Annotated in this window: 101 protein-coding genes and 4 pseudogenes (2 of these 105 running past the window's edge); 53 read left to right on the top strand and 52 right to left on the bottom strand. The window is 66.2% G+C overall.

Annotated features, from left to right (window positions below):
* The 3 genes and pseudogenes from trbF to BMY25_RS21470 all read right to left on the bottom strand — a co-directional run.
* Positions 1-280, bottom strand: partial view of a conjugal transfer protein TrbF gene (trbF, locus tag BMY25_RS13225; protein WP_092497259.1) — the 5' portion only. 410 nt of this gene lie to the left of the window's left edge; only the first 280 of its 690 coding nucleotides appear in the window; the start codon lies at positions 278-280; the stop codon falls past the left edge of the window.
* On the bottom strand, positions 277-1,638 hold the full coding sequence (trbL, locus tag BMY25_RS13220) for a P-type conjugative transfer protein TrbL (protein ID WP_092497257.1): 1,362 nt from the start codon (positions 1,636-1,638) through the stop codon (positions 277-279). The genes trbF and trbL overlap by 4 nt, the downstream gene beginning before the upstream one ends.
* 2 nt (positions 1,639-1,640) lie before the next feature.
* Positions 1,641-1,727, bottom strand: a pseudogene (locus BMY25_RS21470) (putative entry exclusion protein TrbK-alt); the annotation flags it as partial.
* Between the two features lie 207 nt (positions 1,728-1,934).
* Here BMY25_RS21470 and BMY25_RS13210 point away from each other — a divergent pair.
* Both BMY25_RS13210 and BMY25_RS13205 read left to right on the top strand, forming a co-directional pair.
* Positions 1,935-2,231 (top strand): helix-turn-helix domain-containing protein, encoded by a 297-nt coding sequence (locus tag BMY25_RS13210; protein ID WP_092497255.1) that lies wholly within the window; start codon positions 1,935-1,937, stop codon positions 2,229-2,231.
* The gene (locus tag BMY25_RS13205) at positions 2,231-4,075 is read left to right on the top strand and encodes a prohead protease/major capsid protein fusion protein (protein WP_092497253.1); all 1,845 of its coding nucleotides are present in this window, start codon (positions 2,231-2,233) and stop codon (positions 4,073-4,075) included. Before BMY25_RS13210 ends, BMY25_RS13205 begins: the two co-directional genes overlap by 1 nt.
* A gap of 176 nt (positions 4,076-4,251) precedes the next feature.
* Here the strand turns inward: BMY25_RS13205 and BMY25_RS13200 are convergent.
* The 6 genes and pseudogenes from BMY25_RS13200 to BMY25_RS13175 form a co-directional block, all read right to left on the bottom strand.
* A protein-coding gene (locus tag BMY25_RS13200; RefSeq protein ID WP_092497017.1) for an IS3 family transposase occupies positions 4,252-5,420 on the bottom strand; the annotation gives its coding sequence in 2 pieces (ribosomal slippage) (positions 4,252-5,156 and positions 5,156-5,420; 1,170 coding nt in all).
* Positions 5,421-5,869: 449 nt separating this feature from the next.
* Positions 5,870-6,565: a class I SAM-dependent methyltransferase gene (locus BMY25_RS13195; protein ID WP_092497251.1), complete on the bottom strand. Its 696-nt coding sequence runs from the start codon at positions 6,563-6,565 to the stop codon at positions 5,870-5,872.
* Positions 6,562-7,170 (bottom strand): YbhB/YbcL family Raf kinase inhibitor-like protein, encoded by a 609-nt coding sequence (locus BMY25_RS13190; protein WP_238858330.1) that lies wholly within the window; start codon positions 7,168-7,170, stop codon positions 6,562-6,564. Before BMY25_RS13190 ends, BMY25_RS13195 begins: the two co-directional genes overlap by 4 nt.
* A gap of 190 nt (positions 7,171-7,360) precedes the next feature.
* The gene (locus tag BMY25_RS13185) at positions 7,361-8,221 is read right to left on the bottom strand and encodes a helix-turn-helix transcriptional regulator (RefSeq protein ID WP_092497249.1); all 861 of its coding nucleotides are present in this window, start codon (positions 8,219-8,221) and stop codon (positions 7,361-7,363) included.
* A gap of 252 nt (positions 8,222-8,473) precedes the next feature.
* Positions 8,474-8,656 (bottom strand): annotated as a pseudogene (locus BMY25_RS21465) (integrase core domain-containing protein); the annotation flags it as partial.
* A 33-nt stretch (positions 8,657-8,689) separates the two neighbouring features.
* Positions 8,690-9,187, bottom strand: coding sequence for a DoxX family membrane protein (locus BMY25_RS13175; RefSeq protein WP_092497247.1), 498 nt, complete (start codon positions 9,185-9,187; stop codon positions 8,690-8,692).
* 341 nt (positions 9,188-9,528) lie between these two features.
* Between BMY25_RS13175 and rquA the strand changes: the two genes are divergently transcribed.
* From rquA to BMY25_RS13130, 9 genes are all read left to right on the top strand, one after another.
* The gene (gene rquA, locus BMY25_RS13170; protein WP_092497245.1) at positions 9,529-10,242 is read left to right on the top strand and encodes a rhodoquinone biosynthesis methyltransferase RquA; all 714 of its coding nucleotides are present in this window, start codon (positions 9,529-9,531) and stop codon (positions 10,240-10,242) included.
* 167 nt (positions 10,243-10,409) lie between these two features.
* Positions 10,410-10,859 carry a type II toxin-antitoxin system RatA family toxin gene (locus BMY25_RS13165; RefSeq protein WP_092497243.1) on the top strand — a complete coding sequence of 150 codons (450 nt, stop codon included), beginning with the start codon at positions 10,410-10,412 and terminating at the stop codon, positions 10,857-10,859.
* Between the two features lie 390 nt (positions 10,860-11,249).
* On the top strand, positions 11,250-11,450 hold the full coding sequence (locus tag BMY25_RS21170; protein ID WP_238858325.1) for a GNAT family N-acetyltransferase: 201 nt from the start codon (positions 11,250-11,252) through the stop codon (positions 11,448-11,450).
* Between the two features lie 215 nt (positions 11,451-11,665).
* Entirely contained in the window at positions 11,666-12,622 is a 957-nt protein-coding gene (locus tag BMY25_RS13155) for a LysR family transcriptional regulator (protein ID WP_238858324.1), read from the top strand.
* Between the two features lie 141 nt (positions 12,623-12,763).
* A complete protein-coding gene (locus tag BMY25_RS13150; protein ID WP_092497241.1) occupies positions 12,764-14,188 on the top strand; it encodes a gamma-aminobutyraldehyde dehydrogenase in 1,425 nt (474 codons plus the stop codon).
* A 17-nt stretch (positions 14,189-14,205) separates the two neighbouring features.
* Positions 14,206-15,246: an ABC transporter ATP-binding protein gene (locus BMY25_RS13145; RefSeq protein WP_092497326.1), complete on the top strand. Its 1,041-nt coding sequence runs from the start codon at positions 14,206-14,208 to the stop codon at positions 15,244-15,246.
* 40 nt (positions 15,247-15,286) lie between these two features.
* The gene (locus BMY25_RS13140) at positions 15,287-16,453 is read left to right on the top strand and encodes an ABC transporter substrate-binding protein (RefSeq protein ID WP_092497239.1); all 1,167 of its coding nucleotides are present in this window, start codon (positions 15,287-15,289) and stop codon (positions 16,451-16,453) included.
* A 40-nt stretch (positions 16,454-16,493) separates the two neighbouring features.
* Positions 16,494-17,402: an ABC transporter permease gene (locus tag BMY25_RS13135; protein WP_092497237.1), complete on the top strand. Its 909-nt coding sequence runs from the start codon at positions 16,494-16,496 to the stop codon at positions 17,400-17,402.
* Between the two features lie 6 nt (positions 17,403-17,408).
* Positions 17,409-18,203: an ABC transporter permease gene (locus BMY25_RS13130; protein WP_092497235.1), complete on the top strand. Its 795-nt coding sequence runs from the start codon at positions 17,409-17,411 to the stop codon at positions 18,201-18,203.
* 250 nt (positions 18,204-18,453) lie between these two features.
* Here the strand turns inward: BMY25_RS13130 and BMY25_RS13125 are convergent, their stop codons facing one another.
* Entirely contained in the window at positions 18,454-19,209 is a 756-nt protein-coding gene (locus BMY25_RS13125) for an SDR family NAD(P)-dependent oxidoreductase (protein ID WP_092497233.1), read from the bottom strand.
* 77 nt (positions 19,210-19,286) lie between these two features.
* Here BMY25_RS13125 and BMY25_RS13120 point away from each other — a divergent pair, with 77 nt between their 5' ends.
* From BMY25_RS13120 to BMY25_RS13110, 3 genes are read left to right on the top strand one after another with little or no spacing between them, the layout of a single operon-like run.
* Entirely contained in the window at positions 19,287-20,063 is a 777-nt protein-coding gene (locus BMY25_RS13120) for an IclR family transcriptional regulator (protein WP_092497324.1), read from the top strand.
* A 12-nt stretch (positions 20,064-20,075) separates the two neighbouring features.
* On the top strand, positions 20,076-20,843 hold the full coding sequence (locus BMY25_RS13115; protein ID WP_092497231.1) for an SDR family NAD(P)-dependent oxidoreductase: 768 nt from the start codon (positions 20,076-20,078) through the stop codon (positions 20,841-20,843).
* 14 nt (positions 20,844-20,857) lie between these two features.
* Positions 20,858-21,751 (top strand): polysaccharide deacetylase family protein, encoded by an 894-nt coding sequence (locus BMY25_RS13110; RefSeq protein WP_238858322.1) that lies wholly within the window; start codon positions 20,858-20,860, stop codon positions 21,749-21,751.
* 45 nt (positions 21,752-21,796) lie between these two features.
* Here BMY25_RS13110 and BMY25_RS13105 read toward each other — a convergent pair whose 3' ends face one another.
* Entirely contained in the window at positions 21,797-22,639 is an 843-nt protein-coding gene (locus BMY25_RS13105) for a transporter substrate-binding domain-containing protein (RefSeq protein WP_238858321.1), read from the bottom strand.
* A gap of 507 nt (positions 22,640-23,146) precedes the next feature.
* On the opposite strand from BMY25_RS13105, the gene BMY25_RS13100 reads away from it, so the two are divergent.
* The 4 genes and pseudogenes from BMY25_RS13100 (at position 23,147) to BMY25_RS13085 (ending at position 26,364) form a co-directional block, all read left to right on the top strand.
* Entirely contained in the window at positions 23,147-23,866 is a 720-nt protein-coding gene (locus BMY25_RS13100) for an ABC transporter permease (protein ID WP_092497320.1), read from the top strand.
* A pseudogene (locus BMY25_RS13095) lies at positions 23,866-24,584 on the top strand (ABC transporter permease). The gene BMY25_RS13100 and the pseudogene BMY25_RS13095 overlap by 1 nt, the downstream one beginning before the upstream one ends.
* A gap of 98 nt (positions 24,585-24,682) precedes the next feature.
* Positions 24,683-25,156 carry a MarR family winged helix-turn-helix transcriptional regulator gene (locus BMY25_RS13090; protein WP_092497227.1) on the top strand — a complete coding sequence of 158 codons (474 nt, stop codon included), beginning with the start codon at positions 24,683-24,685 and terminating at the stop codon, positions 25,154-25,156.
* A complete protein-coding gene (locus BMY25_RS13085) occupies positions 25,153-26,364 on the top strand; it encodes a multidrug effflux MFS transporter (protein WP_092497225.1) in 1,212 nt (403 codons plus the stop codon). The genes BMY25_RS13090 and BMY25_RS13085 overlap by 4 nt, the downstream gene beginning before the upstream one ends.
* 48 nt (positions 26,365-26,412) lie before the next feature.
* Here BMY25_RS13085 and BMY25_RS13080 read toward each other — a convergent pair whose 3' ends face one another.
* Complete coding sequence (locus tag BMY25_RS13080; protein ID WP_238858320.1) at positions 26,413-27,477, bottom strand: NAD(P)-dependent alcohol dehydrogenase; 1,065 nt, start codon at positions 27,475-27,477, stop codon at positions 26,413-26,415.
* Between the two features lie 42 nt (positions 27,478-27,519).
* Positions 27,520-27,993, bottom strand: coding sequence for a MarR family winged helix-turn-helix transcriptional regulator (locus BMY25_RS13075; protein ID WP_092497223.1), 474 nt, complete (start codon positions 27,991-27,993; stop codon positions 27,520-27,522).
* A 166-nt stretch (positions 27,994-28,159) separates the two neighbouring features.
* On the opposite strand from BMY25_RS13075, the gene BMY25_RS13070 reads away from it, so the two are divergent.
* Both BMY25_RS13070 and BMY25_RS13065 read left to right on the top strand, forming a co-directional pair.
* Positions 28,160-29,164, top strand: a complete 1,005-nt coding sequence (locus tag BMY25_RS13070; RefSeq protein ID WP_092497221.1) for an LLM class flavin-dependent oxidoreductase — start codon at positions 28,160-28,162, stop codon at positions 29,162-29,164.
* A gap of 42 nt (positions 29,165-29,206) precedes the next feature.
* Positions 29,207-30,007, top strand: a complete 801-nt coding sequence (locus BMY25_RS13065; protein WP_092497219.1) for an SDR family NAD(P)-dependent oxidoreductase — start codon at positions 29,207-29,209, stop codon at positions 30,005-30,007.
* A 126-nt stretch (positions 30,008-30,133) separates the two neighbouring features.
* Here the strand turns inward: BMY25_RS13065 and BMY25_RS13060 are convergent, their stop codons facing one another.
* The 11 genes from BMY25_RS13060 to BMY25_RS13010 all read right to left on the bottom strand — a co-directional run bounded on the left by BMY25_RS13060 (position 30,134) and on the right by BMY25_RS13010 (position 44,457).
* Positions 30,134-31,234 carry an NAD(P)-dependent alcohol dehydrogenase gene (locus tag BMY25_RS13060; RefSeq protein ID WP_092497217.1) on the bottom strand — a complete coding sequence of 367 codons (1,101 nt, stop codon included), beginning with the start codon at positions 31,232-31,234 and terminating at the stop codon, positions 30,134-30,136.
* Complete coding sequence (locus tag BMY25_RS13055; protein ID WP_092497215.1) at positions 31,231-32,679, bottom strand: aldehyde dehydrogenase family protein; 1,449 nt, start codon at positions 32,677-32,679, stop codon at positions 31,231-31,233. Before BMY25_RS13055 ends, BMY25_RS13060 begins: the two co-directional genes overlap by 4 nt.
* Before the next feature lie 77 nt (positions 32,680-32,756).
* Entirely contained in the window at positions 32,757-33,695 is a 939-nt protein-coding gene (locus tag BMY25_RS13050) for an AraC family transcriptional regulator (RefSeq protein WP_177176855.1), read from the bottom strand.
* A 65-nt stretch (positions 33,696-33,760) separates the two neighbouring features.
* Positions 33,761-35,842 carry an FUSC family protein gene (locus BMY25_RS13045; protein ID WP_092497211.1) on the bottom strand — a complete coding sequence of 694 codons (2,082 nt, stop codon included), beginning with the start codon at positions 35,840-35,842 and terminating at the stop codon, positions 33,761-33,763.
* A gap of 301 nt (positions 35,843-36,143) precedes the next feature.
* Positions 36,144-37,706 (bottom strand): efflux transporter outer membrane subunit, encoded by a 1,563-nt coding sequence (locus BMY25_RS13040; RefSeq protein WP_092497209.1) that lies wholly within the window; start codon positions 37,704-37,706, stop codon positions 36,144-36,146.
* 9 nt (positions 37,707-37,715) lie between these two features.
* Positions 37,716-39,260, bottom strand: coding sequence for an MDR family MFS transporter (locus BMY25_RS13035; RefSeq protein WP_238858319.1), 1,545 nt, complete (start codon positions 39,258-39,260; stop codon positions 37,716-37,718).
* Positions 39,257-40,543: an HlyD family secretion protein gene (locus BMY25_RS13030; RefSeq protein ID WP_092497207.1), complete on the bottom strand. Its 1,287-nt coding sequence runs from the start codon at positions 40,541-40,543 to the stop codon at positions 39,257-39,259. Before BMY25_RS13030 ends, BMY25_RS13035 begins: the two co-directional genes overlap by 4 nt.
* A 160-nt stretch (positions 40,544-40,703) precedes the next feature.
* Entirely contained in the window at positions 40,704-41,366 is a 663-nt protein-coding gene (locus BMY25_RS13025) for a TetR/AcrR family transcriptional regulator (RefSeq protein WP_092497205.1), read from the bottom strand.
* Positions 41,367-41,509: 143 nt separating this feature from the next.
* Positions 41,510-42,511 carry an Lnb N-terminal periplasmic domain-containing protein gene (locus tag BMY25_RS13020; protein ID WP_092497204.1) on the bottom strand — a complete coding sequence of 334 codons (1,002 nt, stop codon included), beginning with the start codon at positions 42,509-42,511 and terminating at the stop codon, positions 41,510-41,512.
* A complete protein-coding gene (locus BMY25_RS13015; RefSeq protein WP_238858318.1) occupies positions 42,511-43,761 on the bottom strand; it encodes an alpha/beta hydrolase in 1,251 nt (416 codons plus the stop codon). Before BMY25_RS13015 ends, BMY25_RS13020 begins: the two co-directional genes overlap by 1 nt.
* A 189-nt stretch (positions 43,762-43,950) precedes the next feature.
* Entirely contained in the window at positions 43,951-44,457 is a 507-nt protein-coding gene (locus tag BMY25_RS13010) for a MarR family winged helix-turn-helix transcriptional regulator (RefSeq protein ID WP_092497202.1), read from the bottom strand.
* 348 nt (positions 44,458-44,805) lie between these two features.
* Here BMY25_RS13010 and BMY25_RS13005 point away from each other — a divergent pair, with 348 nt between their 5' ends.
* The 3 genes from BMY25_RS13005 (at position 44,806) to BMY25_RS12995 (ending at position 49,664) form a co-directional block, all read left to right on the top strand.
* Positions 44,806-46,551: a thiamine pyrophosphate-requiring protein gene (locus BMY25_RS13005; RefSeq protein ID WP_092497312.1), complete on the top strand. Its 1,746-nt coding sequence runs from the start codon at positions 44,806-44,808 to the stop codon at positions 46,549-46,551.
* Between the two features lie 58 nt (positions 46,552-46,609).
* Complete coding sequence (locus tag BMY25_RS13000; protein ID WP_092497200.1) at positions 46,610-47,998, top strand: MFS transporter; 1,389 nt, start codon at positions 46,610-46,612, stop codon at positions 47,996-47,998.
* 64 nt (positions 47,999-48,062) lie between these two features.
* Positions 48,063-49,664: a phosphoenolpyruvate carboxykinase gene (locus tag BMY25_RS12995; RefSeq protein WP_092497198.1), complete on the top strand. Its 1,602-nt coding sequence runs from the start codon at positions 48,063-48,065 to the stop codon at positions 49,662-49,664.
* Positions 49,665-49,674: 10 nt separating this feature from the next.
* Here the strand turns inward: BMY25_RS12995 and pobA are convergent, their stop codons facing one another.
* Positions 49,675-50,850 (bottom strand): 4-hydroxybenzoate 3-monooxygenase, encoded by a 1,176-nt coding sequence (pobA, locus tag BMY25_RS12990; protein WP_092497196.1) that lies wholly within the window; start codon positions 50,848-50,850, stop codon positions 49,675-49,677.
* A gap of 180 nt (positions 50,851-51,030) precedes the next feature.
* Here pobA and BMY25_RS12985 point away from each other — a divergent pair, with 180 nt between their 5' ends.
* Genes BMY25_RS12985 through pcaDC form a run of 3 tightly spaced genes read left to right on the top strand, consistent with a single transcriptional unit; the run spans position 51,031 to position 54,526 of the window.
* The gene (locus BMY25_RS12985) at positions 51,031-51,957 is read left to right on the top strand and encodes a helix-turn-helix domain-containing protein (protein WP_092497194.1); all 927 of its coding nucleotides are present in this window, start codon (positions 51,031-51,033) and stop codon (positions 51,955-51,957) included.
* Complete coding sequence (locus BMY25_RS12980) at positions 51,954-53,339, top strand: class-II fumarase/aspartase family protein (RefSeq protein WP_092497192.1); 1,386 nt, start codon at positions 51,954-51,956, stop codon at positions 53,337-53,339. The genes BMY25_RS12985 and BMY25_RS12980 overlap by 4 nt, the downstream gene beginning before the upstream one ends.
* 5 nt (positions 53,340-53,344) lie before the next feature.
* Complete coding sequence (gene pcaDC, locus BMY25_RS12975) at positions 53,345-54,526, top strand: bifunctional 3-oxoadipate enol-lactonase/4-carboxymuconolactone decarboxylase PcaDC (protein WP_092497190.1); 1,182 nt, start codon at positions 53,345-53,347, stop codon at positions 54,524-54,526.
* Here the strand turns inward: pcaDC and BMY25_RS12970 are convergent, their stop codons facing one another.
* Positions 54,527-55,312, bottom strand: a complete 786-nt coding sequence (locus BMY25_RS12970) for an IclR family transcriptional regulator domain-containing protein (RefSeq protein WP_092497310.1) — start codon at positions 55,310-55,312, stop codon at positions 54,527-54,529.
* 140 nt (positions 55,313-55,452) lie between these two features.
* Between BMY25_RS12970 and BMY25_RS12965 the strand changes: the two genes are divergently transcribed.
* From BMY25_RS12965 to pcaG, 5 genes are all read left to right on the top strand, one after another.
* A complete protein-coding gene (locus tag BMY25_RS12965) occupies positions 55,453-56,298 on the top strand; it encodes a CoA transferase subunit A (RefSeq protein WP_092497188.1) in 846 nt (281 codons plus the stop codon).
* A gap of 7 nt (positions 56,299-56,305) precedes the next feature.
* Positions 56,306-57,097 (top strand): CoA-transferase subunit beta, encoded by a 792-nt coding sequence (locus BMY25_RS12960; RefSeq protein ID WP_092497186.1) that lies wholly within the window; start codon positions 56,306-56,308, stop codon positions 57,095-57,097.
* On the top strand, positions 57,097-58,302 hold the full coding sequence (pcaF, locus tag BMY25_RS12955; RefSeq protein WP_092497184.1) for a 3-oxoadipyl-CoA thiolase: 1,206 nt from the start codon (positions 57,097-57,099) through the stop codon (positions 58,300-58,302). Before BMY25_RS12960 ends, pcaF begins: the two co-directional genes overlap by 1 nt.
* A gap of 74 nt (positions 58,303-58,376) precedes the next feature.
* A complete protein-coding gene (gene pcaH, locus BMY25_RS12950; RefSeq protein ID WP_092497182.1) occupies positions 58,377-59,087 on the top strand; it encodes a protocatechuate 3,4-dioxygenase subunit beta in 711 nt (236 codons plus the stop codon).
* Positions 59,080-59,673: a protocatechuate 3,4-dioxygenase subunit alpha gene (gene pcaG, locus BMY25_RS12945; RefSeq protein ID WP_092497180.1), complete on the top strand. Its 594-nt coding sequence runs from the start codon at positions 59,080-59,082 to the stop codon at positions 59,671-59,673. The genes pcaH and pcaG overlap by 8 nt, the downstream gene beginning before the upstream one ends.
* 74 nt (positions 59,674-59,747) lie before the next feature.
* On the opposite strand, the gene BMY25_RS12940 is transcribed toward pcaG, so the two are convergent.
* On the bottom strand, positions 59,748-61,193 hold the full coding sequence (locus BMY25_RS12940; protein ID WP_092497178.1) for an aldehyde dehydrogenase: 1,446 nt from the start codon (positions 61,191-61,193) through the stop codon (positions 59,748-59,750).
* 334 nt (positions 61,194-61,527) lie between these two features.
* Here BMY25_RS12940 and BMY25_RS12935 point away from each other — a divergent pair, with 334 nt between their 5' ends.
* From BMY25_RS12935 to BMY25_RS12910, 6 genes are all read left to right on the top strand, one after another.
* Positions 61,528-62,802 (top strand): ABC transporter substrate-binding protein, encoded by a 1,275-nt coding sequence (locus BMY25_RS12935; RefSeq protein ID WP_092497176.1) that lies wholly within the window; start codon positions 61,528-61,530, stop codon positions 62,800-62,802.
* A gap of 65 nt (positions 62,803-62,867) precedes the next feature.
* Complete coding sequence (locus BMY25_RS12930) at positions 62,868-63,581, top strand: ABC transporter ATP-binding protein (protein WP_092497174.1); 714 nt, start codon at positions 62,868-62,870, stop codon at positions 63,579-63,581.
* A 1-nt stretch (position 63,582) separates the two neighbouring features.
* A complete protein-coding gene (locus BMY25_RS12925; protein ID WP_092497172.1) occupies positions 63,583-64,317 on the top strand; it encodes an ABC transporter ATP-binding protein in 735 nt (244 codons plus the stop codon).
* Between the two features lie 3 nt (positions 64,318-64,320).
* Entirely contained in the window at positions 64,321-65,187 is an 867-nt protein-coding gene (locus BMY25_RS12920; RefSeq protein WP_092497170.1) for a branched-chain amino acid ABC transporter permease, read from the top strand.
* A 1-nt stretch (position 65,188) separates the two neighbouring features.
* The gene (locus tag BMY25_RS12915; protein WP_092497168.1) at positions 65,189-66,265 is read left to right on the top strand and encodes a branched-chain amino acid ABC transporter permease; all 1,077 of its coding nucleotides are present in this window, start codon (positions 65,189-65,191) and stop codon (positions 66,263-66,265) included.
* Between the two features lie 69 nt (positions 66,266-66,334).
* On the top strand, positions 66,335-66,868 hold the full coding sequence (locus BMY25_RS12910; protein ID WP_092497308.1) for a 2,4'-dihydroxyacetophenone dioxygenase family protein: 534 nt from the start codon (positions 66,335-66,337) through the stop codon (positions 66,866-66,868).
* A gap of 67 nt (positions 66,869-66,935) precedes the next feature.
* Here the strand turns inward: BMY25_RS12910 and BMY25_RS12905 are convergent, their stop codons facing one another.
* The 3 genes from BMY25_RS12905 to BMY25_RS12895 all read right to left on the bottom strand — a co-directional run bounded on the left by BMY25_RS12905 (position 66,936) and on the right by BMY25_RS12895 (position 69,873).
* The gene (locus BMY25_RS12905) at positions 66,936-67,694 is read right to left on the bottom strand and encodes an SDR family NAD(P)-dependent oxidoreductase (protein WP_092497166.1); all 759 of its coding nucleotides are present in this window, start codon (positions 67,692-67,694) and stop codon (positions 66,936-66,938) included.
* 315 nt (positions 67,695-68,009) lie between these two features.
* Positions 68,010-69,257 (bottom strand): MFS transporter, encoded by a 1,248-nt coding sequence (locus BMY25_RS12900; RefSeq protein WP_092497164.1) that lies wholly within the window; start codon positions 69,255-69,257, stop codon positions 68,010-68,012.
* A gap of 1 nt (position 69,258) precedes the next feature.
* Positions 69,259-69,873, bottom strand: a complete 615-nt coding sequence (locus BMY25_RS12895; RefSeq protein WP_092497162.1) for an isochorismatase family protein — start codon at positions 69,871-69,873, stop codon at positions 69,259-69,261.
* Positions 69,874-70,102: 229 nt separating this feature from the next.
* On the opposite strand from BMY25_RS12895, the gene BMY25_RS12890 reads away from it, so the two are divergent.
* Positions 70,103-71,032: a helix-turn-helix domain-containing protein gene (locus BMY25_RS12890; protein WP_177176854.1), complete on the top strand. Its 930-nt coding sequence runs from the start codon at positions 70,103-70,105 to the stop codon at positions 71,030-71,032.
* A 132-nt stretch (positions 71,033-71,164) separates the two neighbouring features.
* On the opposite strand, the gene melA (BMY25_RS12885) is transcribed toward BMY25_RS12890, so the two are convergent.
* The 6 genes from melA (BMY25_RS12885) to melA (BMY25_RS12860) form a co-directional block, all read right to left on the bottom strand.
* Positions 71,165-72,478, bottom strand: coding sequence for an alpha-glucosidase/alpha-galactosidase (melA, locus tag BMY25_RS12885; protein ID WP_092497160.1), 1,314 nt, complete (start codon positions 72,476-72,478; stop codon positions 71,165-71,167).
* A 49-nt stretch (positions 72,479-72,527) separates the two neighbouring features.
* Complete coding sequence (locus BMY25_RS12880) at positions 72,528-74,162, bottom strand: ABC transporter ATP-binding protein (RefSeq protein ID WP_238858316.1); 1,635 nt, start codon at positions 74,160-74,162, stop codon at positions 72,528-72,530.
* Positions 74,163-74,172: 10 nt separating this feature from the next.
* Positions 74,173-75,330, bottom strand: coding sequence for an ABC transporter permease (locus tag BMY25_RS12875; RefSeq protein ID WP_238858315.1), 1,158 nt, complete (start codon positions 75,328-75,330; stop codon positions 74,173-74,175).
* Positions 75,327-76,334: an ABC transporter permease gene (locus tag BMY25_RS12870; protein ID WP_092497156.1), complete on the bottom strand. Its 1,008-nt coding sequence runs from the start codon at positions 76,332-76,334 to the stop codon at positions 75,327-75,329. Before BMY25_RS12870 ends, BMY25_RS12875 begins: the two co-directional genes overlap by 4 nt.
* Positions 76,335-76,400: 66 nt before the next feature.
* On the bottom strand, positions 76,401-78,464 hold the full coding sequence (locus BMY25_RS12865) for an ABC transporter substrate-binding protein (protein WP_177176853.1): 2,064 nt from the start codon (positions 78,462-78,464) through the stop codon (positions 76,401-76,403).
* Between the two features lie 104 nt (positions 78,465-78,568).
* The gene (melA, locus tag BMY25_RS12860) at positions 78,569-80,062 is read right to left on the bottom strand and encodes an alpha-glucosidase/alpha-galactosidase (RefSeq protein WP_092497152.1); all 1,494 of its coding nucleotides are present in this window, start codon (positions 80,060-80,062) and stop codon (positions 78,569-78,571) included.
* 179 nt (positions 80,063-80,241) lie between these two features.
* Between melA (BMY25_RS12860) and BMY25_RS12855 the strand changes: the two genes are divergently transcribed.
* Entirely contained in the window at positions 80,242-81,183 is a 942-nt protein-coding gene (locus BMY25_RS12855; protein WP_092497150.1) for an AraC family transcriptional regulator, read from the top strand.
* Positions 81,184-81,202: 19 nt separating this feature from the next.
* Here BMY25_RS12855 and BMY25_RS12850 read toward each other — a convergent pair whose 3' ends face one another.
* A complete protein-coding gene (locus BMY25_RS12850) occupies positions 81,203-82,186 on the bottom strand; it encodes a LacI family DNA-binding transcriptional regulator (protein ID WP_238858314.1) in 984 nt (327 codons plus the stop codon).
* A 156-nt stretch (positions 82,187-82,342) separates the two neighbouring features.
* Between BMY25_RS12850 and BMY25_RS12845 the strand changes: the two genes are divergently transcribed.
* The 4 genes from BMY25_RS12845 to BMY25_RS12830 are packed head-to-tail and all read left to right on the top strand — an operon-like array spanning position 82,343 to position 87,083.
* Complete coding sequence (locus BMY25_RS12845; protein WP_092497148.1) at positions 82,343-83,875, top strand: sodium:solute symporter family protein; 1,533 nt, start codon at positions 82,343-82,345, stop codon at positions 83,873-83,875.
* Positions 83,850-85,190: an AGE family epimerase/isomerase gene (locus BMY25_RS12840; protein ID WP_238858313.1), complete on the top strand. Its 1,341-nt coding sequence runs from the start codon at positions 83,850-83,852 to the stop codon at positions 85,188-85,190. The genes BMY25_RS12845 and BMY25_RS12840 overlap by 26 nt, the downstream gene beginning before the upstream one ends.
* The gene (locus BMY25_RS12835; protein WP_238858312.1) at positions 85,187-85,924 is read left to right on the top strand and encodes a glucosamine-6-phosphate deaminase; all 738 of its coding nucleotides are present in this window, start codon (positions 85,187-85,189) and stop codon (positions 85,922-85,924) included. Before BMY25_RS12840 ends, BMY25_RS12835 begins: the two co-directional genes overlap by 4 nt.
* Before the next feature lie 16 nt (positions 85,925-85,940).
* The gene (locus BMY25_RS12830; RefSeq protein WP_238858311.1) at positions 85,941-87,083 is read left to right on the top strand and encodes an N-acetylglucosamine-6-phosphate deacetylase; all 1,143 of its coding nucleotides are present in this window, start codon (positions 85,941-85,943) and stop codon (positions 87,081-87,083) included.
* Between the two features lie 183 nt (positions 87,084-87,266).
* Here BMY25_RS12830 and BMY25_RS12825 read toward each other — a convergent pair whose 3' ends face one another.
* Both BMY25_RS12825 and BMY25_RS12820 read right to left on the bottom strand, forming a co-directional pair.
* On the bottom strand, positions 87,267-88,172 hold the full coding sequence (locus tag BMY25_RS12825) for a delta(1)-pyrroline-2-carboxylate reductase family protein (RefSeq protein ID WP_092497144.1): 906 nt from the start codon (positions 88,170-88,172) through the stop codon (positions 87,267-87,269).
* A 68-nt stretch (positions 88,173-88,240) separates the two neighbouring features.
* Positions 88,241-89,479: pseudogene (locus tag BMY25_RS12820) on the bottom strand (NAD(P)/FAD-dependent oxidoreductase).
* A gap of 194 nt (positions 89,480-89,673) precedes the next feature.
* Between BMY25_RS12820 and BMY25_RS12815 the strand changes: the two are divergent.
* The 5 genes from BMY25_RS12815 (at position 89,674) to BMY25_RS12795 (ending at position 94,080) form a co-directional block, all read left to right on the top strand.
* Positions 89,674-89,955: a hypothetical protein gene (locus tag BMY25_RS12815; RefSeq protein WP_092497142.1), complete on the top strand. Its 282-nt coding sequence runs from the start codon at positions 89,674-89,676 to the stop codon at positions 89,953-89,955.
* A 145-nt stretch (positions 89,956-90,100) separates the two neighbouring features.
* Positions 90,101-91,213 (top strand): ABC transporter ATP-binding protein, encoded by a 1,113-nt coding sequence (locus BMY25_RS12810; RefSeq protein WP_177176852.1) that lies wholly within the window; start codon positions 90,101-90,103, stop codon positions 91,211-91,213.
* Positions 91,214-91,227: 14 nt separating this feature from the next.
* On the top strand, positions 91,228-92,301 hold the full coding sequence (locus tag BMY25_RS12805) for an ABC transporter substrate-binding protein (protein ID WP_177176851.1): 1,074 nt from the start codon (positions 91,228-91,230) through the stop codon (positions 92,299-92,301).
* 10 nt (positions 92,302-92,311) lie between these two features.
* On the top strand, positions 92,312-93,220 hold the full coding sequence (locus BMY25_RS12800; protein ID WP_092497136.1) for an ABC transporter permease: 909 nt from the start codon (positions 92,312-92,314) through the stop codon (positions 93,218-93,220).
* Complete coding sequence (locus BMY25_RS12795; protein ID WP_092497134.1) at positions 93,217-94,080, top strand: ABC transporter permease; 864 nt, start codon at positions 93,217-93,219, stop codon at positions 94,078-94,080. Before BMY25_RS12800 ends, BMY25_RS12795 begins: the two co-directional genes overlap by 4 nt.
* Here the strand turns inward: BMY25_RS12795 and BMY25_RS12790 are convergent.
* Entirely contained in the window at positions 94,075-94,605 is a 531-nt protein-coding gene (locus tag BMY25_RS12790) for a chromate transporter (protein WP_092497132.1), read from the bottom strand. The two genes, BMY25_RS12795 and BMY25_RS12790, sit on opposite strands and share 6 nt — an antisense overlap.
* A gap of 3 nt (positions 94,606-94,608) precedes the next feature.
* On the bottom strand, positions 94,609-95,166 hold the full coding sequence (locus BMY25_RS12785) for a chromate transporter (RefSeq protein ID WP_092497130.1): 558 nt from the start codon (positions 95,164-95,166) through the stop codon (positions 94,609-94,611).
* A gap of 175 nt (positions 95,167-95,341) precedes the next feature.
* On the opposite strand from BMY25_RS12785, the gene BMY25_RS12780 reads away from it, so the two are divergent.
* From BMY25_RS12780 to BMY25_RS12760, 5 genes are all read left to right on the top strand, one after another.
* Positions 95,342-95,722, top strand: coding sequence for a TehB family protein (locus BMY25_RS12780; RefSeq protein ID WP_092497300.1), 381 nt, complete (start codon positions 95,342-95,344; stop codon positions 95,720-95,722).
* A 133-nt stretch (positions 95,723-95,855) separates the two neighbouring features.
* On the top strand, positions 95,856-96,566 hold the full coding sequence (locus BMY25_RS12775) for an invasion associated locus B family protein (protein ID WP_238858310.1): 711 nt from the start codon (positions 95,856-95,858) through the stop codon (positions 96,564-96,566).
* Positions 96,567-96,645: 79 nt separating this feature from the next.
* Positions 96,646-97,554: an iron-siderophore ABC transporter substrate-binding protein gene (locus tag BMY25_RS12770; protein ID WP_092497128.1), complete on the top strand. Its 909-nt coding sequence runs from the start codon at positions 96,646-96,648 to the stop codon at positions 97,552-97,554.
* Positions 97,547-99,502, top strand: a complete 1,956-nt coding sequence (gene fhuB, locus BMY25_RS12765; protein WP_092497126.1) for a Fe(3+)-hydroxamate ABC transporter permease FhuB — start codon at positions 97,547-97,549, stop codon at positions 99,500-99,502. Before BMY25_RS12770 ends, fhuB begins: the two co-directional genes overlap by 8 nt.
* A 56-nt stretch (positions 99,503-99,558) precedes the next feature.
* Positions 99,559-101,292 carry an ABC transporter ATP-binding protein gene (locus BMY25_RS12760; protein WP_092497124.1) on the top strand — a complete coding sequence of 578 codons (1,734 nt, stop codon included), beginning with the start codon at positions 99,559-99,561 and terminating at the stop codon, positions 101,290-101,292.
* Between the two features lie 68 nt (positions 101,293-101,360).
* Here the strand turns inward: BMY25_RS12760 and BMY25_RS12755 are convergent, their stop codons facing one another.
* From BMY25_RS12755 to putA, 11 genes are all read right to left on the bottom strand, one after another.
* A complete protein-coding gene (locus BMY25_RS12755; protein ID WP_092497122.1) occupies positions 101,361-102,380 on the bottom strand; it encodes a sulfate ABC transporter substrate-binding protein in 1,020 nt (339 codons plus the stop codon).
* 235 nt (positions 102,381-102,615) lie between these two features.
* Positions 102,616-103,986 carry an FAD/NAD(P)-binding protein gene (locus tag BMY25_RS12750; protein WP_092497120.1) on the bottom strand — a complete coding sequence of 457 codons (1,371 nt, stop codon included), beginning with the start codon at positions 103,984-103,986 and terminating at the stop codon, positions 102,616-102,618.
* 85 nt (positions 103,987-104,071) lie between these two features.
* The gene (locus BMY25_RS12745) at positions 104,072-104,530 is read right to left on the bottom strand and encodes an RrF2 family transcriptional regulator (protein ID WP_092497118.1); all 459 of its coding nucleotides are present in this window, start codon (positions 104,528-104,530) and stop codon (positions 104,072-104,074) included.
* A gap of 138 nt (positions 104,531-104,668) precedes the next feature.
* Positions 104,669-105,229 (bottom strand): flavin reductase family protein, encoded by a 561-nt coding sequence (locus BMY25_RS12740; protein ID WP_092497116.1) that lies wholly within the window; start codon positions 105,227-105,229, stop codon positions 104,669-104,671.
* 86 nt (positions 105,230-105,315) lie between these two features.
* The gene (locus tag BMY25_RS12735; RefSeq protein WP_092497114.1) at positions 105,316-106,932 is read right to left on the bottom strand and encodes a rhodanese-like domain-containing protein; all 1,617 of its coding nucleotides are present in this window, start codon (positions 106,930-106,932) and stop codon (positions 105,316-105,318) included.
* Between the two features lie 19 nt (positions 106,933-106,951).
* Positions 106,952-108,190 carry an acyl-CoA dehydrogenase family protein gene (locus BMY25_RS12730; protein WP_092497112.1) on the bottom strand — a complete coding sequence of 413 codons (1,239 nt, stop codon included), beginning with the start codon at positions 108,188-108,190 and terminating at the stop codon, positions 106,952-106,954.
* Between the two features lie 13 nt (positions 108,191-108,203).
* Positions 108,204-109,568 (bottom strand): NtaA/DmoA family FMN-dependent monooxygenase, encoded by a 1,365-nt coding sequence (locus BMY25_RS12725; RefSeq protein ID WP_092497110.1) that lies wholly within the window; start codon positions 109,566-109,568, stop codon positions 108,204-108,206.
* Between the two features lie 62 nt (positions 109,569-109,630).
* Positions 109,631-110,635 carry an NrtA/SsuA/CpmA family ABC transporter substrate-binding protein gene (locus tag BMY25_RS12720; RefSeq protein WP_092497108.1) on the bottom strand — a complete coding sequence of 335 codons (1,005 nt, stop codon included), beginning with the start codon at positions 110,633-110,635 and terminating at the stop codon, positions 109,631-109,633.
* A 55-nt stretch (positions 110,636-110,690) separates the two neighbouring features.
* Complete coding sequence (locus BMY25_RS12715; RefSeq protein ID WP_092497106.1) at positions 110,691-111,416, bottom strand: ABC transporter ATP-binding protein; 726 nt, start codon at positions 111,414-111,416, stop codon at positions 110,691-110,693.
* Positions 111,416-112,270, bottom strand: a complete 855-nt coding sequence (locus BMY25_RS12710; protein ID WP_092497104.1) for an ABC transporter permease subunit — start codon at positions 112,268-112,270, stop codon at positions 111,416-111,418. Before BMY25_RS12710 ends, BMY25_RS12715 begins: the two co-directional genes overlap by 1 nt.
* 394 nt (positions 112,271-112,664) lie before the next feature.
* A protein-coding gene (gene putA, locus BMY25_RS12705; protein WP_092497102.1) for a trifunctional transcriptional regulator/proline dehydrogenase/L-glutamate gamma-semialdehyde dehydrogenase crosses the window boundary here: on the bottom strand, positions 112,665-113,112 show its 3' portion. 3,248 nt of this gene lie beyond the right edge of the window; only the last 448 of its 3,696 coding nucleotides appear in the window; its start codon lies beyond the right edge, outside the window; the stop codon is at positions 112,665-112,667.

The following is a 113,112-nucleotide window of genomic DNA, read 5'->3' as shown; positions in this document are numbered from 1 at the left end:
GGCGATAGTCGGCGTTCGCGGGCGCGACGGTCTGCGCCTGTCCGAGATTGTCCACCTGCACCACCCACGGCACGACGGTCCCGCGCGCCGACTGCCAGACCAGCGCCGAGGCAAAGCCGGCAGACAGGATCAGGGAGCCAGAGGCCATGAGCCTCCAGTTGCGCGCCTGCACGCGGGCCGAGCCGATACGCTCGTCCCATGCCTGCGCGGCCTTCTGATAAGGCGTCTCGGGTTCCTGCGATTTGCCGTAATGGGTTGCTGGTCGTTTGAAGATGCTCATGAGCGGTCACTTTCGGAAAGGTTGATGGAGGAACCGGAGCCGTGGCTGTCGCCGGAGCGGACGGCATGGGCTGCCATGGTGGTGCCGTGGTTCATGGCCTGCGAGCGATGCATTCGCTGCGCCCATGCGGGCGGGCTGCCGGCCGGGCCGGACGCTGCTGCGACAGGATCGGCGCTAGCGCCGCCGACCGTGCCTGCGGTGGATGAACTGCCCGTCACACCGAAGGCCGCGCGTGCGCCATCTGAGAAGCTGGATTTGACGCTTTCTGTCGCTGCCGATGCGGCACGTTTGAGCGGCGAGATAGCCGCTGATCCTGCGGCGCGCGCGACGCCGCCAAGGCCGGAGGCGACGCCCGCCGCGCCGGACTGGCTGAGCGAGCCGACGCTGTAGGCGGCAGTCGCCGCGCCTGCGGCCGTTGCACCACCGCGAACGGCCGCGGCTCCACCGGACAGGGCAGCGGCACCGCCCTTGGCGGCGAGCATGGCCCCGCCGCCAGCGGCGATGCCTGCACCTGCGACCGCAAGCCCGATTCCCACGGCTGCGCCCGCGCCGAGCTGCGGGCCGCCAGAGACGATGCCGTTGGCGATGCCGGGACCGAAAATGCCGAGGCCGAGCAGCGACAAGGCTGCCAGCACAATCGCCATGGCGTCGTCGATGCTCGGGGTCTGGCCGCCGAAACCGGCGGTGAACTGCGAAAACAAGGTGCTGCCGATGCCGATGATGACGGCGAGAACCAAGACCTTGATGCCGGACGACACTACGTTGCCCAAGACCTTTTCGGCCATGAAGGCGGACTTGCCGAACAGGCCGAACGGAATGAGGACGAAGCCGGCGAGCGTGGTCAGCTTGAACTCGATCAGGGTGACGAAAAGCTGGATGGCGAGGATGAAGAAGGCCAGCACTACCAGCGCCCATGCGAACAGCAGGCAAGTGATCTGGATGAAGTTCTCGAAGAACGCGATCCAGCCCATCAGGTCGGAAATGGAACCGAGCAACGGCCGGCCGGCATCGAGGCCGGTTTGCGCCACACGGCCCGGCCGCATTAGATCGGTTACGGAAAAGCCAGTGCCCGACGCCATGAGGCCCAGGCCAGCGAAGCTCTCGAAGACGATCCGGGCGAGATTGTTCCAGTTGGAAATGATGTAGGCGAACACGCCCACGAACAGGGTCTTTTTCACCAGACGGGCGATGATGTCGTCATCCGCGCCCCATGCCCAAAAGAGCGCGGCAAGCGTCACATCGATGACGATGAGCGTCGTGGCGATGAAAGCGACTTCACCGCCGAGCAGGCCAAACCCGCTGTCGATGTAGGAGGTGAATACGCCGAGGAAATTATCAATGACGCCCGTGTTGCCCATGGTCAGCGCGCCTCGCTGCGATCACGGCCGAGGAAGCGGTCGCGGGATTCGACCCACGTGGCGAGGCAGTCGGTATCGTTGGCGGCTGCCTCGCCGAGCTGCTAGCAACGGCGCAGGGTTTCGCGCAGCGGGTCGGGCGGCGGCTGGAGGGCCGGCGCAGGGGGCGGCGCGGAAGGTTCGTCCTTCCGCGGCATAAATGTACCGATGATGCCGAATTAAGAAACGATCGCAACAACTTAGGCCGCCTTTGGGCGGCCTTTTCATTGCATCCGCGCCATGCGCTGGCTTCCGCCTAAGTGCTTGAAATCACACGAACCGCGCAGCGGCCGCGCAGCTACGTGCGACATCGCCGCGACAAGAACCCCGAAAGGCTCGACATGACTGAAGGCGCAAACGAGGGGGCTAACCTCCTGTATGGCGTCCCCGCGATCGCCGCTTTCCTCAACATCACGCCGCGTCAGGCGCACCACCAAATCGAGAAGGGAGGGCTTCCAACCTTCCGCATCGGCGGCGTGATCTGCGCTCGCAAGTCCAGCCTGAATGACTGGCTGGAGGCGATGGAGACTGCCGCCCGAACCACAGGGAAATCCTGATGACCGATCTTGTCACGCGACGCGCTGCTCTCTCCGCCAGTTCGTTCGACCCGAAGACGCGCACCTTCACCGCCGTCGCTGCAACGGAAACTCCGGTTGCCCGGATGGATTGGGGAAGCGGTGAGCGTGTCAACGAGGTTCTCGTCATCGCGGCAAGCGCGATTGACCTCACCCGGCTCAACTCCGGCCGCGCGCCGCTTCTCAACTTGCATCAGGCTTACCAGGTCGCCGACCAAATCGGCGTGATCCGCTCAGCAAGGATCGAGGGCGGCGCGCTGGTCATCGAGGCGGAACTGTCCGGCCGGGATGATGTGAAGCCGATCGCGGACGACCTGGCCGCCGGCGTCATCCGCAACGTCTCAATCGGCTACGCCATCCAGGCTCGCGAACGCATCGAAGGTGAAGGGGACGGCCCCGACACCGTGCGCGTCACGCGCTGGGCGCCAGCGGAGGTTTCGCTGGTCCCGGTCGGGGCCGATCCAAACGCCTTTATCCGTTCCACAGGAGTGACCATCATGGAACCCGACGAAATCGAAGAGAACGAAACCTCACCCATCGCCGTCCGGCAGCCGGCCGACCGTGAGACAAGGGCCGAGCGCAACCGCGTCGCCAAAATCATTGAACTCGGCAGGCGCGGTAATCTCACGAATGCCGAGATGGAAAACGCCATCATCAACGGCACGACGGTTGAGGAATTTCGAGCCTACGGCCATGACAAGATGGCAGAAGAGGCGGAGAGGTCCCACACCCGGCCGAGCATGCGGCCCGGGGCGGCGACCTTTGACAATCCGGACTTCCTGGGGCGCGCCGTCGAGGATGCGCTCTTCGCCCGCATGACGGGACAGGTTGCCGAAGGTCCCGCCCGCGAGTTCATGGGCCGCCGCTTCGTCGATATCGGCGCTGAACTTTTGAAGGCTCGGGGGGAACGCGTCAGCTGGAACAGCCCTGATCGCATCGTCTCAGGGATGATGACACGCGGCGCCGGGCTGAACACGACCGGCGATTTCCCGACCATCCTCGGCAACGTCATGAACAAGCGGCTGTTGCAGCTCTTCCAGGCGGCGGAGAGCGGCGCGTCGCTGATCGCCGCGACCGGAACCGCTTCTGACTTCCGGCCGCAGCTGGAGGCCCGCCTTTCGTCCTTCCCCGCGCTGGAGAAAGTAAACGAGCATGGGGAGATCAAATTCGGCTCGCTGAACGAGAACGGCGAACGGTTGCAGATCGCGAGCTACGGCAAGGGGATTGGCGTCTCGTTCCAGGTGCTCGTCAACGACGACATGAACGCGATCGACCGGAGCATCCAGGACATCGGCTTCGCGACTGCGGAGCTGAAATCCAAGCTGATCCTGGACGCTCTTTCCATGAAGCTGAACGACGGCAAGCCCGTCTTCCATGCCGACCACAAGAACCTTGGTACCGGCGCGGTGCTTGCCGTGCAAGCGGCCGGTGCGGCCCGTCTCGGCATGCGCAAGCAGACGGCCCTGGATGGGAAGACCGCGCTCGGCATTGCGCCGCGCTTCCTGCTCGTTCCGTCCGAGCTGGAAACGACGGCGGAGATGTTCCTGGCTGAGACGCGTCCCGCCGCAACGGGCGACGTCAACCCGTTCGCCGGCAAGATCCAGCCCGCCGTCGAGCCGCGCCTTACCGATCCGCTCGCCTGGTATTTCTTCGCAGACCCGGCGCTCTATCCGGTCGTCAAGTTTCTCACCTTGGCCGGCTACGGCGGGCCTCGCCTGGAGGTCGACCAGGAGTTCAGCAAGCTCGGGACGAGCTACCGCGTGACCTGGCACTGTGGCGCCGGGCCGGTGGACTATCGCGGCGCCTACAAGAACCTGGGCGCTTAAGTTTCGGGAGTAGCGGGAGCAGGGGAGCCATGACCTGGCTTTGAGCCTACCCAACCCGCGCCGGCGTTTTCTCCCGCCGGTTCTCGAAGGGTAGGCAGGTCACGCGGACCGGACGGGGGAGCTTTGGTGGTGCATTGTGCCATTGGCCTGCCCCCATTAGGTGGCCCGGTTGGAATCTAATGCATGGTGGGCTTGTCGGCCATGGTTGAGGTGGCCGACGACGCAGGTTGGGTTGGCGTATTTGGCCACACCACGGCGGCGGGGGCTGGCGGTCTGTAGCCGAGGGAGGAGTGCGGGCGCAGGGTGTTGTAGTGCTGGCGCCAGCCCTCGATGACGATCCTGGCCTCGGCGAGGGTATAGAACAGCTCGCCGTTCAGCAGTTCATCGCGGAGCTTGGAGTTGAAGCTCTCGCAGTAGCCATTCTCCCAAGGGCTGCCAGGCTCGATGTACGCCGTTTTCGCGCCGACCGCTGTGATCCACTCCCGCACCGCCCTGGCGACGAACTCGGGGCCATTGTCCGAGCGAACATGCCCAGGCACGCCGCGCAGGATGAAGAGATCGGACAGGACATCGATGACGTCGGTGGATTTGAGCTTTCGGTCGATCCTGATGGCGATACACTCCCGGGTGAACTCGTCGATCACATTCAGCATGCGGAACTTCCGGCCGTTGTGGGTGCGATCCTCAACGAAGTCGTAGGACCACACATGGTTGGGATATTCCGGCCGGAGCCGGACACACGAGCCGTCGTTCAGCCAGAGGCGGCCCTTCTTCGGTTGCCTGGCTGGCACCTTCAGCCCCTCCTGTCGCCAGATCCGCTCGACGCGCTTGACGTTCACGACCCAGCCGAAGGTCTCCAGCATGGCTGCGATCCGGCGATAGCCATAACGACCGTACTTGGTCGCGAGCGCGACGATGTCGGCGGTCAGCGCCGTTTCATCGGCGCGACCCTTCCGCACTTTTCGTTGGGTGGATCGATGCTGCCCCAGGACCCGACACGCCAGCCGCTCCGATACGCCAAACTTCACCATGACGTGGTCGATGCACTGGCGACGGCGGGCGGGGCTTAGAAGTTTCCCGACGCGGCTTCCTTGAGGATCAGCTTCTCAAGCGTCAGGTCCGAAACGGCTTTTCGTAGCCGCTCGTTCTCCTTCTCCAGGTCCTTCAGGCGCTTCACCTGATCGGACTTGAGCCCACCGAACTCCTTGCGCCACCGATAGTAGGTGAACGGCGTCACACTGATCGTGCGAATTGCCTCCGAAACCGATCGGCCTTGCGACACGAGCACATCGACCTGCCTCAGCTTGGCGACGATCCCTTCCGGCTGGTGCTTCTTACGCGGCATTCCTGACATCCTCCAAAGGCTCAAAAGCCTACTTCAGGGAGGACCACTTTTCAGGGGGCAGACCACTGTCAGGAATGCAGGAAGATCCAGCGCTTCCTTCTGATGCTTGGAAGCGACGGAGCGCATGCGACTGGGAACTCCGCCCGATCTGCGTCGAGGGGGCCTTCGTGGCAGGAGCGCCGCCACGAGACCCTCTTCTCCTGATCGGGGAAAGCGACGCCGTGAACTCGACACCAGAAGCTGCCCGTCTGCTTTCGGGCAGCGACTGAAAATCCTCTGGTCTCACTTCAATGCCTGCAGGTTCCTTCCCGATTCTGGCGCCTGGGGTCCGTGGTAAGCGGAAGTTCGGTGTTGATTGCCATTTCGGAACAAGCGGATATCACTCCGTTGCACCGAAGACCTTCCCTGCCAGCAACCGCCGCCCGCGTCTCAGAGACAGCTACTTCCGTTCAGGCAGGGCACTTGCCATTCAGCACCGCGAACCGCCACGCTTTGAAACTGCAATCCGCTTCCACCAAACCGGCCTCCCGCATCCAACCCAACTGATCCTCTACACTTGCGCATCGATCGTGCATCATGCGCTCAAGAGCCTTGCCGATCTGGTCCTCTGGAACGCCGGCAGCTCGAACGTCCCGAAGCCAGCGACGAGCATAGTCGGCCTCAATCCTGGGGGTCGGACCGAGAACCTGCTCCGCGTTGACGAACAGTCCGCCGGGCGCGAGAGACCTGCGGATCCGCAAGAACAGGTCTCGTTTGGCGGCGTTATCGAGATGATGGATCGCCAAGGCTGACACGACGAGGTCGAAAGGGCCGCCGAGGTCACCGGCTGCCATGTCGCCGACAGAAAATTCGATCCCCTCGTATCGATGCAGGCGCTTGCGCGCCTCATCCAGCATGGAGGGTGACGCATCGAGGAGGTGCAGGTGGGCGGCCGGTGAGCCGTCCAGGATCATGCCAGAGAAAAGGCCGGTGCCAGCACCCAGATCCAGGACCCGAATGGAGCCGCCAGGGTGCCAGTCTGCGATCAGGTCGAGCGCAGTCCCGTAAAAACTGTCGAAGCAGGGGATCAGCGCGCGACGCAAGGCGTCATATTCGGAGGCGTCACGATCGAACACGCGTGACGACGGAACATTGACACTGTTCATTTCACCGCTCCCGGTTTCAACGAATAGGTACCGACCGCTCGGCCCTCGGCGAGGACATGTCCATCGCTGGCCCTTTCAAGGTCTGCACCCGTGAAGGAGCCTGACAAGCCGAGCGTCGCGATGTCCAGCGCCATCACTCGAACGATGTAACGGTGTGGCCGCACATCGTTTGCTGGCGGACACGGACCGTCGTAACCGCCATAGGTGCCAGCCATGCCTTTCACATCTGCCAGGAAGCTTGTGAAGACGTTCGTACCGCGCAGGCCATAGGGCGTTGTCCCGATAGGCTTGCCACCCGGGACCAGACCTGGACTTTCCACTCCGGCGGGGATTGCCGTTATCGCTGGCGGGATGTCGGCCAGCACCCAGTGGAAGACGCGCATGCGGGGCGCGTTCCGCGCGATGATCGTTCCTGGCTTATTGATCAGGCCCAAATCGGCCGGGACATCGGGATCCATCATCAGCAAGGCGTAGGAGCGCGTTTTCGGCGGACCCTTCGACCAAGCGACGCCGGGGCTGACATCTTTGGCGTTGCTGCTGCTGGGCGGACAAAACACAGCGCTGTCAGCGAAGCGGCCACGATCGTCGATGGCGTCGACCTTCACCGACAAGGAAGCGTCCCGAGCATGCGTAACTCCGCTTGAGACGGCCCACAAAGTCAGCGCGCACATGGCGTATGGTTTTCGTTTTAACATCATCATGGATCCCGTCATCAATGGACCGCATGAGTTTAAGAGTGCGCGCGAACCAAGCGGGCCGACGACGCTCAGAAATGCGCCCTTGGCGATCAATCCGTCAGCGCTCGCCTCGCATTTGCCGGGCCGTAGCGGGCGACATTCCGAAGGCTTGTCGAAATTGGCGAGCAAAGTGGGAACGGGAAGCATAGCCCGTCGCGGCAATCGCCTCCGCCACATCTGCATTCCGATCACATAGGAGAACTTTCGCCGCCTGCATTCGCGCGGCAAGCAAGATGTCTCGTAGGGACTGGCCTTCTGCTCTTAACCGACGCCGAAGAGTCGCTTCGGACATTCCGAATGACGCGGCAACCGAGGCTCCCGACCAGTCGCGGTCAAGCTGATGACGAACAAGAAGTCGCACAGCGTCAGACACTGAGCCGTCGACATATTTAGGAGCAAGTTGGAGGACACCTTGCTCCGCCAAGATGAGAATGACTTCAAGCAATCGGTGTGCGACTACGCGGCGTGAGGCGCTGCTCAGAGCCTCACCCGCGTGCAGGATCGCGGCACAGAGAGGGGCGTCCAAAGCAACCCTGTCCGCCGGGCTCGAGCGCCCCGCAAACTCTGGCCAGAGCCGGGCGGCCTCGATCATAAGCTCGCGCGACAAGCAAAGGAAAAGGGCTCGGTAAATGCCGCTTCCCTGGTCGGGCTCATTGATTACCTCTATCCGAGATCCGGCGGACAGCAGGAAGGCTTCTCCAGCGCCATAATTCCGGATGTCGGCGCCGCGCTGCACTTGCTTACGGCCCTCGACGATCACGACCAAGCCCGCGGAAGGCGTAGAAAAAGAGGCGATGCATTCGCGCTGTCGTGACACAAACGCGGAGATGAAAGGCGGTTCGCTTCCAAAGGCGTGTTCGCGTGTGTCGCTCTCGGCAAGGGGGCGCAACTGCATGGCAAGCGCCTGCTTTTTCTGCATTGGTAAAAGCTCCCCGCGACACGCCTTCACAGAAACGGACAGCCGGCGAATGGCAAGCCCCGTTTGGAACGTCTGCGCTACAATGGAGGTGCGGAAGTAACGTGTCCCGTTTCTTATCCGATCATCAAGCGAGTCCCGGGTTGATCCGAGCCTTCGTCGTCGTGCGTGGAAAGAGGCCAACGCTCGGAGCGGCCAGGATGTGCAGCGTGCCGGCCGGTTCTCCGGGCAGAGCTCCATGGCAGTCCGGCGGTATCACATCCGGTCGATCTTCGAGTGTGACCGCGCCTCGTTGCAGTCCCGCCGCCAGCCTTCGAGCACAACCCGGGCATGGTACAGTGAGTGGAAGAGAACCTCATTCAGCAGTTCGTCATGCGACCGCTCAATGAAGCTCTTGTTGAAGTACTCCTGCTGGAACTTGCCCGGCGTTATGCAATGCCAGCCTAGGCCGACGTCGCGGCCCTGCCGGGATCAGGCGGTCAGCCAACGCAGCAGCGGGCTGTTCCTGACGAACGTCAACCGGGAAGCCCAGGCGTCGAGACCCACGATGTGACCGGCACGTCGAATGATGAGAAGACCGAGTGCCAGCGCATAGACGAGGTGGTAGTCGACGAGGAAGTTGTTCACGTTCTCGATGTACGGAAAGTCCATATGGGCGGTCCAGTACAGGACCATGATCATGATGGCGAACGGCGCGCTGGCCCTGACCAGAAGGCCGGAGATCAGCGACAGCCCGATCAGCAGGTGCCCATATTCCACGAGGAACGCCAGGACCGGCGTGAATGACGAGTGAGCCATCGGAGCATAGATGGCGTTGAAGGTCTTGGTGCTGGAAAGAAAGCCGCTGACATAGGCGTTGTTGCCGAAGTGGTGGATCGCGGCCCAAAGAAACGTCCATCCGATCCCGATGCGCAGGAGAAAGAGGATGCCTCGTTCGGTCCGATGTCCCGCATGCGTCTCTGGAGTCATTGCGCCCTCGTCAACAGGTCACCTGAAGTCCGCCGACCCTTTGACGGGAGTGGACGGACCAGGAACTACCAACTTCAATCCTTGCACGGATAAGGAAGTTGCGTTCCTTGTGCATTGATCCTGATCAATGCCCGTTTGGTCAGGTGCATTGCGGTTTCGGCTTTGCTGCAAGGTTGCGCCTGAACAAGTTCGCCGACGAACTTGATCGTGATCAAGGCGGGGATGTGCCGGCTATGACACGCTGAGCCCTTCTTGAACGCAGTCAGCGCGGTCGTTGCAGATGCCAGATTTCGCAGGAGCAAGTGCTACGTGGGGCAATTCCCGCCCTTCGGATTGCCGGCATGACTGATCTGGCAACGGCGCTTTCCGTTTCCGATGCTTCGTCCAGAACGGTTCCTGAATATCTGAAAAACACCTATCGGTGGGCGTACCTCGATGCGAGGACAGCGCCGATCCTCGACAGGCACCTCGTCGTTCAGGCCATTCTCTGGGGGAATGCCGACCGGCTGATGGATCGGGCGATCGCCGAGTTTTCGCCCGGTGACCATGTCCTGCAGCCTGCGGCCGTGTACGGCAACTTCTCTCAAAGGCTCGCGGCGCATCTCGGCCCCGAAGGCCGCCTTCAGGTTTCCGATATCGCGCCGCTGCAGGTTGCGCTCACCCGGCGAAAACTCGCCGCGTATCCCAACGCGAAGGTCGTCCGCGCCAACGCCGCGTCCCCTGCGAGCGGCACCTATGACGGGGTCTGCTGCTTCTTCCTCCTGCATGAAGTGCCGGGTCCGTTCAAACGGCAGATCGTCAACAGCGTGCTGGCATCTCTTCAGCCGGGCGGAAAAGCCGTGTTCGTGGATTATCATCGCCCCGGGCGGTTTCACCCCCTTCGGCCCATCATGAAAGCCGTGTTTCACTTGCTGGAGCCATTCGCCGAAGAGCTCTGCGCCTCCGAGATCCGAAAGTACGCGGATGGGGCTGAAGGCTTTGCCTGGAGCAAGGAAACGGCCTTCGGTGGCCTCTACCAGATCGTCATCGCCCGAAAGCCGGCCGAGCCGCGGTAAGTCTGTGGATCGTTTGCCGCGCGTCTGCCGCACCCGGTCGGGGCGTGAGACGGGTCGACCATTCCAGCGCAGCCGTCGTCCTCTGCCACGCTTCGGGAAACTCGGAAACTTCGGTCGCCGCAAGCGCGCATTCGGTGACGTCGTCGATACGGGAGAGCTCTGAAGGAATGCCGCAGTTCGAGAGCCACCGACGTGTGCATCACAGTGCCGAGGATATGTTCGCCCTTGTGGCCGACATGGAGAAATACCCGGAGTTTCTGCCCCTCTGCGATGCGCTCGCCACGCATACGCGCACGGAGCGGGACGGCAAGACGCTGCTGGTCTCGGTCATGACCGTGGGCTACAAGGCGATCCGCCAGACGTTCACCACGCAAGTCGTGCTCGATCCGGCCAAACAGGTGATCGACGTCCGGTATATCGATGGGCCGTTCAAGTTCCTCAACAGTCGCTGGCGTTTCGAACCGGCCGAGGGAGACGTGAGTTGCAGGGTCCATTTCCTCATCGACTACGAGTTCAAGAGCCTTCTGCTCGGGGCGTTGATGGGGTCCATGTTCGATCGCGCCTTCCAGAAGTTCGCGGAAGCGTTCGAGGCCCGTGCTGACCAGATCTACAGTTGACCGACAGAAGCCAAGGAACGTCGGGACAGAACGGGTTAGCCGGACCGTTTCCGTTTCTCGATCCGGTGGCGACGCTCCGCTCGGTCGCCTGGATTGCTCCCGACCGATGCTGGCCGGCGATAAAGATGCAGATACGGCGGGACGATGCGAAAGCGTCTTACGTGGCGGACCTCATGGCCCATCACCTTCGAGAGCTGCAGGGTGCGATGGCGGGCCACGCTTTCACGCTCGACGCTTCCGCCCTTTCGGCGGCGAGCGTGACCTTCTGGACCGCGTGGGATGGCGACACGCTGCTCGGGTTCGGCGCTCTCATGCAATTGGACAGTGCGCATGGCGAGGTGAAGTCCATGCGGGTGGCCTCGGCCGCACGCAACACGGGTCGGCCGCGCCATGCTTGCCCATATCATCGCGCAAGCCCGCCAGCGCGGCTACACCCGGTTGAGCCTTGAAACCGGAACCGCGCCGCTGCACGCCCCGGCCATCTCGCTCTATCGCAGCGCCGGGTTCGTATCGTGCGGCGCATTCGCGGACTATCAGCCCAGCCCGCACAATCAGTTCTTCCGGCTCGCCCTGCCGGGTGCGGTGGCCTGACTTCCGGAAAGGGACCCCTCACCGGGAGGGGCGCGCCTCTCAAATGTCCGAAGGGGCGGTGCCCCAGTTCAACGGCAAGCAATGGAGAGTTGAACCCGAACGATACAAAATCGAGCCGATCCGCCGGATGGCGGAACCGGACAGATGACCTGTCGGGTTTGGCCGCACTGCTTTAGGGTGTCCGGGCGATCTGCCTGCAGCGCCGGGGACATACAGTGGACAAGGTCATCCGATCACAAGCCTGGGGCGGTCCGCAAACGCTAACCTTCCGCCAGTTCCGCTACTTCATCGCCGTGGCGGAAGCGGAATCGGTGTCCCGGGCGGCGCAGGAAATCGGCATCTCCCAATCGGCGATCACCGCCGCCGTGCAGGCGCTGGAGCTGGAAATCGGCGCCACGCTCTTCGTGCGCCATCAGAAGGGTGTGCGCCTGACCCATGAGGGCCACCAGCTTCTTCGCCATGCGCGCAGCATCATGGCGGCGGTGGCCGATGCGCGGCGCGCCGTCAGCGTTCGGCCGGAAGAGGTTTCGGGCGAGCTCAATCTCGGTGTCACCCGCATGGTGTCTGGCTATTATCTCGCCGACCTTCTCGCCCGTTTCAGCCGCGTCTTCCGGCAGGTGCGCGTGCGCGTCGTGGAGGAGGAGCGGAGCTATCTCGAGCACCTCCTGGTGAATGGCGAGCTCGACGTCGGCCTGCTGCTCGTCTCCAACCTCGGCGACCGTCAGGCGCTGGAGACGGAACTTCTCGTGCGCTCGCCCTGGCGCGTGTGGTTGCCGGCCAGGCACCGGTTGCTGGATTCCTCCGTCCTGACGCTTGCGGAAGTGGCGGCCGAAGGCGTCATCATGCTCACCATGGACGAACTGGCGGAAACCACCTCGCGCTACTGGGCGGAAGCGGGCCTGAGGCCCCGCATCGTGCTGAAGACCTCGTCGGTGGAAGCCGTCCGCAGCCTGGTCGGCACGGGTGTCGGCATCGCGACGCTGCCGGACATGGCCTATCGTCCGTGGTCGCTGGAAGGCGACCGGCTCGAAGCCCGGCACCTCAGCGACCCCGTGCCGAGCGTCGATGTCGGCCTTGTCTGGCGTCGCGGCGCGCCGCTGAGCACGACGGCGTGGCATTTCATCGAGATGTGTCGCGAATACAGTCCCCGCCAGTCGACGCAGCGACTTTGATCATCTGTTTTTCAGAACGCCGCCAACGCAATTTCTGAATTTTCTTTCTTGTGCGCCGCACATACCATCCAATGACAAAGGGAACGGCCACGTTCCCGAGGGGAACAGGCACGGCAACGCCGGCCATGCGCGGAGGGGATCATGCGCACCGAAATGCTGCTGGGAGGCCGCTTCGTCGCCGGCGAGGGTGGCGAGGAACCGATCTACAATCCCGCGCGGGGCGAGGTCATCCAGTCGCTTGCCGATGCCAGCGAGGCGCAGGTGGACGAGGCGGTTCGTGCCGCCGAAGGTGCCTTCGCGCGCTGGGCGGCGACCACGCCGGCGGAGCGCTCGACGCTGCTCCTGAAGATCGCCGACGGCATCGAGGCCGATGCTGAAGAATTCGCGCGGCTGGAAAGCCTGAATTGCGGCAAGCCGCTGGCGCGCGTCATCGCCGATGAAATTCCGGCCATCGTCGACTGCTTCCGCTTCTTCGCGGGCGCTGCCCGCTGCATGACGGGCGTCGCCGCCGGGGAATATCTTGCGGGCCATACCAGCATGATCCGCCGCGATCCCGTGGGCGTGGTCGGCTCCATCGCGCCGTGGAACTACCCGCTGATGATGCTCGCCTGGAAGGTCGCCCCGGCGATCGCGGCCGGCAACACCATCGTACTGAAGCCGTCGGAGCAGACGCCGCTGACCGCGCTGAGATTCGCCGAACTCGCCGCCGGCATCCTGCCGGAGGGCGTCTTCAACCTTGTGCTCGGGCGTGGCGAGACGGTGGGCGCGGCGCTGATCTCGCATCCGCTGGTGCGCATGGTGTCGTTGACGGGCGATATTTCCACCGGGCGCAAAGTGATGGAAGCGGCGGCCCGAACCATCAAGCGGACGCACCTGGAACTTGGCGGGAAGGCTCCCGTCATCGTCTTCGACGACGCCGATCTGGACGAGGTTGTCACCGGCCTCAGGACCTTCGGCTACTACAATGCCGGGCAGGACTGCACGGCGGCCTGCCGCGTCTATGCCGGCCCGAAGATCTACGACAAGCTGGTCGCGGATCTCGCGTCCGCCGCCTCCAGCATCAAGTTCGGCGCGCCGGAGGGCGAGGACGTCGAGGTCGGGCCGCTGATCAGCGAGCGGCAACGGGGCAGGGTCGCGAGCTTCGTGGAACGCGCGCGGGCGCTGGACCACATCGAGGTCGTGACCGGCGGCAGGCCGGGGGAGGGCTCCGGCTTCTTCTACGAGCCGACAGTCATCGCCGGGGCACGGCAGGGCGACGAGATCGTGCAGCGCGAAGTGTTCGGTCCCGTCGTTTCCGTGACGCGCTTCTCCGACGCTGACGAGGCGGTGAACTGGGCGAACGATTCCGAATACGGGCTCGCCTCATCCGTCTGGACCAGGGACATCGGCAAGGCGATGCGGACGGCGGCGCGCCTGCAATATGGCTGCACCTGGATCAACACGCATTTCATGCTGGTCAACGAGATGCCGCATGGCGGCATGAAGTCGTCGGGCTACGGCAAGGACATGTCCATGTTCTCGCTGGACGACTACACCGTCGCCCGGCATGTCATGGTGAAGCTCTGAGCGTGGTCATGAACGCGATGTCGCCTCCCGCCCCCACCCTCGCCACGAAGACCGCTTCCGGCGGCGAGATCCTGCTCAGGCTTTCCGGCGTGCGCAAGGCCTACCGCGGCGCGGTCGCGGTGGAGAGCGTGGACCTGGAGATCAGGCGCGGCGAGTTCTTCACCATGCTCGGTCCCTCCGGCTCGGGCAAGACGACGACGCTCCGCCTCATCGCCGGCTTCGAGCAGCCGGACGCCGGCACGATCGAACTCGACGGCGTCGACATGGCGCGGACCGCGCCCTTCGACCGCAATGTCAACACCGTGTTCCAGGACTACGCGCTCTTCCCGCACATGAGCGTGGCGGAGAATGTCGCCTATGGCCTCAAGGCCAAGCGGGTGGCGGCGGCGGAGTGCCGCGACCGCGTCGCCGAGGCGCTTCGCATGGTTCAGCTCGCAGACTTTGCCGGCCGGCTGCCGGCGCAGCTGTCCGGCGGCCAGCGGCAGCGTGTCGGTCTCGCCCGCGCCATCGTCAACCGGCCGGGCCTGCTGCTTCTGGACGAGCCGCTCGGCGCGCTGGACCTGAAGCTCCGGCAGGACATGCAGCTGGAGCTGAAGCACATCCAGGAGCAGGTTGGCATCACCTTCCTCTATGTCACGCACGACCAGGAGGAAGCGCTGTCCATGTCCGACCGGATAGCGATCTTCAACCGGGGCGAGATCGAGCAGATCGGCACGCCGGAGGAGGTCTACGAGCGGCCGACGACGCCGTTCGTGGCGAATTTCGTCGGCTCGTCCAGCATCGTGAAACGAAGGGGCCGGCGTTTCATGCTCCGGCCGGAGAAGGTTCAGGTGCTCCCGGTCGGCGAAAGAGCGGCCTTCGGTTTTCACGGCGAGGAGGGGCGGCTGGAAGACCGCGTCTATCTCGGCATGTTCACGAAATATGTGGTTCGCCTCGGCGACGGCACGAAGATCGTCGCCGTGCAGCCGAATGCGGAAGGCGCGACGGGACAGCTCGAAAAACAACGGGGAGAGCCTGTCCTGGTGGTGTGGAATCCGGAAACGGCGTGGCCTGTCTAGAGGGGCGGACGCGCCGGGGATCGATGAGGAGGGGAAGAGGATGAGAACGCGATTTGCCGCTCTGGCCACGTCTGCGAGCTTGCTTGCATCGCTGGTGGCTCCGATAGCCGTCCCAAGTGCCGCCTTCGCCGCTCCGGCCAAGGCGAACTATCCCAAGCAGATCGGCAAGGGCGAGGGCGCGCTGAACATCGTCGCCTGGGAGGGTTACGCGCAGGACGACTGGGTGAAGCCCTTCGAGCAGGAGACGGGCTGTCAGGTGAACCGCAAATATGCGGGCTCCTCCGACGAGATGGTCGCCCTGATGCGGCAGGGCGGCGGCGGGGAGTACGACCTCGTTTCCGCCTCCGGCGACGCCTCGCTGCGGTTGATCTATGGCGGCGACGTGCAGCCCATCAAGGTCGACCTGATCCCCGATTTCAAGGACTTCGTGGAAGACCTGAAGGCGCCGCCGCACAACACCGTCAAGGGCGTTCATTACGGGCTCTCCTACGAGTGGGGCCCCAACGTGCTGATGTGGAACACCGACAAGATCAAGGACGCGCCCAAGAGCTGGGCCGAGATCTACGACCCGAAATATCAGGGCCAGGTCAGCGTGCCCGACAATCCGATCCAGATCGCCGACGCCGCGCTTTACCTCTCCAAGACCAAGCCGGAACTCGGCATCAAGGACCCCTACGATCTGACGCCCAAGCAGCTCGACGCGGCCGGCGATCTCCTGAAAACCCAGCAGAAGCTGGTGAAGAAGTACTGGGCGCTCGCCTCCGACGAGATCGAGCTCTTCAAGAACGGAGACGCCACGATCGGCGCCGCCTGGCCCTACATGACGAACTCGCTGAAGGATGCGGGAACGCCGGTGGCCGACGTGGTGCCGCAGGAGGGCGCCACGGGTTGGGCGGACAGCTGGATGCTTTCCGCCAAGGCCAAGCATCCGAACTGCGCCTACAAGTTCATGGCCTACGTCTCCACGCCCAAGGTGCAGGCGCAGCAGGCGATCTATTTCGGCGAGACGCCGGTGAACCTCAAGGCCTGTACGGAGATGGATGCGCAGCAGCCGGGCTCCTGCGAGAAGTACCACCTCAACGCGCCCGCCTCCTATCTCAAGAGCATCAAGTTCTGGAAGACGCCGCTGAAGCAGTGCTCGGACGGTAGCAATACCTGCACCAACTACACCGACTGGCAGCGCAAATGGCAGGAGATCAAGGGCTGATGGTCGGGCCGGCGATCCCGGTCGGCGGCCCCGCGAAGCCATGAGTTCCGCTCACGAAACCCTGCGGCGCGGCGGAGTTCCGCGCCGTTTCTCCGGTCTCCTCTGGAGGAACCCGCGGCTCGGCCTCGGCTCGCTGCTGGCGCCGCCGCTCGCCTGGTTCATCCTGATCTACCTGGCGGCGCTGGTCGTGCTCTTCGTCGCCGCGTTCTGGTCCGTCGATCCCTTCACCGGCGAGCTGGACCGGACGTGGACGCTGGACAATTTCCGGGCGATCCTCACCAGCGACACCTACCGCGCCATCGCCCTCCGGACCGTGGCCATGGCCGCCGCGGTCACCGTCACGGATGCGGTGCTCGCCTTTCCCTTCGCCTATTACATGGCGCGCGTCGCCGGGCCGAAGCTGCGCGTGGCGCTGTTCGCGCTGGTGCTGTTGCCGCTCTGGTCGAGCTATCTCGCCCGCGTCTATGCGTGGCGGCTGATCCTGTCGCATGATGGCGTCCTGAACTGGGCGCTGAAGCTCGTCGGCCTGCCGCAGGTGGATATCGGCTATTCCCGCTGGGCAATGTGGATCGTCTTCACCTATATCTGGCTGCCCTTCATGATCATGCCGCTCTACGCGGCGCTGGAGCGCATTCCGGGCAACTTCTTCGAAGCGTCGGGGGATCTCGGCGCGCGCGGCTGGCGGACGACGGCGAAGATCGTCTTTCCCCTGGCGCTGCCCGGCCTGATCGCCGGCTCCATCTTCACCTTCTCGCTGACGCTCGGCGACTACATCACGCCCGTGCTGGTCGGCGGCCCCGGCTCCGACTTCATCGGCAACGTCGTCTACGCCAATGTCGGCATCGCCAACAACGTGCCTTTCGCCGCCGCCTACGCGACGCTGCCGCTCCTCGTCATGGCGATCTACTTGCTCGTCGCGCGCCGGCTCGGCGCCTTCGACATGATGTGAGGACCGATGGAATCGCGCGCCACCCGCATCGTCCTCGGCATCTGGGTCGCCCTGGTGCTGGTCTTCCTGTTCGGCCCGATCGCCATCATCGCGGTCTATGCCTTCAATGCCTCCAACGTGCAGACGTGGCCGATCCCGGGCTTCAGCCTTCGGTGGTTCGCCTCCGCCTGGGCGAACCGCGAGATCCGTTCCTCGCTGCTCCTGTCGCTTGAAGCGGGCGTGATCGCCACGGCGATCGCCGTACTGCTCGGCACGGCGGCAGCCTTCGCCGTCCATCGCTTCCGCTTCGTGGGACGGGAGGCGGTCTCCTTCATCGTGGTGCTGCCGATCGCCTTGCCCGGCATCATCACCGGCATGGCGCTGAACTCCTTCTTCGTCTTCTGGGGGCTCGGCCTCTCGTTCTGGACCATCGTCATCGGCCACGCGACCTTCTGCATCGTGGTCGTCTACAACAACGTCATCGCGCGTCTGAGGCGCATGCCGCACTCGCTGTCGGAAGCCTCGATGGATCTCGGCGCGGATAGCTGGCGCACCTTCCGCCTCGTCACGATGCCGATGATCTCGACCTCGCTGATCGGCGGAGCGATCCTCGCCTTCGCGCTGTCCTTCGACGAGGTGATCGTCACGACCTTCACCGCCGGCGCGCAGAACACGCTGCCGCTCTGGATCTTCGGGGCGATCCGCCTCGGACAGCGCCTGCCGGAGGTGAACGTCGTCGTGCTGGTGGTGACCGCGATCACCTTCATTCCCGTGATCGTAGCCTATCGCTACATGGATCAGTCGACCGACCGGAGCCGATGAGCGGGAAACCTTCGAGCCGCTCGTGCATCCTCATGACGTCGTCGATATGACGAGATCCCGGCCGGGGCGGCATGTTTCTGCGTGACCCCCGGAATTCCGAGCCGCTCGCCCGTCGGGGCAGGCCAAGCGGCGTCTGCTTCAGGACGGGAAACGCGGGGTGCCGGCTTGGCGGCGGCCTGCTGAGCCCCGGACCGGCGGCGGGCGACGCCGGTTCCGTGCGAAGCTCATTCCAGGCCAGCCTCGTCTCGCGTCAGACGTTGAACTGGAAACCGTCTACCGTGAAGTCCTGCCCGGTGATGAAGCAGGGTTCCGATGTCGCCAGGAACGTCACCAGCCTCGCCACATCGTCGGCACAGCCGAGGCGGTTGAGCGCGATGCCCTTGATCACTTCCGGCTCTCGGTCCGTGACGTTGGTGTCGACCTCGGTCTTGATGACGCCGGGGCAGATCGCGTTCACGTTGATCGTCGGGCCGAGTTCCTTCGCGAGGGCCCGCGTCATGCCCAGGATGCCGGCCTTGGCGCTGGCATAGGCGAACCTGCTGACGGCCGCAGTGACACCGCCGGAATGTGCGTTCAGCGACGACATCGAGACGATGCGCCCGCCGCCCTGCCTGATCATGGCGGCGGCCGTCGGCTGAATGAAGTTGAAGCAGCTCTTCAGATTGACGGCTATGGCGTGATCGAACTGCTGCTCGGTAATCTCAAGAATTCCGACCGGCGCGGACTGCCCGGCATTGTTGAGGAGAAAATCGATCCGTCCCCAGCTGGTCAGAGTCTCCTGAACGATCGCGTTGGCGCGGGTGAAGTCGGAGACATCCGCCACATGCGTGGCCACCTCCCGGCCCAGCCCGCGAATATCCGAGGCGGTCGCTTCCAGCTCGGCGGGCAGTAGATCCACCAGGACCAGATCGAACCCCGCGCGGGCGAGATCGAGGGCGCAGGCCCGTCCGATACCGCGCGCGCCACCCGTCACGAGGGCCACTTTACGGGACTGGGGACTGGACATGCGAACGCTCCTTGCGACTTGACAGGGCCAGCCTAAAAGCAGGAGCGTGTTCTGCAACAGGAATGATGTTCACAACCATGAACGAACCGCAGACCGCCGAAGTGAAGTCAGCCGTTCGGACGCTGGAGTTGCTGGAACTGCTGGCACGCTCCGGCGAGCCGCTGCCGCTTCGCGCCATCGTGGCTGAGCTCAACTATCCCAAGAGCAGCACCTTCAATCTTCTCGCGACCTTGGTTTCCCGCGGCTACGTGGTGCGGAGAGAACCTGAATCCTATCGGCTGCACGAGGCCTTTCGGAACGGGCCGGGGTGGAGCAGCGGGCATGATGCGCAGCTTGTCGCGCTGGCGCAGCCCCTCATGGACGGCCTTCGCGACACCTATGACGAGACCGTGTTTCTGGGAGTACGACGGCGAGACGGTCGCGTGAAGCCGCTGGCCAAGAGCGTCAGCCGACAGTCGGTGCGCTTCGATGCCGATCTCTGCGGCACGGATCCCGCTTACTGCACGGCGATGGGCCGGATCCTGCTCGCGCACTGGTCGCCGCAGAAGGTGGACGATTACCTCGGCCGCGAGCGCCTGGTCCGCATCACGGACCGGACCATGATCGACCGCGTGCTGATCCGGCAACGGATCGAGGCGGCGTTTCGGGAGGGCTATGCCGTCTGCGATGGCGAGGCTGTCGTCGGCGGTTCCGGCGTCGCGGCTCCCGTGCGCGACGCTTCCGGCGAAGTGATCGCCGCGCTCAACATCGCAACCGTCTCGTCCCGCTTCGATGCCTGTCGGGACGCGATGATCTCCGGCGTCATCGATGCCGCCATGGAACTTAGCAGACGCCTTGGTTCGAAGGTGCGCTAGAGGGAGACTGAATTGAATATCGAGTTTGAAGGCAAGCGGGTGCTGGTCACCGGTGCCGCGCGCGGGATCGGCCGCGCCATCGTCGAAGCGTTCGCCGCCGGAGGCGCCGAGGTGACGGCCACAGACGTGCTGTCGACGGAGCTGGAGCGCCTGGGCCGGATCGAAGGCGCGCAGGGCGGGCGCGTGGAAACGGCTTTGCTGGACGTGACCGACGAGGCCGACATAGCGCGTTGCTTCGAGCGTTTCGGCGCGCACGGCCCCGATGTGCTGGTCCATGTCGCCGGCGGCGTTCTCGGCCAGGCGCAGCGGCCCGTCGAGGAGGTCTCGCTGGCGGACTGGCGGCGCATCTATGCCGTCAACACGGATGGCGCCTTCCTGGTTTCCCGCGCCGCGGCCGCCGGCATGAAGCGGCGGCGCTCCGGCAAGATCGTGGTGATCTCCAGCGGTGCGGGGCTGGGTGTCAGCCTCACCGGCATCCAGGCCTATGCCAGCGCGAAGGCGGCGCAGATCGGTCTGGTTCGACAGCTCGGCCACGAACTGGGACCGTACGGTATCAACGTGAACGCCGTGGCGCCCGGATTTCTGCGCACGAGCCCCGATTACGAGCGCCAGTGGGCCTCTTACGGGGAAGCGGGGCAGGCGGACATGATCGCAGGCATTCCCCTTCGCCGGCTGGGCGAGCCGGAAGACATCGCAAACGCGGTACTGTTCCTGAGTTCCCCGTTCGCCAGCTGGATCACGGGACAGGTCTTGTCCGTGAGCGGTGGGCCGAAGGCATGACGCGGGACGCGACGGTGAGTGACACGGATCTGAAGCCCTGGCAGTGGCCGGAAGAGCGCTGGCGCGGCGTGGTGGACGGTGTTCGGGCCGGGAAGACGCTGAAGCCCGCAAGCTGGAAGGACGGCGCGCGGTGCGCCGTGGCGTTCTCGTTCGACAGCGACCACGAGACGGGCGAGCTTCGTGATGGCGGCCGGTCGATCGGGGTGATGGCGCAGGGGCAGTATGGTGCGCGGCAGGGCGTGCCCCGTATCCGCGCGCTGCTCGATCGGCATGGCATCAAGGCCACGTTCTTCGTCCCGGCGGTCTCGGCCATGCTCTATCCGGACGAGCAGCGCAGCCATGTCGTGGAGGGGCACGAGGTCGCCCTGCATGGCTGGATCCATGAGCGCAACACGCTGCTGGAAGCCGCCGACGAGCGGGATCTGCAGTTCCGCGCGGCCGATGTGCTGGAAACGATCACCGGCATGCGCCCGGTCGGCATCCGCACGCCGTCCTGGGATTTCAGCCCCAATACACTCGCCATCACTCGGGAGATGGGGCTCCTCTACGATTCCTCCCTGATGGCGGATGTCGATTGCTACGAGCTTCTGATGGGGGGCGAGCCGACCGGGGTCGTCGAGCTCCCCGTGGAATGGATACGCGACGACGCGGCCTACCTTCTGATGGACAGATGGGCGGGCTTGCGGCCGCATATCGCACCTTCCGACATCCTCGATATCTTCAAGCGCGAGTTCGACGGCGCCTATCGCGAGGGGGGCATTTTCCAGGTCACGATGCACCCCGACATCATCGGTCATCGCTCGCGCATGTGGCTTCTGGAAGAGCTGGTCGACTACATCCGCGGCCATGAGGGCGTCTGGTTCGCCACGCATGCGGATGTGGTGCGCCATGCGAGGACTGCGGGGTAAACCTGCCGAAGACAAAAAGGGCGGCCCCGGGGCCGCCCTTTTCGTTCAGCCCTTGGGGCTCACGTCGGTCTTGAACCATTTCTGGGACAGCTTCTCCAGCGTCCCGTCGGCGCGGGCCTCCTCAATGGCCTTGTCGAGTATCGTCTTCAGATCCGGCTCGTTCTTGCGGATACCGAAGCAGACATCGGTCGCCATGATGCTGCCGGAGAGGAAGGGTCCGCTCGCCTTCAGCGCGCCGTTGCTCTTGGCCGCGCGATCCGTGACGAAGACGATGTTGTCGAACTGCGCGTCGATGCGGCCGGATTCCAGATCCAGCTGGCTCTGCTCGGACGACTTGTAGCTGCGGACCTGCGCATCCTTGAAGTTGTCTTCGGAGAATTGCAGCTGGCTCGTCGAGAGCGCCGCGCCGATCGTCGTCCCCTTGAGCGCCTTCTGCAACTCCTCCAGCACCTTCTTGCCTTCCGGCTGGTCGACATTCACCCGCTCGCCCGTATGCGGAAGGTTGGCCAGCGGCCCGCTCGCATCGACCAGGAAGCTGTTGGGCGTGACGGCATAGGGATCGCTGAAATCGATCACCTCCCGGCGCTTCGGGTTCGGCCCCATTGTCAGCACGGCGTCGAACTTGCCGGCCAGCAGGGACGGGATCTGGCTGTCCCAGTCCTGCGCCACGATCTTGCAGTCGAGCGTCGCGCGCCGGCAGACTTCGTGAGCGACATCGATGTCGTAGCCCTCGACCTGCCCGGTGGCCGTCATGCCGTTGAACGGCGGGAACGCGCCCTCCACGCCGATCGTCACGGCCTTCCACTCCTTGGCGACCGCGATCCCGGATGAGCAAAGGCCCAGCGCCAGAGCGGACATCAGCGTCACCGCCCACTTCCTGTTACGCACGTCGTATCTCCTCGAAAACCTCTTGATGATCATCAGGCGACGGCGAGCCCGCGACCCAGACCGACGACCATACTAGCCAGCGGCATAATGGCGAAAAGCAGAATGGTGTTCTCATATGAGAACGAGAACAGGGTGGATGACAGCTCTCCGGCAACGTAGAGGGACTGAAGGATCCTTGGCCAAAGGCTGCCGAAAGGCTGCTCGGAGGCCGGCTGGGAGTTGCTTGAGGGGCTTGCCTGGGGGGGGGGCTGCGGAGAGAACGGCAGGCTTCCGGCCGGGTGTCGTGCCTCCGTTCCGCTCCGGCGGGTTCGTCATGTCGCGCCCCGGTCGGCGGGAAGAACCACTTACGCCTGTTCGGCCCAACCCCCGCCTTCGGTTCGATCCTGGGAGGAGCAACCATGAAAAAGAAACGTCGATTTCAGGTTCGCGTGGATGCAACCGGACGTTCCGCGCTTCGCAGTTCCCGCCGCATCGCCGGCAACCGCGGCATGAGTGGAGGATGCCCTGATGGATCGTCCTGACCTTATCGACCTCATCAGCTTCGGACCGGACGGCTGGGGTTACTTCCTGCTCTCCGGCACGGCGGTCACCGTGCTGATCGCCGTCTCGGGCTACGCCATCGGGGCGGCGATCGGCGTTATCGGCGCATGGGCCAAAGTGTCCGGCGGCCGGACCGCGCGGATCGTCGCCGAGGTCTACACGACGACCTTGCGCGGCATTCCCGATCTCCTGGTGATCTATCTCATCTATTTCGGCGGCAGCGCCCTGATCTCGGCGGTCGCGCGGCTGATGGGAGCGCAGGGTTTCGTCGGCGTGCCGGGCTTCCTCGCCGGCGCGCTCGCGGTGGGCATCACGTCCGGTGCGCAGCAGACGGAAGTGCTGAGGGGCGGTTTCCTCGCTGTCTCGAAGGGTGAACTGGAAGCTGCCACGGCCTACGGCATGCCCGGCATGCTCAAGCTCAGGCGCATCATCGTGCCGCTGACCCTGCGGCATTCGCTTCCGGGTCTCGGGAATGTCTGGCAGGTGGTCCTGAAGGAATCGGCGCTGGTCTCGGTCACGGGTGCGGTGGAGCTGATGCGGCAGACCCAGATCGCCGCCGGATCGACGAGGCTGCCGTTCGATTTCTACCTCATCGCGGCGATGATCTACCTCCTGATCTCCTGCGCCTCCGGCCTGGTTTTCGGCCGGTCCGAAGCGCGGCTCTCACGCGGCACGAGGAGGGCGTGATGGATTTCGCATTCGCCTGGCAGACGTTGCTGACCCTGCTTCCAGCCGTTCCGCTCACCCTGAGCTGGCGTTCTCCGCAATCCTCTGCGGCGTGATCCTCGCGCTGGCGCTTGCCATGTGCCGTCTCTCGGGCAGCATTCTGCTCGCGTGGCCTGCGCGGGCTTATGTCTTCGTCTGGCGGGGCACGCCGCTCCTGGTCCAGCTTTTCCTGATCTATTACGGTCTCGGGCAGTTTCCGGCCGTGCGGCACAGCCTTCTCTGGCCGTTTCTGCGCGAGCCCTATTGGTGCGCCGTTCTGGCCCTTGCCCTGAATACCGCCGCCTATGGCTCGGAGATCATCCGGGGCGGGCTTCTCTCCGTCGGTTCCGGGCAGATCGAGGCGGCGCGGGCGTGCGGCATGTCCCGGCTCCTGACGTTCCGCCGCATCGTGCTGCCACTCGCGGTGCGTCAGGCGCTGCCCGCATACGGCAACGAGTTCATCTCCATGGTGAAGGCGACATCGCTGGCGTCCATCATCACGCTCATGGAGATCACCGGCGTGGCGGCCAAGCTGATTTCCGAGACCTACCGCGTCACGGAGGTCTTCGTCGTCGCCGGAGCGCTTTACCTGCTGCTGAACGTCGTCCTGACGCGCATCCTCGCCGCCATCGAACTCTGGTTGAACCCGACGATCGTTCGTCCGATCGACAGCCCCGTCACCGAAGAGGCCCTTGCATGATCGCCGCCGCCGCGTCCTCCGCCTCACCCGAGGCGGCACGGTGAGGAATGTAGGATAATTGGTTTGCCAACAGATGATTTAGCATCTAACTGGCCGCCATGCAGGATCGTTCATCCCCTTCCGCCACGCGGGACCAGTTCGCCGCGCGGGTCGCGCTGGCGGCGCGGCAATGGCGCCGCGCCGTGGACCTTCGCCTGAAGGCGTTCGGCCTGACGGAGGCGACATGGTTGCCGCTTCTCCATCTTGCCCGCACCACCGCGCCGATCCGCCAGAAGGATCTCGCCGCGTCCCTCTTCCTCGACAGCACCTCGGTGGTACGGATCCTGCACGGGCTGCAGGAGGCTGGATTGATCGATCGGCGGGAAGGCGGCGACGACCGCCGGTCCAAGACAATCCTCCTCACCGAAGCCGGCCGGGACCTCGTCGCCCGGGTGGAGGGAGTTTCCCAGGAAGTGCGGGAGGAGATCCTCGGCGCCATTCCGGAAAACGACCTCGCCGCCGCCAGCGAGGTTCTGGGGCAGGTGTGTCAGTTTCTCTCCGCGCTCAACGACAGGAGCGATGAACCCGCATGAGCCTGGATTTGACCGCCGCCGCCGATGCCTCGGCCCCACCGAGCAGAGCCGCTCCGCCGCCGCTCTGGCTGCTCGCGCTGATCACCTTCAGCGGCACGCTGGCGATGCATATCTTCGTGCCGGCCCTGCCGCAGGCCGCGGCGGATCTTGGCGCGAGCGCCGGCTCGATGCAGCTCACCGTGAGTTTCTACATCCTCGGGCTTGCCGTCGGGCAGCTGGTCTATGGGCCGATTTCCGATCATTTCGGCCGGCGCAAGGTGCTGATCTTCGGCATGATCCTCTATGCCGGCGCGGGCTTTGCGGCGCTTGTCGCCCCGACGGTGCATGCGCTGATCGCGGCACGGCTCTTCCAGGCGCTCGGTGGCTGCGCCGGGCTGGTGCTCGGACGCGCGATCGTTCGTGATAGTTCCGGCACCGCCAACGCGACGCAGCGGCTCGCGCTGATGAACCTGATGGTGACCCTCGGCCCGGGTATCGCCCCGCTGATCGGCACGGCGCTCGCCAGCACGGCTGGCTGGCGCTCCATCTTCGTGGCGCTTTGCCTGCTGGGTGTCGCGAACCTGCTCCTGACCTGGCGCATCCTGCCGGAAACCAGCACCGGCGCGGGCCACGATACCCGCACCGTCCTGCGCAACTACCGACAACTGCTGGGGTCTCGCGCCTTTCTCGGCTATTCCGTCGGCGGGGCCTGCGCCACGACTTCGATGTATGCCTTCATCGGAGCGGCGCCGTTCATCTTCATCAATCAGATGCATCGCCCGGCCCGGGAGGTCGGTTTCTACCTCGCCATCAACATCGCGGGCTTGTGGCTCGGGAGCCTGACCGCCAGCCGCCTGGCAGGCCGGATGCCGATCAACCGGCTCCTCGTGCGGGGCAACGTTCTGAGTTGCCTGGGTGCGGCTGCGTTCCTGCTCTGCGTCGTCACGGGGCACCTCAACGTTCCGCTGACCGTGGCGACCATGGCGATCTTCACCTTCGGAGCCGGCATCGCCTCTCCAGCGGCCCTTGCCGAAGCCATGAGCGTGAACCCCTTCGTCGCAGGCTCGGCTTCCGGGCTCTATGGGTTCACCCAGATGGCGATCGGTGCCATCTGCACGTCGCTGGCGGGGCTTGGAAGCAGCCCCGCCCTTGCCGCGGCCCTGGTGCTCACGATCGCCGGATTGCTGGCTCAGGCATCGTTCTGGATCGCCGCGCGGCGGGCTGGATAACCCTCGCGTTCGGGGCGGCGTCGAGCCGCCCCCGTGCAGGAAGGCCGCCTATGCGCCGGGAACGAGGACGGCCCGTCCCTGGATTTCCCCCGCCTGCAGCTTGTCGAGCGCCGACAGGGCATCGGTCAGGGAGAACCGGTTGACGATCGGCCGGATGGCCCCGGCGCGCGCGAGCGCCAGCACCTCGGACAGGTCGTTGTAGGTTCCGCTGTACGGGCACATGATCGTCACGCCGCGCGGCAGTGGATTGCCTGCGGAGCGCGCCATGAAGGTATACGTCCCGCCGGAAAGCCCCACGACACGGATGGCGCCGCCACGTCCGATCATCTCCACGGCCATCTGCATGGTGGCATCGATGCCGACGAAATCGAGGACGACGTCCGCGCCGTAGCCGCCGGTCATGTCCAGGACGGACTGCACGGCCGTCTCATCCGAACTGAGGACCGCATCGGCCCATTCCCGGCTCGCGTCCATCGCGCCCTGGGAGCGATCCATGGCGACGATCCTGCTCGCCGTGAGGGCGCGCAGGATCTGCAGCGCCATGTTGCCGAGGCCGCCCAGTCCGATCACCACCACGGTCGATCCAGGCGTCAGCAGTTCACGGCACGACATGATGGCATGGTAGGGCGTCAGCCCGGCGTCGGTGAGGGGAGCGGCGAGGGCCGGATCCAGATCGCCGATCGGGAACAGCGTCCGTGCGGGCGCCACCACATAGGCGGCCATGCCTCCGTTCGTCGTCACGCCGGGGGTCATCGGGGGCTGCAGACGTCCGCCGGTCGCCCGGCACTCGTTTTCGCGCCCGGCCATGCAGGTGCGGCACTTGCCGCAGGACCAGCAGGGATGGACCACGACACGCTCGCCCGTCGTCCATTCCAGCACGCCGGCGCCGAGTTCCACGATCTCTCCCGCGATCTCGTGGCCGAGGATCGTTCCATCCGGGGTCCGGCTATCCGTGGCGTGGCGGATATGGACGTCGGTCTGGCAAACGCCCGCGGCCAGAACCTTCAGCAGCACCTCGCCCGGCTGGGGAACGGGGCGCGCAACGGAGGAAAGCTGTAGATCGCCCGGCCCCCGCAACAGCGCGGCACACATATGTCCATTCGCTTCCGACATCGTTTGTTCCTCTGGATCTGGTTTGTCCGACAGCCATGGGCCTCACGATTTGCCCCGGGCGGATTTCGGCTTTTGAAGATGTTCGATGATCCGCGTCTCGAAGAGGCGCAGGAGGCGGGTGGCCGCCTGGACCTCGGCCGAAGGCACGTCGTGGAGAAGGTCGGCGCGCAATTCCGCCAGCCTGGATTCCAGCCTGATGGCGATGGCTTCGCCTGCGGCCAGCAGATGGATCGCCTTGACGCGACGATCGCCGGCCACGGCCCGCCTTTCGATCAGTCCCGCGGCCTCCGCCTGGTCCAGCGTTCGCAGCATGGCTGCGGGGTTCACCCCCGCCTCTTCCGCCAGAGCGCTCTGCTGCAGGCCGCTTCCCATGCGGGAGAGGTGCAGGATGGCGGTGGCGACGGAGAAAGAGACACCATTCTCGGCGGCCACCACTGCGGCCGCCTGAAGCCACGCCCGCCTGACCGGCTGGATCGCATTGGTGAAGGCGTAAAGATGCGCTTGCGACGGCGCCAATGGGCTGCCCCTTCCACTTTATATGATGCTACCACGCGAAATAGTACGAGAGCAACTGTTGCTTAGGCTATGAAATATCGGGTATTGAATGGGTACCGCGGTTCCAGCTCAGTCCGGCCCGAATTGGCCTTCAGGCGCTGGCCGGGCTGTCGGTTGGTGACGGGAAATGATGAAGCATGTACCTCTCAGCATCCTTGACCTCGTAAGTGTGTCCGAAGGAGCGACCCTCGACGACGCGCTGTCTGCGTCGATGAATGCCGCTCAGGTTGCGGATCGGCTCGGTTACAAGCGCGTATGGTATGCTGAACACCACAACACACCGCTGCTCGGGGCCAGTGCGACAGCCGTTCTGATTTCTCGGGCGGCTGCCCTGACCAAGCGGATACGGGTGGGCTCCGGCGGCGTCATGCTGCCGAACCACGCACCCCTGCATGTCGCCGAAGCGTTCGGGACGCTTGCGCGGTTCTTCCCCGGTCGCATTGACCTGGGCATTGGCAGGGCGCCTGGCACCGATCAAACGACCGCGCAGATGCTGAGCCGCTCCGGCTCGGATCCCCGGTCCATCGCCAAGAACATCTATGATCTGACCGGATGGTTTGGCGATGACGGTATCGCCAAGAGCGCTCCCATATCCGGCGGCGTCTCAACCGCAACTCACGTCCCGATCTGGATCCTCGGTTCGAGCGTCGACGGTGCTTCCATTGCCGGCCAGCTCGGGCTTCCCTTCGTCGTCGCTTCCCATTTCTCGCCCGACGATCTGGACCAGACGCTGGGAATATATCGCTCCTTTTTCGACCCGAATGCTCCGACGGCTCAGATCGATCGGCCCTACGTGATGGCCGGCATCAATGTGGTCGCGGCTTCGACCGAGCATGAAGCGCAGCGAATCTGGACCACGGCTCAGAGAATGATTGTCGGCGTCCGGACCGGAAATCGGCAGAAGCTTCAGCCCCCCGTGGAGCCCGCGGAGATCGCTCCGGCAGAGCAAGCCTTCGCGGAATCGCTTCTTCGGGTGAAGGCGGTCGGCACACCGGAAACCGTCCGCACAAGAATGGAAGAATTTGCCAGTTCCATCGACGCCGACGAACTCATCGTCATGACCTACACACACGATCCGGCCGACAAGATCCGCTCTCTCGAACTGTTGGCGGGAGCGTGGTCCCTCTCATAACAAAGCAGCCGGAATAACAGGCTCAACCGCAGGATGGATACTATGAGTCAGCTGAAAGATCGCATCGTGATCGTCACCGGGGCCGCACAGGGCATGGGGCGAGCCATCGCGGTGGAAGCGGCGAAGCAGGGAGCGGCCTGGGTCACCCTCGCCGACGTGCAAGGCGACAAGGGCGAGGCGGCGGCCGAGGACGTGCGCAAGGCGGGTGCCCGCGCTCTGTTCATCAAGACCGACCTGAGGAGCGGCGAGGCCATCCGCCACATGGTGGAGGAAACCGCGCGTCAGGCCGGCGGCATCGACGTGCTCGTCAACAATGCCGGCGTCACCGACGATGGCTTTACGAGCAGCGCCCCCTCGGTCGAAGACCTCCCGGAGGAGGTCTGGGACGCCGTGATGGACATCAATCTCAAGGCCATCTGGCTGGCGGCCAAATACGCCGCCCCCTATCTCAGGAAATCGACGCGTTCGCCGGCGATCGTCAACGGCGGCTCCGTCGCCAGCTTCGTCGCCTATCCCGGGCTTCCCGCCTATGCCGCGAGCAAGGGCGGCGTGGCGATGCTGACGCAGGCCATAGCGGTCGATCTCGCCGATGGCGGCATCCGCTGCAACGCCTACGCGCCGGGCGCCATCGAAACCCCCATGCTGCTCACCAGCCTGGACAACGCTCCCGACCGGGCCGCGGCGGAAAAGCGTCTTTCCGGCCCGCATCTGATCCAGCGGCTCGGACGCCCGGAAGAGGTCGCCAAGCTCGTCTGCTTCCTGGCCTCGGAAGATGCGTCGTTCTCCACCGGCGCCATGTTCCGGGTGGATGGCGGCACGCTCGCCTGGCGCGGCGTCCACTAAGCCGTTCACCGGGGAAAGCCGGAGCGACGTTCTCATCGCTCCGGCTTCGAACCGGCAATGCTCCCGGAGCGGCTTCTCTCACCGCCGGAATCGGCGGTGGGGCACCGGGCTACCGGGTCGTTGGGCTCAGTGAGGCATTCTCAGGATAGCCTTCAGCGTGACGCCCTTCTCGGAATCCTCGACCGCCTGGTTGATCTGGTCGAGATCGTAGAACTTGATCAGCTTGTCGAAGGGAAAGCGTCCCTTCCGATAGAGCTGGATCAGGCGCGGGATGAAGACTTCCGGCACGCTGTCGCCCTCGATCGCATAGGTGATCGACTTGCCCATGCGGAACAGGCTGTGCGGGATTTCGAGATTGGCCGACGTGCCGACCCCGACTTCGACGCATCTGCCCATGTAGCGCATGGCCTTGAACGCCTCGGCCACAACTTCGTTACGGCCGACGGTCGAGAAGGTGTAGTGCAGTCCGGCGGGCATGATGTGCTCGCGGATGTAATCCGCCGAGGACTGGTTGCGGCTGTTGACGGTATGGGTGGCGCCGAGTTCACGGGCCAGTTCCAGCCGCTGGTCGTTGATGTCGACGGCGACGATCACCGAACAGCCCGCGACCTTCGCTGCCATGATGCCGGCCAGTCCGACCGGACCGGTGCCGTAGACCGCGATGCTCTCACCCGCCTGCGGACGCAGAACGTTCAGCACGCTTCCGGCGCCCGTCTGGAGGCCGCACCCGAGCGGTCCCAGGATTTCCAGCGGGATGTCCGTCGGAACCTTGATCGTGTTCCGCTCCGTGGCGATCGCGTAGCTGCCGAACGACGATTGATAGAGGAAGAGCCCCTGCAGGTCCTGGCCGTGCTGGTGATGGGCGCAGGAGCCGTCCTCGCGATGGCCCTGCATGTTGAGGACCGAGAACTTCTCGCAATAGGAGGGATGGCCGGAGACGCAGAAATCGCATTCCCCGCAGGATGCTGGCGTCAGCACGACATGGTCGCCGGGTTTCACCCGCGTGACGCTGCTGCCCACGGCTTCCACGATCCCGGATCCTTCATGGCCGAGCACCGCCGGGAGGCCCAGCGGGAGATGCTGGTCGCGGACGGCGAGGTCGGTGTGGCAGATACCCGTCGCGACGATCTTCACCAGCACTTCATGGGGCCGGGGAGCGTCGAGCTCGACGTCCTCGACCTTGAACGCGCCCCTGGGCTCATGCAGGACGGCGGCGGTGATCTTCATGATGCGGTCTCCAGCATGGCCTGAGGTTCGTCGATCATCACGGCGCGGGGCTCCAGATATTCTTCCAGTCCGTAAGTTCCGTATTCGCGTCCGATACCCGACTGCTTGAAGCCGCCGAACGGGGCGAAGGGATTGGGCGCCGGGCTGTTGATCGCCACTCGGCCGGCATAGAGCCGGGACGCCACCTTGCGGGCCCGCTCGGGGTTCGACGACGAGACATAGGCGTGGAGGCCGTAATCGGTGTCGTTGGCGATGCGGATCGCGTCCTCCTCGTCGCGGTAGGTCAAGATGGAGAGGACGGGGCCGAAGATTTCCTGGCGCGCGATCGTCATGTCGTTCGTCACATCGGCAAAGACCGTCGCCTTGACGAAGTTGCCCTTCTCCAGGCCTTCAGGCTGGCCGAGGCCGCCGGTCACGAGCCGGGCACCTTCCTTGATGCCGGTTTCGATCAGGCTCTGCACCCGCTCGTACTGGCGTGTGCTGACCATCGGGCCGATCAGCGTTCGGTCATCCTTCGGGTCTCCGACCGGAAAATCCTTCACCGCCCGCTCCGCGATGGCGACGACCTCTTCCAGCCGGGCCTCGGGAACCAGCAGGCGCGTTCCCGCGATGCAGGCCTGGCCGCCATTATAGAAGCAGGCGCCGAGCGCCTGCGGCACGGCCTTCTCGAAGTCCGCGTCGTCGAGCAGGATGTTGGGCGATTTTCCGCCGAGTTCCAGCGTCACGCGCTTCAACGTGTCCGCCGCCCCGCGAGCGATCGCCTTGCCCACGGCCGTGGAGCCGGTGAAGGAAATCTTCGCCACGTGGGGATTGCTGGTGAATTCCGCCCCGACCGTATCGCCGCGCCCGTTCACGATGTTGACGAGCCCCGCGGGAAGACCTGCCGCATGGATGAACTCCGTGACGATCTGGGTCTGGATCGCGCTCATCTCGCTGGGCTTGATGACGGTGGCGCAGCCCGCCGCGATCGCCGTGGAAACCTTGTTGCAGATGAAGCCCGCATTGGCGTTCCACGGGGTGATCAGAGCGGCGACGCCCAGCGGGACCATCTCGACGGTCGAGTGGCCGACCTTCCGCGTGAAGTCGAACTCCTTGAGAAAGACCTGCGCGTTGCGGAAGCTTTCGACCGCCAGGCCCGTCGCGAACCTGGAGCGCTTCACCGGCGCGCCGAATTCCTGCGTCTGCGCCGCGGTCAGGTCGTCGGCCCGTTCGCGTGCCGCCTGATAGAGCCGTTCGAGGATATCGAGCCGCTCTTCGATCGTGGAGAACGCGAAGGTTTCGAACGCCTTCCTGGCAGCGGCCACGGCCGCGCGGGCATCCTCGACGTCGCCGAGCGTGACGACGCCGATCGTCTCGTTGTTGCTGGGGTCGATGAGTTCGAACTGCTCGGTTCCATGGGGCGATACGAACCGGCCGCCGATATAGACTTTGTCTATTCGTTGCATAGCGTTTCCTCAATTCACGCCGTCATTGTCCATGAGGCGGGAAGAGGAGGCCATGCCGGGTCCGGCAAAGTGCTTGCCTAGTCCTGCACGGCGCCCGGCGACCGGGAATTGCGCAGATCCTTGACCGGCGGAGCGCCGAAGAGGCGGGTATATTCACGACTGAACTGAGATTGGCTCTCGTATCCCACCCGGTAGGCCGAGGTCGCCACATCGACCGTTCCGCTGAGGAGGAGACGACGCGCCGCCTCCAGCCGCAGCCGTTTCTGGTACTGGAGAATGCTTTCGCCCGTCACCGCCTTGAACTTGTGGCGCAGGCTGGAGACGCTCATCTCCACGCTCCTTGCCATGGTCTCCACGTCGGCGCCGTGAACGAAGTTCTGCTTCAGGAACTCGACGGCCCTGGCGACGCCGAGGAATTGCTGGTCCTGGACGAGGCTTCGATAGAGGCGGGGGCCGTTCTCTCCGGCCAGCAGGCGATAGATGATCTCCCGCTTCACCGAGCCTGCGAGGAAGGCCGCATCGTTCGGCTTGTCGATCAGCCGGAGGAGACGCGTCACGGCTTCCAGCAGGTCATGATCGGCGGTGCCGACGAATGCCCCGGACCTTGCCTGATGGAGGAGCGGGAGATCGAGCTTAGATTCCACCAGGATCGAGGCGATCTCCGTCGCGCTCACCGCGATGCGCACACCGAGATAGGGAGCGGTCCTGGTTGCGGAAAGAACCTGCGCGCCCGTCGTCATCTCCAGCGTCGAGACCACGTAGTCGCCGGGCCCGTAGACGACGGGTTCGGAGCCGAAGAAGATCTTCTTTCGACCCTGCACGACCACGCAGAGTGACGGCTGAAGAAAGGTTGCCTCCAGCTTCGTGGCCTCTTCCACGCGCAGCAGGGCGAGAAAGGGTATCGAGGTCTGCAGCCGCTCTCCGGCCGGGATCTTGCGCTCGACGATAGCCCTCATGCCGTCGAGCAGGGGCGAAACCGCCTCCCCGGCGGCGAAAGGCTGGGGGGCCCTGGCCATGGGCGCTTCGCGGACCGAGGGGTGAAATTCACGCCGTGCGGGCTTCGACGGGAGCGAGGCGTTGCTCATGCCGCTTTCCCGATCGACGCGCAGGCGGTCGCCCCCGGAAGCCCGGGGAAAAGGTTGCGGCGGAGGCTGGTCAGGCTCAGCGCGCCCGCGCGCCTGATCTCGGCGGACGAGCTTTCCGCCGTCAGCCGCATGGTGGCGTCGATACGGTCGAGGAGAGCTTGGGGAGGTTCTGCTCTCCGGTGCCTGCCGAGAGATCGGTAATGGTCCCTCGTGGCGTGGATGATGGAGGCTATCTCGTTCTTCGCACCCAGGGGAAGCTGGGGTTCGAGGTTGCCCAACTCGGCGAGCGAGAGCCCCGTCCGCATGTCCCTCAAGGCCCTCGCCGCCGGATGGATTTCATCCTTGGACTGGGCGATGCGCGTCGTCAGCAGCGCCACCCGGTGCCCCATCCGGCTTCTCCAGCGCGCGCCGACGCTGTGACGGCCCCGGGCGATGTCGCGCCACGCCGCCTCGATCAGCCTTGCCGAGGTACCATCGAGCCAGAGGGACTGCATGATCCGCATCATGGCCAGAGCGAAATAGATGCCGGACAGCGTGGCAAGCCCGTTGTTCATGTAGGTCGCGAAATCCGGCGTGAAGCGGGTCGCTATGATGCTGGGGCTGAGGGAGCCGATAATGAGGTTGAACGCCAGCGGGCTGTAGCGCGGGACCGTCAAAAGCGCCGCCGAGGCCAGCAGGACGGGCGAAAGCGCGAGGACGAGCAGCGGAAATCCTTCGATATTGGGAAGCACAAGAAGCACGTAGAGGGCGCCAAGAGTGAGACGGACGACGACGCCGACAAACTTGTTCTTCAGCAGCAGCGCCGGGTTTCCGTAGCCGGAATAGAGCGAGAAGAACACGCCCGTCAGCATCACGCCGCTCGCACCCCCCTGCCAGCCGGAGGCGACCCAAAGCGCGTTCGCGAGGAACAGGGCGAAGGCCGCGGAGACGGACGCGTAGAGGGCTCCCTTGTAATCGCGATCGACATCCCTGCCTTCCGGCCGGCCCGCTGGCCAACCCGCTTTCAAGCCCGCAGCCTGGCCGGCGGATGGGTTCTGCCGTCGGATCGTGGCCTTCTCCCATCCGCCGAAAAGCTCGTCCCGCAGGGAGAGGCTGATGCCGAAGACAAGTAGAAGATCGGAAACGCGGGCCAGGAGGTTGAGCGTCAGAGCGTCGCTCCACGTCATTTCCGGGGTCACGTCCGGCTCCAGTTCGGCGCACCGGTGGCGGAGTCGATCGAGCCCTTCCGTCAGGTGTGTGTCGTCGGTCGGGGACGCGGAAAGCCAGGCGGACACGTCGGCCACGAGATCGGAGATGGCCGTCGGCAGCGGCCCGAGGCTCCGGAGCTCCATGAGGCGGTCATCGATGGCGATGGATAGTGGCAGGACGCGTTCCAGTTGGGGAAGCAGAGCGCGGAGAGCACGGCGACGATGCGGATGGAGCTTGCCCTCGTAGCCGGAGTGGATCACGAGATCATGGATCTCGTTGACCGCCACGGCCAGCCGCCGCCGTTCATCGTCGAGCTTCTCCGGCCGGCTTTCCGACAGCGCCGCCGCGGTCCAGCGCCCGGCGTCCTTCAGGATCGCGTCCAGGCGGCTCAACATCAGCTTCGTGGAGGAGTTTGGCAGGACCACCGCATGGATCAATCCGCTGCAGAGGATGCCGAGAGTGATCTCCTGCACGCGTGAGATGGCTGTGGTGAAGATCTCCTCCGGCTGGCTCAGGGTCGGGAAGACGATGATGCAGGTGCTGTAGCCCGCCAGCACGAACATGTAGGAGCGAGTGGTTCGGTCGATCGAGGACACGAACGTGCAGAAACCGAGCCACAACGCTATCGCCCCGGCAAGAAGCTCGGGCGCGTCGAAGAGCCTGGGCACCAGGAGGACCGACATCGTCGCTCCGGCCGCCGTGCCGATGACCCGATAGACGCTCTTCGACAGCACCGCGCCGGCGCGAGGCTGAGCGACGACGTAGGTCGTGACGGCCGCCCAGTAGGGATTGGCGAACTGGAAGCGCAACGCGATGTACAGGGCCAGCATCGCGGCCAGAAAGCTCTTCGCGGAGAAGAGCAGAGCAGAAGCATTGAGCGAAGGAATCATGACAGGACGGGCGCTACCAGTTCTGCCGGGATGCAACTAGTAAGGCAGTCGAACTATATCGACGGGGAGGCCATGGTGGCAACCGGATTCTGGCGCCACCGGTGTTCCGTCTCCCGCCTCGGCGCGCCATTCGCTTCGGGGCAGGAGGAGCTGGCGCGCCGGCTCAGGTCCGTGCGTATGCCCCACGCTGTCCCCGCGCCTCGCGAGCAGCCTGCCGGCTTCCGTCGCAAAGAAAAGGTGCCCGGTTTTGCCGGGCACCTTGGGTCTGTTCAAGAAAGATAGGAAGAGGGGCGGCAGTCGGTCAGGTCGCCGATTTCGCCACGGGCTGCGGCTGCTGCCATCCCAGCCCGAGGCTCTTTTGCAGCGAGATATAATAGTTCGTGAGCTGCGCCTCGCCCTGCGCCAGGCTCTGCTCGGCCTGTAGCCGCTGCTGCTCCACATCCAGTGTGTCGGACAGCGTCGCCGTTCCTGCCTGGTACATCTGACGGGTCAGCACCGCGGCCCGGCTTGCCGCCGCGCTCGCATTGGCGAGCCTGACGACGCTCTCGCGCTGATGGCCGAAGCGGGAGAGCGCTGTTTCCGCGTCGTTGAGCGCCATCAACACGGTGTTCTCATACTGGGCGATCGAGGCGTCGTTCGCCGCCTGCGCCTGCCGGATCTTGGCCATGTTGCGCCCGAAATCCAGCACGTTCCATTGCAGGACCGGGGCGGCGGTGTAGCTGAACGCCTTGGTCGTGCCGAGGAGATCGAAGTCCGTGGCCGCCCAGCCGATGGTGCCGACAAGGTTGACGCTGGGGAAGAGCTGCGCGACGGCCTGCCCGATCTGGGCGTTGCTGGCGACCAGCTGACGCTCGGCGCTGCGAATGTCGGGACGGCGACGGATCATGTCGGCGGGGTTGCCGACCGGCACGCGCCTCGGCGGCACCGGGATCGCCCGCGGTGCCTTCAGGGCGGCATCCAGCGCCCCGGGCTCGCGGCCCGTCAGCACCGCCAGCTGGTCCAGCGCCTGCTCCACCTGCCCCCGGAGGGGGCTGACCTGGGATTCCGTCATCTCCGTCTGCGCCGTCAGACGATCGACATCGAGGTTCGTGCCGGTGCCCTGCTGCTTGCGCTGCTGGCTCAGCCCGAGCGTTTTCCGCTCCAACTCGGCCGAGCGGCTCGTCAACGCCAGCCGGTGCTGCACGTCGCGGAGATTGACGTAGGCCTGCGCCACTTCCGCCGCGAGCTGCACCTGTGCGTCGGCCAGCTGAGCCTCCGCCGCCTCCGCTTGCGCCCGGGCGGCCTGCGCGCCGCGACGGCGACCACCGAAAAGGTCGATCTCCCAGCTCGCGTCGAAGCCCGTGTCGTAGAGGTTCGCGTCGATGTGGTCGGGAACGGAAATGTCGGGCAGCGAGGAAGCCGCCGCCGCGAGTTGCGGATTGGCGGCCAGTGTCGGCGCCGCCAGCGTGGCGAGGCTGGACTGCGCCGACGATACTTCGCCGGGAAGATTGCCTGTCGGAATGCGACTGCGGGCATAGATCGCCGTCGCGTTGCCGTTGGGCAGGAGCTCCCGCGTCCGCTGCCGGTACACTCCGCGCGCCTGCCGCACCCGCGCCTCCGCCACGCGGATGTTGGGGCTGGCGGCCAGCGCGCTGTCGATCAGCTGCGTCAGCTGCGGATCGCGCAGCGCTTCCCACCAGCGTGACGGAGGCTGCACCGGAGTGACCGGGGCCGACGATGCGCGATGGAAGCGCCCGGCCGCCGTTTCGCGCGGAGCAGCGTTGGGTGCGCCGCTATAGTTCGGACCGACCATGCAGCCGCTGAGGGCGAGAGCTGCGAGGGCGGGGGCCGCAATCCTGAACTTTGTCGTAGGCTGGGATCGCATGGGGAGGTCTCAATGAGCTGAAATCGAGCTGCCCTTGGGGAGCGGCCGAAGAAGGACGACGAGCGGGATCGCGACGAGCAGCAGGATGCCGAAGACGAAATAGAGGTCGGTAAAGGCCATGACGGCAGCCTGCCCCTGGATCTGCGTGGCGAGCGACCGGATGGCGGTGCTGACGCCTTCGGCCGAACTGCCGCCCATCTGCTGTATGCGCTCCTGCACGATCAGGGAATTGGCATGCAGGGTTTCGGCCAGGCGCTGCACGTGGAAGGTCGTCCGGCGTTCCTGCAGGGTGGAGATGATGGCGAGCCCGATGGACCCGCCGAGATTGCGGGCGGCGTTGAAGAGGCCGGACGCGTCCTCCGCGTCCTCCTTGGGCACCGAGCTTGTCGCCGCCTGGTTCAGGAACAGCAACGCGAAGGCCTGGCCGAGACCGCGCAGCACCTGCGACCAGAAGAAGTTGGAACCGGCGCTCTGCGAGGTGAGGTTCGTGTCGAGGAAGCAGCTCGCCGCGTAGAAGAAGAGCCCCAGCGCGATCGCGATGCGAACGTCGAGCCGTTTCACCAGAAACGGGAAGAATGGCATGAAAAGCAGCGTGGGAACGCCGCTGACAAGGACGACGAGGCCGGACTGCTCGGCATTGTACCCGGGCACCTGCGAGAGGAATTGCGGGATCAGGTAGAGGATACCGTAAAGCGCCGCGCCGACCACGAGGCTCATGACGAAGACGCTGCCGAAGCTTCGTTGCAGCAGGATCTTGAGATTGATCACCGGCTGGTCGCTGACGAACTGCCCGACGATCAGCAGGATGAAGCCGACGACCGAAACCAGGCTGAGGGAAATGATGAAGGTGGACTGGAACCAGAGCTCACGCTGTCCCTCTTCCAGCACCACCGTGAGGCAGCCGAGGCCCAGGGCCAGGCCGAGAATTCCGATCCAGTCCGCCTCGGCGAAGGCGCCGAGGTTCGATTTCTCGGAGGGCAGGCCGACGGCGAGCAATGCCACGAGGCCGATGCCGATCGGGAGGTTCAGGAAGAACGAATAGTGCCAGCTCAGGTGCTCGGTCAGCCAGCCGCCGATCAGGGGGCCGAGCACCGGCCCCAGCACGGCCGTCATGCCGAAAAGAGCGATGCCGATGGGCTGCTGCCCCGGCGGCAGGCGCGTCGCCACGATGGTCAGGGCCGTCGGGATCATCGCGCCGCCCGTGAAGCCTTGCCCCACGCGGCCGATGATCATCTCGTCGAGGTTGCTGGAGAGCCCGCAGGCGATCGAGAACAGGGTGAAGAGAACCGTCACGATCAGCAGGAAGTTGCGCAGCCCGAAGATGCGCTGGAACCAGCCGCTGAGCGGGATCATGATGATCTCGGCGACGAGATAGGCCGTCGAGATCCAGGTTCCCTCCGTGCCGCTGGCACCGATTTCGCCCTGGATCGTGGGCAGGGACGCGTTGACGATGGAGATGTCCAGCGTCGCCATCATGGCGCCGATCGTCCCGGCGGCCACCGCAATCCAGGCGGCGGCGTCAGCCTTGCCGCCGCCGTTCGAGCCCTCGCTCACTCGTCGTCCTCGTCCGCGCGGTCTTCCGCCCGCTCGCTCTCGCGCTTCTGGCGGCGAACGTCCGACCTGGCGCTGATCGTGTCGACGTCCACGTTGACGGAGAGACCGGGCACCAGCACCTTGCGCGCCTCGGGACCTGCATCGATGCTGATGCGTACGGGAACACGCTGCACGATCTTGGTGAAGTTGCCCGTCGCATTCTCTGGCGGGATCAGCGAGAACTGCGCGCCGGTGCCGGGCGAGATGCTGACCACCTTCCCATGCAGCGTCATGTGCGAAAGGGCGTCCACCTCGATCGTCGCGGGCTGGCCCACCCGCATCAGATCGATCTGCGTTTCCTTGAAGTTGGCGTCGATATAGAGTTCCTGCACCGGGACGATGGTCATCATCCGCAGTCCGGGCTGCACCAGCTGCCCGACTTCCACCGAGCGGTCACCGACGCGGCCGGAGATCGGCGTGGTCACGAGGGTGTCCGCGAGATCGAGATCGGCCTGCAGCTTCTGCGCCTGCGCCTGCTCCAGCGCCGCCACGGCCTGCTGCCGCTGGGCCTTGATGGAATCGACCATCGTGATCGCCGAATCGAGCTGGGCCTGATTGCTGGCGACCTGGGCGTTGGCCTGGTCGCTGCGGTTGCGCAACTGGGCCAGCTGCTCGGCCGTCGCGGCGCCGGTGGCGGCGAGAGGCCGGTACCGGTTCACCTCGTCGGCGGCGAACTTCGCCGTGGACTGAGATCCGGCAAGCTGTGCCCGCGCCTGCTCGATCTGCGATTCCTGCTGCTTCATCTGGGCGTCGGCGCGGGCGATATCCGCCTTGCGCGCATCGACGCTCGCGACAGCCTGCGCCACGCGGGCGCGATACTGCCGATCGTCGATCTTCACGAGCTTCTGGTTCGCATCCACCGGCTGGTTCTGGCCGGCGAACACCTCTTCGACATAGCCGGACACCTTGGGAGCGACGGTGACCTGGTCGGAGTGGATATAGGCGTCGTTGGTGCTCTGAACGAAACGTCCGGCGGTCCACCAGTGATAGGCGTACATCCCGCCGGCAACGAGCAGCAGAACGACGATGATCAGGATGATGATCCGGACGATCGGGTTCTTCAGCGCCGAGCGCTTCTTCTTTTCCTCGCCCTTCTCTTCGGTCTTATCCGACCCGTTATCGCCGGGGCTTTTTTCCTCGCGGCTCTCTCCGTCGTGGGAACCGTCGGTTCCGCGCCGATCGTCTTCACGGGCGTCCGGCTCATTGTCGGCCTGCTTGTCTTCATCGGACCGACGTTCGGCCATGATCACTCCATCTGAACAGGTTAATGCAACTTAACCGTTGCATACTCTGAAGGCGGGGAGCGGGCAAGCGAGGGACACTGCGGCGAAACATCTTTTGTGCGGTGCGACATCGAAGCCGATCCTCGGGGCCGTCGTCCCGGAGGAAAGGTCACACATATGCTCATTCCCGCGTGACAAGGGCTCCGTTGAGGAAGAGATCGACCGCATCGGCCACCTGCTTGCTGCTTTTCGTCGTGAATGCCGGAGGCTCCAGGCCCAGCGTCGCCAGCCGCAGCACCGGAGCAAAGACGCAGTGAAGGAATGCGGTGGCGAGATAATCGATGTGAGTTCTTGAAATCTCCCCACGGGCGGCGCCCGCCTCCAGCACGGTCCGAACCCGGTCGGCGGCTCGCAGCAGGCCGTGATCGTACAGGACCCGGGCCAGTTCGGGGAACTTCTTCGCTTCGCCGGTGATCACGCGGTCGAGCGCGATGGTTTCCGGCACGAGCGCCCGCTTCAGGAGCGAGGTGGCCGTCTCCGTCAAGCCCTGCCGGAGATCGTCGGACGGCTGGACCTCACGATCGTACTCGGACAGCTTCTCATTGATGTAACGGACGACGACCGCCTCGAAGAGTTCCGCCTTGGAAGGGAAGCGCGCGTAGAAGGTGCGCTTGGAGATACCGGCGATGGACGCGATCGCATCGATGCTCGAAGCCTCGTAGCCGATTTCGAGAAACATCGCCGTCGCGACATCCAGGATACGCTCCGTCAGTTCCAGAGACCTCTTGCGCGAGGGGCGCCCGGTCTTTCCGGCACAAGAGATCCTCGACTTCGCTTCCGACATTCCGTGGCCTGGTTGTTCCGTTCCGCAGACCGATCCCGTTGAATGGCCCGAAATGGATTTTACAGCATGAGACGCTCCGGGGCCAAGTCGGAAGCCGTCCAGGCCGCTCTTCGTTCTCGCCGCTTGCGTGAGCGGGTGACGGCCTACGAGCCGGCCCGGATACGCGCGGAGTAATCCGCCGCGTCGCCGGCCTGTCGACCGAGCGCGGAAACCGCGGCCCTCGCCCTGACTTCCGCCAAGGGCAGGTCCGTCCGGATCACATGCTGGTCGTAAAGATAGCCGGGGAGGTAACCGGAGAGCAGGATGCGATAATCCAGCGGCAGCCGGGAATCGATGACCCGCGCCATGTCGAAGACCACGGTCGTGCAGTTGGAGGTCACCGTATTGTAGAAGGCGGGACGGCTGGCCAGCAGGTTGCCCTTGTTGAGAAACGACAGCAGCAGGGTTCGCCGCGCCGCCTCGGGCACGTCGAGGGCATAGCGGTAGACATCCTCTCCCCGGACATTCGTGCGCAGGCGGATGATGTCGCGCTCGTCGGCGGCGATCATCGCCAGCTCGAATTCCCGGAAGAACCCGCCGACCTCGGAGAACGCCTCCGTCCTTTCCTTGCGGATCTCGGCGGAGAAGACGAGGTGGCTGCCGTCCCGGAAGCCGAAGCTGACCAGCGTGTGGGCGATGGCCTTGCCGGACCAGTAGGACAGGAACAGGTCGACGGTATCGAGCTCGTCGAGATTGTAGGTCCGCGTTTCCCAGCGCGGCGTGAAGTCCGTTTCCGTCCGCCACTCGAAATTCCGGACGTTGTGGACCGTCGCCGTGTTGCCGTGGATCTCGGCCGTGACGGTATGGGCCACATCGGGAGCCCAGTCCCTGTGGTTGGAAGGCCGGATGGTCGTCCACCAGATGGCGACGAGCACCAGCGCGCAGGGATAGAGAACGACGGCCCATCGGCGATGGAAACGCCATGCCCCGATCAGGATCGCGAGGCCGAACGCGAGCCACACGACATCTGCCGCGACACGAGCGACCTGGCCACCGGGGAACTGATACCACAAGGCCAGCCCGACCCAGGCGAGGCTGAAGGCGAAGACCAGGAACAGCGCCAGCCGCCAGAGAAGGCCGAGGATGCTTCGGACGACCGGGAGCATCAATGTCCGGCCGCGGAGTAGAAGGTGTTTCCGACCGACTGGCGGACCGCACCCATCTGCTCGCCCAGGTTCTCGCGGGTGCGCGGATCGAACACGGAAATGGGCAGGCTCACCGCCACGCTCGCGGCCGATCCGGCGGACTGCGCCGCGCCGGCCAGCACCGAACCCAGCCGTTGGCCCAGCCCCGTGTCGGAGTCGGTCACGGTCTGTCCATCGATCAGCCGTTGTCCCAGGAGGCGAACGACTTCAGGGCTTTCCGCGAACTTGCTGTGGTTGAGGCTGTCTCCCGTCCGCAGCGCCGTGAGATCGAGCACCGTGATGTCGTCCTTTTCGAAAACCGAACGATAAGGTTCCTGCGTGGGATCGAGCGATCCCAGCCGGTCCACCCCGCCGGAGATCGCGCGGGACAGGCGGAGCGCCTGGTCGTCGCGCGAAACGAAGATGGTGAAGTGCGGCCGGTCCGGCCCCATGTCCTGCATCTGCTTCCTGAAGACGTCGACGTCGATGTCGGGCGAGGCCAGGATCACATTGTCGATCTTGGGCGGGATCTTTCCCTGGCGGATCGCCAGCTGGCGCAACGACTCCACGGCGAGCCAGCTGCCCATGGAATGGGCGAGCACGGTGATGCTGCCCACATCGGGGCTGGCGACCGCCTCCTGCAGCACCTTTTCCAGCCCGTCGCGCGAAAAGTTGGTGCTTTCCCGGTCGTAGCCATAGGCGAAGACGCTCCCCCTCGACGGCCAGGTGAACAGCAGCGGCGCGAAATCGGTGCCGGAATCGTGCACGATCTGCGCGAAGCGGAAGACCGATTCCTCGTAGCGGTTGTTGAAGCCGTGAACGAAGAGAAGCAACTGGCGCTTGCGCCCGGCCGTCTTGCGGAACCAACCGCGCGCAGCCGTCGAATCGAGCCTCTCCACGTCGGACGTGACGAAATCGGTGCGGGGATTTCCGGGCACCTTTTTAGGCCACTGCACCTCGCCCACCTTCCGGGCACTTTCGGGCGGGATGGAAACGACGATGCGGTCCAGCGACACGTCGGGGCCGCGCTCCCCGGAGAACAGCATGCCGGGAGCGCTCGTCGGCGCGCGGGTCGTCGCCACGAGGAGATCGACCTTGCTGGTGCCGTCGCCGGCGGTCTGGACGGGGCTCAACATGCCCTTGGGCGTCCCCGCGCAGCCCGCGAGAGCAAGGGCCAGGGCGAGACCCAGGCTGAGGACGGCACGCCCCGCATTCCGGCTTTCCGTAAACACCCACGCTCCTTCAGGACGGTTGAACCATGGCGACGTAACCGGGCAGGTGAAAAAACGCAACGGAATGGTTGCATTTTTGGAGTTTCGTCTTGCTGAACGGCCTGTTCATCGCACTCACGCCGCTGCCGTGCCGTATCGCCCGGCGCCGCCGCCCGTAGGTCCGACGCTCGCCCCGCTTGCCCGGTGGCGTCACGATCCCAGCGCCGTCACGATCCTTCGGAGCAGCGTGATGAATTCGGTTTTCCTCTCGCCGATGATCTCGTCCAGCTTGCGATCGTGCTCGGCGGCGATGATCCGCAGGCGCTCCAGCATCGTTTCCCCGTCCGGCGTCAGCGTCAGGCGGTAAGCCCGGCGATCCGTCTCCGCCTGCTCGCGATGGATGAGGCCGCGGGCCTGGAGGTCGCGGATCAGCGGGGTAAGCGTGGACTTGTCGCGGCCTATCGCACGGCTCAGCGAAATCTGCGTGATCCCCGGATTATTCCCGATCAGCATGAGGGCCGCGAAACGTCCGGGGCGGAGATCGCCTTCCCCTGCGGAGCTGGCGAAGGCGCGAAAGGAGGCCTCCTGTGCGCGCCGGAGATGAAAACCGACGACGCCGTCGAGTTCCGCGAAATTCAGGAGAGACGTGTCCGCCCCGATTTCCGGGGACGGTGTTCTCGGCCTGTTTTTCGGCCTTCTGGTGGATTGCTCGTTCATCCAGTTTCCGTGTCGCCCATCAACCGCCGTTGGTATTGTCTCAAACTAATTTGCATGCATAATCCCGGATAAGAACAGAGAAAGCCGGCCGTTAGAAGCCGAAAACGCCGTGGTCAAGGCCGCCGGCGACATTGGAGGATGCGCCGTGGGTACACGTCTCCCGCCGCCGATCTTTGCCGCCGCTTCGCAGGCGGCGAACACAGTCTGCCTGAGCGTTCGCGCGGCTCGCGTCGGACCTTGCGGCGCCTTCCCGCTTTCTCTCCCCGCTTTCGCCCGGCCCAGGCCGGGCCTCTCTCCGTCAGCCGGTCGCTTGATCCGTCCGGCCGACCTGTCATGCAGGACCTTTTGATGTACACTGCAAGTTCCGCGTTCCTGGACGCCCTCGTCGAAGCCGGCGTCTCCTACATCTTCGCCAATCTCGGCAGCGACCATCCGGCGCTTGTCGAGGCGATCGCCGAGGCGCGCGCGCATGGGCGCAAGATACCCGATGTGATCACCTGTCCCAACGAGATGGCCGGCCTGAGCGCCGCGCAGGGCTACTTCCAGGCGAGTGGCAGGGCGCAGGCCGTGGTCGTCCACGTGGAATGCGGGACGCAGGCGCTCGCCGGCGCCGTCCACAATGCCGCCAAGGGCCGCGCGCCCGTCCTCATCTTCGCCGGCGCTTCGCCCTTCACGCAGGATGGGGAGATGCGGGGCAGCCGCAACGAGTTCATCCAGTGGATCCAGGACGTCCACGACCAGCGCGGGCTGGTGCGCGGCTACATGAAGTACGACAACGAGTTCCGCACCGGCCGCAACATCAAGCAGGTGACGCACCGGGCGCTCCAGTTCGCCTACAGCGACCCCAAGGGGCCGGTCTATCTCATGGGCGCCCGCGAGGTCATGGAGGAGGAGGTCTCCCCGACGAAGCTGGACATGGCGGAGTGGCAGCCGCTCGCCTCCGCCGTGCTTCCGCCGGAGGGCGTCGAGGCCATCGCCACGGCGCTGGCCGGTGCGCGGCGTCCTCTGGTGGTGACGTCCTATGTCGGGCGCCAGCCGAAGGCGGTCCGGGAGCTCGTCCGCCTCTGCGAACGGCTCGGGATCGGCGTCCTGGAATCGGTGCCGAACGCGATGAACTTCCCGCACGACAACCCGCTCTACCAGGGCAACCAGTGGAACCATCCGCGCCAGAATCCGGTGCTGGCCGAAGCCGACGTGATCCTCGTCCTCGACAGCGACGTGCCCTGGATCCCGACCGTCAGCCGGCCGCGCGAGGATGCGCGGATCTTCCATATCGATATCGACGCGCTGAAGCATCAGATGCCGCTCTGGTATATCGGCTCCGAGCGCGCCTATCAGGTGGATGCGACCGGAGCGCTGGCGCAGATCAACGCCTATCTCGACGGGGGCCCGGTCGACGGGGGCCCTGTCGATGGAGGCGCGGTCGACGAGGCGGCGGCCGACGAACGGCGGCGTCACTATGCCGGCCTGCATGCGGAGCGTGCGGACGAACTGGGGCGGCTGGAGGCCTTCCCCGAGGGCGACATGATCACCCCGGAATACCTGGTCGCCTGCATGCGCAAGCATGCCGACGAGGACATGCTGTTCCTGAACGAGAGCATCTCCAATTATCACACCGTCTTCAACCATCTGGCCCTGAGCCGGCCGGGGGCGATCTTCACCAGCGGTGGCGGCTCGCTCGGCTGGAATGGCGGCGCTGCGATCGGCGTGAAGCTGGCGCAGCCGGAAAAGACCGTGGTCTCCTTCACCGGGGACGGTTCGTACATGTTCTCGGTGCCGTCCTCCGTCCATTGGATGGCGCGCCAGTACGAGACGCCTTTCCTGCAGATCGTCTTCAACAATCGCGGCTGGAAGTCGCCAAAGCTTTCCGCGCTCGCGGTGCATCCGGACGGCTATGCAAGCCGCGCCAACTCGCTTGACGTCGCCTTCGACCCGCCGCCCGCCTATGCCGATATCGCCGCCGCTTCCGGCGGCGCGCATGCCCGGCTGGTGCGGCGGCCGGACGAGGTGGAGGAGGCGCTCGTGGAAGCGCTTCGGGTCGTGCGGGAAGAAGGACGTTGCGCGGTGCTGGACGTGTGGATACCCCACCTCTAGCAACGTTTCAGAAGATCGGCGAAAGCCGACGGTCTTTATCTGGTCTCAGGGGGGAACCATGGTTGATACGGGAAGAACGAGGGGCACGGTCGTGGATGTCGGGCACGTGCTCGACACCGGCTCCTGGAGCGGGTTTCAGAAAACGGTTCTTCTGTTTTCAGCCCTGACCGTCGTTTTCGACGGCTTCGACAATCAGGTGCTGGGCTTCGCGCTACCGGCGATCATCAAGGAATGGGGCGTCGCGCGCAGTGACTTCGCTCCGATCCTGGCGATCGGGCTGGTCGGCATGACGATCGGCACGGCTGTTGCCGGAATGCTTGGCGACCGCATCGGCCGCCGCAATGCGCTGATTGCCAGCGTCTTCCTGTTCGGCGTGATGACGGCCGCGATTTCCACCGTCCACGGCCTGACCGGGCTGGGCATCCTTCGCTTCTTCGCAGCCATGGGACTTGGCGGGGCCATCCCCAATGCGACGACGCTGGCGGCGGAATATACGCCGTTGCGACGTCGTCCATGGGCGGTGACGCTGACCATGGTCTGTGTTCCCCTGGGCGGCATGGTGGGCGGCATGGTCGCCTCGCGGATCCTGCCGGGCATCGGCTGGCGAGCGCTCTTCGCGGTTGGCGGGCTCGTCCCGGTGATCCTCGGCGTCGTCCTGATTTTCGCGTTGCCCGAATCGCCGCGCTATCTGGCGCGCCATCCGCGCCGCTACCCCGAGCTGGCTCGTATCCTGTCCCGCTTCGGCAAGTCCTATTCTGCGGACAGCGACTTCGTCGACCGTACCGAGCAGCATATGGCCCGCACGCCCATCTCGGCACTCTTCGGGGCGGGGCATCTGCGCGACACGGTCGGCCTCTGGGGCGCATTCTTCTCCTGCCTGATCTCCGTCTACATGGTCTTCAGCTGGCTGCCGACCATGCTGAGCAGCGAGGGTCTCGATCTCGCGACCGCGGGTTCCGGCCTCACCGCCTACAATTTCGGCGGCGTGCTTGGCGCGCTCGGCGGGGCATGGCTGATCAGCTACATGGGTTCGCGCCCGGCGATGCTGATCATGGCTGCCGGCGGCGCGGTAAGCGCTCTCGTCCTGCGCTACATCCCCATCGTGCCGGAGGGCAGCCACTTCGTCCTCATCCTGATGCTCGGTGTTCACGGCGCCTTCGTGAACGCGGCGCAGACCACGATGTATGCGCTTGTCGCGCACGTTTATCCCACGGATGTCCGGGCCACCGGCGCGGGTGCGGCGACAGCGGTCGGCCGTGCCGGCTCTGTGCTCAGCTCCTTCGTCGGCGCATGGGTGCTGAACCTCGGGGGCGGGCACGCCTACTTCATCTTCATCACGGTGATGATGGTGCTGACGTTCGTCGCCCTGGCGATCGTGCACCGCCACATCCCGAAACTGACCGGAGTGGGCGCAGTGGACCCCGGTCAGGACATGACCGCCCACTAGGGTTCGGACCTGAAAGCTGCCGGCGGCCATCCGGCCGTCGGTCTGACGAGGGGAGGACTGCAGGATGCAGGACGGGAAATTGTCAGGGCAAAGCCCGGTCGGAAGCCTTGTCGCGAGGGTGACCCACCGCAACCTTTCGCCGGAAGAACTTTACGAGCATGCCTTGCGGCGTGGCGAGGCGCGGCTGGCGCGGGGCGGTCCGCTGGTGGCGACCACCGGCCAGCACACCGGCCGCTCGCCCAAGGACAAGTTCGTGGTGCGCGACGCCACCACGGAGGAGACCGTGTGGTGGGGCGGCAACCGCGCGATGGAGCCAGACGCCTTCGAGCGGCTCCTCGCCGACTTTCTGGACCACGCCAAGGGGCTGGAACTCTACAGCCAGGATCTCTTCGGCGGCGCCGATCCCGCCCATCGCCTGCCGACGCGCGTCTACACCGAATATGCCTGGCACTCGCTCTTCATCCGCAACCTGCTGATCCGCCCGGGCGCGGACGAGCTGGAAGGCTTCGCGCCCGGCTTCACCATCATCGACCTGCCGAGCTTCAAGGCCGATCCCGCGCGCCACGGCGTGCGCACGGAGACGGTGATCGCGCTCGACTTCACCCGCCGCCTCGTCCTGATCGGCGGGACGTCGTATGCGGGCGAGATGAAGAAGTCGGTCTTCACCATGCTGAACTTCCTGCTGCCGGCTTCCGGCACGATGCCGATGCACTGCTCCGCCAACGTCGACGACGCGGGCGCGGTGACTGTGTTCTTCGGCCTGTCCGGCACGGGCAAGACGACGCTTTCGGCGGACGCGTCGCGCACGCTGATCGGCGACGACGAGCATGGCTGGGCGGACGATGGCGTCTTCAACTTCGAGGGCGGCTGCTACGCCAAGACGATCAACCTGTCCGCCGAAAGCGAGCCGGAGATCTTCGCGACGACGAAGCGGTTCGGCACGGTGTTCGAGAACGTCGTGCTCGATCCGGCGAACCGCGCGCCGGACTTCTCGGACGCCTCGCTGACGGAGAACACCCGCGCGGCCTATCCGATCGACTTCATCGACAATGCCAGCGAGACGGGCCGGGCGGGACAGCCGACCAACATCGTGATGCTGACCTGCGACGCCTTCGGGGTGCTGCCGCCGATCGCGCGGCTGACGCCGGAGCAGGCGATCGTGCACTTCCTGTCCGGCTACACTGCCAAGGTGGCGGGCACGGAGAAGGGCGTCACGGAACCGGAGGCGACGTTCTCCACCTGCTTCGGCGCGCCCTTCATGCCCCGCCCGCCGGCGCTCTACGGCAAGCTGCTCATCGACCGGATCAAGGCCGGCGACGTCACCTGCTGGCTGGTGAATACCGGCTGGACCGGCGGTCCCCATGGCGTCGGCCATCGCATGCCGATCAAGGTCACGCGCCGGCTGCTGAACGCGGCGCTGGATGGCTCGCTGAAGGCGGCGCCGACCTACCGCGAGCCGCATTTCGGGTTCGCCGTGCCGGAGCATGTGGAGGGCATCGACGATCGCCTCCTGCATCCCCGCGAGACCTGGGAGGACAAGGCGGCCTATGGCCGTCAGCTCGCAAAACTTGTCGGCATGTTCGAGGCGAACTTCCGCCAGTACCGGGACGAGGTCGCACCCGAGATCGCCGACGCCGCGCCGCAGCCGGCGGAGCCTCGGCCGTGAGACGCCGGATCTAGTCGAAAGGCAGTCCGACATAGTTCTCGGCGATCGTTCGTGCCCCGGCCTCCGAGGACGTTACATAGTCCAGCTCGGCAAGCTGGATTTCGCGCTCGAAGGGCGTGGCGCCTTCCACGCGGTGGAGCATGGAGGTCATCCACCAGGAGAAGCGCTGCGCCTTCCACACGCGCTTGAGACAAAGGTCGGAATAGGTGTCCAGGGCCTCCGTCCGGCCCGACGCGTAGAAGGTATCGAGGGCACGGGCGAGCCGTCTGACATCGGCTACAGCGAGGTTCATGCCCTTGGCTCCGGTCGGAGGCACGATATGGGCGGCATCGCCCGCCAGGAAGAGCCGGCCATGGCGCATGGGGGCGGAAACGAAGCTGCGCATCGCCGTGATGCCTTTCTGGGTGATCCGGCCCTCGCGGAAGCGCCAGCCGTCGCCGCCTTCGAGGCGCTGGTGCAGCTCGTCCCAGATCCGTGCGTCCGGCCAGTTGGCGATGTCGTCGGCGGGGTCGCATTGCAGGTAGAGGCGGGTCACCTCGGGCGAACGCATGCTGTAGAGCGCGAAGCCTCGATCGTGGTTGGAATAGATGAGCTCGTCCTGGGTCGGGGGCGCATCGGCAAGGATGCCGAGCCAGCTGAAGGGATAGACCTTTTCGAACACCTGCATGAGACCGGCGGGGATCGCCTGCCGGCAGACGCCATGAAAGCCATCGCAGCCGGCAAGGAAATCGCAGGAGATCTCGTGCTGGACGCCGCCCTTGACGTATCGGATCAGCGGCCTGTCGCTTTGGACGCCATGCACGCTCAGGTCTTCGGTCTCGAATTCGATCGGTCCTCCGGCCGCAAGCCGGGCCGCGATCAGGTCACGCACCACTTCGTGCTGGCCATAGACCGTGATGCGCTTGCCGTCCGTGAGTTCGGGAAAGCGGATGCGATGCTTTTCGCCGCGAAACGCCAGTTCGATGCCGTCGTGGACGAGGCCTTCGCGCAGCATGCGTTCCCCGACGCCGCTCTCCCTGAGCACATCCACCGTGCCCTGCTCCAGAACGCCGGCGCGGATCCTCGCTTCCACATGGGCGCGGCTCTGGCGCTCCACGACGACGGAGTCGATCCCGGCGAGGTGCAGCAGGTGAGAAAGCAGCAATCCGGCCGGGCCTGCTCCGACGATACCGATCTGCGTGTGCATTCAGTCCTCCCTGCGGCTCTCTGCGGAGCGTTGTCACGGAGCGAGGCTAGGCAGGGTCTTCGCGGCGGGCAATGGACGGAAGCGGGTCGCGACTTGGACGAAACCGGGGACCGCCGGGTCTTCCGCGTCCGCACGGGCGGGTCGGCCGCCGTCGCGACCTGGACGAATGGCGAGGGCTGAATGGCGGCGAGCGTTCCGGCATTCCAGCTTTACGGCGAGAACGACATGCCGCCGATCCCGCGCTTTATCCATTGGGAGCGCATCGCGGCACGCGCTCCCGTGCACGACTGGGAAATCCGCGTGCACCGGCACCCCGATCTCTGCCAGGCCTTCCTGCTCACCGACGGCGGCGCCTCGCTGGAGGTGGAAGGGCGGCGGACGGAGATCGGCGCCCCCTGGCTACTCTGGTTGCCGACAGGGATCGTCCATGGCTTCCGGTTCGCGCCGGGATCGGCGGGGCATGTGCTGACGATCTCCGATCACTTCCTGTCCACCATTCTCAGCGGCGAGAACCATTCCGAGGTCGGCTCGGCGATGCGCCGCGTCACCTCTGTCGCCGCCATCACGACCACCGGGATGGGCATCGCCGCGGAAGCCTCCTTCACCGCCATCGGCGAAGCCGTCACGGCGACCGCGTCCGGCTGGCAGACGGTGCTGGAAGCCCATATGAAACTGTTGCTGGTGCTGTTCGCCCGGTTGGGCACGGCCGCAACGGAGCCGCCCAGCGGCGACACGGAACTCTTCCGCCGCTTCCGCCGTCTCGTGGAAGACCATTACCGCGCTCGCTGGACGATCGGGGCCTATGGCGAGGCGCTCGGCGCGGGGACGGATCGGCTGCACGCGGTGGTGCGCCGCGTGGCCGGTTGCGCGCCGCGCGAGATCGTCCAGCGCCGCCTGCTCCTCGAAGCCAAGCGCAATCTCATCTATACCACGATGACGGTGAGCGAGATCGCGTACGATCTCGGTTTCCGGGATGCCGCCTATTTTTCCCGTTTCTTCAGCCTGCGCGTGGGTGCTCCGCCATCCGTGTTCCGGCAGAACCGGGGAGTGACGGGCAGCGACCTGGCTGCGGCCGGCGCGGGCCTGCGCCTGAAGGAGGAACGATGACGTTTTCAGCTCTCGATTCGGAATTGCTCGGGCCGCTTTTCGCGACGGACGCCATGCGGGACGTGTTCTCCGACCGGGCGCGGCTGGCCGGAATGCTGAGGATGGAATGCGCGCTGGCGAAGGCGGCGGCCCGGTTCGACCTGGCTCCCCCGGAGCTCGCGCCGGCGATCGAGGCAATCGGCCCCGACCAGCTCGATCTCCAGCAGCTCGGCCGCGACACGGCCGTCTCCGGCGTGCCCGTGATCCCCTTCGTGAAGGCCGTGCAGAAGCTGCTTCCGAAGGATCTGGAGAGCGCGTTCCACAAGGGCGCCACGACGCAGGACGTTGCCGATACCGCGCTGGTCCTGCAGGTCCGTGCCGCGCTCGACCTGATCGCCGGTGACCTCGATGCCGTCATGCGGGATCTCGCGTCGCTTGCGCAACGGCATCGGGGCACCCCCTGCGTAGGGCGCACTTACGGCCAGCATGCCGCGCCGATCACCTTCGGCTTCAAGGTCGCCGTCTGGCTTTCCGGCGTCGCGGAGACGGCAGAAAAGCTGCCGGATCTTCGCCGGCGCGTGCTGGTCGCCTCGCTTGGCGGACCGGTCGGAACGCTGACGACGTTTCGGAAAAAGGGGCCAGCGGTCGCCGAAGCCTTCGCCGGCGAGCTGGGTCTCGGAACGGCGACGCTCTCGTGGCACACCGGCCGGGGCCGTATCGCCGGGCTGGGGGCCTGGCTCGCCGAACTCATCGGGGCGCTGGCGAAGATCGCCACGGATGTCGCGTCGCTCGCTTCCACCGAGGTCGGGGAGGCGTCCGAGCCGCATATTCCGGGCCGGGGCGGCTCCTCCGCCATGCCGCACAAGCGCAATCCGGTTTCCGCCACGATCATCCTCGCCGCGCATGCGGCGGCGCGGGGCCACCTCACGACCTTGTTCGACGCCATGGCCGCCGCGCATGAGCGGCCTCCGGGCCTCTGGCACGCGGAGTGGCATGCCCTGCCGCAACTCTTTGGCCTACTTTCCGGTGCGCTGCGGGAGGCCCGCTCGCTGGCCGGCGGGCTCGTGGTGGACGCCGATCGGATGCAGCGCAACCTCGAAGCCACGAAAGGCCTGCTCTTCGCGGACGCGGTGGCGGGACGGCTTGCGCCGAAGCTCGGTCGCGGCAAGGCGCATGAGGTCGTCGAGGAGGCCGCAACGCGCGTCCGCGACGGCGACGTCACCTTGCAGCAGGCCCTTGAGCGAAACGAGACGCTCCGCTCCGAGGCGGCAGACTTCGACCTTGCCGGTGCCTTCGACCTGCAACCGGCCATCGATGCGGCCTCGGTCTGGGTCGACCGCGCGCTGGCCGAGGCGGATCGCGTCCGCGCCCTGCTTCCTCCCAACCAGTCGACCGGGAACTGACCGATATGCCTCTGATCGAAGCCAATGGCGTCAAGCTTTTCTACGACCTCACCGGCCCGGAGGATGCGCCGGTCGTGGCGTTCGGCCACTCCATCGGGACGTCGGTGGAGATGTGGGACGCGCAGGTGCGCGCGCTTGCCGATCGTTACCGCTGTCTCCGCTACGATGCGCGTGGGCATGGCCGCTCCGAGGTGGTGGACGAGGCGGTCGGGATCGACGATCTGGCCGACGACCTCGCCGGGCTGCTGGACGCGCTCGGCATCGGAAAAGCGCATGTGGTCGGGCTCTCGCTCGGCGGCATGACGGCGCAGGCCTTTGCGCTTCGTCATCCCGAACGGACGTCGAGCGTCGTTCTCATGGCGACCGGTCCGGCCATGCCGCCCGCCAGGAACTGGAGCGACCGCGCGGCGCTGATCCGGCGCGAGGGCATGGCGGCGATCGTCGACGCGACCATGGTGCCCCGCTGGTTCACCCCGGGCTTTGCGGAGCGGGCGCCGGAAAAGGTCGCCTTCACCCGCCAGCGCTTCCTGCAAACCGATCCGGTGGGCTATGCCGTCTGTTGCGAGGTGATCTCCAGGCTCGATCTTGCCGACGCGATCCGGGCTATCGCCGTTCCGACCCTGGTGATCGCCGGCTCTGAGGATCCGGCCGCACCGGTGGCCATGGGCGAGGACATGGCGGCGCGCATTCCGGGCGCGGAACTGGAAGTCGTGCGGGCCGCCCATCTGCTGGCGGTCGAGCTGGCCGACGAGGTGAACGGCATCCTGGCCACGTTCCTCGACCGGCAGAGCGGCCTCCAGCCCTCGGAGCTGCCGGGCGCCACCTTCGAGACGGGCCTCGCCAATCGCAAGGCCGTGCTCGGCGTCGACCATGTGCAGCGCTCGCTCGCCAAGGCGGGGAGCTTTGCCATGCCCTGGCAGGATTTCATCACCCGCAATGCCTGGGGAGAGATCTGGGGCGATCCCACCTTGCCCTGGAAGACGCGCTCGCTCCTGACGCTGACCATGATGGTGGCGCTGCACCGGGAAGAGGAATTCAAGCTGCACGTCCGCCCGGCGCTGAAGAACGGCGTCACGGTGGAGGAACTCCGGGCAATGCTGATCCAGGCGGCGATCTATGCCGGCGTTCCCGCCGCCAACGCGGCCTTCCGCTGGGTCAAGGACGTGCTCGGCGACGAAATCGACTGATCAGACGAAGACTGAGATGTCTCGCGCGGTCGCCTGCAGGATCTCCAGCAGCGGCCCCCCGAGGCGTTCGAGATCCACCCGCCCCGCCTGCGTGCTGATGTTGATCGCGGCCAGCGTCTCGCCGCGCGCGTTGCGGATCGGCACGGCCACGGAGCGAAGCCCGATCTCCAGTTCCTGATCGAGGATGGCGTAGCCCTGCCGGCGCACGTCCGCGACGGCCTCGGCGATTGAGCCCGGCGTGATCCGCGTGTAGGGCGTGTGGGCAACCGGCTCGGAGCGCTCCAGTCGCCGCGCAAGCTCCGCCTCGGACAGCCCGGCCAGCAGCACGCGGCCCATCGAGGTATAGAGCGCCGGCAGGCGCGAGCCGACGGAAAGACCCACCGACATGATCCGTTTGGTGAATGCGCGCGCGATATAGACGATCTCGTCGCCGTCCAGGATCGACATGGAGCAGGACTCGTTGGACCGTTCGCTGACCCGCTCGAGGTAAGGCTGCGCGATCCGGGGCAGGGGCGTGGCGGAGAGGTAGGCGTGGCCCAGCGTCAGCACCTTCGGCGTCAGCGCGAAGCTGCGGCCATCCGCCTCCACGTATCCGAGCACCACCAGCGTATGCAGACAGCGCCGCACGGTGGCGCGCGGCAGACCGGTCGCCTTGGACGCCTCCGCAAGGTTGAGGCGCGGCCTCTCCGGACCGAAGGCCCGGATGACCTCCAGCCCTCGCGCCAGCGCCGTCACGAAGGTGCGGGAATCCTCGCCTCCGGCCTCCTCGGCATGTCTCACGTCCATCGGCATTCCCGTCGCACGGTTCGTCCTGCTTAGTTCGCAGAGCGAACAAATGTACATCCAGCGAACTTTTATTGACAGGGCTTTCTTCCCGGCCGATCATCCCGGGAAAGCTTCGGCATAGAAGAACGGAAGGGAGACGCGTGGCTGAGTTCCTCACGCTTTCACAGGCGATCGAAACCGTGCGCGATGGCGACACGGTGGCCATGGAAGGCTTTACCCATCTGATCCCGTATGCGGCGGGTCACGAGGTTATCCGGCAGGGCCGCAAGCAGCTGACCCTGGTGCGGATGACGCCGGACCTGATCTACGACCAGCTGATCGGCATGGGTTGCGCGGAGAAGCTCGTCTTCTCCTGGGGTGGCAATCCCGGCGTGGGCTCGCTTCACCGTCTGCGCGAGGCGGTGGAGAAGGGCTGGCCCAATCGGCTGGAAGTGGAGGAGCATTCCCATGCCGCCATGGCGAACGCCTACGAGGCCGGTGCGGCGAACCTGCCGTTCGCGGTCTTGCGGGGCTACAAGGGGGTCGACCTTCCGAAGGTGAACCCCACCATCCGCTCCGTGACCTGTCCTTACACCGGGGAGGTGCTGGCGACGGTTCCGGCGATCCGCCCTGACGTTTCGATTATCCACGCCCAGCGGGCCGACCGCGCCGGCAACGTGCTGCTGGAAGGTATCGTCGGCGTGCAGAAGGAGGCGGTGCTGGCCGCCCGCCGGTCCGTCGTCACGGTGGAAGAGGTCGTGGACGATCTCGGGCCCCGCAGCCCCAACGCCATCGTGCTGCCCTCCTGGACCGTGACCGCCATCTCCGTCGTTCCGGGCGGTGCCTATCCCTCCTATGCGCACGGCTACTACAAGCGCGCCAACTCCTTCTATCAGGCCTGGGACCCGATCGCGCGCGACAGGGATACCTTCCTTGCCTGGATGCGCGAGCACGTGCTGGAGCGCGGCCCTGAAGATTTCGCCAGCCGACTGGCCAAGGTGGCGTGAGGCAGAGATGACCGACCAGACACCGTCCACCACCTATAGCGCCACCGAGATCATGACCGTGACGGCGGCGCGCGCCTTGTCCGCCGAGGATGTCTGCTTCGTCGGCATCGGCGCGCCGTCCGCCGCGTGCAATCTGGCGCGGCTCACCCACGCCCCCGGCGTCACGCTGATCTACGAATCCGGCACCATCGATACCAAGCCGCAGGTGCTGCCGCTTTCCATCGGCGACGGCGAGCTTTGCGAGACGGCGCTGACCACCGTTTCGGTCCCGGAGATGTTCCGATACTGGCTGCAGGGGGGTCGCATCACCGTCGGCTTCCTCGGCGGAGCGCAGATCGACCGCTACGCCAACCTGAACACGACCGTCGTCGGCGATTACGACAAGCCGAAGGTCCGCCTTCCCGGCGGCGGCGGCGCGCCGGAGATCGCCACAAATTGCGGCGAGATCTTCATCACCATGGCGATGTCGCCGCGCGCCTTCGTGGATAAGCTGCCCTTCATCACCTCGTTCGGCCACGGCACGGGGGCGGGCAGCCGGGAGGCGCTGGGCGTGAAGACCAAGGGGCCCACCCGGGTGTTTACCGATCTCTGCGTTCTGGAGCCCCATCCGGACACCAAGGAGCTGCAGGTCGTCACCCTGCATCCCGGCGTCACGCGCGAGCGAGTGCAGGAGCAGTGCGGCTGGCCGGTGAAATTCGCCGACGATTGCTCCGAAACGCCGGCGCCGACGGCGGAGGAGCTGAAGATCCTGCGCGATCTGCATGAGCGAACGAAGCTCGCCCATCAGGGAGAGGCATAATGGCCGACGCCTTTATCTGCGATTTCATCCGCACCCCGGTCGGTCGCTTCGGCGGCGCGTTGGCCAAGGTGCGCGCGGACGATCTTGCCGCCGTGCCGATCCGCGAGATCGTGAAGCGCAATCCCGGCATCGAGGCCGGCGTGGACGAGGTGTTCTTCGGCTGCGCCAACCAGGCCGGCGAGGACAATCGTAACGTCGCCCGCATGGCGCTGCTGCTGGCGGGCCTTCCCGACAATATTCCCGGACAGACGCTGAACCGGCTCTGCGCATCCGGCCTCGACGCGGTGGGAGCGGCGGCGCGGGCGATCAAGGCCGGCGAGATCGACCTGGCCATCGCCGGCGGCGTGGAATCCATGACGCGGGCGCCGCTGGTCATGGGCAAGCCCGAAGTGGCCTTCCAGCGCTCGGCGGACCTGCAGGACTCGACCATCGGCTGGCGCTTCATCAACCCGCTGATGAAGCAGCAATACGGCGTCGATTCCATGCCGGAGACCGGCGAGAACGTCGCGCAGGACTATCAGGTCAGCCGCGCCGACCAGGACGCCTACGCGCTTCGCTCGCAGGGACGGACCGCACGGGCGCAGGCTGCCGGTATCCTCGCCGAGCAGATCGTCCCGATCGAGGTGCCGAACGGGAAGGCTGGTCCCGTCATCGTGGATCGCGACGAGCATCCCCGGCCTGAGACGACCATGGAAGCGCTGGCGAGGCTGCGGCCGGTCGTGCGGCCGGACGGAACGGTGACGGCGGGCAATGCCTCCGGCGTGAACGACGGCGCGGGCGCTTTGCTGATCGCGTCCGGCGCGGCGGTCGAAAAATACGGGCTGACGCCACGCGCACGCATTCTCGGCCTGGCTTCTGCCGGCGTGCCTCCGCGCATCATGGGCATGGGGCCCGTGCCGGCGACGACGAAGCTTATCGAGCGGCTCGGCCTTCGCGTAGCGGATTTCGACGTGGTCGAGATCAACGAGGCGTTCGCCTCGCAGGTGCTCGCCTGCCTTCGCCAACTCGGACTTTCCGATGACGCGGAACACGTGAACCCGAACGGTGGCGGCATCTCGCTCGGCCATCCGCTGGGAATGTCCGGCACCCGTATCGCTGGCGCGGCCATGGCGGATCTGGTGCGCCGCGAAGGTCGTTACGCACTGGCCACGATGTGCGTCGGCGTCGGGCAGGGCGTCGCCATGGCGCTGGAGCGCGTGGCCTGACAGGCTGAAGAGGAAGCGCCCGGGCAGAGGCGCAGATGCCGGCACATCGCCGGAGGAAACGTTGAGGTGACGATATGGCTTTGATCTATCCGCAGGAAAGCCTGAAGGCGCATCCGTCCTATCTCTCGCCCGATTATGTCGGGACGCGCATCCGCTCGCCGAAGCGGCCGCTGGTGATCATTCCGCACACGCTGTCGGAGTTGACCGGCCCGGTCTATGGTCACGAATCCGTCGCGGAGACCGACGCCGACCTTACGATCCAGCACGAAGGCGAGCCCCTGGGCGAGCGCATCATCGTGCACGGCCATGTCATGGACGAGGACGGGCGTCCCCTGCCGAACACGCTCATCGAGATCTGGCAGTGCAACTCGGCCGGACGCTATATTCACGTGGTCGACCAGCATCCGGCGCCGCTGGATCCGAATTTTTCCGGCGCCGGGCGCTGCGTGACGAATGGCGACGGCTATTACAAGTTCATCACGGTCAAGCCCGGCCCCTATCCGTGGCGCAACCATCCGAATGCCTGGCGGCCCGCGCACATCCACCTGTCGCTCTTCGGCCCGAGCTTCCTGTCGCGTCTCGTCACCCAGATGTACTTTCCGGGCGATCCGCTTTTCCCGTTCGACCCGATCTTCAATTCCGTCACCGACGAGCGCGCGAGGGAGCGGATGATATCGACCTTCGACCTGGAGGCGACCCAGCCGGAATGGGCGCTGGCCTTCCGCTTCAACATCGTCCTGCGCGGGCGTGAGCAGACCTTCTTCGAGGACCCGCATCATGGCTGAGCATGAGATCACCCCATCGCAGACGGTCGGGCCTTTCTTCGCCTATGCCCTGACGCCGACGGCCTACGATTTCGCGGCGCTGGTCTCCAACAATCTCCTGACGGACGATGCCGTGGGGCAGGCGATCCGGGTGGAGGGCACCATCTATGACGGTCAGGGCCTTCCGGTGCCGGACGCCATGGTCGAGATCTGGCAGGCGGACGGGCAGGGTCGCTTTGCCGGCAACGACACGGCGCCGCTGCCGAACGGCGCCTTCAAGGGGTTCGGCCGCTCGGAATGCGACAAGCTCGGCCAGTACGGGTTCGCGACGGTGAAGCCCGGACCGGTGCCCGGGCCGGACGGGCGGCAGCAGGCGCCCCATATCAATGTCGGCATCTTCGCCCGCGGCATCGTGCGCCGCCTGTTCACGCGCATCTATTTCGAGGACGAGGCGGCAAACGGCAGCGACCCGATCCTCTCGCTGGTGCCTGAGGAACTCCGTCCCACGCTGATCGCGCGGCGGACGGGCGACCGCGACGGCGCACCGATCTACGCCTTCGACATCTATCTGCAGGGCGAGCTCGAGACCGTCTTCTTCGAAGCCTGAAACCGGAGCCCGCCGGGCAGCCTCGCTGTTCCCTTCGAAAAGGCCGCCGGATTGTTTCCGGCGGCCTTGTCGTTTCAGAACGGGTAGTGCTGGTGCGGATCCTCGATGGTGATCCAGCGCGTCTCCGTGAAGGCATCGATGCCCCAGCGTCCGCCGAAGCGGCCATAGCCGCTGCCCTTCACGCCGCCGAAGGGGATCTGCGCCTCGTCGCCGACCGTCGGTCCGTTGATGTGGCAGATGCCGGACTGGATGCGCTTGGCAACCTCCAGCGCCCGCATGATGTCACGGCCGAAGACGGCGGAGGAGAGGCCGTATTCCGTATCGTTGGCGACGCGCACGGCCTCGTCGACGCCGCTGACGCGGATCACCGACTTCACCGGTCCGAAGCTTTCTTCCGAATAGATGCGCATGCCGGGACCGACCCGGTCGAGTAGGGTGGCATCCACGATCGCGCCGTCGCGATTGCCGCCGCAGGCGAGCACCGCCCCCTTCTCCACCGCGTCCTTGATCAGCGCATCCATCTTTTCCGCCGAGCCGAGATCCACCAGCGACCCCAGCACGACATGGCCGCGCGGATCGCCCGCCTTCAGCGTCCGGGCCTTGGCGGCCAGCTTCGCGACGAACTCGTCGGCGACGGCCTCATCCACGACGATCCGCTCGGTGGACATGCAGATCTGGCCCTGGTTCATGAAGGCGCCGAAGGCTGCCGCGTTCACGGCGGCATCGAGGTCCGCGTCATCGAGAACGAGCAGCGGCGCCTTGCCGCCCAGTTCCAGGAGCACCGGCTTCAGGTATCGCGCCGCATGCTCCGCGATGATGCGGCCGACGCGGGTGGAGCCGGTGAAGTTCACGCGCTTCACGGCGGGGTGCGCGACCAGCGCCTCGACGACCTTCGGCGCGTCGGCGGCGGAATGCGTGACGACGTTGACCACGCCCTTGGGCAAGCCCGCCTTGACCAGGACCTCGCCGATCAAGCGATGGGTGCCGGGGCAAATCTCGGACGCCTTCAGGACGACGGTGTTGCCGCAGGCGAGAGGCGTGGCGATGGCGCGGGTGGCGAGGATCACCGGCGCGTTCCATGGCGCGATTCCCAGCACCACGCCTGCCGGCTGCCGGACCGCCAGGGACAGGGTGCCCGGCTTGTCGGAGGGAATGACCTGCCCGTCGACCTGCGTGGTGAGCGCCGCCGCCTCGCGCAGCATGCTGGAGGCCAGGTGCACGTTGAAACCCGCCCACGGGGCCGTGGCGCCGATTTCCTCGATCATCAGGCGGGTGAACTTTTCCGCCTCCGCCTGCATGACGTCGGCCGCCTTCAGGAGCAGCATGCGACGCTCGCCGGGGCCCATGGACGCCCAGGCGGGGAATGCGGCGGCCGCGGCATCCACGGCGGCGTTCGCGTCCGTCACGCCGGCCGCGGCGGCGCGCGAGGCGAGCTTGCCCGTTACGGGGTCGAGCCGGTCGAAGGTCGCGTTGTTCTCCGCGCTCCTTTCCTCATTGTCGATGAGTAAGCTGACATCCATGAGAATTCTCCAATGAAATCGAAAAGGTCACGATGTTATGCCGGGTGGATGAACGGCGCTCCTGGCGAAGAACGACAGTGCTTGTCTTTCGCGAAATGGCAGTCCTCCCCTCGACGACTAGCAGTTCCCGCTCTGGTCGATCAAGAGCCGGAACTGCGCTCCTTGTTTTCTTGAAATCGGTGAAGTTACAGGTTGCTGCCCCTCCGGCTCCGAAAGACAGAATCATAAGTTGATTCCCTTGAAACTCTGTAGGATAGTTGGACTGCAAACGATCGAGCCCGGAAGAAACCGGGCCGTCGGGCGGGTTGGGACCCGTCGGCAGGGAGGAAAGATCATGGTCTGGACCATGGGAGTGGGGCGGAGAACCGTCCTCAAGGGAATGCTGGCGACCGGCGTTGCCGGAGGCGTCAGCCGGAATGTCGCCTTCGCCGCCTCGCGCACCATCAAGATCGGGCTGGTCATGCCGCAGACGGGGCCGCTGGCCGCCTTCTGCGAGCACATGCCGTTCGTGCTGGATCAGGTGAAGAAGGCGTCTGGCGGCAAGATCAAGGTCGGCGGGACGGAATATCCGTTCGAGATCGTGGTGAAGGACAGCCAGTCCAACCCGAACCGCGCCGCCGAAGTCGCACAGGAGCTCATCCTCAACGACCAGGTGAACCTCGTCTCCACCTTTGCCACGCCGGAGACCTGCAACCCCGTCGCCGACCAGTGCGAGCTGAATGGCATGCCCTGCGTCAGCAACGACGCTCCGCTGGAGCCCTATTTCCTCGGCCGCAACGGCGATCCGAAGAAGGGCTTCGACTGGACCTACCATTACTTCTTCAGCGGCGACGAACTGGTCAGCTCGTTGATCCCGATGTGGAACCGGCTGACCACCAACAAGCTTGTCGGCGGCCTCTGGCCCAATGACGGCGACGGCATCGCCCAGTCGCGCGGCTTCCCGGTCATCCTCGACAAGGCCGGCTACAAGGTCGTCGATCCCGGCCGCTTCGACATTCCGGCCGGCAATTACAACGCGCAGATCGGTGCCTTCAAATCGGCCGGCTGCGAGATCGTCACGGGCTCCATGCCGCCGCCGGAGATGACGACCTTCTGGAATGGCTGCGCCCAGCAGGGCTATCGGCCCAAGGCGGTCTACATGGGCAAGGCGCTGGAGTTTCCCTCCGCCATCGCCCCGCTCGGTGCGCGGGCGGAGGGGCTCACGACGGAGGTGTGGTGGACGGCCTCGGCTCCCTACAAGTCGAGCCTCACCGGCCAGTCCTCGCAGGAGCTTGCCGACGCCTACGAGAAGGGCAGCGGCCGCCAGTGGTCGCAGCCGCTGGGCTTCCGCCATTCGCTGTTCGAGGTGATCTTCGACACCTTCGCCCGGACGCAGGATCTCGACGATCCGGCTTCCATTCGCGACGCGCTGAAGGCCACTAAACTCAACACCATCATCGGCATGGTGGATTTCACCAAGGGACCGTTCCCGAATTGCGGGCTGACGCCTCTGGTGGCCGGGCAATGGCGCTTGGGGAAGAAATATCCCTTCGACCTCGTCGTGGTCGACAATTCCCTCTTCCCCGACATTCCCGTCGGCGGCGAGCCGCAGCCGATCCCCTACGCCTGAGCCGGCGGATCGAGAATCCGGTCGGCGCCTGTCGCGCCGGCCGGCTAGCCAAGTCGGAGGGTGCCATGCTGGAGCTTGTTTCCGTCCGTCGTCATTTCGGTCCGCTCAAGGTCATCGACGATCTCGACCTCTCGGTGGCGAAGGGCGACGTGCTGGGCATTCTGGGCCCGAACGGCGCGGGAAAGACGACACTGTTCAACGTCATTCTCGGCGTTCATCCCGTCAGCGCCGGCCATGTCCGCTTCGAGGGGCGCGACATCACGCGCAAGCGGCCGTGGTCGCGCTGCCAGATGGGCATCGGCAGGACCTACCAAGTGCCGAAGCCGTTCTCCCACATGAGCGTGTTCGAGAACGTGCTGGTCGCGGCTGTCAGCGGCGGCCAGGGCTCCATCCGCGCCTCCCGCGACTGGGCGGTGGAAGTCGTGGAGCTGACCGGCCTCGCTCATCGCATGGAAAGGCCGGCGGGCGAACTCTCGCTGCTCGACCTGAAGCGGCTGGAACTTGCCAAGGCGGTCGCCTGCCGCCCCAAGCTGCTGCTTCTCGACGAGATCGCCGGCGGACTGACCGACATGGAATGCGACGAACTTCTTGAGATCATCCGCGGCGTTCACCGGCAGGGCGCGACCATCGTCTGGATCGAGCACGTGATCCACGCGCTTCGCCGCGCCGCGACCCGTCTGGCGGTTCTCTACGGCGGCAAGATCATCAGCAGCGGAACGCCCGACGCGGTGCTTGCCGACCCGCGCGTGCGGGAGGTCTATCTCGGTGTCGAGGCCTGACATGGCGGGGAGACCGGCGGTCGCACCGACAGGAAACGGCACCCTGCTCGCGGTGGAGAAGCTGTCCGTCTTCTACGGCCAGTTCCGGGCCTTGTTCGGGGTGGACCTGGAGGTCCGGGCCGGGGAGATCGTCTCCATCATCGGCGCGAACGGGGCGGGCAAGTCCTCGCTCCTGAAGGCGATCGTCGGTCAGGTCGGTCGCACCGAGGGACGCATCCTCCTGGAAGGCGCGGACCTGACGGCCCTGCCCACGGCGGAGATCGTGGGCGGCGGCGTGGCGCTGGTGCCGGAAGGCCGGCGGCTCTTCCCCTCGCTCACCGTGGAGGAGAACCTCCATATCGGATGGGAAGTCGGACGGCAGGGCGAGATCGGCTTCGACGAGGTCTACCGATACTTCCCGATCCTGAAGGAGCGGCGGCGGCAGAAAACGCGCGAGCTTTCCGGTGGCCAGCAACAGATGGTGGCGGTCGGCCGGGCGCTTCTCGCCAATCCGCGCCTGCTTCTCTGCGACGAGATCAGCCTCGGCCTCGCGCCCGTCGTCATCAACGAACTCTACGAGATCATCCCGGCGATCCGCGATCGTGGCATCGGCATCGTCGTGGTGGAACAGGACATCACGCGCTCGCTCGCCGTCGCCGACCGCTTCTACTGCCTGCTGGAAGGCCGGGTGAACCTGACCGGCCGGCCGCAGGACACGACGCGCGAGATCGTCGCTCAGCACTATTTCGGGGTCTGAGACATGTTTTTCAGTTGGGCCAACCAAATCCTGCAGGGCGTCCTGGTCGGCGGGCTCTACGCGATGTTCGCGATGGGCCTCTCGCTGTCGGTCGGGATCATGCGCTTCGTCAACATCGCGCATGGCGACCTGATTGTCCTCGTTTCCTTCCTCATCCTGTCGCTGACGCAGGCCTTCGGGCTCGATCCGATCCTCGCCGTGCTGATCACCCTGCCGCTCGCCTTTCTCGGCGGCTACCTGCTGCAGCGCTACCTGCTCCAGCGGGTGATCGGCGAAGGCGTGCTGCCGATCATCCTCGTCACCTTCGGCCTTTCCATCATCATCCAGAACGGGCTGCTCGGCACCTATGGCGCCGATACCCGCAAGGTCGCCGGCGGCGGCATCGAGACGGCGACCCTGATGCTGGGCAAGGGCATCAATGTCGGCGTGCTGCCGCTGGCGATCTTCGTCACGGCCATGGTCATGGTGGCGGGACTGGACCTGCTGCTCTACCGCACGCGCATGGGCGCCCGTATCCGCGCGGTTTCCGACGACGTCTCCTCCGCCAATCTCGTCGGCCTGCCCTCCGCCCACATCTATGCCATCGCCATGGGGATCGTCGGCGTGACGGTGGCGATCTCGGCGGGCTTCATGTCGGTCTGGACGAATTTCGATCCGACGAGCGGGCCAAGCCGCCTGATCACCGCCTTCGAGGCTGTGGTGCTGGGCGGCCTCGGCAGCCTGTGGGGCACGTTGATCGGCGGCATCGTGCTCGGCGTCGCGCAGACACTGGGCGCCCAGTTCGACGCGGCATGGCAGGTGCTGGCCGGCCACATCGTCTTCCTCATCATCTTCATGCTCAGGCCGCAGGGCCTGTTTCCCCGGAACTGAGGTGTCACCGGTGCCCAAGGCTCCCTTCAACGCCTGGCTGGTGCCCGCCGGACGCCTGCTCCTGCTGCTCGGCCTCTGCTTCCTGATCGCCGGCCCGTGGGTCTGCAGCATTCCCCAGCTGCAGCTCCTGACGCAGTTCCTGTCGCTGCTCGTCATCGCCATCATGTGGAACCTGCTCGCCGGCTATGCCGACATCGTTTCCGTCGGCCAGCACGCCTTTGTCGGCATCGGAGCTTATGCCTTCTTCGGCTTTGCCGTCTTCGCCGGGTTCAGCCCCTACCTGGCGCTGCTGGCGGGTGGCGCGACCGCGCTGGTCTTCGCCGTGCCCGTCATGCTGATCATCTTCCGCCTGCGCGCCGCCTATCTCGCGGTCGGCAGCTGGGTGGTGGCGGAAACGCTGATGCTGGGCGCCGGCAAGCTCACCGCCTTCGGCGGCGGCTCGGGCGTCAGCATGCCCGTCTCCGTGGTCCGGTCGCTGGGCGTGCAGCCGGCGCTGCGCTATTCGCACATCTACTGGCTGGCGCTCGCGGTCGCCGCCGTGGCACTCGCCACCACCTGGCTCCTGATGCGCTCGCGCATCGGCCTCGGCCTCACCGCCATGCGCGACAACGAGGAGGGCGCGGGCTCCGTCGGCGTCAACCTGATCCGCTCGCGCATTCTCTGCTTTCTCTGGACGGCGCCGTTCCTCGGCCTCGCCGGCGGCATCATCACGCTGCAGAAGCTTCGCGTCGCGCCGCCCGCCTCCTTCTCGATCACCGACTGGACGGTCTACGTGATCTTCATCGTGGTGATCGGCGGCATCGGCAGCTTCGAGGGGCCGATCATCGGCACGGTGGTGTTCTTCCTGATCCGGCAATACCTCGCCGAGATCGGCGTCTGGCACTTCATCATCCTGGGCATGCTCTCCATCGGGGTCATCATGGTGGAACCGCGCGGCCTCTGGGGCATCCTGCGCCGCGTCGTGCCGGGCGACCTCATCCCCGTGTCGCACCGGCCGCCGGCGCGGCCCCTCGCCGGGTCCGACAGCGCGCCCTCCGGCACGCACCTGAAGGAGCCGCATTCGACGCCCGCCGGCTGACCCGCCGGGGCGATCGCCTGCCACGGACGATCAGCAACAGCCCCGGAGGGGGCGGTGACGGAGGAAGCCATGCCTGAAGCTGCGACGGGGGAATTCTGGAAGGACCTCAAGCCGATCACCACGGTGTTCCAGCCGAACGCCCTGCCGGAAGTCTACACCGCGGACGCCGCCACCGGGGACGAGCGCTACTACGTTCCCTTCACGGAAACGGTGTCCTCGCGCCCGCTCTGGATCTCGCCCAGCCAGAACAAATGGTGCGACGTGCTGACCGCCAGACGGGCCGGGCTGGTGAACCGGTATTACCATCCCCATCAGGTCTTCGCCTATACGATCTCCGGAAAATGGGGTTACCTGGAGCACGACTGGACCGCCACGGCGGGCGATTTCATCTACGAGACTCCGGGCGAGGGGCATACGCTGGTCGCCTACGAGCACCGGGACCCGATGAAGGCGATCTTCATTGTCGAGGGCCCGCTGATCTGGCTCGACGAGGACGGCGAGCCGAACGGCTATTTCGACGTCCACAAGTACATCGCCATGTGCAAGGCGCACTACGATGCGGTGGGACTGAGCGCCGACATGATCGACGCGCTGCTCCGCTAGCCCGCTCGACGATACGCGGGCGGGGCGGGGAAGGCGGGTTGTCCCCGGGGAAGGGTCCAGCGGAAGATCAGGCGCTCATCCCGCCGTCCACCATCAGCGTGGTTCCGGTGGTGAAGCTGCTCTGGTCGGAGGCGAGATATAGCACGGACCGGGCGATTTCCTCGGCGCGGCCGTGGCGGCCCATCGGGATGATCTCGTCGAAGAACGCCCCGCCATCGCGGCCGATGATGGTTGAAAGATCGGCCTCGACCGCGTGCTGAAAGCCGTTCTCGATCGGTCCCGGATGGATCGTGTTGACCCGGATGCCTCTGGGCGCGAGTTCCTTTGCAAGGCAGCGCATCAGCCCCACCTGCGCATGTTTGGCCGTGATATAGGCGTAGACTCCCGGGTCGCCGCGGGTGCCGGCAACGCTTGAGGTGATGACGATGCTGCCGCCGCGCCCCATGTGCGGCACCGCGGCCCGGCAGACGAGAAAGGCGCCTTTCACGTGCACGGCATAGACGGCGTCGAAAGTGGCCTCCGGGTAGGCTTCGATGGGCGCCACCGTGCCGAAATTGCCCGCATTGCTGAAGACCGCGTCGATGCCGCCCCAGCGTCGGACCGTTTCCGCCACGAAGGCTTCGACGCTTTCGCGTGACGTGACGTCCGCCTGCATGGTGGCGAGATCCCGGCTTGCAAGTTCTGCCGCCGCCGCTTCGAGTCGCTCCCGGTCGAGATCGACAAGCATCACCCTGGCGCCCTCGGCCAGGAACAGCTTCGCCGTTTCCATCCCGATGCTCCCGGCGCCGCCGGTGATCACGCAAACCTTGTCCTGCAGCTGTGCCATGTGCCTCCCCCCGGATCCTTTTGGACCGATATTCTCACCGCTCGTCACGGTGTCGTTCCCGGGAGTGAACCAGATCGCTCGCCGGTCGACAACTGGATGGATGCCAAACTATTCGTCGTGGCGGTGATCTGGAGCGGAGCGTCGCAGGCCGCTCGGCGGCGGGTCGTTCCCGATGCTGGGAACGATTGCTCCTGGCAGCCGCCATACCCTGCGAAAGATGCCGTCGCCGAACCGGGAGCGGCCGCCCGGTGAGTTTGGGGCGGGGGCTTCCGATCGCCGCTCGGAAGCCTCCGCCCACTTATTCTGGCAGGCAGGTCATCCGGCCGGGATGGCGACCACAGCCGTTTTTCCGGGCGCGGTCTCGCGCAGGAAGAGGCTGACGAACGCCCCCAGCACCAGGCCCGACAAGGCGAGATACAGGGTGTACTGGATGCCGTATCCGTCTGCCACGATACCCGCCAGGAACGGAGCGACCCCGCCGCCGAAGATCTCACCGGCTCCAGACACCAGGCCGATGGCCGATGCGATCAGGGCTGCCGGCACTGCTTCCATCGCGATCGGGCCGGTGAAGAGCGCCAGCAGGCCGAGGCAGAAGAAGGCGGAGCAGAACAGCAGGGCGAAGAGCATCGTGGGGCTCGCGCCCGTCCGGGAGAAGAGCCAGAGGAAGATCGCCGCGCCGATAAAGGCGAGGATGGCGGCGAGTTTGCGCCCGATCAGGTCGGAGATACCCGGCACCGCGAATTCGCCGAGAAAGCCGCCGAACCCGATCGCCGACATCACGAAGCCCATCTGCTGCCCGCCGAGCTTGAGGTAATCCACGAGATAGTTCGGGATCATCGCGCCCATCACGAAGATGCCGCTCATCGCGCAGAACAGCCCGATAATGGCGGTGAGCACATTCCGGTTGCTGAAGAGCTCCCCCCAGCCCGGGCGCGCCTGCGAACGTTTTGCCGGTTGCTGGACGGACGCGGAGGGAATGGCGCGAGGTTCGCGGATCACGAAATACATGATGGCCGCCAGGATTATTCCCGGAAGGGCCGAGATCACGAAGACCCACCGCCAGGAGGGGACCACCTGAAGGAGCTGCGTGGCGATGATCGGGGCGAAGCCGAAGCCGAAGAGGGCGAACAGGCTCATCTGCAGGCCCTGATTGAGGCCGCGGCGCTTCGGGTGCGACGCTTCCCCGGTGGCCGCGACACTGGTCGGGCAATAGGAGCCCTCCGCCAGTCCCATCAGGATGCGGATAAGCAGCAGGCCGGCGAAGCCGCCCGTCCAGCCGGAAAGGGCAGACAGCACCGAGAAGATGAGGATCGCCGGGAGGATCACCTTTCGCCGGCCGATCCGGTCGGAGACGTTGCCCATGAGGATCGAGAACACGCCCCAGGATATGCCGAGCACGCCAACGATCGTGCCAAGATCCTTATAGGTGAGCGACAGGTCCGCCATGATGGCGGGGAAGAGCGGCGTGATCAGCCAGCGATCCAGCCCGACGAGGCCAAAGCCGAGCCCCAGCAGGGTGACTGCCTTCCATTCGTAATTCGTGTCGAACTTGCTCTCGGTCATCTCACATTTCCCCCAGGAACTCGTCGCACCGCATCACCCGGGCGAAAACCCTGCCCAGGATGTCGCACGAGGCGTTGTGCGACGCTTCGTCGAAGCCGCCATTGGCGTCGCTGATGAAGGCGACCTTGTAGTCGCGCATGAACGCGCTGCGCGCCGTGGATTCGCAGCACACGCTGGTAACGGTGCCGATGATCACCAGGGTGTCGACCTGCCGCTCGCCGCGGATGTTGCGCAGCACGGTTTCCAGCTGCGTGTCGTGAAAGGCGTCGTAGCGGTGCTTGGTGACGATGACGTCACGCGGCAGCGGAGCGAGTTCCGGCACGATCTCGACGCCGGGCGTGCCGGCGCGCATGCCGGAGGTCTTCAGCCTGGGCTGGTAGGCGGCTTCCAGCGGCGAGATGTCGAACTCGTCATGCAGGACGTGCCGCGTGTAGATGACCGGGATGCCCGCGCCGCGGCAGGCCTCGACGACCCGCGCCATCGTGGGAATGGCCCTGCGCGCCATGGCCACCTCCATGATGGCGCCCTCCTCCACGAAGTCGCGTTGCATGTCGACGACGATGAGGGCCGCCCGGTTTCGGTCGAACCGCCAGGGGATGCTGCTTGCTTCGGACATCGACAGAAATCTCCTTTCAGGCAGGGGCTACCGCAAAGGCCGGTCGCTCCTGGCTGCCGTCGACCTTATCCGCCGCTCTTGCCGCCGCCAGCCGGGCCGCCCGCGAAAGGGCGAGATGTCCGGAATTGACAAGAATGGAGTCCTTCCTCGACAAGTATCCGGGGCCGCCATGTCATCGGCCGGACATGCGGCATGCGATCGGAGCCGGCGGGTGTGCCGCGAGGGGGCAATGACGGAAGAACGCAGCCACGCGCGCATCTCCACGATGGATGTGCCCGAGAGCGAGCGCATCGAATACTGGGAGGCTTACAACGTCGCGAGCCTGTCCGGGGTGCGTTGCTCCACCCACGCGGCGGACGGACTGCGCGTAAGCGCCGATCATTACGACCGCAACGGCTTCCGCATCAGCGATATCCGGGGCGAGCAGCACATCGTCGAGCGCACCCCGGAAATCATGAAGCGCCAGCCGCTGGACTCGCTTTTCGCCTGCCTTCTTCTGGAAGGAGACGCGTTCTTCTTCCAGGGGGAGCACTGCCTGACGCTCCGAGCCGGAGACCTTCTGGTCTACGATGCCGACCGCCCGTTCCTTTACGGCTTCACGCGCCGCATGCGGCAGATCCTGATCGAGCTGCCGCCGTCCACGCTGGCGGGCGGCGATGCCGATGCCCGCCGCACGCGAGCCGTCAAGATCGACGGCGGGATCGGCGGCGGTCGCGTTCTCACCGCGACGCTGAACCGCGCCTTGCAAGAGCTTATGGTGCGCCACGACCCGGCAAGCGTGCGGGCCTGCCGGCAAGTCCTCGATGAGGCGCTGAGCGGCCGCAACTCCGCGAGGAAGTTCGGCATGCTCGCGGCGGCGATGACCATCATCGAGGAAAACCTGGGGGACTTCGCGCTCCGGCCGGACTTCGTCGCCCACCGGCTTCGCGTGTCCCCGAGGCATCTGAACCGATTGTTCGAGCCGACCGAAACCACGGTCGCGGAGTACATCCGCAACCAGCGACTGGAGCGTGCGCGGACCCTGCTTTCCGATTGTCCCCGGGGCACCGGCATTGCCGAGATCGGCTACCGCTGCGGATTTTCCGATCCCGCCTCATTCTCCCGGCTGTTCAAGCAGCGCTACGGGACGACACCCTTGCTGGCTCGGCAGGGAACCTGACGGTTTCGGTGCCCGACGCGGAGGTGGCGGCGTTTCGCGAGACGGTCTGCACCGATCACCCGGGACGCCGACGCGGTTTCCCGAAGACGACGACAGCCGTCGCCGCCATTGCCGGCAGCAACGGCTCGCGCGTCAGTTCAGCATCGGCAGCCAGCCTTCGTGAGCGTCGATCAGGTCGTCGACGAGGCGTGAAATGTCCTCCAGCGGCAGTTCTGCCGCCGTATGGGGGTCCAGCATCGCTGCCTGCTTGACGTGATCGCGGCGACCGGTCGCCAGGGCTTCGACCGTCAGCGCCTGCACGTTGATGTTGGTCTGCATCAGGCTCGCCAGCTCGATCGGCAGCTTGCCGACCCGGATCGGCTGGATGCCGTTATGGTCGACGAGGCAGGGAACCTCGACACAGGCATCCGCCGGGAGGTTGTCGATCAGCCCGTCGTTGCGAACGTTGCCGTTGATCACCGTCGCCTCGCCGGTGAGCTCCGCCATGATGATGCGGGCGGCATATTCGTGAGTTCGCTTCACCTCGATGCCGCCGCCGGCCACGAGCTGTTTTTCCTGCTCGTTCCAGGTGGAGAGCTGGACCTCGCAGCGGCGGATATATTCGTCGAGCGGGATGTTGAACTGCTCGATCAGCTCAGGCCGGTTGCGCTTGATGAACCACGGCACGTATTCCGAAAAGTGTTCCGAGGATTCGGTGACGAAGTAGCCGAAGTGCTTCATCACCTCGTAGCGGACGCGGTTCCAGTCCGGCGCCCGGCCCTCCTGATAGACCTGCCGGATGCGCGGATAGAGATCCTCGATCGAGCCGTCAGGCAGCCGGCGCTCGAACTTGAGGTAGAACGACATGTGGTTGATGCCGGCGCAGAGATAGCGGATCTCATCGATCGGCACGCCGATATCCTCCGCCAGCTCCTTGCTCGTGCCCTGCACGGAATGGCAGAGGCCGACGGTGCGGATTTCCGGCACGAAGCGCGACAGCGCCCAGCAGTTCATCGCCATCGGGTTCACGTATTGCAGCATCAGCGCGTTCGGGCAGACTTCCGCCATGTCGCGCGCGATGCCGACCAGGACGGGCGCTGTGCGCAGGCCGCGCATGATCCCGCCGATGCCGAGCGTGTCGGCGATGGTCTGGCGCAGGCCGTACTTCTTCGGGATTTCGAAATCCGTCACCGTGCCCGGCTTGTAGCCGGCGACCTGGATCATCAGCACGACGTAATCGGCCCCTTCCAGCGCCCTGCGCCGGTCGGAATAGGCTTCGATCGTGGGCGACGCGCCGACGGCCTCGGCCACCTTGGAGGCGACGAGCCGGGAGGTCTCCAGCCGATGCTCGTCGATATCCATCAGCGCGATGGTGGACTGCGCCAACAGCGGCTCCTGGAGGATGTCACCGAGGAGGTTCTTCATGAACACCGTGGAGCCGGCGCCGATCATGGCAATCTTGGTCATGGGAAACGTCCCTGTTCTGAAATGATTGGGAGGGCGAGGGGGGCGGCGCTCAGGCGTCCACCTCCAGCGCGGCGCGGATCAGGCGGCGCGTATAATCATGGACCGGCGCATCCATCACCTGCGCCGTCTCCCCGGTTTCCACCACCTGGCCCGCGGACATGACGGCGACGCGGTGGCAGAGCGCGCGCACCACCTTCAGATCGTGGCTGATGAAGAGATAGGTCAGCCCGTAACGGACCTGGAGATCGCGCAGGAGGTCGATGATCTGCGCCTGGACGGAAAGATCGAGCGCGGAGGTCGGCTCGTCCAGCACGATGAATTCCGGCTCCAGTGCAAGCGCGCGGGCGATGGCGATGCGCTGTCTCTGGCCGCCGGAGAACTCGTGCGGATAGCGGTTCAGCACGTTGGGATCGAGGCCGACGTCGGAAAGGGCGCGGCGCACCCGGACCAACCGGTCGCGACTGCCGGTGCCGATCCCGTTGACGATCAGCCCTTCCTCGATCAGCTCGCGAACCGACAGGCGCGGGTTGAGCGAGGCGAAGGGATCCTGAAACACGACCTGGATCCTGGTGCGGAAAGGCCGCATCTCCGCCTTGTCCTTGTCGTCCAGGCGCTCGCCATGGAAAAGGATCCTTCCGCTGTCGTTGTGGATCAGCCGTAGCACCGCCTTGCCGAGAGTGGTCTTGCCGGAGCCGGATTCGCCCACCACGCCCAGCGTTTCGCCCTGCCGGATATCGAGGCTGATGTCGTTCACGGCCACGAGCTGGCGGGTCTGGCGGCTGAAGAGGCCGCCCCAGTTCAGGGTGTAGGCTACGCAGAGCTTGTCGACGTCCAGCACCGTCGCGGCGTCCGCCTGCAACGGTTGCGGCGTGCCCTTGGGCTCGGACGCGAGGAGGCGCTGCGTATAGGGATGCTGCGGATGGCGGAAGAGTTCCTCCGTCCCGTTGCTCTCCACGAGCTTGCCCAGCCGCATCACGGCGACCCTGTCGGAGACCTTCTCCACGATGGTGAGGTCGTGGGTGATCAGGACGACGCCCATGTTGTAGCTCGCCTGCAGCTGCGCGATTAGCTTCAGGATCTCCGCCTGCACGGTGACGTCCAGCGCGGTCGTGGGTTCGTCGGCGATCAGGAGGTCCGGCTCGTTGGCGATGGCCATGGCGATCATCACGCGCTGTCGCTGGCCGCCGGAGAGCTGGTGCGGAAACTGCTCCAGCCGGGCTTCTGGCTCGGGAATATGCACCTGCTTCAACAGGTCGAGCGAACGCGCCAGCGCCTGCTTCTTCGTCAAGCGCTGGTGCAGCATCAGCGTTTCCGCGATCTGGCTGCCGATCTTGTAGATCGGGTTCAGCGACGACATCGGCTCCTGGAAGATCATCGCGATCTTGTCGCCGCGAATGGAGAGCATCTGGCGTTCACTGGCCATGTCGATGCGCTGGCCGTCGAAATGGATCCGCGTTTCCTTGCCGATCAGCGCCGTGCGCGGCAGGAGCCGCATGATCGCGCGGGCGCTGACGGACTTGCCGGAGCCGGATTCGCCGACGATCGCCAGCGTCTCGCCGCGGTCGACATGGAAGCTGACCCCGTCCACCGCCTGCACGGTATTGTCCTGCAGCTTGAACCGCACGGAGAGGTCGCGGACGTCGAGGAGGTGACCGGTCGTGGCGATGAGCGGGGCGCCTGGCATGGCGAGCTCCTCAGTTCTGGTAGGGGTCGATGGCATCGCGCAGCCCGTCGCCCAGCATGTTGAAACCCATCACCGTGATCAGAATCGCGACGACCGGCGTCAGCACCCAGGGATAGGACCCGAGATTCTGCAGGTCGCTCGCCGCATTGAGCAGCAGCCCCCATGACACGAGCGGCGCGCGCACTCCGATGCCGAGGAACGAGAGGAAACTCTCCAGCAGCACGATGGAGGGGATCATCAGCGTGGTCGCGACCACGACGTGGCTGAGCACGTTGGGCAGGATATGCCGGAGCACGATGCGCGGCGTTCGCGTGCCGACCGCCTCGGCGGCGACGATGTAGTCGAGGCTCGCCACCGACAGGGTCTTGCCGCGCACCTCGCGGGCGAGCTGAGCCCATTTCATCACGGAGAGAATGCCGACCAGCGCCAGGAAGACGCGGAAGGGATCGGCGTTGCGCGGAATGATCACGACCAGCGCGAAGTAGAAGGGCAGTTCCGGCAGCGCCAGGATGAACTCGACGATCCGTTGCAGCCAATGGTCGACCGCGCCCCGGAAATAGCCGGACACCATGCCGACCAGCGTGCCGATGATGACGGAGATCGTCACCACCACCGCCGCCATCAGCAGCGTCAGCCGGCTGCCGATCAGCAATCGCGAGAGCATGTCCCGCCCGTCCCTGTCGGTTCCGAGCACATGCCAGCCGCAATCGGGGGCGGGGGCAAAGAGGTGCCGGTCGGTGCGGATGCCGAAGAAGCTGTACGTCCAGCCCTTGCCGAAAACGGACACGGAGCAGCGCGTCGCCGTGTCGATCGTCGGCACCAGTTCATAGGTGTCGGGATCGAGGTCGAGCTTCACCGGATTTGTGAAGGGCAGAGGGTGGAACCCGTCATCGGCGAAGACATGCAGGCGCTGCGGCGGCAGGTAGATGCTTTTGCCGTCGCGCTGGTAGGGATCGTAGGGCGCCAGCACGCTGGCGAAGATCGCGGTGAGCATGATCAGCGCCACGAGAACCGCGCCGACGAGGCCCAGCCGATGCCGGCGGAACCGTCGCCAGACCAGGCCCATATAGCTGCGCGAGCGAACTTCGCGGATTTCGGAACTGGCGACGAGCGCGCCGTCCGCGAAGACGAGGTCGGTCGCGGGATCGTTGATGGGGGGCATGGTCATGGGTGCGCTCCCTGCCGGATGCGCGGATCGATCAGCGCGAGGGCCAGGTCGGCGAGGAGATTGCCGACGACGAGAAGCACGGACAGGAACAGGAAGATGGTCGCGGTGACGTAGATGTCCTGCGAGATCAGCGACTGGAACATCAGCGGGCCGATCGTCGGGACCGAAAGCACGATCGCGGTCTCCAGCTCGCCGGAGATCATGTAGGGCATGATGACGCCCTGATACATGACGAGCGGGTGGATCGCGTTGGGCACCGCGTGCTTCAGGATCACCTTGCGCTCCGGCAGGCCCTTGGCCCGCGCCGCCTCGATGAAGGGCTGTCGCAGCACGTCCAGCAAATTGCCGCGCATGACGCGGAGATTGTAGGCGAGGCCGCCGAAGCTGGCGATCAGGATGATCGGCCAGACATGGAGGAAAAGGTTGCCGAGGCGGCCCAGCGACCACGGCGCGAAGACGTAATCGGCCGAGAACAGCGAACCGATATTCGGCGAGTGGATCACGAAAGCCAGGAGATAGAGGATCACCAGCGCCATGAAGAAGCGCGGGATCGTCATGCCGAGAAAGGCGAAGGTGGTGGCGATGCTGTCGCCGAGCCGGTGCTGGTTGACGGCGGCGAAGATGCCGAGCCCGGCGCCGATCACGGTGGCCAGCAAATGGCAGACGATGGCGATGCCGAGCGTCCACCAGATGCGCTGTCCGATGACTTGCGCGGCCGGCTTGTTCTGCCTGAATGACGGGCCGAAATCGCCGTGGCCGACGATGCCGCCGATCCAGTGCAAGTACTGGACGGGCAGCGGCCTATCGAGCCCGAGCCGCACCCGTGCGGCCTGCGCCATGGCTTCCGCTTCGGTCTCGCTCATGCCGCCGCGGCTCATTGCGTCAGCCTTGAGCGTCGTCGCGTAGTCCCCGGGAGGGGCCTGGATCAGCAGAAACGAGACGATGCTGACGACAAAGATCAGGCCGATGGCGGACACCAGACGCCGCATCAGGAAGTAAAGCATGGCATGCCTTCCGTTCCGGTTTTGGAGATCCGGGCCGGATCGCTCCGGCCCGGGCACGGCAGCGGACTATTTCACGCCCGGCAGAGTCTTCGGCGCGAGTTCGCTCACCTTGCCCTGATCCTGCTTGGCCACCCAGAACCGCTCGCGCATCGAGGCATCCTCGCCCCAGCCATAGGCCAGCACCGGCGTGCCCGGCGGCACGTTGTGGAAGCGCTTGTTGATCAGGATCGCGGCGGGAACGGCGACAAGACCGACCTGATAGACGTTCTCCGTCGCCACCTTGTCGTAATCGCGCAGCAGGGCGTTGCGCTTGGCCGGATCGACCTCCGTGCGGATCTGGCCGATGATGTCCACCAGCTGCTTCTCGAACGGGAGGAGGTTCTGGTTCTCCTGCGCCGTGCCGTGGTGCCATTCCGGATTGTTCGCCGCCAGCGGCGCGATGCGGTCGAGGTAGAGCAGCGGTGCCTGCGCGTCATGGTCGATGCGGCGGACCATCCAGTCCCACTGGCAGGTGCCGATGGTGTTCTCCAGCTCCGTCGAATTCGGCTGCAGCAGGATGGAGACGCCGAGATCCCGCATCATGGAGACCACGGATTGCGCGACATTGGAATCGGTCGTGTAGAGCGTCGTGTACAGCAGGTTGATCTGCAGGTTCTGCCCGGCCAGAGGGCCGCTCATGGCGGTCTTCGGCCAGTTCACGATGCCGTCGCCGTCGGTATCCTTGAAGCCGAGTTTGGCCAGCGCCGCCTTCGCGCCTGCAAGGTCATACGGATAATAGACCGCCATGTCCGGCTGGCCGAAGTCGGATTCCAGATGCAGCCCGCCGGGGAAGGGCGTGATGAACGGCCCGCGCACGAGGCTCTGGCCGATCGCTTCGCGGTCCATCCCCTGTGTGATGATCCGGCGGAAATCCAGCGTCCGGTTGAGGTTGCGGATCGCCTTGTCGCGATCGTTCTGCACGCCGCAATTCGTGGAATAGTTCAGCAGCACCGACCAGTCGAGCGCTCGCGCGCCCCAGATGATCTTGTCGGGGAAGTCCGGGTTCTTCGCCTGCCGCAGCGATTCCAGGTAGATCGACGGATCTTCCATGTTGGCGTAGTCGGCCGAGCCCGCGACGGTCTGGACCGTCCGGTCCTCCCACGTGGAAAGCTTGTATTGCACCTCGTCGAGGTAGGGCAGTTGGTTGCCCTTCTCGTCCACCTCGTAGAAATACGGGTTGCGCCGCATGACCATCAGCTGGTCCGGCTTGTATTCCGTGACGGTCCACGGCCCCATCGACACGACCGGCGTGTTCTCCGGCTTCAGGGCGTTGATGTAGCTCTGGTAGGTCGCGCTCTTGTTGTACTTCGGATGCAGCGGCTTCAGGATGTGCGCCGGACCCGGGCAGAGCTTCTGGAAACCCATCTGATAGAGGGTCGTCGCCGGATTCTTTTCCTTGAAGTGCCAGCGGATGGTGTTGTCGTCGACCTTCTCCAGCGTCGTGCCGGCACCGAACGCCTCGGGCCGTCCCCAGGCCGGAACGTTGAGATCGCCCATGTTGTCGTTCCACAGGAACATCACGTCGTCGGCGCCGAAAGGCTGGCCGTCCGACCACTTCGCGCCTTCCAGCAGATGCATGGTGAGCGCGTGGCCGTCATCGGACCATTCCCAATGCGTCGCCAGCTGCGGCAGCGGCTCCGATTTTTCCGGCGTCAGCATCCAGACCGGAGCGAGGCGGACGAGGCACTGGCTTTCGATCTCCTCCACGCCGCCCCAGGCGAGGATGTTGCCGGCCATCCAGTTCCAGCCTTGCGGGCGCGCACCGGACACATGGCGGATGACGCCGCCATAGACGCCCGTTCCCTCCACCGATGAAGTGTCGACGACGATGGGCTTGGCGGGGAGACGATCCTTGACCGGCGGCAGCTTGCCCTGGTCGACAAGCGCCTTGACCCAGTCCGGCTCGGAATAGGATGGCAGCGCCTTGATCTGCATCAGCTTGTCATAGGCGACCTGCGTCCGCTCGCCCTTCTGCAGCGACTTGCCGGCCGGCACCGGCACCGGGCCTTTCAGCTCCTGCGCGCGGGCAACGCCCGCCGACCACAGACCGAGACACGCGACGGCTGCAACCGTCGTCCTCCAATGCATCATCGTCTTCCCTCCCATTGCGCCGATGTCCGGCCGGCTGCCATTCGGCAGCTCTGTTGTCCCGGAGGCCGGACGTTGCCGGCCTCTCGTCGTCGTTCCCGTCGTCCTCAGGCTCCGGGCATCTGGCCGAGGGCCGCCTCCTTCTTTCGGGAGGTCGCCTCGCGCACTTCGGAGACGGAGCGCACGCGCTGGCGCGCCGCGCCGGCCCAGTCGGTGGTCTGCACCGTCGAGCGGCTGGCGCGCTCGCGGGCGGCCGGGATCGCCTCGGCATATTGCGGCAGCCATTCCGCCTGCGCCACGAGCAATTCGTCCACCATCGCCCAGACCTCTTCCGGCGAGCAGACGGCGCCCACCAGCGGATCGTGCAGCACCGCCAGCTTCAGGAGTTCCACGTCGCCGGTCATCGCGGCGTGGACCGACATGCGCTGCACGTTGACGGAGGCGATGCAGGTCGCGGCCGCGGCTTCCGGCAGGGTGACGCCGGCCGTCATGTTGAGGCCGAACCGATCGACGAAGCCGGGGCTTTCCACGATGCAGTCGGCCGGCAGGTTGGTGATGATCCCGTTGTTGCGGACGTTGAAATGCCCGCGATAAACCCGGTCGGTTTCCAGCGCTTCGAGGATCCAGCTCGCATGCTCGTCGGTGCGGCGGGAAGCGTCGATCGGCTGGCCGGCCTCCTCCAGGAACTGCGGGAAGTCCGTCTCGAACCAGTTCCGGCTTTCCGTGGTGTAGCGGAGATAGCCGCCGGTCTCGCCGTGGATCCAGTCGGACAAATCGATCCAGTTCAGGATCTCGCCCGGCCGCTTGCGATACCACGGCAGATATTCGGAGAGATGGCCGTTGGACTCGGTGGAATAGAAGCCGAAGCGCTTCAGGACGTCGATGCGGACCTTCTCCTGCTGGCTGAAGACGGGATGGCGCTCGAAGGCCTCGACCAGTTCGTCCTTCGAGATCTTCCGACCTCCATAGCGGATGTCCAGGTACCAGGTCTGGTGGTTGATGCCGGAGCAGAAGATGTCGACGTCTTCCTTGCGCTCCGCGCCGAGCGCCTTGGCGATCTGCCGCCAGCCGTTCTGCACGCCGTGGCAGAGGCCGATCGTATCGACGCCGCCATATTCCAGCGCGGCCCAGGTGTTCATCGCCATGGGGTTGGCGTAGTTCAGGAGCTTGGCGCCCGGCTCCGCGACCGCCTTGATGTCCCGGCAGAAGTCGAGGATCACCGGGATGTTGCGCTGGCCGTATAGGATGCCGCCGGCGCAGATCGTGTCGCCGACGCACTGGTCGACGCCGTATTTCAGCGGGATCTCGATATCGTGGCGGTAGGCCTCCAGTCCGCCGATCCGCGTGCAGTTGATAATGTAGCGCGCGCCTTCCAGCGCCTCGCGACGCTCCGTCGTCGCCGTGACGCGCGTCGGCAGCCCGTTCACCGAGACGATCCGCTCGACGATCTGCCGGACGAGATCGAGGTTGTGCGCGTTGATGTCGGTCAGCGCGAACTCGATATCCTGCAGCTCCGGCACGCAGAGAATGTCGGTCACGAGCTTCTTGGTGAACCCGACGCTGCCCGCGCCGATAATGGCGATCTTGATCCCTGAGGACATCCGAACCTTCTCCCTTCCCTTCGGCCCCTCGTTCCTGAAGCGATCGGCTCCGGCGGGCGGCTCTGGCGAGAAACGCTCGCCTTTGGTCGGAGCGCGGGTGAAATTCACTCGCGGCATCGACGTTTGAAAGAGTAATACCGATTGGAGCAGCCGAAGTTCTAGAGCGGAATTGTGCTGATATGGGTGATTTTGTGCTCGATGCCCTGACGCGGAACGGCCCGGTGATGAAGACGCTTTCGCTGCCGCGCGGACGCCACCGGCTGCACGCCATGCCCACCAATTTCGGCTACGACCGCGTCACCAGCCAGAGCTACGACTGGAGCGGCCGCAAGCGGGGCGAGACGCCCTTCACCGTCCTGCAGCACACCCTGAGCGGGCGGGGCCATCTCACCTACGACCGTCGCCTGCACCGGATCGAGGCTGGCGACACCATGCTCGTGATGATCCCGCACGATCACCGCTACTGGCTGGCGGAAGGGGACCATTGGGAGTTCTTCTGGATTTCCATGTACGGTCAGGAGGCGCTGCGGCTGCAAAAGACGATCCTCGATGTTCGCGGTCCGGTTTTCCGTCTTTCGGAAGAGGCGATCGGGCTTCTTGCCGCGAGCTGTCACGGGCTCCTCGAAAGAGCCGGTCAGGATCTCCCGGAGCGGCCAGGCACGGCCTCGTCGCTCGCCTACCAGGCTTTGATGGCGCTCTACGACGACCTGCTCGCTCCCCACTCCGACAGCGCCGGCGGCGAGGACGCGGGCACTCTCGACGCCATCCGGGGCTACGTCCGGGAGCATCTCGACCAACCGCTCGACGTGGAAGCGCTGGCGCGGCTCGCCGGTTTCAGTCGCGCCCATTTCACCCGCATCTTCACCGCGGCCGAAGGCATTCCCCCCGCCGAATACGTGTTGAACGAGCGCATGCGCCGGGCCGCCCGCTTGCTGGAGAGCGGCGACCTCCCGGTAAAGGCGATCTCGATCGCCTGCGGCTTTTCCGATCCCAACTACTTCGCCAAGGCCTTCCGCCGTACCTTCGGCACCAGCCCCACGGAGTTCCGCACCACGGGGATGTATGCGGTGAACAGGGCGCTCGACGAAAGCTTCCGCGCCAGCGAACCCGCGAGATCGTGACGCCGCGCCAGCGTCTCGACTACGAGCCCTGGCGGGCGATCGCGGTGGTCGCGCGGACGATCAGGGTCGTGGGCAGACGCAGGGTTTCACCTGCCTGACTTCCCCCCAGGAGGCCCATCAGCATGTCGGTCGCGAGGCGGCCGGCATCGTCGGCGCCGGAGGAGATGGTCGTCAGCGGCGGATAGGTCCTGGCGCCCAGCACATCGTCGCAGCCGATCACGCTGATCGTGCCCGGCACGTCGACACCCGCCGCAGAGAAGCCCGCGAGCAGGCCATGCGCCATGGAATCGTCGAAGGCGATCGCAGCGGTGACCCTCGTGTCCACTGCCAGCCGCGCGGCCGACGCACCGCCTTCGAAGGAAGGCTGCTCGCCCTCTATCAGCGCCAGATCCAGCCCGAGATCCCGCGCCCCCCGGGATGCGGCCGACCATCGCTGCTGGTTGGACCACGATGCCGACGGTCCGCTGACATAGGCAATGCGCCGGTGCCCGAGTTCGTGAAGATGCCGGATCGCGTCCCCGACGCCCTGGGCGCTGTCGATCAGGACGCGCCCGAGGCCCGCGATGTCGCGGTTCACCAGCACCACCGGCCGTCGCGCGGCATGGGCCCGGATTTCCGCATCCGAGAGGCGTGAGGACGCGAGGATGAAGCCGTCGACCTGCCCGGAGAGCCGCTTCAGGAGGACGTTCTCCCGCTCGGGGTTCTCGTCGGAATTGCCGAGAAACACGCAAGCCCCGGACAGGTCCGCCTGCTTCTCCACCGCACGGATCAAGGGGGGAAAGAACGGATTGCCGACATCGGGCACCAGAAGCGCGATGTTGCCGAACCGGCCGGTGGACAGGGCACGGGCGACCTGGCTCGGCACGTAGCCGAGCCGCGCCGCGACGTCCCGCACCAGCGCGACCGTTTCCGGGTTCAGCATGTCCGGCCGGGTGAAGGCGCGGGACACGGTGGAACGGGAAACGCCCGCGGCTTCCGCAACCTGCTGGATCGTCGGGTTCACAACACCGTCCGTATCGAACTCATCCCTTCTTCTATCCGGATGGCCGGCACGAGCAAGCGAGCAGGCGATAATCTTCTATGCAACCGGTTGCATGTTGACCGGAAACCGATTGCATAGAAGTATGAGAGCACAAGGCAGAATGCCGGAGGGGAAAATATGTCCATTTTGGATTGGGCCGTGCTGACGGCGTATTTCATCTTGATGATTGGCGTCGGTATCTGGGCGCGGAGCAAGGTGAAGAACGCGCGCGACTTCTTCACCGCCGGTGGCGCGATGCCCTGGTGGCTGTCCGGCGTGTCGCATCACATGTCGGGCTACAGCTCCGCCGTCTTCGTCGGTTATGCCGCGATCGCCTATACGGCCGGCTTCACGATCTATGTCTGGTGGGCCTGCACGATCACCATCGCCATGGTGGTGGGCGCCTTTACGTTCGCGCCGCGCTGGGCGCGGCTGCGCCAGCGGCTCGACGTGATCTCTCCCCTGGAATATCTGACGACCCGCTACAACGTGCCGACCCAGCAGGTGCTGGCCTGGAGCGGCGGCGCCCTCAAGGTCTTCGACGTCGGCGCGAAATGGACCGCGACGGCGCTGCTGCTCAACGTCTTCGCCGGCGTGCCGCTGGTCTGGGGCGTGCTGCTGACCGGCGGCGTCACGCTGATCTACGCGACGGTGGGCGGCCTCTGGGCCGATGCGATGACCGATTTCAGCCAGTTCCTGATCCAGCTCGTCGCCGGCATCGTGATGTTCATCGCGGCTGCCGCCAGGCTCGGCGGTTTCGGTTCGGTGTTCACGATCTGGGACCAGCTGCCGGAAGGGCATTCGCACCTCTTCAACGGCCAGTACACGGCGGTCTTCGCGCTGGTCTATCTCCTGATCAACACGCTGTCCTACAATGGCGGCACGTGGAACCTGGCGCAGCGCTTCATCGCCGCGCCCAACGGTTCGCAGGCCCGCAAGGCGGCGCTGCTGTCCGCCGCGCTCTATCTGGTCTGGCCGTTGATCCTGTTTTTCCCGATGTGGGCCGCGCCGATCCTGCTGCCGAACCTCGCGGAGCCGCAGCAATCCTATGCCATCCTGACGGAAACCCTTCTGCCGCGCGGCCTGATCGGCCTCGTGCTCGCCGGCATGTTCGCGCACACGATGGCGATGACCTCTTCGGACGCCAATGCCGTTTCCGCCGTGGTCACCCGCGACATCCTGCCGGCGGTCTGGAAGGGGATCCGTACCGTGTCGGAAAAGACGGAACTCCGGATCGGCCGCATCAGCACCTTCGTCTTCATCGCTCTGTCCATGGTGATCGCGCTTTCCGCCAAGAACTTCGGCGGCGTGCTCGGCCTGATCATCCTCTGGTTCGGCGCGCTGGTCGGACCCATCGCGATCCCCATGCTCTTCGGCCTGCTGCCGGCGTTCCGGCGCAGCGGTCCCTCCGCGGCCATCGGCTCCTGGGCGCTCGGCATTCTCGCCTTCGTGCTGATCAAGTATGTCTTCGCCGGCGAGATCAAGGCGCTCAACCCGGACTGGACGACCACCATCACGGTTGCCGGGCCGGTGCTCTGCTCGATGGTGAGCTACGTGGTGATCGGCCTGATCGATCCCTGGCACAAGCCCGCCTCCGACGCGCTGATCGCCTCCATCGGCACGGAAATGCCGGAGGAAGAGCAGCGTGCACTGGCCGCCGCCCGTGCCTGATTTCGGCACGACGGCAGAGCTTGAGAAGCTGCGGGCCGGCGTCTCCCGTCACCTGACGGAAGACGTGCTCGCCTGGTGGCTCCGGCATGGGCCGGACGACGCGCGGGGCGGTGTCTTCACCTGCTGGTCGAACGACAATTCCCGCCTTCTCTCGCGCGACAAGTACACCTGGTCGCAGGGGCGGTGGATCTGGCTGATGGCGCGCCTGTCGCGCGCGGCGCGGCTGGGCCTCGTCGATCTCGACGGTGCGAAATGCCTGGAGCGGGCGGAACGGACGGCGCTCTTCCTGGAGAGCCATGCGCTGCTGCCCGATGGCAGCACCGCGTTCCTGCTGGCGGAAGACGGAATGCCGAAGGAGCCGGAGGTCGGCGGCGGTCTTCATACCAGCGTCTTCGCCGATCTCTTCGTGGCGCTCGGCTTCGCCGCTCTTTCGGCGGAAACCGGGAGCGACCGCTGGGGCGAGGCGGCCGACCGTCTCCTCCAGAACGCGCGGGACCGCATCCTCGCCGGCCGCGCGCGCACGGAGCCCTATCCCGTGCCGACGGGCTTTGGCAGCTTTGCCCTGCCGATGATCCTGGTGGGCGTGGGCGCGGAGGTCCATGCCGCAACGGGATCGCACGCTTCCGCCGGAACGGTCATCGACGCGATCGGGCAGATCGAGGGCGAGTTCCTGCAGGGGGCGGACGTCTTCGAGATGAAGCCGGCCGATCCGGAGCTTGCGGATACGCTGCTGGCCCGGCATCGCACGCCCGGTCATGTGCTGGAGGCCTGCTGGTTTTTCCTGCATGCCGGCGAGATGGTGCGCGACCGTTGGGCTTTCGCGCAACACGCGCTGTTCAAGCCGGACGTGCTGGCGGATATCGCCGTCCATGCCGCCACCATCGGCTGGGACACGGAAGCGGGCGGGCTGTTTCGCTATGTCGACCGCGACGGCGGCGAACCGCGCGGACGGCTGGTGGACGACCGCTACGAGCGGCTGGTGCAGGAAACCTGGGACACCAAGCTTTGGTGGCCGCACGCCGAGGCGCTCTACACCATGCTGCTCCTGCATCTGGAAACCGGTCGCGAGGATGTGGGCGCCTGGTACGACCGGCTTTCCCGCTACATCTCCGCGACGTTTCCGGGCCGCCCGGGAGAGGAGTGGATCCAGATCCGCGACCGGCAGGGCGCTCCGTTGACCAGAACCGTGGCGCTGCCCGTCAAGGACCCGTTCCACATCGCGCGATCGCTGCTGCTGATCCTCGAACGATTGCCGCCGCAACCGGCGTCATCTCCCGATACGACCAACGAACCCAGGGATAACGGCCCAGAATGAATTTCCAGATCTCTCCGACACGGGCCGAGATGGGCCGCGCCGCCGCAGCCGACGTGGCCACGACGCTTCGCTCGCTGCTGGACCGGCAGGACCGCGTCCGCATGGTCTTCGCGGCCGCGCCGAGCCAGTCCGACATGCTGGAAGCCCTGCGCGCCCAGCCCGGCATCGACTGGAGCCGCGTCACCGCCTTCCACATGGACGAATATATCGGCTTGCCCGAGGATGCGCCGCAGCGCTTCGCGCTCTGGCTGCGCGAGCACCTCTTCGACCGGCTCCCCTTCGGTACGGTCAACCTCATCGACCCCGGACAGGACCCGGCGCAGGCCGTGCGGAACTACGCGGCGCTGCTCGCCGCCGCTCCCATCGACATCGTCTGCATGGGCATCGGCGTGAACGGGCATATCGCGTTCAACGATCCGCCGGTGGCCGATTTCGGCGATCCGCTGGACGTGAAGATCGTGGAGCTCGACGATGTCTGCCGGCAGCAGCAGGTGGATGACGATTGCTTCGCGAGCTTCGACGACGTGCCCGAGCGGGCCGTGACCCTTACCGTTCCGCGCCTGCTTCGGGCCGCGAAGATCTTTTGCGTGGTGCCGGGCAAGGCCAAGCGCGAGGCCGTGCGGCAGACCCTGGAAGGGCCGGTTTCGACAGCCTGTCCCGCGAGCGCGCTGCGTGGTCACGCGGACGCGACGCTCTATCTGGACGCCGCCTCCGCGCCGACGGGCCGGGGCTAGCCAGGTGGAAAGCGGTTTGGCCCGCACCATCACCGGCAGGGACCCGGCTTCCGGTCTCCCGCTCGCTGTCACCGTCGCGGACGGGATGATCGCGGCGATCGGCGAGGGGCCGTCCGACGCGGAGGACTGGCTGGGGCCGGGGCTGATCGACCTGCAGGTCAACGGTTTCGCCGGGCACGACCTGAACGCCCCCGGTCTCCTTCCGGAGACGGTGAAGGCGCTGGCGCACGTGTTGCGCGCCAACGGCGTGACCACCTTCCTGCCGACGCTGATCACGGCGTCCGAAAGCTCGATCGGCGCGGCGTTGCGGGCCATCGCGCGGGCACGCGAAAGCGATCCCGACCTGGCGCATTCCATTCCGTGCGTCCATGTCGAGGGCCCGCATATCTCCCCCGAGGACGGACCGCGCGGGGCCCATCCGCGCGAGCACGTCCGCCCGCCGGATCTGGCCGAATTCCACCGATGGCAGGAAGCCTCGGGCGGGCTGGTCGGCATGGTGACGCTGTCGCCGCATCATCCCGAAGCTCCCGATTATATCCGAGCCCTGACGGGGGAGGGGGTGCACGTCGCCATCGGGCACACGCATGCGGGCCCGGAGGAGATCCGCGCGGCGGTGGATGCCGGCGCGGCGCTTTCCACCCATCTCGGCAACGGCGTTGCGGCTACCCTGCCGCGCCACCCCAACCTCATCTGGGCGCAGCTTGCCGATGATCGCCTCACCGCCTCCTTCATTGCCGACGGCCATCACCTTCCCGCCGACGCCTTCAGGGCGATGCTCCGCGCCAAGGGGCTGGAACGCGCGGTGCTGGTGTCCGATACGGCGGCGCTCGGAGGTCTGCCGCCCGGTACGTATCGCCAGCCGATCGGCGGCGACGTGGAATTGCGGGAAGACGGTCGCCTCGGGATTGCCGGCACGCCCTACCTCGCCGGCGCGGCGCGTCCGCTGATCGAGGATATTCCGATCGCGATGCGGATGGGCGATCTTTCCCTCGCGGACGCTCTCCGGCTGGCGACCGTCAATCCCGGCCGCTTCGTCGGCGGGCGTGCCCGCATCGAGGTGGGGGCTTCCGCCGACCTGATCCGCTTCGCCTGGGAACCCGGCGCGACGCGGCTCCGGGTGAAAGAGCTGGTGCTGAGGGGTGTCACCGCCACGTCCTGACGTGACGCGTGCCGATCTCCGTCAGCGGCCCTCCCGCTCTCTCTGCCCTCGTGTTCCGAGTGGGCCGATGTGTGTGCCGGATGCGGTTCTGCGGATATCGGGTTGCCCCATCGGTCAGGATGGCCCCGAAGAAGTCGGCGAAGTCGCGCCCGGGCTATATGGCGACCGCCTTGGGCTGATCGGTCAAAGCCGCGTCAGCGCCGTTCTTGCGGCCCGGCAGGCCGCGAGATCCCAGGCGGCGCAGCCGACGCTCTTGAAGAAAATGGGCCGGGCGAAGTCGGACTGTCCGGACAGTGCCGAGGCGAGCGGCCGCACAGTGCTCCAGTCCGTGCCGGCGGCAGCGATATCGCCTGCTTCCACCGGTGCGCCGATGGGATCGTCGACATAGACCTGGCTGCCCCGGATCAGCCTGGCTCCGATTTCGATCATGTCGAGGCGGTAGGCGCCGACCCCGACGACGAGGCGGGCGGCGTCGGCTTCCTCGTCATAGACCGGGATCTTGCTGCTGGTGACGGCGATGACGACATCGACCGGTCCCGCAGCCGTGCTGTCCGGCACCACCTGCCCGTGCCGGCCGCCGGCACGCTCGCAGAAAACCCGCGCGCTGGCGGCCGATCGACCACGAACGCGGATCGAAACCTCGGGATAGATCGCCAGCAGCGCCTCGACGTGGCCGAGCGCCTGCGCGCCCGTGCCGATCAGCAGCACGGAGCGGGGTGCGGACGGGGCGAGATGCCGGATGCCGAGCAGCGTGATCGCGGCGGTGCGCCGGGCGGTGACGGTCGGGCCGTCCAGGCAGAAGAGCGGCGTTCCGTTCGCTGCGTCGAACGCGGTCACCTGTCCCTGGATGGCGGGAAGGCCGGAGGCCGGGTTGCCGGAATAGATCGTCAGCAGCTTGTGCGCCACGATATCGCGCGCGTCGCATGGCATGGACAGCAGCAGCCCGCGTCGGTCGCCGGTCGGCACCACGAGGCGCTCGGGGCTCACGATCTCGCCCCGGCCGTATTCTTCGACCACGGTCGCGAGCGTTTCGATCAGGCTGGGATAGTCGAGAAGACGGGCCGTCGCGGCGGCGTCGTGGATGTCCATGCTTTCTGGTTCCTATGCCCGGCGATCCCGACGAAATCCTTTTGGCGGTGTGATCCCGCGAAGTGTCCTCAGGCCGGCAGGCGTCGCGGGCTGAACGGTTCGGCAGCGACAAAGGGCTTTTCGCCCGACATCAGCTCGGCCAGCAGCCGGCCGCTTGCCGGACCCAGGGTGAAGCCCTGGTGGCCGTGTCCGAAGTTGAACCAGAGCCCCTTGTGGCGCGGCGCCGGTCCGATCGCGGGCAGCATGTCCGGCATGCAGGGACGCGTGCCGAACCAGGGCTCGGCCTCGACCGGGGCGCCGAGATCCAGGAGTTCGGCGGCGGCCTCCTCCGCGCGGCGCAGCTGCACCGGGGTGGCGGGCGCGTCGAATTTCGTCAGCTCCGCCCCCGTGGTGATCCGCAGCCCTTTCGCCATGGGGGCGAGCACATAGCCGTTCGCCCCATCGAGAAGCGGCAGCCGAAGCGGTTGAGGGCTGGACCAGTGCCGGTGATATCCGCGTTTGCGGATCATCGGGATACGATAGCCGAGCGGCCGGAGCAGGTCGGGCGACCAGGGACCGAGCGCCACCACGATTTCCTCGGCCTTGATCGCCCCATCCGTGGTCTGGACGCTCCAGCCATTGCCCGCCCGACGCAAGGTCGCGGCGTTCGCAACGCGGATTTCGCCACCGCAACGACGGAAAAGGCTCGCATAGGCTTCCACCAGGCCGCCCGGATCGCTCGCCGACATGGGCTCCGTCCAATGGATCGCGCCGGCCCCGGTCACCTTCAGCGAGGGCTCCGCGACACGCAGTTCGGTCGCGGACAAGGCGGCGAAGGGAACGTCGTAGGAGGCTTTCAGGCGCTCCGCTTCCCGGATCGCATCCTCCATGGCCGCTTGCGTGCGATGCAGGATGCGGAACCCGCCGGATCGAACGAGCGCCTCGGCACCGGCTTCCCCGATCAGGTCGCCGTGCTCCGCCGTGGCCCTGCGGATAAGGCTGGCATAGGCCGACGAGATCGACCGGTGACGCGACGGCGCCGAGTGCCACCAGTATCGCAGCAGCGGCCCGGCCTGGGCGCGCAAGGCGTCGAGGGTGTAGTGCACGTCGTTGCTTCGTCTCGCGGCCATGTCTCAAAGAGCCGCCCAGCTCCGCGGCATTGCGTAGGGCTCGACGGCCTCGCTCTGGATGATCCCGGCATTGCCGTAGCTGGTAGCCCGTCCGGGCCCGAGACGGTCGACGAGCACCACCGACCAGCCCCGCTTCTGCAGGTGAAGAGCGCTCGAGACGCCCACCGCGCCGGCACCGAGAACGAGAACGTCGCGCATGATGAATTCCGTTCCGTCCGATGGGGTCGTTTGTAGGATATTCATAGCACATCCGGGAACTTGCCGCCCCGCCTGCGCCCGCTTTGGCAGCGCTGACGATGCGCGGCGGCGTCCGATCCCGTGATTAACCTCTGATAATCCACCCCCGCCTCCAAAGGCGTAGACCCGCTCCTGGGTGAACGGCGGAGAATTCGATGGGAGAGGACGCTGGCAGCGCTTCGCTGATTCAGGCTCTGGTGCTGGAAGAGATCCGGGCCATCGTCTCGGAAGCGATCTCGAAACCCACCGTCATCGCTTCGGGCCCGCTGGCCTGGCGCTTGTCCAGAACCTACCCGGCCTGCGGGCTGGATCCCGTCGCAATCGCCCAGGAGATCGCGGAAGCCGCTGCCGCGAGCGGCGTTGCCGTGGAATTGTCGCGGCCTAGGGCTCCTGACTATCCAAGGCCGGTTCACGCCGAGCAAGCCGTGCTGGAATAAAGAGCGTCCCCGTCGTTTCCGGAGCCTTGCCCGCGAGCGGCAGGGCGGCGAATGAACGCCTTTCGATATGGCGCCGGCTTGGGATAAGGTCCCGTCCTGGCGGGACGGTCCGCCTGTTTCTCTCTTTCCCGATGAGATCGACCTGGTGGATTCGCGAGATGTGGCCGTAGCTCTCCGGGGGCTCACGAAGAGCTTCGACGGCAGGGCCGTGCTGGCCGGGCTCTCTCTGCGGGTGGAGCGGGGCGAGTTCCTGGCGATCGTCGGCCCGAGCGGCAGCGGCAAGACGACCTTGCTGCGCATCGTCGCCGGTTTCGAGCGGCCGGACGAGGGCTCCGTCGAGATCGGCGGTCGCGACGTGACGCTCGATCCGCCGGAGCGGCGGCGCGTCAACACCGTGTTCCAGAGCTACGCGCTCTTCCCGCACATGAACGTGCTGGAAAACGTCGCCTACGGGCCGCGAATGCAGGGCCTGTCGCGACGCGGGCGTCATGCCCGGGCGCGCGACATGCTGGCGCTGGTGCGTCTGGAGGGAGTGGCGGGGCAGCGTCCGCACGAACTCTCCGGCGGCATGCAGCAGCGCGTTGCTTTGGCCCGGGCGCTGGCCAACGAGCCGGAGGTGCTGCTTCTCGACGAGCCGCTGGGCGCGCTCGACCGCAAGCTCCGCGACGAGATGCAGCGCGAGCTCCGGCGCGTGCAGGCCGAACTCGGCGCGACCTTTCTCTACATCACCCACGATCAGGAAGAAGCCTTCGGCATGGCCGACCGGCTGGCCGTGATGCGCGACGGGCGCTTCGTGCAGGTCGGCACGCCGTCGGAGGTCTATGACGATCCGGCGGACGCCTGGGTGGCGCTCTTCGTCGGCAGCGGCAACGCCATTCCGGGCCGGGTGGAAACGATTGGGCCGCATCCGGTGATCGCCACCGATTTCGGTCCTCTTCATGCCGGCGGCGGGGCCGATCTCGCGAGGGGCAGCGATGCGCTGGTCGTGGTGCGGCCGGAGGCGACGCGCTTCAGCGCCTGGGACGAGAGCGAAGGCGGGCCGAACCGCATCCCGGCCGATCTCGTCGATATCGTCACCCTCGGTTCGTCCATGCGGCTGAGGGCGCGGACGGCGGGTGGCCTCGATCTTGAATCGGTGCGGCCGCGAACGGAGCCCGGCAGCCCTGGCCAACTGGCACCCGGCAGCCGGATCGCCGTCAGCTTCGCGGCGGAGGCCGCACGCGTCTATCGGCCGGATCCCGGCCTGCGAACTGGATGAAAGGAACGCCTGCCATGACCAGCATGCTCAACCGCCGTCAGACCCTCGGGCTCTTCGGCGCCGCGTCCGGGGCGGCCCTGTTGGGGCATGTGCCGCGTGCCTTCGCCGCCGGTGGGCTCAACATCTATTCCTGGCCGAATTACTTCTCCTCCGAGAGCCTCGCCGCCTACAGAAAGAAAACCGGCGTCACCCCGGCGATCTCCACCTACGATTCCGACGACACGCTGTTTGCCAAGCTGAACAGCCCGGCAGGCGCGGGCTTCGATATCGTGGTTCCCTCGTCGAGCTGGATCGAGCAGCTCGCCGCCAAGGGCCTCTTGGAGGAGCTGGACCACGGCCGGCTCGACTTCGGCTCGCTCGACCCGGACCTGCTCGACCGCGACTACGACCGGGGCAACAAGTACTCCATCCCCAAGGATTGGGGCCTCCTCGGCGTGATCTACGATCCCGAGGGGGTGGGGACCGAAATCCGCACGTGGGAGGATTTCTTCAAGGCGGGCGAGAAGCCGGGCGTTTCGGGCAAGGTCCGGCTGTCGGATTCCGGCTGGGAAACGATCGGCCCGGCGCTCTGGCTGGACGGCAAGGATTGGAACGCCGCCGGGGAAGCCGATATCCGCAAGGCGGGCGAGCGGCTCAAGAGCTTCGCCAGGAACGTGAAGTCGTTCACCGCCCTCGACGCCAATGCCGCGGCCAACGGCTCCATCGTGCTGGCCCAGTGCAACCAGGGCACCGCACGCGCCGCCATCGGGCTCAATCCCAAGCTGAAATGGGTGGTGCCGGGCCCGACGAGCGAACTCTGGGTCGACAATTACGCGATCGCCAAGGGCGCGCCCAATCTCGACCAGGCGTACGACTTCCTGTCCTACCAGCTCCGGCCGGAGGTGCAGGTCAGCGAGACGGAATATATCGGCTTCCCGGCCGCCATTAAGGGGCTGCGCGGCAAGCTCGGGACCGACGTGAAGAACGTCGACCTGATCTTCGGCGGCGAGGGCGTGGACTTTTCCAAGCTCACCTCCTTCGTCGTCAATCCGAAGACGATCGGCATCTATCTGCAGGTGCAGAGCGAGATCCAGGCCGCTGCGGGCTGATCGGGCCGGAATGGCTCAGGCAAACGGAAACCCTGCAAGGAGCGCGGACGGTGGAAGAACCGCCCGCCCGCGCCGTTCCGTCGCAGTCGCCGATCACCTGATCGCGGCGGTGCCGGCGCTGTGGCTCGCCGTCTTCTTTCTGCTGCCGCTCGCCTTCACCTTCGTCTTTTCCTTCGGCCATTCGCTCTTCGGCGGCGTCGAGCTCGGCTTCACCCTCGACAATTACCGCCTCGCGCTGTCCGGCTTCTACGGCGCGACGTTTCTCAGAACGCTGCGCTTCGCGGTCACGGCGTCGGCCCTCTGCCTCGCCGTCGCATTTCCGGCGGCGCTCTTCATCGCGCGGCTCTCCGGTCGGCGGAAAAACGTCGCGCTGCTTCTGATCCTCATCCCGTATTTCTCCTCGTTCCTGATCCGCATCATGGCCCTCACCATGCTGATGGCGCGCGGCGGCGTCGTGGAATGGCTGCTGAACGGCGTCGGTCTGCACGCCGGCCCGCTGGATCTCCTGGACACTCAGACGGCTGTCTTCATCGGCATGGTCTATGCCTATCTGCCGATCGCCATCATCCCGCTGGTCGTGGTGCTCGACCGCATCCCGCGCGCGCTGGTGGAAGCCAGCCGCGATCTCGGCGCCTCGCGCTGGCGCACCTTCCGCCACGTCACGCTGCCGCTGACACGGCCGGGGATCGCCACCGCCGCCTTGCTGACGGCCGTGCCGATGCTGGGTGAATTGGTAATCCCGCGGCTTCTCGGCGGCGGGCGCGGCCTCCTGATGGGGCAGGCGATCTCGTCGCAATATCTGCAATCGCAAAACTATCCGCTGGGCTCCGCCATGGCGGTGCTGGTGCTCGTTGCCGTGGGCGTGCTGGTGGCGGCGCTCGCCCGCATGACCAAGGGCTTCGTCGAGGTGCCGCGATGAGCCCTCCGCCCGTCCCTGAATCGTCCCGGCTGGCAAATCTCCTGCAGGGCAGGGCCACGGATCGGGCGCTGGCGCTCTGGTACGCGCTGGTCGTCGTCTTCCTCTTCGCGCCGATCCTCTGCGCGCTCGTCTATGCCTTCAACCTGGGCATCGTGGGCAAGCAGACTTCCACCTTCACCGGCTGGACGCTGCAATGGTTTCCCGCCGCCTGGCACGACACCTCGCTGCGCCGCGCGGTGGGCACGAGCCTCGTCGTGTCCTTCTGGTCGGCGCTGATCTCGGTGCTGGTCGGCACGGCGCTCGGCTATGCCCTGATCCGCCATCCGAGCCCGCCGGTGCGCAGGCTGCTTTCCGCGATCACCTATTTCCTGTTGATCGTGCCGGAATCGGTGATCGGCGTTTCCTCCCTGCTTTTCTATGCCGTGACCGCCATCCGGCTCAGTTCGGCCACGCTGGTGGCGGGCATCACGCCGGTGGCGATCGCCGTGGTGGCGCTGATCGTACGCGCCCGCGTCCTCACGCTGGACCGGCGGGTGGAGGAAGCCGCCGCCGACCTCGGCAGCACGCGGGCGAAGACGCTCCGGTTCATCGTGCTGCCGCAGATGCTGCCGGCGATCCTCGCCAGCGCGGTCATGGCCTACACCTTCTCCTTCGACAATCTCGTCATCTCGACGTTTCTCACCACGCCCCGGCTGAACACCTTGCCGGTCTACCTTTATGGCAGCCTCCAATATGGCCCGGCGCCGACCGTCTATGCCGCGGCCTCCGTGGTGTTCCTCTTCACGCTCGCGATGCTGGGCGTCGCGTTTCTGCTGTTCCGGCTGACCTCCCGTCGGCCACGGGGAAGCGCGGCGCTATAGAAGCGGGTGTATGGCGGCGAAGGTGGCGGCCCCCAGCGCCAGCAGGATCACCGGATTGACCCGGGTAAAGGTCAGCGCCGCGGCGGAGGCAAGGCAGATGCCGCGCGCGAGCCAGCCGCCGGACATGGACTGGATCAGCACGTTTGTCGCAGCGAGGATCATGCCGGCCGCCACGGGCCGGAGGCCGGTTTCCAGCGCCACCTGCCAGCGCGCCCCGCGATAGCGGGTCCAGAGATGGGCGACGGCATAGATCAGGAAAGACGTCGGCCCGAAAAGCGCCAGCGTCGCCGCGATCGCGCCGGGGAGCCCCGCCACCTTCCAGCCGATCAGGGTCGCGATCAGCGACCCCGGCCCCGGTGTCATGCGGGAGATGGCGAAGGTGTCGACGAAATCGGCGGAGGTCATCCAGTGCTGCACGTCCACCGTCTGCCGCTGGATCTCCGCCAGCGCGCTCTGCCCACCGCCGATGGTGACGACGGAGAGCGGCAGGAAGACCGCGATCAGGGTCCAGACCGGGTTCTGCACGGCCTAGCTCCCGGCTCGGTAATAGGCGTGGGCGAAGCCGATCCCGCCGGCAACGAGCACGGTTAGGATCAGCGACAGGTGGAAGATCCCGATCGCCACGAAGGTCGTCGCCATCAGGATCATGGGCACGGCCTCGCGCGGCACGTGCCAGCCCGCGATCAGGCCCATGGAAAGGGAAAGCCCGACGGCGGCCGCGCCGGCGCCGATCAGCAGCGACTGCGTGAGGTCGAACTGGGTCAGCCGCGCGAACAGGCTTGCCAGCACGATGATGAAGATTGCCGGCGGCAGGATCGTGCCGAGAAAGCCGGCGATCGCGCCGGAGCGGCCGCGGATGCGGTAGCCGATCCAGATCGAGAGATTCTTGACGTTGACGCCCGGCAGGGCCTGGGAGAGCGCCAGCCCGTTCATGAACTCGTCGCGGCTGATCCAGGCGCGACGGTCCACGAACTCCCGCATGAAAAGGCCGCTGAGGCCGCCGCCGAAGCTCGTCAGGCCGATCCGGGAAAAGACCAGGAAGAGCTGCAAGGCGGTGGGCTTTTCCGGATGTTCGTCAAGCACCATGGTCCTCCTGGCGTGAGATGATCGGCGCCCACACGCAAGGCGACCACCTACTCCCGCCGGCCGGGCGGACGCAATGCGACACCCGCACCGGAGCGACTGCTGGCCGATCTAGCCCGGCGCAGGGCTCGGCTGTAGGTTTTCCAGCGGAAGCGGGGAGGTGGAAACGGAGACGGCGATGGAAACACAGCAGAACCCGGACCGGCTGCCGGATGGCTTCGAGTCCTATCGGCGAACCGACCTCTTCACGGAAGCCACGCTGCCCGCGGGCCTGCGGAAGGACCACGGCAACAAGGCGGACGTCTGGGGCGTGATCCATGTCGTGGGCGGAACGCTGCGCTATCGCGTCACCGATCGGCGCCGCGATGCGCTGGACGCGACGCTGACCCCGGAAAGCGGACCCGGGCTCGTGGAGCCGACGATCCTGCATTCCGTCGAGCCGATGGGCCCGGTCGCCTTCTACGTCGAGTTCCACCGCCCGGCGACGGAGCCGATGCCGCTCTGCCGCGAGGAGCTTCGCGCCCGGGAAGAGAACCGGCTGCGCGCCGAAGAAGAATAAGGGGCTCACCGCCGCTTTCGTTCACGATGCAGCAAGGCGCCGGATAAAACTTGAATTCGGTCGTCGTATTTGCAATCGAGCAGATCGGTCGGTGCCCGCGCGCGCATCGTCGCTCATCTGAACGGATAGTCCCATGCCTCGTCTGCCATTTGCCCCCGCCGCAAAAACGGTTGCTGCCATGGCGTTGATCGCCATGGTCTCCCTTTCGGGCCAGGCCCTTGCCCAGAAGCCGTCCGGCGATGGCTCGGCCTCGTCCAAATGGGACCTGCTGGGCACGGGCGATGCCGGCAAGGCGGCACCGGCGAAAAAAGGCGCGCCGCCGCATCCGGCTGCCGCGCCGCAGCCGGCACCCGCTGCGGCAAGTCCGGCACCCGCGCCCGGCCCGACCGTGCAGCTGGCGAACGGGGCAACCTCCATCACCGAGGTCTATGGCGATTGGACGGTGAACTGCGGCATCGCCAACAATGCCCGGGTCTGCGTCTTCAACCAGTCGCAGGGCAGCAAGGAGACGGGGCAGCGCGTCTTCGGCATCGAACTGCGCGCACCCAAGGACGGCGACACGGAGGGCACGCTGCTGATGCCTTTCGGCCTGAGTTTCGACGCCGGCGCGATCCTGAAGCTCGACGACAAGGATCTGGGCGACGGCGTCCGCTTCTCCACCTGCACCCCGGCCGGTTGCCTGCTGTCGATCTCCTTCCCGGCGCAGGCCGTCGAGGCGCTGAAGAAAGGGCAGAAGCTGACGGTTTCGGCGCTCAACATGGCGGACGGCAATCCCGTCACCTTCAACGTTTCGCTGAACGGCTTCGGCGCCGCTCTCAACCGTGCGGCCCAGCTCGGCGGCTGACCGTCCGCGACCGGTGTTGTCCCGCGAAATGCCATCGGGCAAAGCGGGGCGGTCCGGCGCCGGTACTTCGATCTTCTCCATGCACGCATCCCGACCATCGTTTCGAAACGGACTGGACCGCCGCTCCCTGCTTGGCGGCCTCGGCGCGCTGGCGCTTGCCCGCGCGGTTCGGCCGGCCGGAGCGGCAACGCCCAGCCGGGTCGCGGCGGTGGACTGGGCGATGCTGGAGACCCTGCTGGCGCTCGGCCATCCACCGGTCGCGGCGGCGGAGCTGGAGCTTTACGCCCGCATCGTGGTGGAGCCGCCGATACCGGCCGGCGTCGCCGATCTGGGCCTTCGCGGTTCGCTTAATTTTGAGCAGCTGCTGCTTTCAAGACCAGACCTCATCCTGTCCTCTCCCTTCGCCAAGTGGGCGAGGCCGCAACTGGAGCGGATCGCGCCGGTCCTGTCGCTGCCGATCTATGTTCCGGGCGAGCCGCCCTACGGCAAGGCCGAGGCGGCGACGCGGGAGGTTGCGGCGCGACTGGGTATCGCCGGCGCGGGAGAGCGTGTGGTTGCCGATGCCGCCGCCGAGATCGACCGTATCCGTGCGGCGCTCGCCGGGCGGGAGAGGCGGCCGGTCTTCATCGTCAATGTCGGCGATCCCCGTCACGTCCGCTCGTTCGGCGAGGATTCCATGTTCGGGAACGTACTTTCCCGCCTCGGTTTCGACAATGCGTGGCGGCGGCCCACCAGCTATCGCGCCACCGCGCCGGTGGGACTGGAAGCGCTGGCCGAAGTGCCGGAGGCGCGTATCGTCGTGGTCGGGCCGGTGCCGCCGGATGCCCGGCGCGTGCTGCCGCAAAGCGCGCTCTGGAAGGCGCTGCCGGCGGTGGCCGGGGGACGCGCCACGTTCCTGCCGCCGGTCGATGCCTTCGGCGCGCTGCCCGCCGCGCTTCGTTTCGCCCGCCTCTTCGCGGCCTCGCTGGAGGCGTCGTCGAATGGCTGAGGTGCGGAGACTGTTCCGGCGGCCGGGAGCGGTGCTGGCCCTCGCCGTTGTTCTGGGCGCCGGGCTGACGCTGCTCGCCGCCTTCCGTCTGATGGGATCGGATCGCCCGCCGGCCATCAACGGTTTGCTGCTCTACCAAAGTCTCCTGCCGCGCGCGGCCGTGGCGATCGCGGCCGGGGCGTCGCTGGCGCTGTCCGGCGCGCTGTTCCAGCGCGTGCTGCGCAACCCCATCGCCGAACCCTCCACCCTCGGCATCGCCTCCGGCGTGCAGCTCGCATTGGGGCTCGCCACGGTCTACGCGCCGGCGCTGATGGCGACCTCGCGCGAATGGGTGGGGCTCGGCGGCGGCTTCGGAGCCTTTCTGCTGGTGCTCGCGCTGACGTCGCGCGGCGGCTTCAATCCCGTTTCGGTCGTGCTCTCCGGCATGCTGGTCTCGCTGACGGCCGGGGCGCTCGGCGCGGCGCTGATCCTTGCCAATGGCGACTACATGATGTCGCTCTTCATCTGGGGCGGGGGATCGCTGATCCAGGACAGCTGGGCGCCGACGCTGACCATCCTCGCCCGCCTTGGCATCGCCGGCGTCGCCTCGGCGCTTCTGCTGCGACCCTTGGCGATCCTCGCCCTTGATGAGTCCAGCGCCAGAAGTCTCGGCGTGGGCGTGGCCGCCATGCGCTTCCTCGTGCTCGTCGTCGCCGTCTGGCTGGCGGTCGGCGTCAGCGTGGAAGTGGGCCTCATCGGGTTCGTCGGCCTTGCCGCGCCGGCACTCGCCCGCGCGCTCGGTGCCCGCTCCCAAAAGGCCGTGCTGCTGACATCTCCGGTGCTGGGCGGACTGATCCTCTGGGTGACGGACGGCCTCGTGCAGGCAAGCGGCTCCGACGTGCCGACCGGCGCGGTGACGGCGCTGCTCGGCGGGCCGCTGCTCCTCTGGCTCCTGCCGCGCCTCACCCGACCGCGACCGCTGGAGCCCGAAGCGCCTGTCGCGGCACCCCGGATGCGTCCGGGAAAGGCGGCCCTGATCGTCGGGGCCGCCCTCGTGCTGGCCGCGGCACTGGGCCTGCTCCTCGGCAAGGGGCCGGATGGCTGGTCGCTGGCGCTCGGGTCCCATCTGGCCGAATTCGCGGCCTGGAGGCTGCCGCGCATCGTCATCGCCGCCACCTCGGGTGCGATGCTCGCCGCCGCCGGTGTCCTTCTCCAGCGTATCACCGCCAATCCGCTGGCGAGCCCGGAAGTGCTCGGCATCGCCACCGGTAGCGGGCTGGGTCTCGCCGCCGTGCTGCTGACGGTCACCGCGCCGAGCCGCGAACTGCAGCTTTTGGGCGCCGTTGTCGGGGCAGGCGTGACGCTGCTCGCGATCCTCGCAATTGCCGTTCGCGGACATTACGGACCGGAACGGCTGCTCCTCGGCGGCATCGCGGTGAGTTCGCTGGGCGGCTCTGTCATCACGGTGCTGATCGCCACGGGCAAGCCGGAAGCCTTCCAGCTGCTCGGCTGGTTCAGCGGCTCCACCAACGCCGTCCTGCCGCGCGATGCCGTCATCTCGGCCGTGGCGGCCTGCCTGCTGCTGCCGCCGCTATTCGTCTTCGGCCGCTGGCTGTCGATCCTGCCGCTCGGGCCTGCGACCGGCTCGGCCCTGGGTCTGAACGCCGGGCGGGCCAGCCTCTGGCTCGTCCTCTTCGCCGCGCTTTTGACCGGTGCCGCCGCCGTCTTCGTAGGCCCGCTTTCCTTTGTCGGCCTCATGGCGCCGCATCTGGCGCGCCACGCCGGGTTCCGGCGGCCGCGCGAGCAGCTTGCCGGGGCGGTCCTGATCGGCGCGACCCTGTTGGTGATCGCCGACTGGCTGGCGCGAATGCTGACTTTTCCCTATCAACTGCCGCTTGGCCTCTTCGCCTCGCTGATCGGCGGTCCCTATCTCGTCTGGCTGCTCAGGCGCGGGGTCGGGCGGAACTAGCCGGCAGGCGCAAACCCGGACGGGCGTCCGCCGACGGCCCCCATTGGTAGATCGTGATGCTTCGACGTTTCTTTGCCTATTACCGTCCTTATCGCGGGCTCTTCGTGCTGGATTTCTCCTGCGCGGTGCTGGCCGGGCTGCTGGAGCTCGGCTTTCCCATGGCGGTGAAGCTATTCGTCGACCAGCTCCTGCCCAGCCGCGAATGGGCGCTGATCGCGCTGGCCGCGGCGGCGCTCGTCCTCGTCTATATCCTGAATGCCGGGCTGATGGCCGTGGTGACCTACTGGGGCCACATGCTCGGCATCAACATGGAGACGGACATGCGCCGCAAGGCGTTCGACCATCTCCAGAAGCTCTCGTTCGGCTTCTTCGACAACCAGAAGACCGGGCATCTCGTCGGCCGCCTCACCAAGGACCTGGAGGAGATCGGCGAGGTCGCCCATCACGGGCCGGAAGATCTCTTCATCGCCGTCATGACCTTTATCGGCGCCTTCGTGCTGATGTTCCTGGTCAACGGCAAGCTGGCGCTGATCACCGCCGCCATCGTGCCCGCGACGGCCTGGGTGACCGCGCGCTACGGCGGGCGGATGATGGGCGCATGGCGCGCGATCTACAGCCGCGTCGGCGACTTCAACGCCCGTATCGAGGAGAATGTCGGCGGCATCCGCGTGGTGCAGGCCTTCGCCAACGAGGACCACGAGCGCAAGCTCTTCGCCGAGAACAACCGGCACTACCGCGAGAACAAGCTCGCCGCCTATCGCATCATGGCGACCAGCGCCTCGCTCAGCTATCTCTCCATGCGCCTGACGCAGCTCGTCGTCATGCTGGCGGGCGCGTATTTCGTCCTGCAGGGCTCCCTGAGCAATGGCGGCTTCGTCGGTTTCCTGCTGCTCGTCGGCGTGTTCTTCCGGCCGGTGGAAAAGATCTCGGCCGTCATCGAAACCTATCCCAAGGGCCTCGCCGGGTTCCGCTCCTATTGCGAGCTGATCGACATGCGGCCGGACATCGAGGACCGCCCGGAGGCGATTGCCGCTCCGCAGTTGGAAGGGCACATTCGCTATGAGGAGGTGTCCTTCGCCTATTCCAACGGCCGCAAGGTGCTTGCCGGCATCGACTTCACCGTGGAGCCGGGCGAGACGATCGCCTTCGTCGGGCCGTCCGGCGCCGGCAAGACGACGATCTGCTCGCTGCTGCCGCGGTTCTACGAGGTGACGGGCGGACGCATCATCGTCGACGGCATCGATATCCGAGACCTGACGATGGCGTCGCTCCGGGGCCAGATCGGCATCGTGCAGCAGGACGTGTTCCTGTTCGGCGGCACGGTGCGCGAGAACATCGCTTATGGCCGGCTCGAAGCCACGGACGCGGAAATCGAGGAGGCGGCGCGGCGGGCGCAGCTTCACGACACGATCGCGGCGCTGCCGGCCGGCTACGACACTGTGGTGGGCGAGCGCGGCGTGAAGCTTTCCGGCGGCCAGAAGCAGCGGCTTTCCATCGCCCGCATGTTCCTGAAGGATCCGGCGATCCTGATCCTCGACGAGGCGACCTCGGCGCTGGATTCGGAGACGGAGCGGATGATCCAGTCCGCGCTGGCGGAGCTTTCAGTGGGGCGGACGACGCTGATCATCGCCCACCGCCTCGCCACCATCCGTCACGCCGACCGCATCCTGGTGGTCGGGCGGGAAGGCATCGTGGAGGCCGGCAACCACCGCGAGCTCCTGGCGAAGGACGGCGCCTATCGCCGTCTGCACGACGCGCAGGCGCAGCTGGCGGGAACGGAAGGCGCCTGAAGCCTCCGACGTCCAGATGAAGAAAGGGCGGCATCCCGGATGCCGCCCTGTTCATTCCAAGGGTACGCCTACTTCGCCTTGTAGATCTGGTCGAAGACGCCGCCGTCGCCGAAATGCTTGGGCTGCGCCTTGGCCCAGCCGCCGAAGAGCGGGTCGTCGATGGTGACCAGATTGATCTGGGGGAAGCGCTTCAGATCGGCGGGGTCGACGCCCTCGGGATGGATCGGGCGGTAATAGTTCCTGGCCGCCATCTTCTGGCCCTCCGGCTCATAGAGATAGTTCAGATAGGCCTCGGCGACCTTGCGGGTGCCTTTCTTGTCGGCATTGCCGTCCACCAATGTGACCGGCGGTTCCGCCTTGATGGAGACGGAGGGCACGACGATTTCGAACTCGCCCGGGCCGAGCTCGTCGAGCGCGAGGAGCGCCTCGTTTTCCCACGCGATCAGCACGTCGCCGATGCCGCGCTGGGCGAAGGTCGTGGTGGCGCCGCGCGCGCCCGTGTCGAGCACCGGGGCATTGGAGTAGATCTTGCCGACGAAATCCCGAACCTTGGCCTCGTCGCCGCCGAATTTCTTTTCCGCGTAGGCCCAGGCCGCCAGGTAGTTCCAGCGCGCGCCGCCCGAGGTCTTCGGGTTGGGCGTCACCACCTCGACGCCGGGTTTCGCCAGGTCGTCCCAGTCCTTGATGCCCTTGGGATTGCCCTTGCGGACGAGAAAGACGATCGTGGAGGTGTAGGGCGCGCTGTGGCTCGGCAGCCGGTCTCGCCAATTGGCGGGGATCTTGCCCGTCGCCTTGGCGATCGCGTCGATGTCGGCGTCGAGCGCCAGCGTCACCACATCGGCGTCGAGGCCGTTGATCACCGAGCGGGCCTGCGCGCCGGAGCCGCCATGAGATTGCTTGATGGTGACCGTCTCGCCGGTCTCCGCCTTCCAGTGCTTGGCGAAGGCGGCGTCGTATTCCTTGTAGAGCTCGCGCGTCGGATCGTAAGACACGTTCAGGATCGTCTCGTCGGCAAAGGCCGGGACGACGCTGCCGATCGATAGGGCAAGCGCGGCAGCGCCGATGATCGTAAATCGCTGGAAGGACATCGACGTTCTCCTGTCGGGTCTCGGCGGCCCCGGCACGTGCAGCCGCTGCACGTCTCCAGGCCGAACCATGGCCGGATGGTAGGAACGAAAGCCCCGGGAGAGAAAGTAAAATCCACTAAATAGATGGAATTTTCGGCAAAGCTGTTCCCGCTCCTCTTACGGCTCTCTCCCCGGCCGGCTCGGCCCCGGGTCGGCCCGGCTCGGCTCGGAGAGAGAGGGTTCCTTCCGCGCCCGGCTAACGCTGCGCCGCGAACTCGGCGCCGAGCGCCGCGCACTGGTTGCGGATATCCGGGATGGAGGTCACCTCCCAGAACTGCGCCCGCGTGACGGGCCCCACGGCGAAGATGCGGCGGCGCGAGGTTCCCTGCCTGTCGATCACGGCGCAGCGCCCGTCCACCTCGATGCCGATCCCCAGGGGATCCCGCCGTGCGATCCCGCGTGCCAGCAGCGAGGTGATCAAGGCGTCGCCATGATCGGCGGGATCGCGAAGGATGCCGGTGCAGTCGATGACGTGGTTCACGGACCGGCTTTCCACCGCCCGGCTGCCGCGTCGGCGGAAGCGGACCGTCAGCGACCCGCCTTCCTGCGGCCCGGCTCCCTGCTGTTCCATGCCCAGGAAGCGCCCGGCCAGGATCTCCAGCCTTCCGCTCTGGAGCGCCAGCCTGACGCGGAGGTCGCTTTCCGGCGGCAGGCGGTGGCGGTGGATCTCCCAGAAGGTGCGGGCATGACGGAGAAAGCGCTGCTTGCCTCCGGGCGACAGGCTTTGCCAGATCTGCCGGGTGTAGGGCCGGATGCCGTCGACCACGTCGCGCCAGTCACCGCCGCGTTCCGTCGCCCAGCGTACCGTTTCGCGGAACCAGTGCAGCAGGTACGCCGGGTCGGTGCCGAAGGGGATATCGGCGGGATCGATGCGGATCGGCTGGCTCCGCTTGTGGGGAAGCGGCAGCAGGCCGCGCCGGGACAGGGCGGTAATCGGGCCGCGATGGCCGGAATTGATGAGCTGGATCGCGCAGTCGATCATGGAAAGGCCGGTGCCGAGGATCAGCACGGCCGCCTCCTCCTGGATTCCCGCTTCTTCCGGCGACACCCAGGCATGCAGCAGGGCATTGCCGGAGGAGAAGGACGGGACGTGATGCCCGGTGGCGAGCACGGCGATGTGGCCCATATGGCTTTCGCCGCTGGCCAGCGTCGCCGCGACGCCGCCGTCGGTTTCCGTCACATCCACGCATTCGCCGTGGATGATTTCCAGCCGCCCGTCGCCTCCATGCTTCAGCCAGGGCTCCACGAGTTCTTCCAGATAGCGCCGGTAAAGCTTGCGCGGCACGAAGCAGAACGTGTCCGCCACGCAGAAGGGCTTCGCCGCTTCCGATGCCTGGATCCAGCGCCAGAAATGCTCGGGATCGTCGGCATAGGCGCTCATGCTGCCGACGCGGGTGTTCAGGATGTGGTCGGGCTCTTCGGTGTTGTAGGCGATGCCGCGGCCGATGCCCCCGCGCCGCTCGATCAGCGCGATCTTCAGCCGGTCCCCGGAGGTACGCAGGAGCTGGGCGGCCAGGAGGACCCCGCTCGCGCCGCCGCCGATAATGATGATCCGGCTCGCGCTCATGCCTGCCTCCGGTTCGAAATGGGAGAAGGGAAGCCGGGACGGACGGCGCCGGGGCCGGAGGGGCGAAGCCGGTGCTTCGCCGCGATCAGGCGTTGATGGCCAGTTCCGCCAGATCGTCGTCCAGCTCCGTGCCCATGGAGCGGAACTGGGCCAGCGTCTTCTCGTCCAGGATGGCGGAAATGGCGTTGCGCACTTCCAGCATGGCGAGCCGGACCTGGCAGCGCTCCTCGTCCTGGCAATCGTTGCAGCGGCGATACGCGGTGCGGCTGGCGCAGGGGATCGGCGCCAGCGGCCCATCCAGCACGCGGAGAATGTGGCCGACGCGGATCTCCTCCGGCGGGCGCGAAAGCACGTAGCCGCCGTTGCGCCCCTTGCGGGCATGGATGAAGCCGGCATTGCGCAGGTCGCCCAGGATGGCGTCCAGGAACTTCTTGGAAATACCGTTGGTGCGGGCGATTTCCTCCGAAAGCACCATCTTGCCCGCAGGCGTTCCCGCGAGGTGCAGCATGGCCTTCAGGCCGTATTTGCCCTTCATCGTCAGCATTTGCGGGACGGAAACCCCTCGTATCGCGGCCGGATAAATCTACACGGAAAATAGAAAAACCAGCTGGAAATACAAGGCCGTAAAGCCGGCAAAGCGTCACACGCTCCCGGCCTGACGGACACATCGAGGAACGAACGGTCAGGCGACCGGCTCCATCCCGTGGCGATACTCGCCGTAGCGGCCGTGGCTGTAGACGAGAGCCGGGCCGCCACGGATCACGACGGCCCGGACGGCGCCGAAGATCACGGCGTGGCTGTGCCGCTCCAGGATGTGCTCGACCTCGCAATCCACCGAGGCGACCGCGTCGTCCAGCGCCGCCGCTCCGGTTTCCAGCACCGACCAGCGCGCGCCCTCGTAGCGCTGCGGGCCCTTGATGCCACCACGTCCGGCGAACCGGTCGGCAACGTCCTGCTGGTCGGCGCGAAGGAGGTTCACGCAGAAGTGCCCCGTCTTCTGGATCGCGAACCAAGTGGAGGAAGAGCGGTTGATGCTGACCACCATGGTTTCGGGATCGACGGAAAGCGAATGCGCCGAGGTCACCGTCGCCCCGGTTCGTTCGTCGCCGAGGCCCGCCGTCACGACCGAGACGCCGCCGACGAGGTGGCGCATCGCCTCCTTGAGGCTGGCGGGAATGGGTTCGGGAGAGAGCCGGGCGGGCTCCGGGATCTCGAAGCTCCGGGTCGGCTGACGAAGGGACATGGCTTCACCTGTCTTGGGAGAAAGGGGGCGGCGCGGATCGGGGGCGATGCCGGCGTGTCCTGCGGCTGCGGCTTGAAACGAGGCGCTCATTCGGCGGCCTCCGAGAAGCCCGCGCCGCCGGATTCGGCGGGCGCGGCGCGCACCACGCGGAAGCGGGAGATGCCGTCATTGGCAAGCTGGGCGACAAGTTGCAGTTCCCAGTCGATATAGGCCTGCATCTTGTCGTTCTGGTTGTCGGTGCCTTCGTAGGGACGCTTGTAGACGTCCTGCGGCGGCGAGGCCCATCGCGCGGCGGTGTCGAGCGGCAGCCCGGCCGCCTGCCAAGCGGCCGTGCCACCCTTTAGGATGTGGACGGTCCGCTTTGTCGAGGCCGTTGCCAGGCGGAGGTTCGCGGCAGCCAACGCGCCGTCGGGCGAGGTCAGCACGACAGGTCCCTCGCCGGGCAGCGCCCCGAGATCGCGGGCAAGCTCCGGGCCGGAGACGAACCAGGCGCCGGGGATGTGACCGGCCCTGTAGGCGGGGCTGCGGGCGAGATCCGCGACCACGGCATCGCCTAGCTTCGCGAGATCCCGCGGCTCGATCTCCCGCTCCGCGTCCACGTGGGAAGCGACCTGCCGCGGTTCTTCGCTGCGGGCCGGGGGGAGCTCGACATCGTCCGCCAGCACGGACACGTCCCAGCCCATCTGGTGCAGCCACGAGGCCGTCATGCGGGCGCGCACGCCGTCATCGTCGTAGAGCACGATCCGCGCACCACGCACGCCCAGCCATTCGTCGGTCGCCTGAACGAGCTGACCGCCCGGCGCCGAGACGAAGCTCTCGGGATGGGCGGCGGCATGTTCTTCGGGGGTGCGGACATCCAGCCGGTAAAGCGTCCGCTCGTAGCGTTCGGCCACGAGGCGCTCGTAATCCTGCGCCCCGATGACCGGCACGCCGACATGGGCGGCCCACCTTTCCGCGTTGGCACGGGCGCGCCGGTGGCCGGCGGAGGAGGGGGCTTCCGCGCGTTCCGTCCGCGCCTTCGCGAGGTCGAGCCCTGCCAGGGTCCAGCCGATCGTGCCGTTGCGCAGCGCCACCACGCGGTTCGGGATGCCGGCATCGATCAGGCTTTGCGTGCCGATGATGCTGCGGGTGCGCCCGGCGCAGTTCACGATCACCAGCGTGTCGGGCGAGGGCGCAACGTCGTTGATGCGATAGACGAGCTCGCCGCCGGGCACGCTGCGCCCGCGCGGTATGCTCATCGTGTTGAATTCCTCGAAGCGGCGGGCGTCGAGGACGACGACGTCGTTTTCCGTCTGGAGGATACGGTGCACGTCGGGGGCGGGCAGCGACGGCGTGTGCCGGATGGATTCGACGAGTTCCCCGAACGCCTTGGAGGGGACGTTGACGTCGATATAGACCTCGCCGTGCCCGGCATAGGCGGACAGCCCGCCTTCCAGGATCGCGACATCCGTATAGCCCAGCGCGGTGAGCCGTTCGGCCGCGCGCCCGGCATAGCCCTCGCCGGAATCATAGACGACGACGGGCGCCGACTTGCGCGGGATCAACGCGGGCACCTTCTGCTCGATCTCGCTGACCGGCACGGAAAGGGCGAACAAGGGATGCCCCTGGGAGAACGGGCCTTCCTCGCGCACGTCCAGGAGGGCGATCTCGCGATCGTCCCGCCAGTGGTCGCGAAGGTCCCGGGCGGAAATTGTCTTGGTCATGATCGGCCTCGCGCTCGCTTTAGAAAAAGGCGCCGGTGGGGGGCAGGGTGCCGTTGAGATGGAAGTCGCCCACCACGCGCTCCTTGTAGATGCGGGGATTGTGGGCGGCGATGACCTTGATGTTGCGCCAGTGGCGGTCGAAAGCGTTGCGCACGGAAACGCCGCTGCCGCTCGCCACGTCGATCAGGAGGCTGGCGAGCGTCGCGGCCACTTCGTCCGTCACCAGCTTGGCTTCCGCCGCGGCGATGGTGGCTTGCACCGATAGCTCATGTGCATCCGGCGTGCCGGCCGCGAGCCAGGCCTCGTCCAGAGCGGCGATGGCGCGCTCCACCGTCCCGATCACGGCGGAACGGTACCCGGCGATCCGGCCGATGACGGACTGGATCTCGGGCTCCTGCCGGGGATGGTCCGCCAGGCCATGGTAATAATTCCGGCTCCGCCCCCGCACGAGGTTGATCGCGTCGATGAGGATGCGCTGCACGACCCCGGAGACGATGGTGGTCAGATAGATTTGGTGGAACGTGTAGCCATAGGAATCCGGTCCCTGCGCCGGCGGCGTGAAGAGGTCCGTCTCCATGACAGGCACGCGGTCGAAAACCGTCCTGCCCGAGCCGGTCAGCTTCTGGCCGAAACCGTCCCAGTCGTCTTCCAGCCGCACGCCCTCCGCTTCCGTGCCCACCAGGAAGGCGGTCGCCTCGCCGGTGCGGCCGCTGCGGGCGGAAACCATCAGGTGATCGGCATACATGTTGCCGGTGCTGTAGATCTTGGTGCCGGAGATCCGGTAGCGGCCTTCCGCCTCCGACCAGGCGAGTTCGGCCGCCGGCACGGTGCCCCGTCCGCCCGCCGGATCGCGCGTCACTTCGGAAAAGGCGACGCCGAACATCCGGCCTTGCCGCGCCAGATCGAGAAGCCGGGCGGAGAAGGGCTCATCCGGCGTCCTCAGATGCTGTTCCACGGCGTGGAAGTGGTTGCGGAAGACGTGCGCGACGTTGGAGTCCGCCGTGGCGAGATCCCGCGTCAGTCCGAAGAGATCCGGCAGCGAGAGGCCGGCACCGCCAAGCTCGGTGGGAAGCCGCACGGCGCCGTAGCCCGCCGCCTTCAGCTCCTGCACTTCCGCGTGGATCGGACGGCGCTCCACGTCCCGCTCGGCCGCGTCTGCAGCAAAGCGGGCGAAGGCGTCCGCGAGGCCCAGCCGGCGGGTCGGCTCGCTCCAGTCGGGCGTCGCGGGAAGGGTTTCGAGGCGTGTCTTGTCCAGCATGGTCCCGCTCGCCTCAGTTGTCGGTGCCGGTGCGGAGCAGCGGTTCGCTGTCCAGCCCGGCCGCGAAGAAGGGCTGCAGGCCCAGGTTTTCGCGAAGCGTCCGGCCGGTGTATTCGGTGCGGAAGCGCCCGGCCCGCTGCAGGATCGGGATCACGTGATCCACGATGTCCTCCAGTCCGCTGGTCTGGATGTCGATGTTCAGGTTGAAGCCGTCACTGGCGTTCTCGTCGACCCATGTCAGGATGTCGCTCGCCACCTGCTCCGGCGCGCCGACGACGATGCGATGGCCGCCTGTGATGTTGCTGAACAGCGACTGGCGGGTCGTGTAGCCGTGGGCCAGCGCCTCGCTGACGATCTGCTTCTTCACCCAGCGCGAGGCGATCGGCTCGGAACTGGAGGCGGCTATCCGCTCGTAGGGCAGGGGTTCGTCGAGCTTCAGATCCTCCGGCTGGATGCCGAGATGCGTCGCGAGTTCCTCCTTGAGGAAGGCGTGGTCGAGCAGCGCGTCGAGCTCGTCCTTGCGGCGCTGCGCTTCCGCCTCGGTGCCGCCGACAATCGGGAACAGGCCGGGCATGACGAGGAGCTGCGACGGATCGCGGCCATTGGCGAGCGCCAGCGATTTCACGTCGGCATAGAACTGCTTGCCGCCCTCGATCATCCGCTGGCCGGTAAAGAGCGCGTCGGCCCAGCGGGCGCCGAAAGCCTTGCTGTCTGCCGATTGTCCGGCCTGGAAGATCACCGGGCGTCCCTGCGGCCCCACCGGCGCGGAAAGGCAGCCGGAGGACGAGAAATGCGTGCCCCGCACATGGATCGGTCGAAGGCGTTCGGGATCGACGAAGACATGCCGCTCCGCATCGGCCACCACCGCTTCCTGCGGCACGGAATCCCAGAGCCCGGTGACGATCTCGGCGAATTCGGTCGCGCGACGATAGCGCTCCTCCTGCCCGAAGCCGGTTTCCACGCCGTAGGCGTCCAGCGCGACCTTGTTCTGGCTGGTGATGATGTTCCAGGCCGCGCGACCCTTGCTAATATGGTCGAGCGTGGCGATCTGCCGGGCGACCGCATAGGGATGGCCGAAGATCGTGGAGGTCGTCGCCACCAGCCCGATATGGTCGGTCACCTGGCTGAGCGCCGCCAGCAGCGACACGGGCTCCAGCGCCCGCCACGGACGGTGGAAGGCTTCCTCCACCAGCCCGCCCGGACCGTCGGCGAGGAACAGCGCGTCGAGACGGCCGCGTTCGGCGACCTTCGCGATCCGGACAAAGGCATCGATATCCGTCGACACCGTTTCCGGGTTCGGAATCTTTTTCCATGCCGCGTCGTGACGGCCGGAAGCCAGCACGTTGACGCCGAGACGGACGGGTTTTGATCGGGACATGGCTGTCTCCTCTGCGAATTCGGATGTGGGTGCCGCCGTCGGCACCCCGTGGCGCTCTCGGGTCAGGTCTTCACGAGATAATCGGAGACGTTGACCTTCTGCGGCAGGATCTTGCGCTCGCTCAGCCAGTCGGACGCGAACTGGAACTTCTTGACGAAGTCCTGATCGTCCGGCTCGTAAAAGGTGATCTTCTGCTGCAGGCCGGTGAGGTGATCGCGCACGGCATCGGAATATTGCCCGACCTTCTGCGCGATGCGGTTGGCCTCACCCGGATGATCGTTCACCCACCTGCCTTCCTCGTAATAGGCGTCGATCACGGCGCGGACGAGTTCGGAGTTCTTCTCCGCGAAGCCGCGCAGCGTCACCAGCGAGGTGAAGTCGATGACGAAATCGAGGTCGTTGCCTTCAAAGAAGATGTCCCTGGCGTCGAAGCGGTCGCGGGCGATGTCGACGCCGGGAGACCACATGGACCAGGCATCAACCTTGCCTTGCCCGAAGGCGGGAGCGGCATCCGGCGGGTTCAGGTAGACGAACTCCACGTCCTTGCGGTCGAGACCGTTCTTCTCCAGCGCGGCGACCAGCAGGAATTCGCCGAGGCCGGAGCGGTTCACCGCCACGCGCTTGCCCTTGAGATCCCTGACGCCCGCGATGCCGGAAGCGTTCTTGACGATGATCGCGGTGCTGCGCGGGTTGGTGAGCAGGAAATTGGTGAAGACGAGCGGCGACCCCGCGATGAGAGCGGCGAGCGCCGGCGTCGTGCTGCCCCAGAAGCCGAAGTCGGCGCTGCCGCCGACCACCGCGCGCATGGAGGGGGCATGGTTGGGGAAGGGACCGACCCATTCCACCTTGATATCCTTCCCGGCGAGCGTCTTTTCCAGTTCGCCCCGTTCCCGCGCGACCAGAGGCAGGCCGCCCTGTCCCCAGCCGAGGCGGACCGTACCGGTGTTGCGGGTGCCGGCGGCGAAGGCGCCGCGCGGCAGAGCGAGGCCCGCCGCGGCAATGCCTGCGGAAAGCGCCGCGCCCTGCAGCAAATGGCGGCGCGTCAGTGCGTGATCGAGCTTGGTCATGAGGCAATCCTTCCAGGCATGTTCTTGAGGTCCTGATCTCGTGGGAGGCGCTCCGTCAGGCGGCCGTGGGAAGCTCGACGCCCAGCTCCGTCAGGAGATCGCGACGCAGCCGCTCGCGCTCGACCTCGGCGCCGACCTCGTAGGAGGCGAAGATACGCCCGGCCTTCATCACGAGGATGCGGTCGGCCAGCGTGATCGCCTCGTCCACGTCGTGCGTGACCAGGAGGACGCCGGGGCGGTGACGGGCGACCAGCTCCTTGATCAGGAGATGCATCTTGATGCGGGTCAGCGCGTCGAGCGCGGCGAAGGGTTCGTCGAGAAGCAGCAGTTCCGGCTCGCGCACCAGTGCCCGGGCCAACGCCACGCGTTGCGCCTGCCCGCCGGAAAGGTTGCGCGGCCAGTCGTTCTCGCGGCCAACAAGGCCCACTTCCGACAGCGCCGCCGCCGCAAGCCGCTGCCCTTCCGGGCCTTCCATGCCGAGCGCCACATTGGCGTGCAGCGGCGCCCAGGGCAGGAGCCGGGGCTCCTGGAAGACCACGGCCGGGCGCAGGGGCCCTTCGATCCGGCCCGCATCCGCGAGGTCGAGCCGGGCGAGCGCCCTGAGCAGCGTGGTCTTGCCGCAACCGCTCTGGCCAAGGAGGGCGACGAACTCGCCGCGATCGATGCGGAGGTCGAGCCGGTCGATGACGACCCGGCCGCCATACTGGCGCTTCAGCCCGTGCACGGCGACGGCGGGGCCGATGGGCGTGCCGGAAACCCGGGGAACGGTGGCGACGGACATCAGCGCGATCCCTTCGCGAAGTTCGGGTGCCAGGCGAGCAGGCTGTGTTCCAGAAGGCGGGCCAGCCCGTCCGCGCCGACGCCGATTAGGGCATAGATCACGATGGTAAGGACGATGACGTCGGTCTGCAGGAACTCGCGGGCATCCATGGCGAGGAAGCCGATGCCTTTTGTGGTGGCGAGCGTTTCAGCGATCACCAGCGCCAGCCAGGCGACCGCCAGCGCGTAGCGCACCCCGTTGAGGATGGAGGGCATCGCGCCCGGCAGGATGATGCGGCGGATCTGCTCGCGGTTGCTCAGGCCGATCACGCGGCCGAGTTCAAGGAGCTTCGGATCGACCTGCCGGATGCCGAGCACGGTGTTGATGTAGATCGGGAACATCACGGCGAGCGAAACCAGGAAGACCTTCGCCGTCTCGTCCACGCCGAACCACACGATCACCATGGGCAGGAGAGCGAGGAAGGGGATGGCGCGGACCATCTGGATCGGCCGGTCGAGCAGCGCTTCCGCCAGCCGCGAAAAGCCGATGAGGACACCGAGCGAAAAGCCGATGCCGCCGCCGATGAGGAGGCCCGCCGCGGCGCGGAGCAGGCTGACGCCGAGGTCGCTCAGGAGCCGGCCCTGCTGGATCAGGTTCCAGGCGGTCAGGACGACGCTGCTGGGCGCCGGCAGGACCTGCGCAGCGACCAGACCGGCGCGCGACAGCGCCTCCCAGAGGACAACGGCCACGACCGGAACGATCCAGGAGATCAGGAAGAATCGGCCGGATTTCAGCTCAAGGAGAGAGGAGCGGGGAGAGCGGGGTTTCGCCGCCTCCAGCGCTGGCGAGCCTGTTTGGACAAGATCGATCGACATGGCTGGGATCCTGTTTCTGAATGAATTCGGAACCACGGTAGAAACCGCGTTGGGGTGCTGACGCGGGCGCCGGCTTTCACGCCCGTCACGCTGTCCGGGCACGTTCCGGCGACGAGCCGGCTTCGGGCGCAGTCGCTCGCGCTGACCGCCGGGGGAGGCTGCTCCTGAAGCACCAGACCGGTCTTCGATGACCCGGACATCGCATGACTTGCTCCTTCGATCGGGATGCGGAGACCTTAAGGCAGGCCCGCAAGGAGGAGAAAGAACAATACACTGTGTTTATAGACAATACGGGAATAAAGTCCCTCGGGCAAGCCGGTGGGAGAGATCGTGCTGCCCCTGAATGGAAGAAGCCCGCACGAGGCGGGCTTCCGGAGGGTCGTCGGCGGTCGGTTTAGCCGATGGCCATCAGGCTGGCATTGCCGCCGGCGGCCGCCGTGTTGATGGAAGTCGAGACCTCCTCAACCAGCCAGTTCAGCGCATAAGGCTCGGGCTTGCCGGCGATCTCCGCCGGGGATGCCGCCTGCACCAGAACCAGCGGCCCCGGCAATTTCGCGATCAGCGTGGCCACGGCGCGGATGCGCTCGCCATGGCCTTCCACCAGTGCGCCGGCATAGGGGCCGTCGCTCGCCCAGTCGCTCGACCATGTGAGCCGCGCCGCGACGCTGCGCGGCAGGTCCGTGAGGCCCTCCTGCAAGCCGGAGCCGGCGTCCACCACGACGCGGTTGCCGGTGGCGAGCGCCGCGGCAAGCTGGCTGTAGAGCCCCGCCGGCGTCTGCGGCGCGAGCAGGATCCGGCCGCGCGGATGCAGGTGATAAAGGTTGCGCTCGCCCACCGGGCCC

Origin of the sequence: Faunimonas pinastri (assembly GCF_900110915.1) — a bacterium.
Classification (GTDB): Bacteria; Pseudomonadota; Alphaproteobacteria; order Rhizobiales; family Afifellaceae; genus Faunimonas; species Faunimonas pinastri.
This window is presented reverse-complemented; position numbering and strand designations above follow the sequence as displayed.

What these genes read in the sequence shown, in the direction of transcription:
- trbL (WP_092497257.1), bottom strand. Translation starts at nt 1,638, where the DNA reads ATGGGCAACACGGGCGTCATTGATAATTTCCTCGGCGTATTCACCTCC.
- BMY25_RS13205 (WP_092497253.1), top strand. Translation starts at nt 2,231, where the DNA reads ATGACCGATCTTGTCACGCGACGCGCTGCTCTCTCCGCCAGTTCGTTC.
- BMY25_RS13195 (WP_092497251.1), bottom strand. Translation starts at nt 6,565, where the DNA reads ATGAACAGTGTCAATGTTCCGTCGTCACGCGTGTTCGATCGTGACGCC.
- BMY25_RS13185 (WP_092497249.1), bottom strand. Translation starts at nt 8,221, where the DNA reads ATGCAGAAAAAGCAGGCGCTTGCCATGCAGTTGCGCCCCCTTGCCGAG.
- BMY25_RS13175 (WP_092497247.1), bottom strand. Translation starts at nt 9,187, where the DNA reads ATGACTCCAGAGACGCATGCGGGACATCGGACCGAACGAGGCATCCTC.
- rquA (WP_092497245.1), top strand. Translation starts at nt 9,529, where the DNA reads ATGACTGATCTGGCAACGGCGCTTTCCGTTTCCGATGCTTCGTCCAGA.
- BMY25_RS13165 (WP_092497243.1), top strand. Translation starts at nt 10,410, where the DNA reads ATGCCGCAGTTCGAGAGCCACCGACGTGTGCATCACAGTGCCGAGGAT.
- BMY25_RS21170 (WP_238858325.1), top strand. Translation starts at nt 11,250, where the DNA reads ATGCTTGCCCATATCATCGCGCAAGCCCGCCAGCGCGGCTACACCCGG.
- BMY25_RS13150 (WP_092497241.1), top strand. Translation starts at nt 12,764, where the DNA reads ATGCGCACCGAAATGCTGCTGGGAGGCCGCTTCGTCGCCGGCGAGGGT.
- BMY25_RS13145 (WP_092497326.1), top strand. Translation starts at nt 14,206, where the DNA reads ATGTCGCCTCCCGCCCCCACCCTCGCCACGAAGACCGCTTCCGGCGGC.
- BMY25_RS13140 (WP_092497239.1), top strand. Translation starts at nt 15,287, where the DNA reads ATGAGAACGCGATTTGCCGCTCTGGCCACGTCTGCGAGCTTGCTTGCA.
- BMY25_RS13135 (WP_092497237.1), top strand. Translation starts at nt 16,494, where the DNA reads ATGAGTTCCGCTCACGAAACCCTGCGGCGCGGCGGAGTTCCGCGCCGT.
- BMY25_RS13130 (WP_092497235.1), top strand. Translation starts at nt 17,409, where the DNA reads ATGGAATCGCGCGCCACCCGCATCGTCCTCGGCATCTGGGTCGCCCTG.
- BMY25_RS13125 (WP_092497233.1), bottom strand. Translation starts at nt 19,209, where the DNA reads ATGTCCAGTCCCCAGTCCCGTAAAGTGGCCCTCGTGACGGGTGGCGCG.
- BMY25_RS13120 (WP_092497324.1), top strand. Translation starts at nt 19,287, where the DNA reads ATGAACGAACCGCAGACCGCCGAAGTGAAGTCAGCCGTTCGGACGCTG.
- BMY25_RS13100 (WP_092497320.1), top strand. Translation starts at nt 23,147, where the DNA reads ATGGATCGTCCTGACCTTATCGACCTCATCAGCTTCGGACCGGACGGC.
- BMY25_RS13090 (WP_092497227.1), top strand. Translation starts at nt 24,683, where the DNA reads ATGCAGGATCGTTCATCCCCTTCCGCCACGCGGGACCAGTTCGCCGCG.
- BMY25_RS13085 (WP_092497225.1), top strand. Translation starts at nt 25,153, where the DNA reads ATGAGCCTGGATTTGACCGCCGCCGCCGATGCCTCGGCCCCACCGAGC.
- BMY25_RS13080 (WP_238858320.1), bottom strand. Translation starts at nt 27,477, where the DNA reads ATGTCGGAAGCGAATGGACATATGTGTGCCGCGCTGTTGCGGGGGCCG.
- BMY25_RS13070 (WP_092497221.1), top strand. Translation starts at nt 28,160, where the DNA reads ATGATGAAGCATGTACCTCTCAGCATCCTTGACCTCGTAAGTGTGTCC.
- BMY25_RS13065 (WP_092497219.1), top strand. Translation starts at nt 29,207, where the DNA reads ATGAGTCAGCTGAAAGATCGCATCGTGATCGTCACCGGGGCCGCACAG.
- BMY25_RS13060 (WP_092497217.1), bottom strand. Translation starts at nt 31,234, where the DNA reads ATGAAGATCACCGCCGCCGTCCTGCATGAGCCCAGGGGCGCGTTCAAG.
- BMY25_RS13055 (WP_092497215.1), bottom strand. Translation starts at nt 32,679, where the DNA reads ATGCAACGAATAGACAAAGTCTATATCGGCGGCCGGTTCGTATCGCCC.
- BMY25_RS13050 (WP_177176855.1), bottom strand. Translation starts at nt 33,695, where the DNA reads ATGGCCAGGGCCCCCCAGCCTTTCGCCGCCGGGGAGGCGGTTTCGCCC.
- BMY25_RS13045 (WP_092497211.1), bottom strand. Translation starts at nt 35,842, where the DNA reads ATGATTCCTTCGCTCAATGCTTCTGCTCTGCTCTTCTCCGCGAAGAGC.
- BMY25_RS13040 (WP_092497209.1), bottom strand. Translation starts at nt 37,706, where the DNA reads ATGCGATCCCAGCCTACGACAAAGTTCAGGATTGCGGCCCCCGCCCTC.
- BMY25_RS13030 (WP_092497207.1), bottom strand. Translation starts at nt 40,543, where the DNA reads ATGGCCGAACGTCGGTCCGATGAAGACAAGCAGGCCGACAATGAGCCG.
- BMY25_RS13025 (WP_092497205.1), bottom strand. Translation starts at nt 41,366, where the DNA reads ATGTCGGAAGCGAAGTCGAGGATCTCTTGTGCCGGAAAGACCGGGCGC.
- BMY25_RS13020 (WP_092497204.1), bottom strand. Translation starts at nt 42,511, where the DNA reads ATGCTCCCGGTCGTCCGAAGCATCCTCGGCCTTCTCTGGCGGCTGGCG.
- BMY25_RS13010 (WP_092497202.1), bottom strand. Translation starts at nt 44,457, where the DNA reads ATGAACGAGCAATCCACCAGAAGGCCGAAAAACAGGCCGAGAACACCG.
- BMY25_RS13005 (WP_092497312.1), top strand. Translation starts at nt 44,806, where the DNA reads ATGTACACTGCAAGTTCCGCGTTCCTGGACGCCCTCGTCGAAGCCGGC.
- BMY25_RS13000 (WP_092497200.1), top strand. Translation starts at nt 46,610, where the DNA reads ATGGTTGATACGGGAAGAACGAGGGGCACGGTCGTGGATGTCGGGCAC.
- BMY25_RS12995 (WP_092497198.1), top strand. Translation starts at nt 48,063, where the DNA reads ATGCAGGACGGGAAATTGTCAGGGCAAAGCCCGGTCGGAAGCCTTGTC.
- pobA (WP_092497196.1), bottom strand. Translation starts at nt 50,850, where the DNA reads ATGCACACGCAGATCGGTATCGTCGGAGCAGGCCCGGCCGGATTGCTG.
- BMY25_RS12985 (WP_092497194.1), top strand. Translation starts at nt 51,031, where the DNA reads ATGGCGGCGAGCGTTCCGGCATTCCAGCTTTACGGCGAGAACGACATG.
- BMY25_RS12980 (WP_092497192.1), top strand. Translation starts at nt 51,954, where the DNA reads ATGACGTTTTCAGCTCTCGATTCGGAATTGCTCGGGCCGCTTTTCGCG.
- pcaDC (WP_092497190.1), top strand. Translation starts at nt 53,345, where the DNA reads ATGCCTCTGATCGAAGCCAATGGCGTCAAGCTTTTCTACGACCTCACC.
- BMY25_RS12970 (WP_092497310.1), bottom strand. Translation starts at nt 55,312, where the DNA reads ATGGACGTGAGACATGCCGAGGAGGCCGGAGGCGAGGATTCCCGCACC.
- BMY25_RS12960 (WP_092497186.1), top strand. Translation starts at nt 56,306, where the DNA reads ATGACCGACCAGACACCGTCCACCACCTATAGCGCCACCGAGATCATG.
- pcaF (WP_092497184.1), top strand. Translation starts at nt 57,097, where the DNA reads ATGGCCGACGCCTTTATCTGCGATTTCATCCGCACCCCGGTCGGTCGC.
- pcaH (WP_092497182.1), top strand. Translation starts at nt 58,377, where the DNA reads ATGGCTTTGATCTATCCGCAGGAAAGCCTGAAGGCGCATCCGTCCTAT.
- pcaG (WP_092497180.1), top strand. Translation starts at nt 59,080, where the DNA reads ATGGCTGAGCATGAGATCACCCCATCGCAGACGGTCGGGCCTTTCTTC.
- BMY25_RS12940 (WP_092497178.1), bottom strand. Translation starts at nt 61,193, where the DNA reads ATGGATGTCAGCTTACTCATCGACAATGAGGAAAGGAGCGCGGAGAAC.
- BMY25_RS12935 (WP_092497176.1), top strand. Translation starts at nt 61,528, where the DNA reads ATGGTCTGGACCATGGGAGTGGGGCGGAGAACCGTCCTCAAGGGAATG.
- BMY25_RS12930 (WP_092497174.1), top strand. Translation starts at nt 62,868, where the DNA reads ATGCTGGAGCTTGTTTCCGTCCGTCGTCATTTCGGTCCGCTCAAGGTC.
- BMY25_RS12925 (WP_092497172.1), top strand. Translation starts at nt 63,583, where the DNA reads ATGGCGGGGAGACCGGCGGTCGCACCGACAGGAAACGGCACCCTGCTC.
- BMY25_RS12920 (WP_092497170.1), top strand. Translation starts at nt 64,321, where the DNA reads ATGTTTTTCAGTTGGGCCAACCAAATCCTGCAGGGCGTCCTGGTCGGC.
- BMY25_RS12910 (WP_092497308.1), top strand. Translation starts at nt 66,335, where the DNA reads ATGCCTGAAGCTGCGACGGGGGAATTCTGGAAGGACCTCAAGCCGATC.
- BMY25_RS12905 (WP_092497166.1), bottom strand. Translation starts at nt 67,694, where the DNA reads ATGGCACAGCTGCAGGACAAGGTTTGCGTGATCACCGGCGGCGCCGGG.
- BMY25_RS12900 (WP_092497164.1), bottom strand. Translation starts at nt 69,257, where the DNA reads ATGACCGAGAGCAAGTTCGACACGAATTACGAATGGAAGGCAGTCACC.
- BMY25_RS12895 (WP_092497162.1), bottom strand. Translation starts at nt 69,873, where the DNA reads ATGTCCGAAGCAAGCAGCATCCCCTGGCGGTTCGACCGAAACCGGGCG.
- BMY25_RS12890 (WP_177176854.1), top strand. Translation starts at nt 70,103, where the DNA reads ATGACGGAAGAACGCAGCCACGCGCGCATCTCCACGATGGATGTGCCC.
- melA (WP_092497160.1), bottom strand. Translation starts at nt 72,478, where the DNA reads ATGACCAAGATTGCCATGATCGGCGCCGGCTCCACGGTGTTCATGAAG.
- BMY25_RS12880 (WP_238858316.1), bottom strand. Translation starts at nt 74,162, where the DNA reads ATGCCAGGCGCCCCGCTCATCGCCACGACCGGTCACCTCCTCGACGTC.
- BMY25_RS12875 (WP_238858315.1), bottom strand. Translation starts at nt 75,330, where the DNA reads ATGACCATGCCCCCCATCAACGATCCCGCGACCGACCTCGTCTTCGCG.
- BMY25_RS12870 (WP_092497156.1), bottom strand. Translation starts at nt 76,334, where the DNA reads ATGCTTTACTTCCTGATGCGGCGTCTGGTGTCCGCCATCGGCCTGATC.
- BMY25_RS12865 (WP_177176853.1), bottom strand. Translation starts at nt 78,464, where the DNA reads ATGATGCATTGGAGGACGACGGTTGCAGCCGTCGCGTGTCTCGGTCTG.
- melA (WP_092497152.1), bottom strand. Translation starts at nt 80,062, where the DNA reads ATGTCCTCAGGGATCAAGATCGCCATTATCGGCGCGGGCAGCGTCGGG.
- BMY25_RS12855 (WP_092497150.1), top strand. Translation starts at nt 80,242, where the DNA reads ATGGGTGATTTTGTGCTCGATGCCCTGACGCGGAACGGCCCGGTGATG.
- BMY25_RS12845 (WP_092497148.1), top strand. Translation starts at nt 82,343, where the DNA reads ATGTCCATTTTGGATTGGGCCGTGCTGACGGCGTATTTCATCTTGATG.
- BMY25_RS12835 (WP_238858312.1), top strand. Translation starts at nt 85,187, where the DNA reads ATGAATTTCCAGATCTCTCCGACACGGGCCGAGATGGGCCGCGCCGCC.
- BMY25_RS12825 (WP_092497144.1), bottom strand. Translation starts at nt 88,172, where the DNA reads ATGGACATCCACGACGCCGCCGCGACGGCCCGTCTTCTCGACTATCCC.
- BMY25_RS12815 (WP_092497142.1), top strand. Translation starts at nt 89,674, where the DNA reads ATGGGAGAGGACGCTGGCAGCGCTTCGCTGATTCAGGCTCTGGTGCTG.
- BMY25_RS12805 (WP_177176851.1), top strand. Translation starts at nt 91,228, where the DNA reads ATGACCAGCATGCTCAACCGCCGTCAGACCCTCGGGCTCTTCGGCGCC.
- BMY25_RS12800 (WP_092497136.1), top strand. Translation starts at nt 92,312, where the DNA reads ATGGCTCAGGCAAACGGAAACCCTGCAAGGAGCGCGGACGGTGGAAGA.
- BMY25_RS12795 (WP_092497134.1), top strand. Translation starts at nt 93,217, where the DNA reads ATGAGCCCTCCGCCCGTCCCTGAATCGTCCCGGCTGGCAAATCTCCTG.
- BMY25_RS12785 (WP_092497130.1), bottom strand. Translation starts at nt 95,166, where the DNA reads ATGGTGCTTGACGAACATCCGGAAAAGCCCACCGCCTTGCAGCTCTTC.
- BMY25_RS12780 (WP_092497300.1), top strand. Translation starts at nt 95,342, where the DNA reads ATGGAAACACAGCAGAACCCGGACCGGCTGCCGGATGGCTTCGAGTCC.
- BMY25_RS12775 (WP_238858310.1), top strand. Translation starts at nt 95,856, where the DNA reads ATGCCTCGTCTGCCATTTGCCCCCGCCGCAAAAACGGTTGCTGCCATG.
- BMY25_RS12770 (WP_092497128.1), top strand. Translation starts at nt 96,646, where the DNA reads ATGCACGCATCCCGACCATCGTTTCGAAACGGACTGGACCGCCGCTCC.
- fhuB (WP_092497126.1), top strand. Translation starts at nt 97,547, where the DNA reads ATGGCTGAGGTGCGGAGACTGTTCCGGCGGCCGGGAGCGGTGCTGGCC.
- BMY25_RS12760 (WP_092497124.1), top strand. Translation starts at nt 99,559, where the DNA reads ATGCTTCGACGTTTCTTTGCCTATTACCGTCCTTATCGCGGGCTCTTC.
- BMY25_RS12755 (WP_092497122.1), bottom strand. Translation starts at nt 102,380, where the DNA reads ATGTCCTTCCAGCGATTTACGATCATCGGCGCTGCCGCGCTTGCCCTA.
- BMY25_RS12750 (WP_092497120.1), bottom strand. Translation starts at nt 103,986, where the DNA reads ATGAGCGCGAGCCGGATCATCATTATCGGCGGCGGCGCGAGCGGGGTC.
- BMY25_RS12745 (WP_092497118.1), bottom strand. Translation starts at nt 104,530, where the DNA reads ATGCTGACGATGAAGGGCAAATACGGCCTGAAGGCCATGCTGCACCTC.
- BMY25_RS12740 (WP_092497116.1), bottom strand. Translation starts at nt 105,229, where the DNA reads ATGTCCCTTCGTCAGCCGACCCGGAGCTTCGAGATCCCGGAGCCCGCC.
- BMY25_RS12735 (WP_092497114.1), bottom strand. Translation starts at nt 106,932, where the DNA reads ATGACCAAGACAATTTCCGCCCGGGACCTTCGCGACCACTGGCGGGAC.
- BMY25_RS12730 (WP_092497112.1), bottom strand. Translation starts at nt 108,190, where the DNA reads ATGCTGGACAAGACACGCCTCGAAACCCTTCCCGCGACGCCCGACTGG.
- BMY25_RS12725 (WP_092497110.1), bottom strand. Translation starts at nt 109,568, where the DNA reads ATGTCCCGATCAAAACCCGTCCGTCTCGGCGTCAACGTGCTGGCTTCC.
- BMY25_RS12720 (WP_092497108.1), bottom strand. Translation starts at nt 110,635, where the DNA reads ATGACCAAGCTCGATCACGCACTGACGCGCCGCCATTTGCTGCAGGGC.
- BMY25_RS12715 (WP_092497106.1), bottom strand. Translation starts at nt 111,416, where the DNA reads ATGTCCGTCGCCACCGTTCCCCGGGTTTCCGGCACGCCCATCGGCCCC.
- BMY25_RS12710 (WP_092497104.1), bottom strand. Translation starts at nt 112,270, where the DNA reads ATGTCGATCGATCTTGTCCAAACAGGCTCGCCAGCGCTGGAGGCGGCG.